Source organism: Sphingomonas sp. ABOLE (assembly GCF_003950455.1).
Classification (GTDB): Bacteria; Pseudomonadota; Alphaproteobacteria; order Sphingomonadales; family Sphingomonadaceae; genus Sphingomonas; species Sphingomonas trueperi.
On sequence record NZ_QQWY01000002.1, the window covers coordinates 1 to 110,926 of the forward strand.

Annotated in this window: 114 protein-coding genes, 2 tRNA genes and 1 pseudogene (1 of these 117 cut by a window edge); 49 read left to right on the forward strand and 68 right to left on the reverse strand. The window is 68.3% G+C overall.

Annotated elements, in window-relative coordinates; all coding sequences use genetic code 11:
- From CA234_RS01305 to CA234_RS01315, 3 genes are all read right to left on the reverse strand, one after another.
- Positions 1-872: cyclopropane-fatty-acyl-phospholipid synthase family protein (locus CA234_RS01305; RefSeq protein WP_164521675.1), on the reverse strand; the 872-nt coding region annotated here is incomplete at its 3' end.
- A gap of 95 nt (positions 873-967) precedes the next feature.
- Positions 968-1,699 carry a molybdopterin-dependent oxidoreductase gene (locus CA234_RS01310; RefSeq protein ID WP_125974964.1) on the reverse strand — a complete coding sequence of 244 codons (732 nt, stop codon included), beginning with the start codon at positions 1,697-1,699 and terminating at the stop codon, positions 968-970.
- Positions 1,696-2,418 carry a cytochrome b/b6 domain-containing protein gene (locus CA234_RS01315; RefSeq protein ID WP_125974962.1) on the reverse strand — a complete coding sequence of 241 codons (723 nt, stop codon included), beginning with the start codon at positions 2,416-2,418 and terminating at the stop codon, positions 1,696-1,698. Before CA234_RS01315 ends, CA234_RS01310 begins: the two co-directional genes overlap by 4 nt.
- A 92-nt stretch (positions 2,419-2,510) precedes the next feature.
- On the opposite strand from CA234_RS01315, the gene CA234_RS01320 reads away from it, so the two are divergent.
- Positions 2,511-3,131: a flavin reductase family protein gene (locus tag CA234_RS01320; RefSeq protein WP_125974960.1), complete on the forward strand. Its 621-nt coding sequence runs from the start codon at positions 2,511-2,513 to the stop codon at positions 3,129-3,131.
- Here the strand turns inward: CA234_RS01320 and CA234_RS01325 are convergent.
- Both CA234_RS01325 and rlmN read right to left on the reverse strand, forming a co-directional pair.
- A complete protein-coding gene (locus CA234_RS01325; protein WP_126000688.1) occupies positions 3,109-3,519 on the reverse strand; it encodes a lysozyme inhibitor LprI family protein in 411 nt (136 codons plus the stop codon). The two genes, CA234_RS01320 and CA234_RS01325, sit on opposite strands and share 23 nt — an antisense overlap.
- 32 nt (positions 3,520-3,551) lie before the next feature.
- Positions 3,552-4,736 carry a 23S rRNA (adenine(2503)-C(2))-methyltransferase RlmN gene (gene rlmN / locus CA234_RS01330; protein WP_241213141.1) on the reverse strand — a complete coding sequence of 395 codons (1,185 nt, stop codon included), beginning with the start codon at positions 4,734-4,736 and terminating at the stop codon, positions 3,552-3,554.
- 212 nt (positions 4,737-4,948) lie between these two features.
- Between rlmN and CA234_RS01335 the strand changes: the two genes are divergently transcribed.
- Positions 4,949-5,425 carry a DUF4168 domain-containing protein gene (locus CA234_RS01335; RefSeq protein WP_126000689.1) on the forward strand — a complete coding sequence of 159 codons (477 nt, stop codon included), beginning with the start codon at positions 4,949-4,951 and terminating at the stop codon, positions 5,423-5,425.
- Positions 5,426-5,559: 134 nt separating this feature from the next.
- Entirely contained in the window at positions 5,560-6,648 is a 1,089-nt protein-coding gene (locus CA234_RS01340) for a Ca2+-dependent phosphoinositide-specific phospholipase C (RefSeq protein WP_126000690.1), read from the forward strand.
- A gap of 4 nt (positions 6,649-6,652) precedes the next feature.
- On the opposite strand, the gene CA234_RS01345 is transcribed toward CA234_RS01340, so the two are convergent.
- From CA234_RS01345 to CA234_RS01355, 3 genes are read right to left on the reverse strand one after another with little or no spacing between them, the layout of a single operon-like run.
- Positions 6,653-7,936: a mechanosensitive ion channel domain-containing protein gene (locus tag CA234_RS01345; protein ID WP_126000691.1), complete on the reverse strand. Its 1,284-nt coding sequence runs from the start codon at positions 7,934-7,936 to the stop codon at positions 6,653-6,655.
- Positions 7,933-9,132 carry a cystathionine beta-lyase gene (gene metC / locus CA234_RS01350; protein WP_126000692.1) on the reverse strand — a complete coding sequence of 400 codons (1,200 nt, stop codon included), beginning with the start codon at positions 9,130-9,132 and terminating at the stop codon, positions 7,933-7,935. The genes CA234_RS01345 and metC overlap by 4 nt, the downstream gene beginning before the upstream one ends.
- The gene (locus CA234_RS01355; protein WP_125974946.1) at positions 9,129-9,959 is read right to left on the reverse strand and encodes a sulfurtransferase; all 831 of its coding nucleotides are present in this window, start codon (positions 9,957-9,959) and stop codon (positions 9,129-9,131) included. Before CA234_RS01355 ends, metC begins: the two co-directional genes overlap by 4 nt.
- Positions 9,960-10,013: 54 nt before the next feature.
- On the opposite strand from CA234_RS01355, the gene queF reads away from it, so the two are divergent.
- The 3 genes from queF (at position 10,014) to CA234_RS01370 (ending at position 14,210) form a co-directional block, all read left to right on the forward strand.
- Positions 10,014-10,460 (forward strand): preQ(1) synthase, encoded by a 447-nt coding sequence (gene queF, locus CA234_RS01360; RefSeq protein ID WP_064310690.1) that lies wholly within the window; start codon positions 10,014-10,016, stop codon positions 10,458-10,460.
- A gap of 141 nt (positions 10,461-10,601) precedes the next feature.
- On the forward strand, positions 10,602-12,872 hold the full coding sequence (locus tag CA234_RS01365; RefSeq protein WP_126000693.1) for a glycosyltransferase family 4 protein: 2,271 nt from the start codon (positions 10,602-10,604) through the stop codon (positions 12,870-12,872).
- Between the two features lie 51 nt (positions 12,873-12,923).
- Positions 12,924-14,210 carry a glycoside hydrolase family 130 protein gene (locus tag CA234_RS01370; protein WP_125976919.1) on the forward strand — a complete coding sequence of 429 codons (1,287 nt, stop codon included), beginning with the start codon at positions 12,924-12,926 and terminating at the stop codon, positions 14,208-14,210.
- A 41-nt stretch (positions 14,211-14,251) separates the two neighbouring features.
- Here CA234_RS01370 and CA234_RS01375 read toward each other — a convergent pair whose 3' ends face one another.
- The 4 genes and pseudogenes from CA234_RS01375 to CA234_RS01390 form a co-directional block, all read right to left on the reverse strand.
- Positions 14,252-15,349: an ATP phosphoribosyltransferase regulatory subunit gene (locus CA234_RS01375; RefSeq protein ID WP_125976920.1), complete on the reverse strand. Its 1,098-nt coding sequence runs from the start codon at positions 15,347-15,349 to the stop codon at positions 14,252-14,254.
- Positions 15,346-15,659: pseudogene (locus CA234_RS01380) on the reverse strand (DUF559 domain-containing protein). The gene CA234_RS01375 and the pseudogene CA234_RS01380 overlap by 4 nt, the downstream one beginning before the upstream one ends.
- A 135-nt stretch (positions 15,660-15,794) precedes the next feature.
- Positions 15,795-17,372, reverse strand: a complete 1,578-nt coding sequence (gene serA, locus CA234_RS01385; RefSeq protein WP_126000694.1) for a phosphoglycerate dehydrogenase — start codon at positions 17,370-17,372, stop codon at positions 15,795-15,797.
- A 105-nt stretch (positions 17,373-17,477) separates the two neighbouring features.
- Positions 17,478-18,635, reverse strand: coding sequence for a phosphoserine transaminase (locus CA234_RS01390; protein ID WP_126000695.1), 1,158 nt, complete (start codon positions 18,633-18,635; stop codon positions 17,478-17,480).
- 166 nt (positions 18,636-18,801) lie between these two features.
- On the opposite strand from CA234_RS01390, the gene CA234_RS01395 reads away from it, so the two are divergent.
- Complete coding sequence (locus CA234_RS01395; protein ID WP_125976924.1) at positions 18,802-19,344, forward strand: hypothetical protein; 543 nt, start codon at positions 18,802-18,804, stop codon at positions 19,342-19,344.
- A 141-nt stretch (positions 19,345-19,485) separates the two neighbouring features.
- Here the strand turns inward: CA234_RS01395 and groL are convergent, their stop codons facing one another.
- Positions 19,486-21,129, reverse strand: coding sequence for a chaperonin GroEL (gene groL / locus CA234_RS01400; protein ID WP_125976925.1), 1,644 nt, complete (start codon positions 21,127-21,129; stop codon positions 19,486-19,488).
- Positions 21,130-21,187: 58 nt separating this feature from the next.
- Positions 21,188-21,475, reverse strand: a complete 288-nt coding sequence (gene groES, locus CA234_RS01405; protein WP_125976926.1) for a co-chaperone GroES — start codon at positions 21,473-21,475, stop codon at positions 21,188-21,190.
- Positions 21,476-21,680: 205 nt separating this feature from the next.
- Between groES and sppA the strand changes: the two genes are divergently transcribed.
- From sppA to CA234_RS01420, 3 genes are all read left to right on the forward strand, one after another.
- Entirely contained in the window at positions 21,681-23,582 is a 1,902-nt protein-coding gene (sppA, locus tag CA234_RS01410) for a signal peptide peptidase SppA (protein WP_126000696.1), read from the forward strand.
- On the forward strand, positions 23,579-24,142 hold the full coding sequence (locus CA234_RS01415; protein WP_125976928.1) for a GNAT family N-acetyltransferase: 564 nt from the start codon (positions 23,579-23,581) through the stop codon (positions 24,140-24,142). The genes sppA and CA234_RS01415 overlap by 4 nt, the downstream gene beginning before the upstream one ends.
- Positions 24,143-24,212: 70 nt before the next feature.
- Positions 24,213-24,611, forward strand: a complete 399-nt coding sequence (locus CA234_RS01420; RefSeq protein WP_126000697.1) for a hypothetical protein — start codon at positions 24,213-24,215, stop codon at positions 24,609-24,611.
- A 31-nt stretch (positions 24,612-24,642) separates the two neighbouring features.
- On the opposite strand, the gene fabI is transcribed toward CA234_RS01420, so the two are convergent.
- From fabI to CA234_RS01450, 6 genes are all read right to left on the reverse strand, one after another.
- Positions 24,643-25,446 carry an enoyl-ACP reductase FabI gene (fabI, locus tag CA234_RS01425; RefSeq protein WP_125976930.1) on the reverse strand — a complete coding sequence of 268 codons (804 nt, stop codon included), beginning with the start codon at positions 25,444-25,446 and terminating at the stop codon, positions 24,643-24,645.
- Positions 25,443-26,408 carry a YihY/virulence factor BrkB family protein gene (locus tag CA234_RS01430; RefSeq protein ID WP_206431070.1) on the reverse strand — a complete coding sequence of 322 codons (966 nt, stop codon included), beginning with the start codon at positions 26,406-26,408 and terminating at the stop codon, positions 25,443-25,445. The genes fabI and CA234_RS01430 overlap by 4 nt, the downstream gene beginning before the upstream one ends.
- A gap of 5 nt (positions 26,409-26,413) precedes the next feature.
- Complete coding sequence (locus CA234_RS01435) at positions 26,414-27,352, reverse strand: J domain-containing protein (RefSeq protein WP_125976932.1); 939 nt, start codon at positions 27,350-27,352, stop codon at positions 26,414-26,416.
- A 100-nt stretch (positions 27,353-27,452) separates the two neighbouring features.
- Positions 27,453-28,928, reverse strand: a complete 1,476-nt coding sequence (locus CA234_RS01440) for a UdgX family uracil-DNA binding protein (protein WP_125976933.1) — start codon at positions 28,926-28,928, stop codon at positions 27,453-27,455.
- 3 nt (positions 28,929-28,931) lie between these two features.
- On the reverse strand, positions 28,932-29,417 hold the full coding sequence (locus tag CA234_RS01445; protein ID WP_126000699.1) for a hemerythrin domain-containing protein: 486 nt from the start codon (positions 29,415-29,417) through the stop codon (positions 28,932-28,934).
- An 80-nt stretch (positions 29,418-29,497) separates the two neighbouring features.
- Entirely contained in the window at positions 29,498-30,745 is a 1,248-nt protein-coding gene (locus CA234_RS01450; RefSeq protein ID WP_126000700.1) for a putative DNA modification/repair radical SAM protein, read from the reverse strand.
- A gap of 90 nt (positions 30,746-30,835) precedes the next feature.
- On the opposite strand from CA234_RS01450, the gene CA234_RS01455 reads away from it, so the two are divergent.
- On the forward strand, positions 30,836-32,041 hold the full coding sequence (locus CA234_RS01455; RefSeq protein WP_126000701.1) for a DUF2029 domain-containing protein: 1,206 nt from the start codon (positions 30,836-30,838) through the stop codon (positions 32,039-32,041).
- 6 nt (positions 32,042-32,047) lie between these two features.
- Here the strand turns inward: CA234_RS01455 and CA234_RS01460 are convergent, their stop codons facing one another.
- The 11 genes from CA234_RS01460 to CA234_RS01510 form a co-directional block, all read right to left on the reverse strand.
- Positions 32,048-32,458 carry a hypothetical protein gene (locus tag CA234_RS01460; RefSeq protein ID WP_125976937.1) on the reverse strand — a complete coding sequence of 137 codons (411 nt, stop codon included), beginning with the start codon at positions 32,456-32,458 and terminating at the stop codon, positions 32,048-32,050.
- A 56-nt stretch (positions 32,459-32,514) separates the two neighbouring features.
- Entirely contained in the window at positions 32,515-33,048 is a 534-nt protein-coding gene (locus CA234_RS01465; RefSeq protein WP_125976938.1) for a demethoxyubiquinone hydroxylase family protein, read from the reverse strand.
- A complete protein-coding gene (locus CA234_RS01470) occupies positions 33,045-33,539 on the reverse strand; it encodes a disulfide bond formation protein B (RefSeq protein WP_206431075.1) in 495 nt (164 codons plus the stop codon). The genes CA234_RS01465 and CA234_RS01470 overlap by 4 nt, the downstream gene beginning before the upstream one ends.
- Positions 33,540-33,547: 8 nt before the next feature.
- The gene (locus tag CA234_RS01475; protein WP_126000702.1) at positions 33,548-34,876 is read right to left on the reverse strand and encodes a S41 family peptidase; all 1,329 of its coding nucleotides are present in this window, start codon (positions 34,874-34,876) and stop codon (positions 33,548-33,550) included.
- A gap of 65 nt (positions 34,877-34,941) precedes the next feature.
- Positions 34,942-36,102, reverse strand: coding sequence for a peptidoglycan DD-metalloendopeptidase family protein (locus tag CA234_RS01480; RefSeq protein ID WP_126000703.1), 1,161 nt, complete (start codon positions 36,100-36,102; stop codon positions 34,942-34,944).
- Positions 36,102-36,524 carry a 23S rRNA (pseudouridine(1915)-N(3))-methyltransferase RlmH gene (locus tag CA234_RS01485; RefSeq protein ID WP_125976941.1) on the reverse strand — a complete coding sequence of 141 codons (423 nt, stop codon included), beginning with the start codon at positions 36,522-36,524 and terminating at the stop codon, positions 36,102-36,104. The genes CA234_RS01480 and CA234_RS01485 overlap by 1 nt, the downstream gene beginning before the upstream one ends.
- Before the next feature lie 24 nt (positions 36,525-36,548).
- Positions 36,549-36,902 carry a ribosome silencing factor gene (rsfS, locus tag CA234_RS01490; protein WP_093296138.1) on the reverse strand — a complete coding sequence of 118 codons (354 nt, stop codon included), beginning with the start codon at positions 36,900-36,902 and terminating at the stop codon, positions 36,549-36,551.
- Positions 36,903-36,928: 26 nt separating this feature from the next.
- Entirely contained in the window at positions 36,929-37,588 is a 660-nt protein-coding gene (locus tag CA234_RS01495; protein WP_126000704.1) for a nicotinate-nucleotide adenylyltransferase, read from the reverse strand.
- Complete coding sequence (locus CA234_RS01500; RefSeq protein ID WP_126000705.1) at positions 37,585-37,872, reverse strand: type II toxin-antitoxin system RelE/ParE family toxin; 288 nt, start codon at positions 37,870-37,872, stop codon at positions 37,585-37,587. Before CA234_RS01500 ends, CA234_RS01495 begins: the two co-directional genes overlap by 4 nt.
- Positions 37,860-38,123, reverse strand: a complete 264-nt coding sequence (locus tag CA234_RS01505) for a CopG family transcriptional regulator (RefSeq protein WP_126000706.1) — start codon at positions 38,121-38,123, stop codon at positions 37,860-37,862. Before CA234_RS01505 ends, CA234_RS01500 begins: the two co-directional genes overlap by 13 nt.
- Positions 38,124-38,154: 31 nt before the next feature.
- Positions 38,155-39,423 carry a glutamate-5-semialdehyde dehydrogenase gene (locus tag CA234_RS01510; protein ID WP_126000707.1) on the reverse strand — a complete coding sequence of 423 codons (1,269 nt, stop codon included), beginning with the start codon at positions 39,421-39,423 and terminating at the stop codon, positions 38,155-38,157.
- Positions 39,424-39,471: 48 nt separating this feature from the next.
- Here CA234_RS01510 and CA234_RS01515 point away from each other — a divergent pair, with 48 nt between their 5' ends.
- Positions 39,472-40,545, forward strand: coding sequence for a DUF3667 domain-containing protein (locus CA234_RS01515; RefSeq protein ID WP_126000775.1), 1,074 nt, complete (start codon positions 39,472-39,474; stop codon positions 40,543-40,545).
- A gap of 6 nt (positions 40,546-40,551) precedes the next feature.
- Here CA234_RS01515 and cyoD read toward each other — a convergent pair whose 3' ends face one another.
- From cyoD to pdxH, 9 genes are read right to left on the reverse strand one after another with little or no spacing between them, the layout of a single operon-like run.
- The gene (cyoD, locus tag CA234_RS01520) at positions 40,552-40,941 is read right to left on the reverse strand and encodes a cytochrome o ubiquinol oxidase subunit IV (protein ID WP_125976947.1); all 390 of its coding nucleotides are present in this window, start codon (positions 40,939-40,941) and stop codon (positions 40,552-40,554) included.
- Complete coding sequence (cyoC, locus tag CA234_RS01525; RefSeq protein ID WP_125976948.1) at positions 40,938-41,585, reverse strand: cytochrome o ubiquinol oxidase subunit III; 648 nt, start codon at positions 41,583-41,585, stop codon at positions 40,938-40,940. The genes cyoD and cyoC overlap by 4 nt, the downstream gene beginning before the upstream one ends.
- Positions 41,582-43,591: a cbb3-type cytochrome c oxidase subunit I gene (locus CA234_RS01530; RefSeq protein ID WP_126000708.1), complete on the reverse strand. Its 2,010-nt coding sequence runs from the start codon at positions 43,589-43,591 to the stop codon at positions 41,582-41,584. Before CA234_RS01530 ends, cyoC begins: the two co-directional genes overlap by 4 nt.
- A gap of 2 nt (positions 43,592-43,593) precedes the next feature.
- Positions 43,594-44,484 carry a ubiquinol oxidase subunit II gene (gene cyoA / locus CA234_RS01535; RefSeq protein ID WP_126000709.1) on the reverse strand — a complete coding sequence of 297 codons (891 nt, stop codon included), beginning with the start codon at positions 44,482-44,484 and terminating at the stop codon, positions 43,594-43,596.
- Entirely contained in the window at positions 44,477-45,088 is a 612-nt protein-coding gene (locus CA234_RS01540) for an isochorismatase family cysteine hydrolase (protein ID WP_125976950.1), read from the reverse strand. The genes cyoA and CA234_RS01540 overlap by 8 nt, the downstream gene beginning before the upstream one ends.
- A 21-nt stretch (positions 45,089-45,109) precedes the next feature.
- Positions 45,110-45,295, reverse strand: a complete 186-nt coding sequence (locus CA234_RS01545) for a hypothetical protein (protein WP_125962534.1) — start codon at positions 45,293-45,295, stop codon at positions 45,110-45,112.
- A gap of 57 nt (positions 45,296-45,352) precedes the next feature.
- Positions 45,353-46,522 carry an MFS transporter gene (locus CA234_RS01550; protein WP_125976951.1) on the reverse strand — a complete coding sequence of 390 codons (1,170 nt, stop codon included), beginning with the start codon at positions 46,520-46,522 and terminating at the stop codon, positions 45,353-45,355.
- 55 nt (positions 46,523-46,577) lie between these two features.
- Positions 46,578-47,510, reverse strand: coding sequence for a cation diffusion facilitator family transporter (locus CA234_RS01555; RefSeq protein ID WP_125976952.1), 933 nt, complete (start codon positions 47,508-47,510; stop codon positions 46,578-46,580).
- Positions 47,507-48,085, reverse strand: a complete 579-nt coding sequence (gene pdxH, locus CA234_RS01560) for a pyridoxamine 5'-phosphate oxidase (RefSeq protein WP_125976953.1) — start codon at positions 48,083-48,085, stop codon at positions 47,507-47,509. Before pdxH ends, CA234_RS01555 begins: the two co-directional genes overlap by 4 nt.
- Before the next feature lie 97 nt (positions 48,086-48,182).
- Between pdxH and CA234_RS01565 the strand changes: the two genes are divergently transcribed.
- The 8 genes from CA234_RS01565 to CA234_RS01600 all read left to right on the forward strand — a co-directional run bounded on the left by CA234_RS01565 (position 48,183) and on the right by CA234_RS01600 (position 60,673).
- The gene (locus CA234_RS01565; protein WP_125976954.1) at positions 48,183-49,049 is read left to right on the forward strand and encodes a Ku protein; all 867 of its coding nucleotides are present in this window, start codon (positions 48,183-48,185) and stop codon (positions 49,047-49,049) included.
- On the forward strand, positions 49,042-51,594 hold the full coding sequence (gene ligD, locus CA234_RS01570; protein WP_125976955.1) for a DNA ligase D: 2,553 nt from the start codon (positions 49,042-49,044) through the stop codon (positions 51,592-51,594). The genes CA234_RS01565 and ligD overlap by 8 nt, the downstream gene beginning before the upstream one ends.
- Before the next feature lie 60 nt (positions 51,595-51,654).
- A complete protein-coding gene (locus CA234_RS01575; RefSeq protein ID WP_241213143.1) occupies positions 51,655-52,230 on the forward strand; it encodes a sigma-70 family RNA polymerase sigma factor in 576 nt (191 codons plus the stop codon).
- Positions 52,196-53,161, forward strand: coding sequence for a FecR domain-containing protein (locus tag CA234_RS01580; protein ID WP_241213144.1), 966 nt, complete (start codon positions 52,196-52,198; stop codon positions 53,159-53,161). Before CA234_RS01575 ends, CA234_RS01580 begins: the two co-directional genes overlap by 35 nt.
- Before the next feature lie 67 nt (positions 53,162-53,228).
- A complete protein-coding gene (locus CA234_RS01585) occupies positions 53,229-56,003 on the forward strand; it encodes a TonB-dependent receptor (protein WP_126000711.1) in 2,775 nt (924 codons plus the stop codon).
- A gap of 14 nt (positions 56,004-56,017) precedes the next feature.
- Positions 56,018-57,226 (forward strand): histidine-type phosphatase, encoded by a 1,209-nt coding sequence (locus tag CA234_RS01590; protein ID WP_126000712.1) that lies wholly within the window; start codon positions 56,018-56,020, stop codon positions 57,224-57,226.
- A gap of 76 nt (positions 57,227-57,302) precedes the next feature.
- Positions 57,303-59,783 (forward strand): circularly permuted type 2 ATP-grasp protein, encoded by a 2,481-nt coding sequence (locus CA234_RS01595; RefSeq protein WP_126000713.1) that lies wholly within the window; start codon positions 57,303-57,305, stop codon positions 59,781-59,783.
- On the forward strand, positions 59,783-60,673 hold the full coding sequence (locus tag CA234_RS01600) for a transglutaminase family protein (protein ID WP_126000776.1): 891 nt from the start codon (positions 59,783-59,785) through the stop codon (positions 60,671-60,673). The genes CA234_RS01595 and CA234_RS01600 overlap by 1 nt, the downstream gene beginning before the upstream one ends.
- A 16-nt stretch (positions 60,674-60,689) precedes the next feature.
- Here the strand turns inward: CA234_RS01600 and CA234_RS01605 are convergent, their stop codons facing one another.
- On the reverse strand, positions 60,690-61,922 hold the full coding sequence (locus CA234_RS01605) for a phosphatidylserine/phosphatidylglycerophosphate/cardiolipin synthase family protein (RefSeq protein WP_126000714.1): 1,233 nt from the start codon (positions 61,920-61,922) through the stop codon (positions 60,690-60,692).
- A 150-nt stretch (positions 61,923-62,072) separates the two neighbouring features.
- Between CA234_RS01605 and rpoZ the strand changes: the two genes are divergently transcribed.
- Positions 62,073-62,417: a DNA-directed RNA polymerase subunit omega gene (gene rpoZ, locus CA234_RS01610; protein ID WP_125976961.1), complete on the forward strand. Its 345-nt coding sequence runs from the start codon at positions 62,073-62,075 to the stop codon at positions 62,415-62,417.
- A 58-nt stretch (positions 62,418-62,475) separates the two neighbouring features.
- Here rpoZ and CA234_RS01615 read toward each other — a convergent pair whose 3' ends face one another.
- From CA234_RS01615 to CA234_RS01625, 3 genes are all read right to left on the reverse strand, one after another.
- The gene (locus tag CA234_RS01615; RefSeq protein ID WP_126000715.1) at positions 62,476-63,003 is read right to left on the reverse strand and encodes a DUF4269 domain-containing protein; all 528 of its coding nucleotides are present in this window, start codon (positions 63,001-63,003) and stop codon (positions 62,476-62,478) included.
- A 228-nt stretch (positions 63,004-63,231) separates the two neighbouring features.
- Positions 63,232-63,930: an RlmE family RNA methyltransferase gene (locus CA234_RS01620; RefSeq protein ID WP_125976963.1), complete on the reverse strand. Its 699-nt coding sequence runs from the start codon at positions 63,928-63,930 to the stop codon at positions 63,232-63,234.
- An 18-nt stretch (positions 63,931-63,948) separates the two neighbouring features.
- On the reverse strand, positions 63,949-64,986 hold the full coding sequence (locus CA234_RS01625) for a Ppx/GppA phosphatase family protein (protein ID WP_125976964.1): 1,038 nt from the start codon (positions 64,984-64,986) through the stop codon (positions 63,949-63,951).
- Positions 64,987-65,164: 178 nt separating this feature from the next.
- On the opposite strand from CA234_RS01625, the gene CA234_RS01630 reads away from it, so the two are divergent.
- A tRNA-Gln gene (locus tag CA234_RS01630) sits at positions 65,165-65,238 on the forward strand.
- 79 nt (positions 65,239-65,317) lie between these two features.
- Here CA234_RS01630 and CA234_RS01635 read toward each other — a convergent pair.
- Both CA234_RS01635 and CA234_RS01640 read right to left on the reverse strand, forming a co-directional pair.
- A complete protein-coding gene (locus CA234_RS01635; RefSeq protein WP_126000716.1) occupies positions 65,318-66,607 on the reverse strand; it encodes an MFS transporter in 1,290 nt (429 codons plus the stop codon).
- Complete coding sequence (locus CA234_RS01640; protein WP_126000717.1) at positions 66,604-66,927, reverse strand: antibiotic biosynthesis monooxygenase; 324 nt, start codon at positions 66,925-66,927, stop codon at positions 66,604-66,606. Before CA234_RS01640 ends, CA234_RS01635 begins: the two co-directional genes overlap by 4 nt.
- A 63-nt stretch (positions 66,928-66,990) precedes the next feature.
- Between CA234_RS01640 and CA234_RS01645 the strand changes: the two genes are divergently transcribed.
- On the forward strand, positions 66,991-67,752 hold the full coding sequence (locus CA234_RS01645) for a sulfite exporter TauE/SafE family protein (RefSeq protein WP_125976967.1): 762 nt from the start codon (positions 66,991-66,993) through the stop codon (positions 67,750-67,752).
- A 118-nt stretch (positions 67,753-67,870) separates the two neighbouring features.
- Here CA234_RS01645 and CA234_RS01650 read toward each other — a convergent pair whose 3' ends face one another.
- Complete coding sequence (locus CA234_RS01650) at positions 67,871-68,806, reverse strand: ribose-phosphate pyrophosphokinase (protein ID WP_125972996.1); 936 nt, start codon at positions 68,804-68,806, stop codon at positions 67,871-67,873.
- Positions 68,807-69,006: 200 nt separating this feature from the next.
- Between CA234_RS01650 and CA234_RS01655 the strand changes: the two genes are divergently transcribed.
- The 7 genes from CA234_RS01655 (at position 69,007) to CA234_RS01685 (ending at position 73,717) form a co-directional block, all read left to right on the forward strand.
- On the forward strand, positions 69,007-69,678 hold the full coding sequence (locus CA234_RS01655; protein WP_126000718.1) for an energy transducer TonB: 672 nt from the start codon (positions 69,007-69,009) through the stop codon (positions 69,676-69,678).
- A 73-nt stretch (positions 69,679-69,751) separates the two neighbouring features.
- Entirely contained in the window at positions 69,752-70,099 is a 348-nt protein-coding gene (locus CA234_RS01660; RefSeq protein WP_125973000.1) for a hypothetical protein, read from the forward strand.
- Between the two features lie 14 nt (positions 70,100-70,113).
- Positions 70,114-71,061 carry a bifunctional diaminohydroxyphosphoribosylaminopyrimidine deaminase/5-amino-6-(5-phosphoribosylamino)uracil reductase RibD gene (ribD, locus tag CA234_RS01665; RefSeq protein WP_126000777.1) on the forward strand — a complete coding sequence of 316 codons (948 nt, stop codon included), beginning with the start codon at positions 70,114-70,116 and terminating at the stop codon, positions 71,059-71,061.
- Positions 71,061-71,669, forward strand: a complete 609-nt coding sequence (locus CA234_RS01670; protein WP_125973002.1) for a riboflavin synthase — start codon at positions 71,061-71,063, stop codon at positions 71,667-71,669. The genes ribD and CA234_RS01670 overlap by 1 nt, the downstream gene beginning before the upstream one ends.
- Entirely contained in the window at positions 71,656-72,792 is a 1,137-nt protein-coding gene (gene ribB / locus CA234_RS01675; RefSeq protein WP_125973004.1) for a 3,4-dihydroxy-2-butanone-4-phosphate synthase, read from the forward strand. Before CA234_RS01670 ends, ribB begins: the two co-directional genes overlap by 14 nt.
- Positions 72,792-73,211 (forward strand): 6,7-dimethyl-8-ribityllumazine synthase, encoded by a 420-nt coding sequence (gene ribH / locus CA234_RS01680; protein ID WP_019369069.1) that lies wholly within the window; start codon positions 72,792-72,794, stop codon positions 73,209-73,211. The genes ribB and ribH overlap by 1 nt, the downstream gene beginning before the upstream one ends.
- 86 nt (positions 73,212-73,297) lie before the next feature.
- Positions 73,298-73,717: a hypothetical protein gene (locus CA234_RS01685; RefSeq protein ID WP_241213146.1), complete on the forward strand. Its 420-nt coding sequence runs from the start codon at positions 73,298-73,300 to the stop codon at positions 73,715-73,717.
- Here the strand turns inward: CA234_RS01685 and CA234_RS01690 are convergent.
- Positions 73,705-74,820 carry an alkene reductase gene (locus CA234_RS01690; RefSeq protein ID WP_126000719.1) on the reverse strand — a complete coding sequence of 372 codons (1,116 nt, stop codon included), beginning with the start codon at positions 74,818-74,820 and terminating at the stop codon, positions 73,705-73,707. The genes CA234_RS01685 and CA234_RS01690 overlap by 13 nt on opposite strands.
- 54 nt (positions 74,821-74,874) lie before the next feature.
- Between CA234_RS01690 and CA234_RS01695 the strand changes: the two genes are divergently transcribed.
- Positions 74,875-75,780: a DMT family transporter gene (locus tag CA234_RS01695; protein WP_126000720.1), complete on the forward strand. Its 906-nt coding sequence runs from the start codon at positions 74,875-74,877 to the stop codon at positions 75,778-75,780.
- 40 nt (positions 75,781-75,820) lie between these two features.
- Positions 75,821-76,477 carry a COQ9 family protein gene (locus CA234_RS01700; protein ID WP_126000721.1) on the forward strand — a complete coding sequence of 219 codons (657 nt, stop codon included), beginning with the start codon at positions 75,821-75,823 and terminating at the stop codon, positions 76,475-76,477.
- Between the two features lie 125 nt (positions 76,478-76,602).
- Here the strand turns inward: CA234_RS01700 and CA234_RS01705 are convergent, their stop codons facing one another.
- From CA234_RS01705 to hemC, 6 genes are read right to left on the reverse strand one after another with little or no spacing between them, the layout of a single operon-like run.
- A complete protein-coding gene (locus CA234_RS01705; protein ID WP_126000722.1) occupies positions 76,603-77,709 on the reverse strand; it encodes a CaiB/BaiF CoA-transferase family protein in 1,107 nt (368 codons plus the stop codon).
- Entirely contained in the window at positions 77,706-78,224 is a 519-nt protein-coding gene (locus CA234_RS01710) for a GNAT family N-acetyltransferase (RefSeq protein ID WP_125973014.1), read from the reverse strand. Before CA234_RS01710 ends, CA234_RS01705 begins: the two co-directional genes overlap by 4 nt.
- The gene (locus CA234_RS01715) at positions 78,224-79,408 is read right to left on the reverse strand and encodes an acyl-CoA dehydrogenase (protein ID WP_126000723.1); all 1,185 of its coding nucleotides are present in this window, start codon (positions 79,406-79,408) and stop codon (positions 78,224-78,226) included. Before CA234_RS01715 ends, CA234_RS01710 begins: the two co-directional genes overlap by 1 nt.
- Position 79,409: 1 nt before the next feature.
- A complete protein-coding gene (locus CA234_RS01720; RefSeq protein ID WP_126000724.1) occupies positions 79,410-80,303 on the reverse strand; it encodes a hypothetical protein in 894 nt (297 codons plus the stop codon).
- Between the two features lie 49 nt (positions 80,304-80,352).
- A complete protein-coding gene (locus CA234_RS01725; protein ID WP_126000725.1) occupies positions 80,353-81,015 on the reverse strand; it encodes a uroporphyrinogen-III synthase in 663 nt (220 codons plus the stop codon).
- The gene (gene hemC / locus CA234_RS01730) at positions 81,012-81,917 is read right to left on the reverse strand and encodes a hydroxymethylbilane synthase (RefSeq protein WP_126000726.1); all 906 of its coding nucleotides are present in this window, start codon (positions 81,915-81,917) and stop codon (positions 81,012-81,014) included. The genes CA234_RS01725 and hemC overlap by 4 nt, the downstream gene beginning before the upstream one ends.
- Positions 81,918-82,022: 105 nt before the next feature.
- On the opposite strand from hemC, the gene tsaD reads away from it, so the two are divergent.
- Together tsaD and CA234_RS01740 are read left to right on the forward strand one after the other, a co-directional pair.
- Positions 82,023-83,048: a tRNA (adenosine(37)-N6)-threonylcarbamoyltransferase complex transferase subunit TsaD gene (gene tsaD, locus CA234_RS01735; protein ID WP_125973024.1), complete on the forward strand. Its 1,026-nt coding sequence runs from the start codon at positions 82,023-82,025 to the stop codon at positions 83,046-83,048.
- A complete protein-coding gene (locus CA234_RS01740) occupies positions 83,045-84,022 on the forward strand; it encodes an NAD(P)H-dependent glycerol-3-phosphate dehydrogenase (RefSeq protein WP_125973026.1) in 978 nt (325 codons plus the stop codon). Before tsaD ends, CA234_RS01740 begins: the two co-directional genes overlap by 4 nt.
- Positions 84,023-84,044: 22 nt before the next feature.
- Here CA234_RS01740 and CA234_RS01745 read toward each other — a convergent pair whose 3' ends face one another.
- A complete protein-coding gene (locus CA234_RS01745) occupies positions 84,045-84,446 on the reverse strand; it encodes a DUF1489 domain-containing protein (protein WP_125973028.1) in 402 nt (133 codons plus the stop codon).
- A gap of 36 nt (positions 84,447-84,482) precedes the next feature.
- On the reverse strand, positions 84,483-85,886 hold the full coding sequence (gene mgtE / locus CA234_RS01750) for a magnesium transporter (protein WP_125973030.1): 1,404 nt from the start codon (positions 85,884-85,886) through the stop codon (positions 84,483-84,485).
- 117 nt (positions 85,887-86,003) lie between these two features.
- On the opposite strand from mgtE, the gene CA234_RS01755 reads away from it, so the two are divergent.
- From CA234_RS01755 to CA234_RS01780, 6 genes are all read left to right on the forward strand, one after another.
- Positions 86,004-86,459 carry a peptidylprolyl isomerase gene (locus CA234_RS01755; protein WP_121072686.1) on the forward strand — a complete coding sequence of 152 codons (456 nt, stop codon included), beginning with the start codon at positions 86,004-86,006 and terminating at the stop codon, positions 86,457-86,459.
- A 402-nt stretch (positions 86,460-86,861) separates the two neighbouring features.
- On the forward strand, positions 86,862-88,061 hold the full coding sequence (sucC, locus tag CA234_RS01760; protein WP_084584214.1) for an ADP-forming succinate--CoA ligase subunit beta: 1,200 nt from the start codon (positions 86,862-86,864) through the stop codon (positions 88,059-88,061).
- A complete protein-coding gene (locus CA234_RS01765) occupies positions 88,058-88,531 on the forward strand; it encodes a GFA family protein (protein ID WP_126000727.1) in 474 nt (157 codons plus the stop codon). The genes sucC and CA234_RS01765 overlap by 4 nt, the downstream gene beginning before the upstream one ends.
- Positions 88,532-88,591: 60 nt before the next feature.
- A complete protein-coding gene (locus CA234_RS01770) occupies positions 88,592-89,341 on the forward strand; it encodes an electron transfer flavoprotein subunit beta/FixA family protein (protein ID WP_126000728.1) in 750 nt (249 codons plus the stop codon).
- Positions 89,341-90,270, forward strand: a complete 930-nt coding sequence (locus tag CA234_RS01775; RefSeq protein ID WP_126000729.1) for an electron transfer flavoprotein subunit alpha/FixB family protein — start codon at positions 89,341-89,343, stop codon at positions 90,268-90,270. The genes CA234_RS01770 and CA234_RS01775 overlap by 1 nt, the downstream gene beginning before the upstream one ends.
- Before the next feature lie 5 nt (positions 90,271-90,275).
- Complete coding sequence (locus tag CA234_RS01780; RefSeq protein ID WP_125973038.1) at positions 90,276-90,938, forward strand: phytanoyl-CoA dioxygenase family protein; 663 nt, start codon at positions 90,276-90,278, stop codon at positions 90,936-90,938.
- Positions 90,939-91,020: 82 nt separating this feature from the next.
- Here the strand turns inward: CA234_RS01780 and CA234_RS01785 are convergent, their stop codons facing one another.
- The 3 genes from CA234_RS01785 to CA234_RS01795 all read right to left on the reverse strand — a co-directional run bounded on the left by CA234_RS01785 (position 91,021) and on the right by CA234_RS01795 (position 92,933).
- Positions 91,021-91,584, reverse strand: coding sequence for a fasciclin domain-containing protein (locus tag CA234_RS01785; protein ID WP_125973040.1), 564 nt, complete (start codon positions 91,582-91,584; stop codon positions 91,021-91,023).
- A gap of 85 nt (positions 91,585-91,669) precedes the next feature.
- Positions 91,670-92,365 (reverse strand): anti-sigma factor, encoded by a 696-nt coding sequence (locus tag CA234_RS01790; protein WP_125973042.1) that lies wholly within the window; start codon positions 92,363-92,365, stop codon positions 91,670-91,672.
- Positions 92,358-92,933 (reverse strand): sigma-70 family RNA polymerase sigma factor, encoded by a 576-nt coding sequence (locus CA234_RS01795; RefSeq protein WP_125973044.1) that lies wholly within the window; start codon positions 92,931-92,933, stop codon positions 92,358-92,360. The genes CA234_RS01790 and CA234_RS01795 overlap by 8 nt, the downstream gene beginning before the upstream one ends.
- A gap of 94 nt (positions 92,934-93,027) precedes the next feature.
- Between CA234_RS01795 and CA234_RS01800 the strand changes: the two genes are divergently transcribed.
- Positions 93,028-94,398, forward strand: coding sequence for an APC family permease (locus tag CA234_RS01800; RefSeq protein WP_126000730.1), 1,371 nt, complete (start codon positions 93,028-93,030; stop codon positions 94,396-94,398).
- Between the two features lie 135 nt (positions 94,399-94,533).
- Positions 94,534-95,652 carry an MFS transporter gene (locus CA234_RS01805; protein WP_125973277.1) on the forward strand — a complete coding sequence of 373 codons (1,119 nt, stop codon included), beginning with the start codon at positions 94,534-94,536 and terminating at the stop codon, positions 95,650-95,652.
- On the opposite strand, the gene nhaA is transcribed toward CA234_RS01805, so the two are convergent.
- The 5 genes from nhaA to CA234_RS01830 all read right to left on the reverse strand — a co-directional run bounded on the left by nhaA (position 95,553) and on the right by CA234_RS01830 (position 101,736).
- Positions 95,553-96,815: a Na+/H+ antiporter NhaA gene (nhaA, locus tag CA234_RS01810; RefSeq protein ID WP_125973048.1), complete on the reverse strand. Its 1,263-nt coding sequence runs from the start codon at positions 96,813-96,815 to the stop codon at positions 95,553-95,555. The two genes, CA234_RS01805 and nhaA, sit on opposite strands and share 100 nt — an antisense overlap.
- Positions 96,816-96,877: 62 nt before the next feature.
- Positions 96,878-98,473 (reverse strand): lysine--tRNA ligase, encoded by a 1,596-nt coding sequence (locus CA234_RS01815; RefSeq protein WP_125973050.1) that lies wholly within the window; start codon positions 98,471-98,473, stop codon positions 96,878-96,880.
- 41 nt (positions 98,474-98,514) lie between these two features.
- Positions 98,515-100,371 (reverse strand): ferrous iron transporter B, encoded by a 1,857-nt coding sequence (locus CA234_RS01820; protein ID WP_126000731.1) that lies wholly within the window; start codon positions 100,369-100,371, stop codon positions 98,515-98,517.
- Entirely contained in the window at positions 100,368-100,646 is a 279-nt protein-coding gene (locus CA234_RS01825) for a FeoA family protein (RefSeq protein ID WP_125973054.1), read from the reverse strand. The genes CA234_RS01820 and CA234_RS01825 overlap by 4 nt, the downstream gene beginning before the upstream one ends.
- Positions 100,647-100,932: 286 nt before the next feature.
- A complete protein-coding gene (locus CA234_RS01830; protein WP_125973056.1) occupies positions 100,933-101,736 on the reverse strand; it encodes a DUF72 domain-containing protein in 804 nt (267 codons plus the stop codon).
- A gap of 63 nt (positions 101,737-101,799) precedes the next feature.
- Here CA234_RS01830 and CA234_RS01835 point away from each other — a divergent pair, with 63 nt between their 5' ends.
- A complete protein-coding gene (locus CA234_RS01835; protein WP_125973058.1) occupies positions 101,800-102,492 on the forward strand; it encodes a FadR/GntR family transcriptional regulator in 693 nt (230 codons plus the stop codon).
- A gap of 5 nt (positions 102,493-102,497) precedes the next feature.
- Here CA234_RS01835 and CA234_RS01840 read toward each other — a convergent pair whose 3' ends face one another.
- Together CA234_RS01840 and CA234_RS01845 are read right to left on the reverse strand one after the other, a co-directional pair.
- Positions 102,498-102,896, reverse strand: a complete 399-nt coding sequence (locus tag CA234_RS01840) for a DUF2147 domain-containing protein (protein ID WP_241213148.1) — start codon at positions 102,894-102,896, stop codon at positions 102,498-102,500.
- Positions 102,897-103,008: 112 nt separating this feature from the next.
- Positions 103,009-103,083, reverse strand: a tRNA-Gly gene (locus CA234_RS01845).
- A gap of 219 nt (positions 103,084-103,302) precedes the next feature.
- Here CA234_RS01845 and CA234_RS01850 point away from each other — a divergent pair.
- The 4 genes from CA234_RS01850 (at position 103,303) to CA234_RS01865 (ending at position 106,727) form a co-directional block, all read left to right on the forward strand.
- The gene (locus CA234_RS01850; RefSeq protein ID WP_125973281.1) at positions 103,303-104,199 is read left to right on the forward strand and encodes a tetratricopeptide repeat protein; all 897 of its coding nucleotides are present in this window, start codon (positions 103,303-103,305) and stop codon (positions 104,197-104,199) included.
- Positions 104,196-104,804 (forward strand): LON peptidase substrate-binding domain-containing protein, encoded by a 609-nt coding sequence (locus tag CA234_RS01855; RefSeq protein WP_125973060.1) that lies wholly within the window; start codon positions 104,196-104,198, stop codon positions 104,802-104,804. The genes CA234_RS01850 and CA234_RS01855 overlap by 4 nt, the downstream gene beginning before the upstream one ends.
- A 145-nt stretch (positions 104,805-104,949) precedes the next feature.
- The gene (locus CA234_RS01860; protein ID WP_010542740.1) at positions 104,950-105,288 is read left to right on the forward strand and encodes a P-II family nitrogen regulator; all 339 of its coding nucleotides are present in this window, start codon (positions 104,950-104,952) and stop codon (positions 105,286-105,288) included.
- A gap of 14 nt (positions 105,289-105,302) precedes the next feature.
- A complete protein-coding gene (locus CA234_RS01865) occupies positions 105,303-106,727 on the forward strand; it encodes an ammonium transporter (RefSeq protein ID WP_125973062.1) in 1,425 nt (474 codons plus the stop codon).
- 174 nt (positions 106,728-106,901) lie between these two features.
- Here the strand turns inward: CA234_RS01865 and CA234_RS01870 are convergent, their stop codons facing one another.
- Positions 106,902-107,327, reverse strand: a complete 426-nt coding sequence (locus CA234_RS01870) for a TIGR01244 family sulfur transferase (RefSeq protein ID WP_125973064.1) — start codon at positions 107,325-107,327, stop codon at positions 106,902-106,904.
- Positions 107,328-107,390: 63 nt separating this feature from the next.
- Positions 107,391-109,160 carry a DNA helicase RecQ gene (gene recQ, locus CA234_RS01875; protein WP_126000779.1) on the reverse strand — a complete coding sequence of 590 codons (1,770 nt, stop codon included), beginning with the start codon at positions 109,158-109,160 and terminating at the stop codon, positions 107,391-107,393.
- Between the two features lie 109 nt (positions 109,161-109,269).
- On the opposite strand from recQ, the gene CA234_RS01880 reads away from it, so the two are divergent.
- Complete coding sequence (locus CA234_RS01880) at positions 109,270-109,782, forward strand: GAF domain-containing protein (protein ID WP_125973066.1); 513 nt, start codon at positions 109,270-109,272, stop codon at positions 109,780-109,782.
- Positions 109,783-109,857: 75 nt separating this feature from the next.
- On the forward strand, positions 109,858-110,926 hold the 5' portion of the coding sequence (locus CA234_RS01885) for an ATP-binding protein (protein WP_126000732.1). The gene runs 383 nt beyond the window's last position; only the first 1,069 of its 1,452 coding nucleotides appear in the window; the start codon lies at positions 109,858-109,860; its stop codon lies beyond the right edge, outside the window.

Here is a 110,926-nt window from a genome sequence, read left to right on the forward strand (position 1 = left end):
TCACCAAGTGCCGCGAGCTGATGACGCCCGATCGTGTGGAGCAGCATCACGCCCTCGGGCGTCATCAGCTCGCGGCACTTGGTGAAGAAGGTGCGGTATTGCGGCGTGCCGACATGCTCGAACATGCCGACCGAGACGATCCGATCGAACTGGCCGGTGAGCGCGCGATAGTCGATCAGCTCGAACTTCACCTTGTCGGCGACGCCCGCCGCCTCGGCGCGCTCCCGGGCGATCTTCAGCTGCTCTTCGGACAGGGTGATGCCCAGCACCTCGGCGCCGGTCTTCTGGTGGATGTAGAGCGCCATGCCGCCCCAGCCGCAGCCGATGTCGAGCACGCGCATGCCGGGCTGGATCGCCAGCTTGGCGACGATATGCGCCTTCTTGTCGGCCTGAGCCTGCTCCAGGCTGTTCGCCGGATCGGTATAATAGGCGCAGCTATATTGCCGGTCGGCGTCGAGAAAGAGGTCGTAGAGTCGCGCCGACAGATCATAGTGATGCGCGACGTTCTGCTTGGACTTGCGCGCCATGTTCTTGCGGCCGAGCCAGTGCGCCACCTTCCCCGCGGCGAGGCTGAGCGCGCTCGGATTGAGCGCGGCGTTGCTCTTTTCCCAGGCGTTGTTGGACGTCACCAGGTCGAGCAGGTCGAGAATGTCGCCCTGCTCGATAGTGAGGCTGCCGTCCATATAGGTTTCGGCCGCGCCCAGCGCGGGATCGCGGACGATGCGCCCCTCGGCGCCCTTGGACAGCCGGATCGTGACGGGCTTGAGGACCGCATCGGGGCTGCCGAAGGTGCGGGTGCTGCCGTCGGGTCGGATCAAGGTGAGTTCGCCGCGCTTCACGGCGCGGTCGAAGAAGCGGTCAATCAGGGCCATGGCGCTCCACTAGGCAGAGATTGTGTCGGGAATACGCGTATTACGTTTCGGGGTGCGCCAAACAACCTATCTCGGCGTAGGTTTCCCGCTACCGTTCATATTCCCGCATACCATTGGTAGCCGCTCGAATCTTCCCAGGTGCCGCCCTTGCCCTTGCCGATCCCGGCGAGCGAGGCGACCGCCTCGATCCCCACCAGATATTTGGCCTGCTTGTAGCCGAGCTGCCGCTCCACCCGCAGCCGCAGCGGCGCGCCGTGGCCGACATCGAGGCGCCGGTCGTTGAGCGCCCAGGCGAGGATCGTCTGGGGGTGGAAGGCGTCGATCAGGTCGATCGATTCATAATAGCCGCCGTCGCCGTAGCGGTCGGCGCAGTGGAAGACGATGTAGCGCGCCTGCGCGCTCAGCCCGGCGGCGTTGAGGATGGTCGCAAGCTGCGGCCCCTGCCACTTGCCGATCGCGCTCCAGCCCTCGACGCAATCGTGGCGGGTGATCTGCGCGCGCTGCGGCAGGTGCTGGAGTTGGGCGAGCGTCAGTTGCATCGGCCGGGCGACCATTCCGCCCACCTTCAGCCGCCAGTCGGCGAAGCCGGTACCCGCCCAGATATTATATTCGGGCGTATTGGGATTGTAGGTGCCGTTGACGCGGAAGATCGGGCTGCGCTGCTCCGGCCGGAACTCGGTGGCGAGCGCTCCGCGGCCGATCGCGCGCTGGAGGAAGCGATGCGCTTCCTCGGCGCTCGCCAGCACCGGGCTGTCGGTGAAGCGGTCACAGCCGGCGAGCAGCCCGGCGGCACCGCCGATCAGCAGATTGCGGCGCGCAAGGATCATGGCTGCTTCTCCGCGGGCACGCGCCACCAGCCGGTGATCATCGCGCGCAGTTCGTTGATCGGGCCGGCGAGCAGCACCAGCGTCAGGTGGACCAGCAGGAAGACGAGGATCGCTCCCATCGCGATAAAGTGCACCGAGCGCGCCGACTGCCGCCCGCCGAACATCGCGGTCAGCCACGGCCAGGCTGCGTCCATCCCCGGCGAGAGCGCGAGGCCCGAGAAGATCACCGCCGGCAGCAGCACGAACAGCGTGCCGACATAAGCGAGCTTCTGGAAGATATTGTAGGCGCGCGGATCCCTTGGATCGTGGAAGCGCAAGGCGAGATGGTCCTTGAAATCCTTCCACAGATGGCCGGGCGCCAGCTCCCGCACCCGGATCCGCAGGTCGCGCAGGATATGGCCGTTCGCCAGGCTCCACAGCAGATAGACCAGCAGCCCGAAAGCCAGCACCAGCGCGAAAAAGAAGTGCCAGTGCCGCGCGCCGGCAAGGCTGTAATAGGACGGAATCGTCACCCAGCCGGGGAAGCGCGGCAGCTCCAGCCAGGCATGGTCGAAATTCGCGCCATATTGCCCCCAATAGAGCCGGGGATGCGCGTTGAAGATCATCAGCCCGCTGCCGACCATGATCAGCAGCGCGATCGCGTTGATCCAGTGCCATAGCCGGGTGATCAGCCGGTGGCGGTAGATCAGGCGGGGCCTGTCCGGTAGACCTTCGGGCATCTGCACTTCCTTCGCTGTACGGGGCGAGTGTAGGAGATTCGGACGGCAGGCGGAATCGGTTTCACCGCCGCCACAAAAATCCGGAGCGTGCATTGCCGACCGACTTCCACTTCTACGAACCCGCCTCGGGCCACGGCCTTCCGCATGATCCGCTCAACGCCATCGTTGGCCCGCGCCCGATCGGCTGGGTCAGCACCATGTCGACCGGCGGCGTGCGCAACCTCGCGCCCTACAGCTTCTTCAACCTGTTCAACTATCGCCCGCCGATCCTCGGCTTCGCCTCGACCGGGTGGAAGGACAGCGTCGCCAATATCGCCGAGACCAGGGAGTTCGTCTGGAACCTCGCGACGCGGCCGCTGGCGGAAGTGATGAATGCCAGCGCGGCAATGGTCGACGCCGAGGTGGACGAGTTCACCCTTGCCGGCATCGACACCCTCCCTTCGCGCACCGTGCGCCCCGATCGCGTCGCGGGCAGCCCGGCGCAGTTCGAATGCCGGCTCACCCAGCTGATCCGGCTGGAGACCAAGGAAGGCGCGGAAGTCGACACCTGGCTGGTGCTGGGCGAGGCGACCGGCATCCATATCGATCGCGCGATGCTGGAGGACGGCGTCTACCAGACCGCCCGCGCCCGCCCGATCCTGCGCGGCGGCGGCCCGGCCGATTATTTCGAGATCGGCGAGGACGCGCTGTTCAGGATGTTCCGTCCGCGTTGACCCCCGGCTCGGGCAGGATCGGTGGAGTCGAATCCGGGTAGGTCAGCCAGGTCTTCCACAGCTGGTGGATGCGCGCCTCGGTCAGCGCGATCCGGCAGGTGAGCAGCGCGGCACCCCGGATCGTGCCGCCCTGCCAATGCGCATAGACCGCGTCGCACTCGCCCTTGCGCCAGGCGATCCAGCGGCCCTGCGCCTCGTCGAACGCCTTGACCACGGTCACCCCATCGGTCGCGGCGCGCTTGCGGGCGGCGACCAGGTAGCGGTTCATCTCCACCTCGGCGGCGTTGCTGGCGCGCGCGAGGCACAGGTTCATCTCCACCGTCGTCTTCGCGTCGGCGCAAGGGTCGGCGGGGGCGGCAAGCGCCAGGGCGAGCAGCAGCAGCGGCATGGCCGCATCCTACGCGCAGAAGTAGGCAGGGCTCAACCGAGTGCGGCGAACTTCTCTTCGGCCTCGCGATCGAGCTGCGCCCGGCTCTTCTTCTCCGACGCGGTCTTGAGCTGGCCGCACGCCGCATCGATGTCACGCCCGCGCGGGGTGCGCACCGGCGCCGAGATACCGCCCTCGAACACGATGTTCGAGAAGGACCGGATCCGCTCGGGGGTCGAGCATTCGTAGGGCGCGCCGGGCCAGGGGTTGAACGGGATCAGGTTCACCTTGGCGGGCAGCTTGTACTTGCGCAGCAGGCGGACGAGCTCGTGCGCATCGGCGTCGCTGTCGTTCTTGTCCTTGAGCATCACATATTCGAACGTGATGCGGCGGGCATTGTTGGCGCCCGGATAATCGGCACAGGCCTGGAGCAGCTCCTCGATGCCGTATTTCTTGTTGAGCGGCACGATCTCGTCGCGCACCTCCTTGGTGACCGCGTGGAGCGACACCGCCAGGTTCACGCCGATCTCCTCGCCGGCGCGCGCCATGATCGGCACCACGCCCGAGGTCGACAGGGTGATGCGGCGCTTGGACAGCGCGAGGCCGTCGCCGTCCATCACGATCTGCAGGCCGGCCTTCACTTCGTCGAAATTGTACAGCGGCTCGCCCATGCCCATCATCACGATGTTGGTGAGCAGGCGCCCCTCGGGCTGGCTCGGCCATTCGCCGAGCGAATCGCGCGCGAGCATCACCTGGCCGACAATCTCGCCGGCGGTGAGGTTGCGCACCAGCCGCATCGTGCCGGTGTGGCAGAAGCGGCAGTTGAGCGTGCAGCCCACCTGGCTCGAGACGCACAGCGTGCCCCGATCGGCATCGGGGATGAACACCATCTCGTAATCCTGCCCGTCGGGCGAGCGGAGCAGCCACTTGCGGGTGCCGTCGTTCGAGACCTGCGCTTCGACCACCTCCGGGCGGCCGATCACGAAGCGTTCGGCCAGCCACGGGTGCTGGGCCTTGGCGATGTCGGTCATCGCCGAGAAGTCGGTGGCGCCGCGATTGTAGATCCAGTGCCACAGCTGCTTGGCGCGCAGCTTGGCCTGCTTGGGCTCCAGACCCGCGGCGGCCAGCGCCTCGCGGATACCGTCGCGGGAGAGACCGATCAGGTCGGTACGCCCGTCCTCGCGCGCGGCGGGGGCACGCGGCACGGGCACGGGATCGATGTGCCCGGGGATGGGCATGGGAGCGGCCGACACTGTCTGCATCCGCCGCATATAGGCGAAAATCCCCGGCTTTTCCAGCGGTGTGATTCCGCGCGCGACCGTCCCTGCATGGGTCGTGCCATCCCGCCATGGCCACAGCCCATCGTGAATCGGGTGTGCAGCGGAAAACCCAAGCCCCACTGTTACGTTACAGGGGTGCAAAAGAGTTTCACGATTGCGAGGAGTTGAGGATGAAGATGATGTTTTCGAGCCTGGCGGTCGCCGGTACGCTGATCGCGTCGACCGCCTTCGCCCAGACCACGGCCCCGGCCCAGACGACCCCCGGCCAGACGACCCCGGCCGACGCCGCCCCGGCACAGACCACGCCGGCCACGCCCGACCAGGGCACCGCGGGTGCAGGCACCGCCGCGACGGCAACCGCCGGCGCGTCGACCTTTACCGACACCGAGGTCCAGCAGTATGCCAAGGCGGCGCTCGCGGTGAACAAGATCAACGCGGACGCCAGCATCCCGGCGGCAGAAAAGAACCCCAAGTTCGTCGCCGCGATCACCGCGTCGGGCCTGCAGCCGCAGCGCTTCAACGAGATCAGCCAGGCGATGGCCTCGGATACCGCACTTAACCAGCGCATCCAGGCGGCGGCAGCCCAGGCGCAGACCAGCGGCCAGTCGGCCCAGGCGAGTGCACCGGCCAGCCCGACCGGCAACTAAGCGGATAGCTCCCTCCGGCGGCGGCGGTCCCCAGCGGACCGCCGCCGTTTTTGTGCGCGCCACTGTCATCGATCCGGAACGAAAGCCCGCCAATGGCACCGCCTTGGGTTCGCTTCGCAAAAGGAAATGACGGGATGCGCAAAGGGATGATGGTCGCCGCGGCGGCGCTGCTGATGGCGATGGCACCGGGCGGGACGACGCCGCCGGACGCCGACACGAGCCTCGATTCGCTGCGGCTCGACCAGGTCCGCATGCTCGGCTCGCACAACAGCTACCGCCCCTATCCGCTGCCCGAGGTGGAAGCGCGCCTCCGCACGCTGCTGCCGAGCAGCTGGGAAGGCCTCGCCTATGGCCACCCGCCGCTGGAGAGCCAGCTCGCGCTCGGCCTGCGCCAGCTCGAGATCGACGTCGCCCCCGATCCCCAGGGCGGCGCCTATGCCGCGCCCTATGCGAACGGCACCGAGGAGATAAAGGCCGAGATGGCCGCGCCCGGCGCCAAGACGATCCACATCCCCGGTATCGACTGGCAGACGCATTGCCGCACCTTCCGCGGCTGCATGGCGCTGTTCCGTCGCTGGTCGGATGCCCATCCGGGCCATCTGCCGGTGATGATCCTGGTCAATGCCAGCGACGTGCGCCCGATCCCCGGCGTACGCACCACCGATATCGGCTTCGACGCCGCCACGCTCGATGCGCTCGATGCCGACATCGCCGCGACGATCGGCCGCGAGCGGGTGATCGCGCCGGACGACGTCCGCGGCACCCTCCCCACGCTGCGCGACGCGGTGACCGCGCATCGCTGGCCTACCATCGGCGCGTCGCGCGGCAAGTTCCTGTTCGTGCTCGATACCTCGGACGCGAACGAGGAACGCTACCGCACCGGCCATGCCAGCCTGAAGGGCCGGATGATGTTCGGCTGGTACCCCGAGGACGCGCCCGAAGCCGCCTTCTTCAACACCCAGAGCCCCACCGCCGACACCGCGACGATCACCCGCCGCGTGAAGGCCGGCTTCATGGTCCGCACCCGCGCCGATGCCGAGACGCTGGAGGCACGCACCCATGACCGCCGCCGCCTCGACACCGCGATTGCCTCGGGCGCGCAGCTGATCAGCACCGACTATTACGAAGGCGCGCCCGATCCGCGCGGGCTGAACTGGGCGGTGTCGCTCGGCAAGAGCACGGTGATCTGCAACAGCGTGACGGCGGCCTGCCCGAAGCGCTGAAGCCTCAGCGGCGGTCCGGTTCCGGGCCGCCGCGCAACAGCACGTCGCGACGCGGTGCCGGCACGGTGATGCCATGCTCGCCGAACAGCTTCCACAGCCGGTTGAGCACGTCGCTCTTCACATTGCCGACTCCGCTCTCGGGATCGCTGATCCAGACCAGAATGTCGTGCGCCGCGCCATTTTCGCCCAGCGCGGTCAGCCAGACATTGGGCGGCGGCGTGTCGAGCACGCGCGGGCTTTCGGTCGCGGCGCGCAGCATCAGGTCCTGTGCAAGGTCGAGATCGCAGCCATAGGCGACCGTCACCGCGATCCGCACGCGCACGTTGCGATCGGTATAGGACCAGTTCTCGACTTCCTGGGTCATCAGATTCTCGTTCGGAATCAGATGCTCCTTGCCGTCCCGCGTGATCACCGAGACCGCGCGCACGCCGATCTTGTTCACCCAGCCGAAACTGTCCCCCACCACGATCACGTCGCCCGGCTTGATCGATCGGTCCATCAGCAGGATGATCCCGGCGATCAGGTTGCCGACCGTCTTCTGCATGCCGAAGCCGATCGCCAGGCCGAACGCCCCCGAGAACACCGCGAAGGTCGTCAGGTCGATGCCGAGCAGGTCGATGCCGACGAAGAAGGCGGCGGTGACGATGGCGATGCTCGCCAGCTTCTGCCCGAGCAGCTGCTGGGTGGGGTCGAGCCCCTTGGCCCGCCCGATCCACTGCGCGAGCAGCCGGTTGGCGATCCGCACCAGCGCATAGATGATCGTCACGGTGACGAGGAAGGTGAGCAGCGACAACAGCGACAGTCGCCGTGTGCCGATGTCGAAGCCGATCCGGGCCAGCAGCGCCTCGATCACCCCCAGCCCGCCCATCGTCTTGCTGAGCAGCGAGGTGAAGGCGACCGCCCCCATCGGCCAGGTGGCGAGCCGCGGCAGGCCCAGCCCGCGCAGCACCTCGATCACGGCCAGTGCCATCGCCAGTCCGAGCGCGATGCCGAGCAGCAAGGTCGCCGGGGGATGCCAGCCATAGCCGTTCGCCACCGGCGAGAGCAGCAGCGCGACGGTAAAGTAGCGGGTGATCCGGCACAGCCGCGGCTGGATGCCGTTGATATGCTCGCCGGCGATGCGGTGCCACAGCGCGGCGACCTGCGCACCGATGCGCCGGCCGATCAGGATGCCGAGCGCCAGCGCCAGCGCAGACAGGGCCAGCGCCACCGCCAGCTCGCCCAGCTCGGCCGGCGACGGGAACCGCATCCCCATGCCGGCGAACCGGTCTAGCAGGTCGCGGATCATCCGCGCGCGGCGGCGAAGCGGGCGAGCCCTGCCTCGAGATCGGCGATCAGGTCGTCGGTATCCTCCAGCCCGACATAGAGCCGGATCATCGGCCCCTCGGCTTCCCAGCGCGATGCGGTGCGGATGCGCTGCGGATCGGCGGGGATGGCGAGGCTTTCATAGCCGCCCCAGCTGAAGCCGATGCCGAAATGGCGGAGCCCGTCGATCAGCGCGGTGCGCGCGCCATCGTTGCCGCCGTTCAGCACGAAGGAGAACAGACCGGCGCTCCCACGGAAATCGCGCACGAACACGTCGTGCCCCGGGCAGTCCGGCAGCGCCGGGTGGAGCACCCGCGCCACTTCGGGCCGGGTCTTCAGCCACGCGGCGATCCTGAGCCCGCTCGCGCCCGACTGGCGCAGCCGGACGTCCATCGTCCGCAGCCCGCGCGATCCGAGATAGGCATCGTCGGGGCTGGCGCAGAGGCCGAGCTGGTAGGTGGTCGCGCGCAGCTTCTCATAGTGTCCCGGCGCGGCGGTGACCGAGCCCAGCATCACGTCCGAATGGCCGACGACATATTTGGAGCAGGACAGGATCGTATAGTCGATGCCCTTCTCGATCGCCGGGAAGTAGAGCGGCCCCGCCCAGGTATTGTCGAGCAATGTCACGATCCCGCGCGCCTTGGCGACCGCGACGATCGCCGGCACGTCCTGCACTTCGAAGCTGAGGCTGCCGGGGCTCTCCATCAGGATCGCCTTGGTCCGCGCGCTGCACAGCGCGGCGGTGCCCGCGCCGATCAGCGGGTCGTAATAGGTGGCGGTGATCCCCAGCCGCTTGAGCATGCCATTGCCGAACGCCCGCGTCGGCTCGTAGCTGCTGTCGGGCAGCAGCACCTCGTCGCCGGGCGACAGCACCGCCAGCAGCGCGGTGGTGATCGCCGACACGCCCGAGGGATAGAGAAGCGTCGCCTGCGCGCCGGGCTCCAGCTCGGTCAGTGCGTCCGCAAGCGACCACTGGGTCGGCGTGCCGCGGCGGCCATAATAGAGCTTGTGGTGCGTGTCGGCGCTGCCGCGTTCGCGCATCTCGGCGATATCGTCGTAGAGGATCGTGGAAGCGCGCCACACCGGCGGGTTGACGATGCCCTGCGTCCATTCGGGCCGGCGGCCGGCATGAACGACCTTGGTCGCGTCCCGATCGTTCTGCTTGTCCTCGCCGCTCATGCGCCGAGCGCCTTCGCGGTGTCGGGCTGCGCGCCCCATTCGGTCCAGCTGCCGTCGTAAAGCGCGATCTCATGCCCGAGCAGGTGCGCAGCGAAGACGATGATCGCGGCGGTGATACCCGATCCGCAGGTGGCGACCAGCGGCTTGGTGAGATCGACTCCCGCCTCGTCGAACAGCACACGGAGCGCATCCGGGCGCAGCCAATGCCCGTCCGGCTGGAAGAAGCGGCCCGAAGGGATGTTCTTCGATCCCGGGATATGGCCCGCGGCGCATTCGGGACGCGCATCGGGCTCGGCACCGGTGAAGCGCGCGGCGGAACGGGCATCGACGATCTGCTCGGTCGTCATACGCATGTCGTCCAGCGTACGAATCTGCGCGACGGGTGCGCCGGCGGTGAAGCTGGACGACGCGGTCGCGTGCGGCCCGGTTTCCACCGGCCGCCCCTCGGCGCGCCAATGGCCCATATTCCCGTCTAGGATCTCGGCATGCACGCCGAACATCCGCAGCACCCACCAGGCGCGACAGGCGGTATGGTGCGGGCTGTTGTCATAGAGGACGATGCGCGTGGTCCCCATCACCCCCAGCTGCGCCATGCGGTCCTCGAACACGCTGCGCCTGGGCAGCATCGAGGGCAGCGGGTTCTCGGCATCGACCAGCGTGTCGAGATCGAGCAGCCGCGCGCCGGGGATATGCCCCGCCTCGAACTCCGCGCGCGGATCCTGCTTCGCCGCGCCGGGAATGGTGGAGGTATAGGTCGCGTCGAGGACCAGCAGGTCGGGGGCGCCGAGCATGCCGGCCAGCGCTTCGGTGGTGATCAATCCGTCCATGCGGGTAGGTCCTAGCCCTATGGAAACCGCACGGCAAACGCCTACATGGCGGCCATGGACGCCAAGCATCTCGGTAAGCAATCCGCCCTGCCCGCCACCCCGGAGGAAGCGGAACTCGATTATGTACCCAATCCGCGCGCGGGCACGCGCTATCTGGTGCGCTTTGCGGCACCCGAATTCACCTCGCTGTGCCCGATCACCGGCGCGCCCGATTTCGCACACCTCGTGATCGACTATGTGCCGGGCGAGAAGATCGTTGAATCCAAATCGCTCAAGCTGTTCCTCGGCAGCTTCCGCAACCACGGCGCCTTCCACGAGGATTGCACCGTCGGCATCGGCGAGCGGCTGTTCCGCGAGATGCAGCCGCTCTGGCTGCGAATCGGTGGCTATTGGTACCCGCGCGGTGGTATTCCGATCGACGTGTTCTGGCAGTCGGGCAAGCCGCCCGAGGACGTCTGGATCCCCGATCAGGGGGTTCCCGGATACCGTGGCCGCGGCTGAACGGCAGGTTTACGGCACGGTTCATCAGGTATAGGGTTGTGCGTTGCAGCAGAACTGCAACTTATTCGAAAAACGGGAGTTTAGCAGGACATAAGGCCCAAATTTGGGCCGAGTCCATCATGCAGTAGCGAAAGGTCCGCCATGGCACGGTCTCCTATGGGTCCCAGGATCCGGCATCTTGCCCTGATCGGCAACTTCCTGCCGCGAAAGTGCGGCATCGCCACCTTTACTACCGACACCTTCACGGCACTGGCAGAGCGCTATCCGGGGATTCAGGTCGACGTCTATGCGATGGACGACCTGCCCGGGCATTACGCCTATCCGCCGCAGGTGACGGGTTCGATCGCGCAGAACGATCGCAGCGCCTATCTGGAAACCGCCCGCAAGATCGAGGCGAGCGGCGCCGAGGCGCTGTGGATCCAGCACGAATATGGCATCTTCGGCGGCGCGGCGGGCGAGCTGCTGCTCGCGCTGACCGATCGCGTCTCGGTGCCGGTGATCGTCACGCTCCATACCGTGCTCGAGCGCCCGAGCGCCGACGAGCGCCGGGTGATGGAGGCGCTGATCCGCCGCGCCTCGACGCTGATCGTGATGGCCGAGAAGGGCCGCGAGATCCTCAAGCGCGTCCACGGCGTCGAGGACGGCAAGATCGAGGTCATCCCGCACGGCGTGCCCGATCGCGCCTTTGCCGATACCGCCGCGTTCAAGCCGCAATATGGCTGGGAAGGCCGCGACGTCATCCTCACCTTCGGCCTGCTCGCCCCGAGCAAGGGCATCGAGACGATGATCGAGGCGATGCCGGCGGTCGCCGCCGCCCACCCTAATGCGCTGTACGTGATCCTGGGCGCGACACACCCGCATCTCGTCGCGCACGAGGGCGAGGCCTATCGCGACCGGCTGAAGGCGCAGATCGTCGCACTCGGCCTCCAGGACAATGTCGCCTTCGTCAATCGCTTCGTCGAGCAGAGCGACCTGCTCGACTATCTTCAGGCGGCCGACATCTATGCGACCCCCTATCCGAACCCGGCGCAGATCACCTCGGGCACGCTCTCCTATGCGGTGAGCATGGGCAAGCCGGTGGTCTCCACGCCGTACGTCCACGCGACCGAGATCCTCGACCAGGATCACGGCGTGCTCGTCGATTTCGGCGACAGCGCGGCCTTCTCGCGCGAGATCAACCGGCTGCTGGGCGACAAGGAGGCGCGACTGGCGCTGGCCAGGCGCGCCTATGATCGCGGCCGCACGATGCTCTGGACCCGTCTCGCCGAGCGCGCGATCGATGCGTTCGACGCGATTCTCGACGAGAAGCCGCACCGCATCCGCACCGCGGCGAACGAGCTGCCGACGCTCTCGCCGGTACTGACCGCGGTCGAGCGGATGAGCGACGCCACCGGCATGCTCCAGCACTCGATCTATTCGGTGCCCGATCGCCGCCACGGCTATTGCATCGACGACAATGCCCGCGCTCTGATCCTGATGAGCAAGATCGACGACGTCGACGAGACCGTGCGCGATCGCTGGACCGCCATTTATGGCGGCTTCGTCCAGCACGCCTGGAATCCCGACAAGCGCAAGTTTCGTAACTTTATGAACTTCGACCGCACCTGGTGCGAGGACGAAGGCTCGGAAGATTCGAACGGCCGCGCGATCTGGGCGCTGGGCGTCACCGCCCGCGACGCCCGCGCGCAGAAGCACCGCGACTGGGCGTCGGTGCTGTTCGACGAGACCGCGTCGATCGCCTTCGACCTCGGCAGCCCCCGCGCGCACGCCTTTGCCATGCTCGGCGCCGCGGCGATGGCGGAGGCGCATCCGGGCCACGCCTTGTCGCGCGAGATCCTCACCCGCTTCGGCGATGAGCTGGTCGCGCTGCTCGAGCGCACCCGCCGCCCGGCATGGAGCTGGTTCGAGATCGTGCTGGCGTACGACAATGCCCGCCTGCCCGAGGCGCTGCTGCGCGCCGGCAAGGTACTCGGCCGCCAGGACTTCCTCGATACCGGGCTGGAAACGCTCGCCTGGATCGCCGAGCGCCAGACCTCGCCCGAGGGCCGTTTCCGCGCCGTCGGCACCGAGAGCTTCGGCCGCGAATATGCCGAGCCGCTGCCTTTCGACCAGCAGCCGCTGGAAGCCCAGGCGACGATCGATGCCTGCCTGGCCGCGCATGAGGCAACCGGCGAAGGGCGCTGGGCGGAAGAGGCGATGCGGGCCTATCGCTGGTATCTGGGTGCCAACGATCTCGACACGCCGCTCGCCAGCGTGGCCGATGGCGGCTGCTTCGACGGGCTGATGCCCACCGGACTTAACCGTAATCAAGGTGCCGAGTCGATTCTCGCACTCCAACTGGCGAATTGCGCGATCTCGGCTCTTTCAAAGCGCAATAAAAGCGTGGCAGGACCGGAACTCGCCGTCGCCTGAAGCGATACCGGGGGACGGCGCCGTAACGAGCGCGTTCCCCGGGGGTTGCCAATGCCGGAACTGTTTCACCATCCCTTGCGGCTTCGCGCCGATCCGTCGCGCGTCGTCGTGCGCCCGTTCCACATCGCCTGGGCGTCGACCAATGGCGGCGCGCCCAGCCGGACCGAACGGATCGTCAGCGAGGTACTGGCGCTTTCGCCGGGCCAGGCGCGCGCCGAACTCGAACTGGTCCTCAAGGACTTCGAGGCCCGCCACTGGCAGACGCGACGCGTGTTCATGACGCGCTATGACGAGATCGAGGCGATGCTCGGGCTCGACGGCGCGGCGATCGGCGACGAGAAGCGCCAGCTGCTCGGCGCCTATTTCTGCCACGAATACAGCTATGCCGCCGCCGCGCTGATGAACCCCAGCGCGGTCCCGCACTACGACCAGAGCGGCATGCCACCGGGCAGCATGCGCATCCTGATGTCGCTGCGTGCGGTGGGCGAAGGCCATATCTCCTCGGTCGCCTTCCGCGAGGGCATCATCACCGACGGCAACGAGCTGGTGCTGGCCCCCGAGCCGCCTTTCGCCACCGCGGCCGATGCGCGCGAGCCCGACGAGCGGGCGATGGAAGGCCCGGTCCGCATCTACCGCCACCGCGATTCGACCCTGTCGGGCACGGTGATCTTCCCGATCACCCGCGCCCAGTCGAACGGGCTGGAGGATCTGCGAATCTGCCACTTCACCCATGACGACGGCACGCCCGAATGGATCGGCACCTACACCGCCTATAACGGCTCGGTGATCCAGTCCGAACTGCTGCGCACCCGCGACTGGCGCGGGCTGGACCTGGTGCCGATGACCGGCAGCGCCGCGCGCAACAAGGGTATGGCGCTGTTCCCGCGCAAGGTGGGCGGCAAATACATGATGCTGGGGCGCCAGGACGGCGAGAACATCTTCCTGCATAGCTCGGACGACATCACCCATTGGGAAGGCGGCGATCTGATCATCAAGCCGCGCTTCCCCTGGGAGCTGGTACAGATGGGCAATTGCGGCCCGCCGATCGAGACCGATCAGGGCTGGCTGGTGCTCACCCACGGCGTCGGCGCGATGCGCAAATATTCGATCGGCGCGGCGCTGCTCGACAAGGACGATCCCTCGAAGGTGCTCGCCCGCTCGCGCGCGCCGCTGCTCGCGGCCGCCGACCAGGACCGCGAGGGCTATGTGCCCAACGTCGTCTATACCTGCGGCGCGATCCGCCACGGCGACAGCCTGTTCATCCCCTACGGGGTGGCGGACAGCTCGGTGGCGTTCGCCTTCGCGCCGATCCAGGCGCTGATCGACCAGATGGAATGAGGCGCATGCCGTCGCCCCTTCGCGGGGGCGACGGCGATGGCCTAGAGCGCGGTCGGCACCCCGCCGCGCAGCTCGTGGCTGCACAGCTGCGCCTCGGGCGTATCCTCCGCATCCAGTGCCGTGACCGTCACCCAGCCCTCGACTCGCAGCGCGGCGCCGATCGCCGCATCGGTGCCGAACGGCAGGAACAGCCGGCGGCGCGCGTCGCAGCCGATACCGGCATCAAGGATCGAATCCGCATAGAGCGAGAAGCCGACCGCGGGCTCTTCGCGGCCGCCGTCATGCACCACCGTATAGGTGCCGCCGCGGCCGATCTCACCGCGCACCCCGCGGGCGAAGATCGAGAAGCCGAGCCAGGTCTGGTATTCGAAGCCGTGCCGCTCGGTAGGATCGAGCGTCAGCGCGACGCCCTCGGGAATGCTCGCCGCGATGGCCGCGAGGCCGTCGATCCGGCTCGCCAGCGCGGTGCCGGCATCGGTCGCGCGCAGCTTCGCCATCGCGCCATCGAACGGGCCGGCCGCTTCGATCAGCGGCAGATATTTCGGATCGATCGCAGCGACGCCGCCCGCATCCTTGGCATCCAACCGTTCGCGCAGCGCCGTGAGCTTCTCCGGGGGCAGCGTAGCGCCGGCCAGCATGTCGACCAGATCGGGCAAGGTGAAATCGATCGCCAGCCCCTCGACGCCCGCCGATTGCAGCGCCTCGATCGCGACGCGGACGATCTCCATCGCGGCGCCCACGCTGTCGCGCCCGATCAGCTCGCAGCCAATCTGACGCATCGCCCGGCGCGGATCGAGCGCAGGCGCCTTGAGCTTGAGCACCTGCCCCGCGTAGCAGAGCCGCACCGGGCGCGGATGATGCCCCATGCGGGTCGCGGCGATGCGGCCGACCTGCGCGGTCAGATCGGGGCGAATGGCGAGGCTGCGCTGCGACACCGGATCGACGAAGCGCACCGCATTGTGCACCGCGCCGGTCTTCAGCCGCGTCGCCAGCTCGTCGGCAAACTCGGCGAGCGGCGGATCCACCTGTTCATAGCCATAGAGCCGCGCGAGCCCCAGCACGCGCGTCTCGAGCCGGGCCGCCGCATCGGCGGCAGGCGGCAGTCGATCGTGAAACCCTTCGGGGAGGAGACCAGTCAAAAGCCCTCTCCCCTCTGGGGAGAGGGTTGGGAGAGGGGCATGTCCGCGAGCGTAAGCGCAATCATTTGCGCCACGCCGCCCAAATTACTCCCGACCTCGTAGTTCGTGAACCGAATCACCCGATACCCCTGATGTTCCAACCACGCCGTGCGGCGCGCATCCTTAGCTTCCAGAGCGCATGCGTATCGCCGTCGATCTCGACGACCAGCTTGCGCGAACGCGCGACGAAATCGGCGATATAGGGTGCGATCACGACTTGGCGAGCGAATTTGACGTGTTCAAAGCGCTTGGCGCGGAGGATGGACCACATCGCGGTTTCGGTAGGGGTGAGGTTGGCGCGCATCTGCTTGGCGCGTGCGAGTAGTTGCTCGTCGGTCCTCGGCATATCCGCACCGCCCCTCTCTCAACCCTCTCCCCGGAGGGGAGAGGGCTTTAGAGTAACAGCTTAAAAGCCGAGCGCCATGGCGGTCTTCACGCCTGGGAGCGCGCGGACCTTGCCGAGCAGCGCGTCGTCCACCGCTTCATCGACCGAGAGCAGCAGGATCGCCTCGCCGCCGGCCGAACGACGGCCGAGATGGAAGGTGCCGATGTTGACGCCCGCCTCGCCCAGCGTGGTGCCGAGGCGTCCGATAAAGCCCGGCGCGTCCTCGTTGACGATGTAGAGCATGTGCCCGGCGAGATCGGCCTCGACCTTGATGCCGAACAGCTCGACCAGCCGCGGCGCGGCGTTGCCGAACAGCGTGCCGGCCACCGAACGGTCGCCCGCCTGGGTGCCGACGGTCACGCGCACCAGCGTGTGATAGTCGCCTTCGCGGTCATGGCGCACTTCGCGCACGTCGAGCCCGCGCTCCTTGGCGAGGAACGGCGCATTGACCATGTTCACCGTGTCCGAATGGACGCGCATCAGCCCCGCGAGCACCGCGCTGGTGATCGGCTTCTGGTTGAGCTCGGCCGCCGCGCCCTCGACTTCGATCGCGATGCTGGTGAGCTCGCCATGCGCGAGCTGGCCGACCAGGCCGCCCAACTTCTCGGCCAGCGCCATGTACGGCTTCAGCCGCGGCGCTTCTTCGGCCGAGAGGCTCGGCACGTTGAGCGCGTTGGTGACCCCGCCGGTGACCAGATAGTCGGCGAGCTGCTCGGCGACCTGGATCGCGACATTGACCTGCGCTTCGGTGGTCGACGCGCCGAGGTGCGGCGTCGCGACGAAGTTGGGCGTGCCGAACAGCGGGTGTTCCTTGGCCGGCTCCTGCACGAACACGTCGAGCGCTGCGCCGCTGATATGGCCCGAATCGAGCCCGTCCTTCAGCGCGGCCTCGTCGATCAGCCCGCCGCGCGCGCAGTTGATGATCCGCACGCCCTTCTTGGTCTTGGCGAGATTCTCGCGGCTGAGGATGTTGCGGGTCTGGTCGGTCAGCGGGGTGTGCAGCGTGATGAAGTCGGCGCGCAGCAGCAGGTCGTCGAGCGTCATCTTCTCGACGCCCATTTCCAGCGCGCGCTCGGGCGTGAGGAACGGATCATAGGCGATCACGCGCATGCGAAGGCCAATGGCGCGGTCCGCGACGATCGAGCCGATATTGCCCGCGCCGATCAGGCCCAGCGTCTTGCCGGTCAGCTCGACGCCCATGAAGCGGTTCTTCTCCCACTTGCCGGCCTGGGTCGAGACATCGGCCTCGGGCAGCTGGCGGGCGAGCGCGAACATCAGCGCGATCGCGTGCTCGGCGGTGGTGATCGAGTTGCCGAACGGGGTGTTCATCACCACCACGCCCTTGGCCGAGGCGGCGGGGATATCGACATTGTCGACGCCGATGCCGGCGCGACCGATTACCTTCAGGTTGGTGGCGTGCTCGAGAATGTCCTTGGTGACCTTGGTCGAGCTGCGGATGGCGAGGCCGTCATAGTTGCCAATGATCGCCTTGAGTTCGTCCGGCGTCTTGCCGGTGATCTCGTCCACTTCGACGCCGCGCTCGCGGAAGATCTGCGCGGCCTTGGGGTCCATCTTGTCGGAAATCAGTACCTTGGGCATGAATATGCTCCTGTGCACGTCGGTGCTCCGGCGAAAGCAGGAGCCCAGAGTTTCTGAGGGAATCGCGTGTGGGCCTGGGCTCCTGCTTTCGCAGGAGCACCGAGATCAGCCCGCCTTGGCGGTGGCGTAGGCCCAGTCGAGCCAGGGGCCGAGCGCCTCGATATCGGCGGTGTCGACGGTGGCGCCGCACCAGATGCGCAGGCCCGCCGGGGCATCGCGATAGCCGGCGACGTCATAGGCCGCGCCTTCCTTTTCGAGCAGGCCGGCGAACTTCTTGATGAAGTCGGCATCGGCGCCCTCGACGGTGAGGCACACGCTGGTACGCGAACGGATCGCGGCATCCTCGGCGAGGTGACCGAGCCAGTCCCGCTCGGCGACGATCTTGTCGAGCGCCGCCGCATTGGCGTCCGAACGGGCGATCAGCCCCTCGGCGCCGCCCAGGCCCTTGCCCCATTCGAGCGCGAAGATCGCGTCTTCCACGGCGAGCATCGACGGCGTGTTGATCGTCTCGCCCTTGAACACGCCCTCGACGAGCTTGCCTTTGGAGACCAGGCGGAACACCTTGGGCAGCGGCCAGGCCGGCGTGTAGGTTTCGAGCCGCTCGACCGCGCGCGGACCCAGGATCAGCACGCCGTGGGCGCCCTCGCCGCCCAGCACCTTCTGCCAGGAGAAGGTGGCGACGTCGATCTTGTCCCAGGGCAGGTCATAGGCGAACACCGCCGAGGTCGCGTCGGCGAAGCTCAGGCCCTCGCGATCGTCGGCGATCCAGTCGCCGTTCGGCACACGCACGCCCGAGGTGGTGCCGTTCCAGGTGAACAGCACGTCGTTCGACCAGTCGACCGCGTTGAGGTCCGGCAGCTGGCCATAGTCGGCGCGCAGCACGGTCGGATCGAGCTTGAGCTGCTTGACCGCATCGGTGACCCAACCTTCACCGAAGCTTTCCCAAGCGAGCGTGGTGACGGGGCGGGCGCCCAGCATCGTCCACATCGCCATTTCGAAGGCGCCGGTATCCGAGCCCGGCACGATGCCGATACGGTGCGTGTCCGGCAGGCGGAGCAGCTCGCGCATCAGGTCGATCGAATATTGGAGACGGGTCTTGCCCAGCTTCGAGCGGTGCGAGCGGCCGAGCGACTCGACGGCGAGCTTCTCGGGCGACCAGCCCGGGGGCTTGGCGCAGGGGCCGGAAGAAAAATAGGGACGCGCCGGTTTGATGGCGGGCTTCGCAGGCGCAAGGGTGGCGTCGGCGGCAGTCAAATCAGTCATGTAGACTCTCCTCACAGAGAGCACGCGCGGCGTTGGGACCGCGTGGCCCGTCGACGGCCCTAGCGGCAGGTGACCGAAAGTCAATCATCGACATCGTTTCGGTGGAACAATGTTGTGCCCCTGCGACTTTTCCCGACAGCTTTGCAAAATATCTGGGAGATACGACATGCGGACGATTCTGGCGGCCGGGCTGGCCGGGATGCTGATTGCGGCCCCGGCGGTCGCGCAGCAGCAGAAGCAGAGCGTCGGCGACGGCGCGCAGGCGCCGCTGCGCGACCTGCGGATCAACGAAAAGAAGATCCCGGACGTGCTGCTGCTCGCCGCCTCCGCCCCCTATTCGTCGCAGGGGACCAGGAACTGCGCGCAGATTCGCGCGAGCATCGCCGATCTCAACGCGGTGCTCGGCACCGACGCCGATGCGCCCGCGGCCAAAGGGGGCAATGGCGGCGCGATCGCGGCAGCCGGCAGCCGCGCGATCGTCGGCGCGCTGATCCCCGGCTTCGGGCTGGTGCGGATGATCACCGGTGCCGACAAGCAGGAGAAGCGGGTCACCGCAGCGCTGTACGGCGGCACCATCCGCCGCGCCTATCTGAAGGGCCTCGGCCAGTCGAAGGGCTGCCGTCCGCCTGCGGCACCGACCGCAACCGCGCGCGCCGCGGTGCCGTCACTGCCGGTCGATAAGGACGAAAAGGACGACAAGAAGGATTGATCGCGGGCGGCGCGCCACATCCCCTCCCGTGAGCGGGAGGGCGGGCGGGCGCGGGAGCCGCGAGCGACAGGTTCCAGGACCGACACGAAAAAGGGCCGGCGGATCGCTCCGCCGGCCCCTCTTTTTGCGTCGAGCGCGGACTTAGAAGTCCATGCCGCCCATGCCGCCCATGCCACCCGGCATCGCCGGAGCAGCAGCCTTGTCTTCCGGCAGCTCGGCAATGGTCGCCTCGGTGGTGATCAGCAGGCCGGCAACCGAAGCCGCGTTCTGCAGCGCGGTGCGCACCACCTTGGTCGGGTCGATCACGCCGGCAGCCACGAGGTTCTCGTAGGTGTCGGTCGCGGCGTTGAAGCCGAACGAGGTGTCGGTCTGGTCGAGCAGCTTGCCCGAGACGACAGCGCCGTCCTGGCCCGCGTTGCTGGCGATCTGGCGAACCAGCGCGGTCAGCGACTTGCGGACGATGTCGATGCCGCGGGTCTGGTCCTCGTTCGCACCCGACAGGCCTTCCAGGGCCTTGGTCGCGTACAGCAGGGCCGTGCCGCCGCCGGGAACGATGCCTTCTTCGACGGCTGCGCGGGTCGCGTGCAGCGCGTCGTCGACGCGGTCCTTGCGCTCCTTCACCTCGACTTCGGTCGCACCGCCGACCTTGATCACGGCCACGCCGCCGGCGAGCTTGGCGAGACGCTCCTGGAGCTTCTCACGGTCATAGTCGCTGGTGGTGACTTCGATCTGCTGGCGGATCTGCTCGGTGCGGGCCTTGATCGACTCGGCTTCACCGGCGCCATCGACGATGGTGGTGTTGTCCTTGTCGATGGTGACGCGCTTGGCGGTGCCGAGCATGCCGAGCGTGACGGTCTCGAGCTTGATGCCGAGGTCTTCGCTGATCACTTCACCCTTGGTGAGGACGGCGATGTCTTCCAGCATCGCCTTGCGACGATCGCCGAAGCCCGGTGCCTTGACCGCCGCGACCTTCAGGCCGCCGCGCAGCTTGTTGACGACCAGGGTCGCCAGCGCTTCGCCTTCGATGTCCTCGGCGATGATCAGCAGCGGACGACCCGACTGCACGACCGCCTCGAGGATCGGCAGCATCGACTGCAGGTTCGACAGCTTCTTCTCGTGGATCAGGATGTACGGGTCCGCGAGCTCGACCGCCATCTTCTCCGGGTTGGTGATGAAGTAGGGCGAGAGGTAGCCGCGGTCGAACTGCATGCCCTCGACGACGTCGAGCTCGAATTCGAGACCCTTCGCCTCTTCGACGGTGATCACGCCTTCCTTGCCGACCTTCTCCATCGCCTCGGCGATCTTCTCGCCGACTTCACGGTCGCCGTTCGCCGAGATGATGCCGACCTGGGCGACTTCCTGCGAACCCGAAACCGGCTTCGAGCGGGCCTTGACGTCCTCGACGACCTTGGCGACGGCGAGATCGATGCCGCGCTTCAGGTCCATCGGGTTCATGCCGGCGGCCACCGACTTCATGCCTTCACGGACGATCGCCTGCGCCAGAACGGTCGCGGTGGTCGTGCCGTCGCCGGCGATGTCGTTGGTCTTCGAGGCCACTTCGCGCACCATCTGCGCGCCCATGTTCTCGAACTTGTCCTTGAGCTCGATTTCCTTGGCGACCGACACACCGTCCTTGGTGATGCGGGGCGCGCCGAAGCTCTTCTCGATCACGACGTTGCGGCCCTTCGGGCCCAGCGTGACCTTCACCGCGTCGGCGAGGATGTCGACGCCGCGCAGGATGCGCTCACGAGCGTCGCGCGAAAACTTTACGTCCTTGGCTGCCATGGGACTGCCCTTTCAAATTTCGCTAAGTTTCAGGAAGTTCAGGAGAAAGCGAGGTCGCTCAGCCGACGATGCCGAGGATGTCGCTTTCCTTCATGATCAGCAGGTCCTCGCCGTTCACCTTCACTTCGGTGCCGGACCACTTGCCGAACAGGATGCGGTCGCCGGCCTTGACGTCCAGCGCGGTCACCTTGCCATCTTCGGCCTTGGTGCCGGTGCCGACGGCGACGACTTCGCCTTCCTGCGGCTTTTCCTTGGCGGTATCGGGGATGATGATCCCGCCGGCGGTCTTTTCCTCGGCTTCGACGCGGCGGACGAGCACGCGGTCGTGCAACGGACGGAAGTTCATTGCCTGATCCTCTTTCAGGTGGATTTCGGTGTTTAGCACTCGGTCCCCCGGAGTGCTAACAAACGGGATATGTGAACGGGAATTTGCTTCGTCAACGGGTGCGCCGGGAACTTTTTTCGGCGTGTTGGATCGATAAGACGGGTCGTTGCCTCGCCTGCCCGCATCCGGTAGCACCGCTGGTGGAATACCCTTTGAGGAGCCGCCGGTGAAGCTGGTTCGTACCGCCTGGAAGATACTCGTCGGAATCAAGGACCTGCTCGTCCTGGTTCTGCTCCTCCTGTTCTTTTCCGCGCTATTCGCGGCGCTTTCGCACCGCCCGACCCCCGCGACGATTCGCGACGGTGCGCTGATCGTCGCGTTCAACGGCGCGCTGGTCGAGCAGCCGAGCGAGGCCGATCCGCTGTCCAGCGTCAGCGGTGCGCGCGCCGTCGGCCAGGTGGGCGCGCGCGATGTGATCCGCGCGCTCGATGCCGCCAGGACCGACTCCCGCGTCAAGGCGGTGGTGCTCGATCTCGACAGCTTCCTCGGCGGTTATCCCGCGACGGTGAGCGAAGTCGCCGCCGCGGTCGGCCGCGTCCGCGCCGCCGGCAAGCCGGTGCTCGCCTATGCCACCGCCTATACCGACAGCGGCTATCAGATCGCGGCCAATGCCAGCGAAATCTGGGTCCACCCGATGGGCGGCTCGCTGTTCATGGGGCCGGGCGGCCGCCAGCTCTATTACAAGGGGCTGACCGAGAAGCTCGGCATCAACGTCCATGTCTACAAGGTCGGCAAGTTCAAGTCGGCGGTGGAGCCCTATATCCGCGCCGACATGTCGCCCGAGGCGCGCGAGGCGAACACCGCGCTCTATGGCGGCCTGCTCGACCAGTGGCGCGAGGGCATCCTGAAGGCGCGGCCCAAGGCCCGCATCGCCGAGTTCCTGACGAAGCCCGACGTGGCGATCACCGCCGCCAAGGGCGACATCGCCGCCGCCAACAAGGCCTATGGCCTGGTCGACGAGCTCGGCGACCGCATCGCCTTCGGCCAGCATGTCGCGAAGCTGGTGGGGGCACCGAACGGCGCCCGCGCGGGCAATTTCAACGCGATCAAGCTCGCCGACTGGCTTCAGGCCAACCCGGTGCCGACCAGCGGCGACGCGATCGGCGTGATCACCGTCGCGGGCGAGATCGTCGACGGCAAGGGCGGCGCGGGGACCGCGGGCGGCGACACGATAGCCAAGCTGGTGCTCGACGGGCTGAAGGACGGCAAGCTCAAGGCGCTGGTCGTCCGCGTCGATTCGCCGGGCGGCTCGGCGATGGCCTCGGAGCAGATGCGCCAGGCGATCCTCCAGGCCAAGGCGAAGAAGCTGCCGGTCGTCGTCTCGATGGGCGGCCTCGCGGCGAGCGGCGGCTATTGGGTGTCGACCGCGGGCGACGTGATCTTCGCCGAGCCCAACACCATCACCGGATCGATCGGCATCTTCGGCATCATCCCCACCTTCGAGAACAGCCTCGCCAAGATCGGCGTGACCACCGACGGGGTGGAGAGCACGCCGCTCACCGGCCAGCCGAGCATCTATGGCGGCACCAACGCCACGGTCGACACGATCCTGCAATCGGCGATCGAAGCGGGCTATGGCCGCTTCGTCGGGTTGGTCGCGGCCTCGCGCAAGCTCACCCCGCAGCGGGTGGACGAGATCGGCCAGGGCCGGGTGTGGATCGGCGGCATCGCCCGACAGATCGGCCTGGTCGATCGCTTCGGCGGGCTGAACGACGCCATCGCCGAGGCCGCCAAGCGCGCCAAGCTCGATCCCGCCAAGGTGCGGCCGGTCTATCTCGCCAAGAAGCCCAACGCGCTGACTGCCGCGCTGGCCGGCTTCCTCGGCACGCTGGGCGGGGATGACGAGGATGACGGCAACTGGGCCGATGCCCCCGCCGGCAGCGACGCCTATGCCCGGATCGGCGAGGAGCGCCGCATGCTGCTCGCCCAGGCGCTGGGCGACGCCAAGCGGCTGACCGCGAGCGGCTCGGTGCAGGCGCGCTGCCTCGAATGCATGGCGCTGGGCGTGCCAAGCGCGCAGCCGAGCGACCTTGCCCTTCTCCAATTCGCCATGGGAGCCCTGAAATGATCGGCATTCGCGCCGCCACGCCGGATGACGCCGCCGCGATCGCCGCCATCTATGCGCCGAACGTTCTGACCGGTACCGCCTCGTTCGAAATCGAGCCGCCCGACGCCGCCACGATGGCAGCGCGGATGGCATCGAGCGAGGGCTATTACCCGTGGATCGTCGCCACCAATGGCGACGGCGCCGATGGCGGGGTGATCGGCTATGCCTATGCCAGCAAGTTCCGCGACCGGCCGGCCTATCGCTACGTCGTCGAAAGCTCGATCTACATGGCCGACACCGCGCAGCGTCGCGGCGCCGGGCGGCTGCTCTACGAGGCGCTGGTCGATACGCTCCGCGCGCAGGGCTTCGTCCACGCCTTCGGGATGATCACCCTGCCCAACGACAGCTCGATCGCGCTGCACGAGGCGGTGGGCTTCCGCCGCACCGGCGTGTTTCGCGAGGCGGGGTACAAGCACGGCCAGTGGATCGACGTCGGCATCTGGCAGTGCGAGCTCAACGAGCCCGCCCGCCCGCCGGAAGAGCCCAAGCCCTTCCACGAACTCGGCGTCGTCCGCGTCTGAGCGGGGGCACTCAAAAGGCTTCCCCACCAGACAGTTGACCCGCAACGGCGATTGGCCGAGGTTCATCGCAATGGATCCGACTTCGCCGTATGCGGTCGATTTCACGATCGATGTCGAGCGTGAGACCCGCCTGATCGCCGTCCGCGTCACCGGCGTGCCCTCGCCGGAGGATGTCGGCTGGATCGCCGAAGAGGTGCGCGCGGCGATCCTCACGCTCGGCGCCGACGCGGGCCGGCACCGCACGCTCTATGACGCGCGCGGCGTCCATGTGCTGCCGCAGGCGACCGCCGATTTCGTGCTCAAGAATTTCACCGATATCGAGGGGACGCAGTGGGCGCATCGGCTCGCTTTCGTCGCCTCGACGATGCTGACGCGGCTGCAGGTCCGCCGGATCGTGGAGGTGCGGCCGGGCGCGATGCTGTTCGACGATGTCGAGGCTGCCCGCGCCTGGTTGCTGGGCAGCGACTGAGCGGGGCGGCGCGGGCCGCCCCGGTTCGCGATCAGGCCAGCGCGATGTCCGGCGCGTCCTCGGCCTTCATGCCGATCACGTTGTAGCCGGCATCGACATGGTGGGTCTCGCCGGTCACGCCCGAGGCCAAGTCCGACAGCAGATACAGGCCGGCGCCGCCGACATCCTCGATCGTCACGTTGCGGCGGAGCGGCGAGTTCAGCTGGTTCCATTTGAGGATATAGTTGAAGTCGCCAATGCCGCGTGCCGCCAGCGTCTGGATCGGGCCCGCCGAGATGGCGTTGACGCGGATATTCTCCGGCCCGAGGTCCATCGCCAGATACTTGACCGAGGTTTCCAGCGCCGACTTGGCGACGCCCATCACATTATAGTGCGGCACCACCTTCTCGGCGCCGTAGTAGCTGAGCGTCAGCAGGCTGCCGCCGTTCGGCATCATCCGCTGCGCACGCTGCGCCACCGCGGTGAAGCTGTACACCGAGATGTTCATCGTCATGAGGAAATTGTCGAGCGTGGTGTCGTAATAATGGCCGCGCAGCTGGTTCTTGTCCGAGAAGCCGATCGCGTGGACGACGAAGTCGATCGTCGGCCAGCGCGCCGCCAGCGTCTCGAAGGTGGTGTCGAGCGCGGCCATGTCCGCCACGTCGCAATCGATCAGGAAATCGGAGCCCACCTGCTCGGCCAGCGGCTTCACCCGCTTGAGCAGCGCTTCGCCCTGATAGGAAAAGGCCAGCTCCGCACCCTGGGCGTGCAGTGCCTTGGCAATTCCCCATGCCAGCGATTTGTCGTTGGCGAGGCCCATGATGAGCCCGCGCTTCCCTTGCATCAATCCGGTCACGTCTTCTGAATCTCCTGTGCTTGCTCCCCCTCTAGACCGGGATCGGGCACTTCCGCCAGAGCGGCGTTGAGCTCCGCCCCTACGACGAGGCCGAGTCCCACCAGGAAAAAGAAGATCAGCGCGACCATCACCCCCGCCAGGCTGCCATAGGTGGCGCCATAGCCGCCCATCGTCGCCAGCACCCAGGGTAGCACGCCGGTGACCGCCAGCCACCAGGCGGTGGTGAACAGCGCACCGGGCCATTTGGGATAGCAGCGGGCGCGATATTGCGACGGGGTAAGCGAGTAGAACAGCACGAACAGCGCCCCGAACAGGGCGAAGGCCGGCACCGCCTTGCTCGCCGATGCGAAGCGCTGCGCTTCGGTCGCCCAAGGCAGGATGCGGTAGAGAAACTGCTCGATGCCGGTGAGGATCACCTGGAAGGTGAAGGCCAGCATCACCAGCACGACCGCGCCGACGATCATCCCGATCGATGCGATGCGGTAGCGCCAGAAGGGCGTGCTGGAGCTGACGCCATAGGCCTGGCGCAGGATGCCGCGGATCGTTTCGATGAAGCCGGTGGTGGTCCACAGGCCCACCGCCGCGCCCAGCCACAGCAACCCGCCGGTGCGGCCGTTGAGCACCTCCACCACCGGGCCGCGCAGCAGCTCCGCCACGTCCGGCGGTACGGTCTGCAGGAAGGCCTCCAGCGCATGGACGCCGGTGCCGGTGCGGCCGACCAGGCTCGCGAGTGCCGTAGCGACGATGAAGAAGGGGAACAGCGTTACCAGCGACAGATAGGCGAGGTTGCCCGCATAGGTGAAGCCGTCGTTGAAGGTGCCGATCGCGACGCGCTTGACGATCTCGAACATGCGTTCGGTGACGCCGAGCTCGGCCAGCCGCCGCGGCACCTTTCCGCCGACCTGCAGCCGCCGTCCTTCGGGCGACTGGGGCGAGATCGAGGCGCGCGTCGGATCGTCCACCAGCTTCAGACGCCCATGCGTCCCCGCGGGTTCCCCTTGTTCTTCCATCCTTGGGCGAATTCGATGAGGGCGTCGTCGTCGACCGGCAGCTCGACCATCAGCGTGACGAACAGATCGCCGCGCGCGCCGCCCCGCTTGTGGAAGCCGCGGCCCTTGAGGCGGAGGACCTTGCCCGAGCTCGAGCCCTTGGGCACCGTCAGCATCACCGGGCCGTCGGGGGTGGGCACGCGCACCTGTGCGCCAAGCACCGCCTCGGCCAGCGTCACCGGCAGGTCGAGCTTGATGTCGTCACCGTCGCGCACATAGAAACGATGCGGCTGGATCTCGATCGTGACGATCGCGTCGCCGGCGCCGCCCGGGCCTTCCTCGCCCTTGCCGGCCAGGCGCATCTGGGTGCCTTCCTCGACGCCGGGGGGGAGCTTGAGGTCGATCGTCTTGCCGTCCTTGAGCGTGATCCGCTGCGGCGCGAGCCTGGCGGCGTCCTCGAATGACACCGCCAGGCGATAGGCGATGTTGGCGCCCTTGGGCTGGGGACGCCGGCCGAAGCCGCCGAACCCGCCGCTGAAGCCCCCCCCGCCGCCGCGCTTGCCGCCGCCGAACAGCCCTTCGAAAATGTCGCCGATGTCAGCCTCGCCGCCGCCGAAATCGAACTGGCCGCCGCCGGGACGGAAGCCGCCCCCGCCGCCGCCCGCGCCTGCGCCGAAGCCGAACGGCGCGATCGGGTTGCCGTCGCCGTCGATTTCGCCGCGATCGAAGCGGGCGCGCTTGTCCTTGTCGGTCAGCAGGTCATAGGCTTGGGTGACCTGGCTGAACTTCTCCGACGCCTTGGGATTGTCCTTGTTGCGATCGGGGTGCAGCTCCTTGGCGAGCTTGCGATAGGCCTTCTTGATCTCGTCCTCGCTCGCGCTTCGCGCCACCCCGAGCGTTACGTATGGATCTGCCACCAAAATCCCCAATGCGTCCAATGCCGATCGCCCGCCCCTTACAGGACAGGTGTTAAAGCCCAAACATCGGCGTGCGGATCGTTTCGCGCAAGGGGTGCGATCAGCCGAGCAGCGCCTGGGCGCCGCGCAGGTCGGCGACAAAGTCCGTATAGGCCTGCGCCGCCGCGTCGGCATCGGGGAGGCGGAGCAGGTAGCTCGGGTGCACCGTCACCCAGCCGGTGCCGCCTTCGGGCAGCGCGAGCTTCTGGCCACGCAGCCTGGAGATGGTCGCCGCCTTGCCGGTAATCTGGCGGGCGGCGGTGGCGCCGAGCGCCACGACGAGCTTGGGGCGGACCAGCGCCAGCTCCTGCTCGTACCACCAGCGGCAGGCAGTGATCTCGCCGGCATCGGGCTTGGCGTGGATGCGCCGCTTGCCGCGCGGCTCGAACTTGAAGTGCTTGACCGCATTGGTGACGTAGACGCGGGCGCGGTCGATCCCCGCCTCTTCGAGCGCGCGGTCGAGCATCTGTCCGGCAGGGCCGACAAAGGCGCGGCCGGCGAGGTCCTCCTGGTCGCCCGGCTGCTCGCCGACCAGCATCATGTCGGCGTCGAGCGGTCCTTCGCCGAACACGGTCTGCGTGGCGGGCTTGTAGAGCGGGCAGCGGGTGCACGCCGCCGCCTCGTCGCGCAGCGCTTCCCAGGCGCCTTCGACATTGCCGCCGACCGAGCTGCGCGCCGTTTCCACCATCGCCGTCTCCCGCGCCCGGGCACCGGCCACGAGCTCCTTGACCAACGCGGTTTCAGGCATGTTTTTCCAGTATTTTCGCGGCATTTCCTTCAGCATCGCGCCGGTCTTCAAGCGGGCGGGATTGAAGATGGAGGCATAATAGGTCTTCCACACCGCCTCGACCGGATCGTCGGCCAGCGCGTCGCCGCGGGTCGCGGCGGGGCCTTCGCTGAGCGTGGTGCCGTCCCAGTGGAGCGAGACTTCGGGGGTGAGGATCGACCAGCGCATGCTCGCGAACCGTTCGACGAAGAAGCGGGCATTGGCCCGGACGATGTGATGCTCGGGTTCGAACCAGGCGATGAAGCGCGGGCCGCTCTCGTCCACCAGTTCGCGGAAGCGGACGAAGGCGCGCATCTTGTGGATGTCGCGGCGCACCGCCTTGGCCATCAGCTCCAAGCGGCGGACCAGCGGATCGGCGCGATCCTCGATGCGGTGCGGATCGGTGGCGAGCAGCGTATAGAGCAGCGAGAAGCGCTGCGGGTCGGCGTGGAGGATGACGGCTTGGGCGAGGTCGAGGAAGGCTTTCGGGACCCGCAGGCGGCGGTCACCCTCACCCTCCCCACCGCCTTCGGCGGCGGGTCCCCTCCCTTTCCCGAGGGGAGAGGGCTCTAAGCTCCCTCTCCCCTCGGGAAAGGGAGGGAGCGGCGAAGCCGCGAAAGGGTGAGGGTGATCGAGGGCGAAAAGGTCCCCCGGCGCGTCCCCAACCCGCCACACAACCTCGGGCGGCGCGACATGCGCCTGGGCCAGCGCCCGCGCCGCATCGCGCCAGCCCTCGAAATCATCCTCGGCGGCAAGCGTTACGGCGCGCAACGCTTACTCGCGCTCGTCGCCCGGCGGATGGGCTTCGGCGCGCTCCAGTTCCTTGGGCTTGCGCTTCTCGAAGATCTTGCCGAGCCGCTCTTCCTCTTCCGCCGAGAGTGCCTTCTCGGCGGTCGGGAACATCTCTTCCTCCTCCTCGTCGATATGGTGGAGGTAGCGGTCCTTCATAGCGCGGAACTTGGACAGCCAGGCGGAGGAGGACATTTCGATGTCCATCAGCTCGCCGAGCAGATCGTCGACTTCCTTGTGCTCGGACACCGAATGGCGCGCATCCTCGCGCAGCTCCGGATTGGCGAGCATCGTCGCGTAGAGCGACTCTTCCTCGGCCGCGGCGTGCGACTGGAGCTCGAGGCGGAGCTGCTCGAAAAGGTCGCGACGCTCGGGGCTGTCGCCCGACGTGGCGTCGATCTGCGCGATCAGCTCGCGCTGGCGGTCGTGATCGGCGATGAGGTCGGCGAAGATGCGGGGCTGGTCGGCCATGTAGGTGTCTCCCTGGTTTCCCAGCCCCAACCGGCGGCCTTGCGCTAGGTTGCTCCCGCGAGTCGTTCGCAAGGTTTCGCTCACGCCGCAAACAGCTCCAGCTGCTCCTTCTTGGGCGCGATCCAGGCGCGCAGATCGGCCTTGTCGGTCAGCGCCACCGGGCGCCAGTCGGCGGTGACGATGAACGGGCGGATCTTGGCCAGCGAGACGGTGAGCCGCGCGACGTCCTCCAGCCGCAGCCGCCGCCATTTGCGCGCGGCGAGGATCGAGGCGACCGCCTTGGTCCCCAGCCCCGGCACGCGCAGCAGCGCCTCGCGCGGAGCACGGTTGAGGTCAACGGGGAAGCGATCGCGGAAGCGCAGCGCCCAAGCGAGCTTGGGATCGATGTCGAGCGGCAGCATGCCCGTCGCCGGGTCCACCGCCTGCGCCACTTCGTCGGGCCGATACTCGTAGAAGCGCATCAGCCAGTCCGACTGATACAGCCGATGCTCGCGCATCAGCGGCGGGCGCTGGAGCGGCAGCACCGTGCTCGCATCGGGAATCGGGCTGAACGCCGAATAATAGACGCGCCGCAGCCCGAAGCGGCCGTACAGCCCGGCCGCGCGATCGATGATGTCGCCATCGGTCGCGGCATCGGCGCCGATGATCATCTGGGTCGACTGGCCGGCGGGCGCGAACTTGGGCGCCGAGCGATAGCGTTTCCGCGCATCCGCCCCATCCAGAATCGCGCTGCGCATGCCCAGCATCGCCCCTTCGATCTGCGGCGCAGACTTTTCGGGCGCGAGCCGCTTGAGCCCCGCGACGGTCGGCAGCTCGACATTGATCGACAGGCGATCGGCATGGAGCCCGGCTTGGTGGATCAGTGCCGGATCGGCATCGGGAATCGTCTTGAGGTGGATATAGCCGCGGAAATGATGGTCTTCGCGCAAGGACCGCGCCACCTCGACCATCTGCTCCATGGTATAGTCCGACGAGCGGATGATGCCCGAGGAGAGGAACAGCCCCTCGATATAGTTGCGGCGGTAGAAGTTCAGCGTGAGCTCGACCACCTCGGCCGGCGTGAACCGCGCGCGGCGCACGTTCGAGCTCTTGCGGTTGATGCAGTAATGGCAGTCGAAGATGCAGCTGTTGGTCAGCAGGATCTTGAGCAGGCTGATGCAGCGACCGTCGGGGGCATAGGCATGGCAGATGCCGTTGCCGGTGGTGGACCCGAGCCCCTTGCCGTCCTTCGACGTGCGCTTGGCCGTCCCCGACGACGCGCAGGACGCATCGTATTTCGCGGCATCGGCGAGGATCGCCAGCTTTGCACGGGTGTCGAGTTGCGCCATCCCGTTCCTTCTATGTTCTCAAGCACCTGCTGTCCAGATGGACGCTCGGCCATCGGCCCTGTACCAGCGCCGACCGGAGGGTTTTCGGGCATGATTCAGCGGATCGACGGGCGCGCGCGGGCGCTGGCACTCGGCATGGCGCTCACCTGCCTGCTCGGCTGGGTGTTCAAGGCGCATTGCATGCCGCACGGCTGGACCGGTGCGATCCAGTATATCAGCGGCTGCTACAGCGACGCCCCACCTTTCTGGGTCGAGCGCCATGTCGGCGAGGGGCAAATCCCCTATTTCCAGACGCCGATGGAATATCCCGTGCTCACCGGGCTGCAGATCTGGATCGAGGGCGCGCTTGCCCGCGGGCTGTTCGGTGCGGGCGCGGACGGCACGACCTTCCTCGCCATGATGTCGCTGGGCAATGCGCTGCTCGCCGGGCTGATCCTGGCGATGTTCGTCCGCGAAGGGATGAATCGCGTGCGGCTGTGGCTCTGGGCCTGCGCGCCACCGCTGATCCTGTATCTCGGGCATAACTGGGACCTGGGCGCGGTGACGCTGGCGGTGGCGGCGATGCTCGCCGCCCGCCGGCAGCGGCTGGTGCTGGCAGCCGCACTCGCCGCGCTGGGGGCGGCGGCGAAGCTGTTCCCGGTGCTGCTGCTGCCGCTGATCGGACTGGCGGCGCTCACCGCGCCGGGGCAGGCCCGGCGCACGCGGATGACGACGGCCGTGCGGTGCGTGCTGGCCGCAATCGGCGCCTGGGCGGCGGTGAACCTGCCGGTGGCGCTGGCAGCACCGGAGAACTGGTCCGAATTCTACCGCTTCTCCGAAGCGCGCGCCGGCACCGTCGCCGCCACCTGGTCGGTCCTGTCGGATCAGGGCGTGTGGGTGAGCGACACCGCGCAGCGCAATCTGGCGGCGTCGATCGCCTTCCTGCTCGGCGCAGCGGCGATCGTCGTGATCGGCTGGCGCAAGCATCGCGAACGGCCTTGGATATTGTTCACCCCGGTGCTCGCCTGGTTCCTGCTCACCAACAAGGTCTGGTCGCCGCAGTTCGATCTGTGGCTGTACCCGCTGCTGGTGATGACGAGTCCGCGGCTGGCGCCGATCGCGCTGTTCGTGATCGGCGACATCGCGGCCTATGTGACGGAGTTCTGGTGGCTGGCGGGACTTGCCAATGCATGGCCCTATGCCACCCAGCACGACATCTTCCTGGCCACGAGCCTGCGCGGCGTGGCGATGCTGTGGCTGATCGCCGATGCCGTGCGGCTGCCGGCGCCCGCGTGGATCACCCGCGCGCCGGTCTGAACCCGATCAGGGCAGCGGCAGGTCGGTCTCGGCCTTCTTCTGCGCCCGGCGCTCGGCGCGCGCGGCGGTCGCGCGCTGGACGAAGCAGCCGGTGCCGCCGTTGGCGCCCACGGTCGAGCAGCTGCCGGTACCGAAATTGCCGGTGGTCAGCGCATCCTGCGATCGCACCGCCCAGGACTGGCCCTTCTGTGGGTCGGTCGGCGTGGTCTCGCGGATGTTCTTGGGGATGCGGAAGCGCTCGCCCTCGTCCAGCCGCTGGCAGACGACGATCTCCTCGCCGTTCTTGTTGGTCGGGCACTTGTCGTTGCCGTAGATGATCAGCACGCCGTTCTGGACGGCATTCTGCGCATGCGCCGGCGCGGCGGCGAGCAGCGGCGCCGCCGCGGCCGCGGTGATGATGGCGATCCTCTTGAGCACCTGCGTTCCTCCTGTTGTGCGCGCCACCCTGCCGCGGCGCGCCTGAATAGCCGCTGTCAGATCCGCTTCGATACGCCGATCGCGAACCGGCATCCGGCACGGATCAGCGCCGAAAGCACCGGATAGCCGGGGGTGCTTTCCGCGCCCGAGGCGATCGCGGTATCGCGGTGCTCGATCTCCTCCTCCCGGAATCGCGCGACGGCGTCGCGCAGTTCCGGATCCTCGTCGCCCAACTGCGCGAGCTGCTGCTGATAATGGAGGTCGATCTCGGTCTCGATCGCGGCGGTGCACGCCATCGCCGCCTGCGGGCCGAGCGCGGCAGTGACGACGCCGAGCCCGAAGCCCGCCACGTCCCAGAACGGCTGGAGCGCCGTCGGGCGCACGCCGCGCCGCGCGATCAGCGCGTCGAAAAAGGCACGGTGATGCTCTTCCTGGTTGGCCATGCCGGCGATGGTGCGCGCGGTGGGCGTGCGATCGCCCATCACCGCGAGCTGCCCCGCATAGATCCGCGTCGCGCCATATTCGCCGGCCTGGTCCACCCGGACCATGGCGTCATGCGCTTCCCGACGATCCCCCGGCTTCCAGCTCATCGCACTGCCTTTCGCGTTGCGAGCAGCGCGATCAGCACCGCGCCGCCTAGCGAGAAGATCGCGTTATAGCCGGCCAGGCTGATTCCGAACATCGTCCATTGGGCCACGTCGCAGCGGACGATCGGCGCACGGAGCGCCTGGGTCAGCATCTCCATCGGTGAGCCCTGCCGCGGCGCGGCGGTGCATTCGGTGATGCCCTGCCACCAATGATATTCGGCACCGGCATGATAGACGCCGATCGCCCCGCTCACCGCGATCAGCAGCGCGGCGAGCAGCACCAGCGCTGCCACCTGCCGCCGCCCGCGCACGAAGAAGGCGAGCGCTGCGACGATGATCGCCGCCAGATGCGGCCAGCGCTGCCACACGCACATCTCGCACGGCACCAGGCCGCCGATGAACTGCGATCCCAGCGCGCCGCCGAGCAGCGCCAGCGGCAGCAGCAGCGCCAGCCAGCGCGCGAGCACCGGTACGTTGCGCGGCATGCGGCTCAGGTTGCGGCTCACTTGGCGGCGCTCGCAGCCGGCGCCTTGCCCAGCCGGGCTAGCGTCTGCACCGCATAGTTCAGCTGGAAGTCGGTGATGCCCTTCTTCTTCAGCTCGTCGGCGGTGGCGGTGAAGCGCGGATCGGGGGTGTCGTCCGATTCCAGCACGCTGTCGTCCACCTTCTCCATGTTGATCAGGTGGCGGCGCAGATCCGCCTCACGCAGCTCGGGGCGCGACTTGTAGTCGGGGTCGCTCAGCTGCGGCACGGCGATGTCGGGCTTGATGCCGCCTTCCTGCACCGAATGGCCTGAGGGGGTGAAATAGCGCGCGGTGGTGAGGCGCAGCGCGGCATGCGGGCCCATCGGCAGGATCGTCTGCACCGATCCCTTGCCAAAGCTGCGCACGCCCAGCACCAGCGCGCGGTGATGGTCCTGCAGCGCGCCGGCGACGATCTCGGAGGCGGAGGCGGTGCCGGCATCGGTCAGCACGATCACCGGCAGCCCCTTGGCGAGGTCGCCCGGGAACACGCTCTCGGCATAATAGCGCTCGATATCGGTCTTCTCGCGGCCGCGCTGCGAGACGATCTCGCCATGGTTGAGAAACACGTCGGAGACGCCGATCGCCTCGGTCAGCAGACCGCCGCCATTGTTGCGCAGATCGAGGATGTAGCCGAGCGGCTTGTGGCCAAGCTTCTTCTCGATCTCCTGGATCGCGAGCGCCGTGTCGCCGCCCGTGTGCGCGGTGAAGGTGCTGATGCGGATGATGCCGATGCCGTCCTTGACGTCCGCCTTCACCGATTTCTGGGTGATGATCTCGCGGGTCAGGGTGAACTGCAGCGGCTTGTCGGCGCCCGGGCGCACGATGGTGAGCGCGATCTTGGTGCCGGGCTTGCCGCGCATCTGGGTGATCGCCTCGTCCAGACTGCCGCCGACGATGAACTTGCCGTCGAGATGGGTGATATAGTCGCCCGCCTTGATGCCGGCGCGCGCGGCGGGGCCGTCGTCATTGGGTGCGATCACCTTCACCGCGCCGTCCTGCTGGGTGACGGTGAGGCCGAGGCCGCCGTAATTGCCTTCGGTCTGGATCTTGAGATTGTCGAAATCGAGCCCGTCGGCATAGCTGCTGTGCGGATCGAGCGCCGCGAGCATGCCTTCGATCGCGCCCTTGACCAGCGTCTTGTCGTCGACCTTCTCGACGTAATTCGCCTTCACGGTGTTGTAGACTTCCATGAAGGTGTCGAGCTCACGATAGCTGCTGGTATCGACCCCCGCCATGGCACCGGATGTGATGGGAATGATCGCAAGTGCGCCGACGGCGGCGGAAACCTGTAGAAACGAACGCAGCATCAAGAGACTTTCCGGAAGGGCGACCCTGGTAATGTAGGCGAGGATAACGGGATTTGCACGCGGTGTCAGTCGAGCAATTGGGTCAGGTCCAGCGGCTGGCCCCGGCGGCGTAGTTCGACGGTGATGCGCGGGCCGGCGGTGCCGAGGGTTGCACCCTGCGCCACCTCCGCGCCGGGGCGCACCGCGAGCGTGGAAATGCCGGAGATCAGGCTGGTCCAGCCCTTACCGTGATCGACGATCACGACCTGGCCATAGCCGGCGAACGGCGCGGCATAGGCGATGGTGCCGGCGGCGGGTGCGACGACGGCAGACCCCGGCTGCACTGCGAAGCTCGGGCCGCGGGCGCGGACGCCGGCGGGGGAAATCTCGCCGAAGCCGGTGACGAGCGGGCCGGTGACGGGGAGGCGATAGGGTGCGGGGCCGGTCACACGTTCCGACGAGGTGCCTGGGCGGGGCAGCGGACCATTCAGGACGAGCAGGTCCGATCGCACCTGTGCGGCGCTCAGGCTGCGGTCCTGCTCGGCGGCAAGATCGCGCGCTTTCTCCCCCAGCGCCAGCGCGCGATCCGATTCCACCAGCGCGTCACGGCCGAGCGTCATCGCGCGCAATCGGTGCTCGGATTCGAGCTGGAGCGCGGCAAGGCGGCGGGATTCGAGCGCGGCGCGGCGGATCCGCACGTCGGCGACTGCCTTGCCGGCAGCAACACGCAGTGCGCGGGAGCGGGCCAGGTCCGCCCGCACACCGGCACTCCGCGCCTCGATCGCAGGGAGCAGGCTGGCGAGCGTCGCGCGGACATGTACCAAGTCGTGCGCCGATCCCGGCTGGGCGAGCGCCAGCACCGCCGGGCGCCGCGCCATCGCCTGCAGCGCGGCGACGAGCTCGAGTGCCGGCCGCTGGCGTTCGGCGAGGGCCGTGCGCTGGCGGGCGAGCAGCCGGTCGAGCAGCGCCACGCGCGCCTCGGCCGCGGCCTGCTCGGCTTCGGCCGCCTTGATCCGCTGCGCCGCCGCCGCCTGTTCGGCGCGGGCGCGGGCTTCGCTATTGCGTTCGCCGGCCGCGGCGCGGTCGAGTTCGGCGGCCCGCCGCTCGGCCGCCCGCGCCGCCTGGGAGGCTTCCGTCACCACACGCGCGGTCTGTTGGGTGGGATCAGACTGCGGTTGGGCGAGCACGCCGGTCGCGCCGATCGCGACCAGCGCCGCCGCGATGCCAAGGCCGCGCGCCGGCGTCATCAGCCTTCGCGGTGATAGGGATGGTTGGCGAGGATCGAGACCGCGCGCCAGAGCTGCTCGGCGAGCATCGCGCGGGCCATCATGTGCGGCCAGGTCGCCTTGCCGAAACTGAGCAGCATGTCCGCCGCCTGGCGATCGGCATCGTCGAATCCGTCGGCCGCGCCGATCAGGAAACGCGTCTCGCGCACCCCGTCGTCCCGCCACGCGCCGAGCCGGGTCGCCAGCGTCTTGGAGGGCAGGTTCTCGCCCAGTTCGTCGAGCATCACCACGCGCGTGCCGGGGCTAAGCACCGGCATCTTGCCGCCGGTATCGGGCAGTTCGGTGACGCGGGTGCCCCAGGTCACCCGTTTCAGATAGCGGTCGACCAGTTCGGCCTCGGGGCTGCGCCCGATCCGGCCGCGCGCGACGATGTGCAGCAGCATTGCGCGCGGACCTTCGGGATCAGATCAGGCCTGGCCCTCGAACGACCACATCCGCTCGAGATTGTAGAAGCTGCGCACTTCCGGGCGGAACAGGTGGACGATCACGTCGCCCGCGTCGATCAGCACCCAGTCGGCGGCGGGCAGGCCTTCGACGCGGGGCGTTCGGCCCTGCTCGGCCTTGATCTTGTCGGCCAGCTTCATCGCCATCGAGGCGACCTGCCGGGTCGAGCGACCCGATGCGATCACCATGTAATCGGCGATGCTGCTCTTGCCGGCGAGCGGGATCGAGACGGTTTCCACCGCCTGATCGTCCTCCAGCGAGGTGAGCACGAGCCTATGCAGCGCTTCGACGCTGTCGGCGTCGTTCGAACGCTGCATATTGGGGGAAGTGGCCAAGGTTGCTCCTAGTCTAGCGACGGTCTGTGCAAAGTGGGTGGAGACGGCGCCGGGCTCTCCTGTTCCAACTGCGGAGAAGACCCGAGGAATCGCCGGTGCCAGGCAGGATCGGCAGCCCGAAGGCGTGTTGCCGACGTCGGATCGGGGCGGAAGCGCAACAGCACAAGTGCCGGCAATCTCCATCGCGTCCAATGTTTCGCCTGGCCTGCGGGCCGCACAGCGCGCCGCAGCCAACCCATTGCAGGACTTGCATGGGCGACCCTGTCATACCCCGGACGCGCGATAACCGCAATCGGAACCTGACGGGCGATGTGCCGCCAGCGTTCCCAGCGATGGAACTGCGCGAGATTGTCCGCGCCCATCAGCCAGATGAAGCGGTGATTCGGATAGAGCCGGGGCAGCTTGGTGAGCGTATCGGCGGTGTAGCGGGTCTTCATCCGCTTCTCGATCGCGGTGGGGCGGATCGGCGCATGCCGCGCCATCGCCCGCGCCGAGGCCATGCGCGCCTGGAACGGCGCCATGCCGGCCTTGTCCTTCAAGGGATTACCGGGCGAGACCATCCACCACACTTCGTCGAGATCGAGCGCGCGCAGGGCATGCAGCGACAGCCGCCGATGTCCGCGATGCGCCGGATTGAACGAGCCCCCGAGAAGTCCGATGCGTTTCAACGGGTGACAAGCCAATCTTCACGTTCGTGGCGGATGCGGAGGATTTCCAGCTTCTCGTTTTTCAATCGGTACAGGAGAAGATAGGGCGAATCAAAGACACGCAGGACCCGCACGCCACCGTCGATGGGACGACCGATGTGCGGAAACCGCGTGAGGAACTCGACACGTTCGCGAAGCCGCGCCAACCTCTGCTCCGCCAATGCCGCGGAACGATGCTCGGATAACCAGATGTCGATGGCCTGAAGATCGCGAACAGCCGGCGTAGCCCAGACTAGCTCCGGCATCGCTGCCGATGCCGCTCGATCATCGCGTCGAGTTCCGCCATCACTTGGGCGTGCGGCACCACGTCGCCCCGGTCCGCAGCGTCGAGGCCTTCCTGGATGAAGGCACGGTAATCCGATTCCGTCTCGGCAACGCGCTGGATCGCTTCAGCGGCGAATTCTGCAGCGCTGCGGCCCTGCCAGGCGGCGATTTCTTCCACCATCGCCAGCGTCTCGGCAGAGAGTTCGGCAGTGATGCGCGCCCGCTTGTTCATCGGATCAATCTACGCTCCGCCCCACTGGCCTTCAAGGCCGCGCCTGGCCGGTGCCGAGCACCAGCCACTTGTAGGTCGTGAGCCCCTCCAGCGCCACCGGCCCGCGCGCATGCAGGCGGCCGGTGGAGATGCCGATCTCGGCGCCCAGCCCGAACTCGCCGCCATCGGCGAACTGGGTGGAGGCGTTCCACATCACGATCGCGCTATCAACGCCGTTGAGGAACCGCGTCGCCGTTTCTGCATCCTCGGTGATGATCGCGTCGGTATGGTGCGAGCTGTGCGCGGCGATGTGCGCCATTGCGCCTTCGACGCCGTTGACCAGCTTCACCGAAAGAATCGCCTCGAGATATTCGGTATCCCAGTCTTCGTCGGTCGCGGGCTGCACGCGCGCGTCGAGCGCCTGAACCTCGGCATCACCGCGAAGCTCGCAACCGGCGTCGGCCAGTGCGGCGAGGATCGGCTTGGGGTCGGCGAAGCCGCGGTCGATCAGCAGCGTCTCGGTCGCCCCGCAGATGCCGGTGCGGCGCATCTTGGCGTTGACCACCAGCGCCTGTGCCATCGCCGGATCGGCGGCGCGATCGACATAGCTGTGGTTGATCCCGTCGAGATGCGCGAGCACCGGCACGCGCGCCTCGGCCTGCACCCGCGCGACCAGGCTCTTGCCGCCGCGCGGCACCACCATGTCGATCAACCCCTCGGCGGTGAGCATCGCGCCCACGGCGGCGCGATCGGTCACCGGCACCAGCTGAATCGAATCGGCGGGCAGGTCTGCCTGGGTGAGCCCCTGCACCAGCGCGGCATGGATCGCGCGGTTGCTGCGGATCGCCTCGGAGCCGCCGCGCAGGACAGCCGCATTGCCCGACATCAGGCACAACGCCCCAGCATCGGCGGTCACGTTGGGACGGCTTTCGTAGATGATGCCGATCACGCCGATCGGCACGCGCACGCGGCGGAGCACCAGGCCGTTGGGCCGGGTCCGCTCGTCGAGCGCGCTGCCGACGGGATCCTCCAGCCCGGCCACCGCCTCGATGCCCGAGGCCATGCCCTCGATCCGCTTGGCATCGAGCAGCAGCCGATCAAGCATTGCATCGGACAACCCGTTGGCCTTGCCCGCCGCCATGTCCTCGGCATTGGCGGCGAGGATCGCTTCCTGCGAGTCGCGGATCGCGGCGGCGGCGGACCGCAGCGCAGCGCCCTTGGCCGCGCTTGGCAACGCCGCCAGCACCGTGGCGGCGGCGCGGGCGCGGCGGCCCATGTCGGCGATCAGCATCTGGGTGTCGGGCGTGTCGATATCGGCCATGCTGCAGATGCTAGCATGCGCTTCGCGAAGCTGATAGCCTCGGGCGCCATGGGGGAAATCGACGCAGCCGGCGAACTGGTGATGGGGGGCATGCTCGGCCGTGCGGTGGAGCCGCATGCCGGGGAACGCCATGGGCATGGGCATGGCACGATCTGCCTCAATTGCGGGACCGCACTGGTCGGTCCACATTGCCATGAATGCGGGCAATCGGGGCACGTTCACCGCTCGCTGGGTGCGATCGGGCATGAACTGCTGCACGGGGTCGCGCATTTCGAAGGCAAGATGTGGCGTACCCTGCCGCTGCTCGCCTGGCGGCCGGGCGACCTGACCCGCCGCTACATCGCCGGCGAGCGCGCGCGCTTCGTGTCGCCGATGGCGATGTTCCTGTTCTCGATCTTCACGATGTTCGCGATTTTTCAGATCCTCGGTATCTCGACGCCCACCGATCTGGACAGCAACAGCGTGAAGCCGACGGTCGCGCTCCAGCAGTCGATCACCAAGGCGGAAGCCACCCGCGCCAAGAAAGCGACGAAGCTCGCCAAGCTGGACGCCAACGATCCGGATCGCGCCGAGCTGACGGCCGATATCGCCGAGGCGGACCGCGATATCGCCGGGTACAAGGCCGCCCTCACCCAGATCCCGAAGGTGACCCTCGACGACGGCGACGAGATGCAGGATGTACACACCGGCTGGTACACACTCGATCACGGCATCGAGAAGTGGAAGAAGAACCCGGCGCTGATGCTCTACAAGCTGCAGTCGAGCATCTACAAATTCTCGTGGCTGCTGATCCCGCTGTCGCTGCCCTTCGTGTGGCTGCTGTTCTTCTGGAAGCGGCAGTACAAGCTCTACGATCACGCGGTGTTCGTCACCTATTCGATCGCGGCGATGTCGTTGCTGTTCATCGTCATCACGCTGGGCAGTGCCGTACGTGTGCCGGGCAACGTCCTCGGCACCCTGGCCTTCGTGGTGCCGCCGGTGCACATGTGCCGCCAGCTCAAGCAGGCCTATCAGCTGCGCTGGCGCTCGGCGATCCTCCGCACGGTCGTGCTGCTGTGGTTCATTGCCATCATCGCCACGCTGTTCCTGCTGATCCTCGCGCTGCTCGGCATCATGGGCTGAGCGGCGTCAGGGGAATCCGTGCATCTGCCGGCCCATCGGCATCATGTTGTGGTCGAGATGGGCGAGGATCCACACCGACCCGCCGATCAGCAGCAGCACGACGAGCGTGCCGAAGGCAAGCGCCAGCACATTGTTGGTATTGTCCGGCCCGGTAGTCACGTGGAGGAAGAAGACGAGGTGGATGCCCATCTGCGCGATGGCGAGCACCACCAGCGCCATCGGGATGGCGGGCCGCCAGACGAGCGGCAGGTTGACCATCGCGAAGGCCGCCGCGGTCAGCAGCGCGGCGAGGCCCAGCCCGACCACATAGCCGCTGGTGCCGCCGGCGAATTCCTCGCCCTCGGCGGCTTCATCGCCGGGCGCGGTATCGCCGCTGTCGGTTTCGCGCTCGCTCATGGCGCCACTCCCATCAGATAGACCATGGTGAAGATGCCAACCCAGACGATGTCGAGCGCATGCCAGAACAGGTTGAAGCACATCAGCCGCCGCAGCACCTGCGGCCGGAAGCCCTTCACCCAAAGCTGCGCCATCATCGTGCCGAGCCACAGCAGCCCCACCGCGATGTGCAGCCCGTGCAAGCCCACCAGCCCATAGAAGGCCGAGAGGAAGGCGCTGCGCTGGGGCCCGGCGCCCTTGCCGATCATCTCGGCGAACTCGCTCAACTCCAGCCCCAGGAACACCGCGCCGAGCAGGCCGGTGGCCAGCAGCCAGAACTGCGCGGGCACCAGCTTCCGCTTCTCCGCGGCGACGCCCGCCAGCCCGCAGGTGAAGCTGGAAAGGAGCAGTGCCGCCGTCTCCAGCGCGACGCGCCCCTGGCCGAACAGTTCGTGCGGGGAAGGCCCGCCCGCGGTCTGCTTGGCGAGCACCGCATAGGCGGCGAAGAAGCCCGAGAAGAGGATGATGTCGCTGAGCAGGTAGATCCAGAAACCATAGCCCACCGTCGTGCGCTTGCTCGCCGGGCCGCCCTCGCCGCGGCCGGTATTGTGGTCCCCGCCACCGCCGCGACCCATGCGATAGGGATCCTGCGCCTTTGCGGTCATGCCGGCTGCTCCCGGTTCTCCTCGAGCCACTTGCGGCGCGCGGCGCGGCGGGCACGATCGATCCGCGCGACCTCTTCGGCAGGGATCTCCTTCTCCTCCTCGTCCCGCCAGGCGAAGACCACGAAGGTGGCGTACGCGCCGACAAAGCCGAGCGCTGCCAGCCACCAGATGCTCCAGATCATCGCGAAGCCGATCAGCGTGGCGAAGAAGGCGGTGACGACGCCGGTCGCACTGTCACGCGGCATCTCGATCGCCTCGTACTCGGGCTCGTCGGCAAGGCCCTGACTCTCGATCGCCTGGCGCTTGATCGTCCAATAGGGCTCCTCGCCGTGCACGCGTGGCAGCACCGCGAAGTTGAACGCCGGCGGCGGCGAGCTCGTCGCCCATTCGAGCGAGCGGCCGTCCCAGGGATCGCCGGTATCGTCGCGCAATTGGTCGCGGTTGCGGATGCTGACCACGATCTGGATAATCTGCGAGGCGACGCCGAGGATCATCACGCCAACGCCCGCCACCGAGACGTAGAGCCAGGGCGCCCATTCGGTGAAGTCGATATGCTGCAGCCGCCGGGTCATCCCCTCCAGCCCGAGCACATAGAGTGCGCCGAACACGATCAGGAAGCCGGCGAGCGTCAGCCAGAATGCCATCTTCCCCCAATACTCGTCGAGCCGGAAGCCGAACGCCTTGGGGAACCAGTAGGTGATGCCGGCAAAGGCGCCGAAGATCACCCCCGAGTTGATCACGTTATGGAAGTGGGCGACCAGGAACATCGAATTGTGCAACATGAAGTCGGCGGGCGGCACCGCGAGCAGCACCCCGGTCATGCCGCCGATGACGAAGGTCGTCATGAAGGCGAGCGACCACAGCATCGGGGTGGGGAAGCGCAGCCGCCCGCCATACATGGTGAACAGCCAGTTATAGATCTTCACGCCGGTGCCGACCGCGATGATGCTGGTGGCGATGCCGAAGGCGGCGTTGACGTCACCCCCAGCCCCCATCGTGAAGAAATGGTGCAGCCACACCGTGAACGACACGACGACGATGAACAACGTCGCCGCCACCATCGAGCGATAGCCGAACAGCGGCTTGGACGAGAAGGTGGAGAAGATTTCGGAGAAGATGCCGAAGGCGGGCAGGATGAGGATATAGACCTCCGGATGCCCCCAGGCCCAGATGAGGTTGACGAACATCATCATGTTGCCGCCGGCTTCGTTGGTGAAGAAGTGAAAGCCGAGATACCGGTCGAGCGTCAGCATCGCGAGCGTGGCGGTGAGGATCGGGAAGGCGGCGACGATCAGCATGTTGGCGCCGAGCGCCGTCCAGCAGAACATCGGCATCCGCAGATAGCCCATGCCGGGCGCGCGCAGCTTGAGGATCGTCGTCACCAGGTTGATGCCGGACATCAACGTGCCGACGCCCGAGATCTGGATCGCCCAGACATAATAGTCGACGCCGACGCCGGGCGAGTAGGTCGTCTCGCTGAGCGGCGCATAGGGCAGCCAGCCGGTGCGGGCGAACTCGCCGATCACCAGGCTCATGTTGACGAGCAGCGCGCCTGAGGCGGTGAGCCAGAAGCTGGTCGAGTTGAGCGTCGGGAAGGCGACGTCGCGCACGCCGAGCTGGAGCGGCACGACGAAGTTCATCAGCCCGATCACCACCGGCATCGCGCCGAAGAAGATCATGATCGTGCCGTGCGCCGAGAAGATCTGGTCGTAATGCTCGGGCGGCAGATAGCCCTGGGCATGGCCGATCGCGCTCGCCTGCTGGGTCCGCATCATGATCGCGTCGACAAAGCCGCGCAGCAGCATGACGAGGCCGAGCAGCACGTACATCACCCCGATCCGCTTGTGATCGACCGAGGTGATCCATTCCTTCCACAGATAGGGCCAATGCCCCTTCACCGTGATCCAGCCGAGCACCGCCAGCAGCGCGAGCCCGACGCCCCCCGCGGCGATCAGCGGGATCGGCTGGCTGAAGGGGATCGCGGACCAGGAGAGCTTACCGAGCATCGTCACTCCGCCGTTCCGGGGGAAACTTGAGGCTCGCCGCCGCGGCCCTGTTCGGGCCCGGGGGCCGGCGGCAAATGCTGCGCCACCACCATGTCGAACAGCCCCGGCTGCACCGCGCCCCAGTGCTTGGGCGGCTCGTGCTGACTCTGGCGGGCGAGCACGCGATAGGCGCGCCCGTCGAGCAGGCCGCCGGCCGCCTGCACGCCCGCCACCCAGCGGGTGAAGTCTGCCGCGGGCACCGCCTGCAGCCGGAAGTTCATGTCCGAAAAGCCGTCGCCGCTATAATGGGCGCTCTGGCCGTAATAGCTGCCTGGCTGGTCCGCCTGCAGGTGCAGCGTCGTCGCCATGCCGTTCATCGTGTAGATCTGGCTGCCCAGTCGCGGCACGAAGAAGCTGTTCATCACGCTCGCCGAGGTGAGGCGGAAGCGGATCGGCACGCCCGCGGGCACCACCGCGCCGTTCAGCGTGGCGACGCCTTGCGCGGGATAGACGAACAGCCATTTCCAATCGAGCGACACCACCTGCACCTCGAGCGGCGGCGTCTTCTCCGCGAGAGGCTTGGCGGGATCGAGTTCGTGGCTGCCGATCCAGATCAGCCCGCTGAGAAACAGGATGGTCAGCAGCGGGATCGACCAGACGATCAGCTCGATCCGCCCCGAATAGACGAACTCCGGCCGATACTTCGCCTTGCCGTTGCCGGCGCGGAACCGCCAGGCGAAGACCAGCGTGGCGATCATCGTGGGGATGACGATCGCCAGCATGATCACCAGCGAATCGAGCAGGATCGTTCGATTGTTCGCCCCGATCGGTCCGCCCGGACGGAGGATGCTCGCGCCGCTGCAGCCGCTGAGCAACAGCAGCAGCGGGAGAAGACGCGCGCCGCGTTCAGGCATGCTCCGCCTCGGCGAGCCATTCGTCGGGCGACCGGGCGTGGGTGGCAGCAATGTCGGCGCCCATGCTCTGGGCGATGATCTCCAGCGCCCAGCGGCCACGATCGTCATCCTGCGTCGCTACCGCGTCCTCGGGCACCCACAGCGCATAGTCGCGCATGTGCGCGTCGCCCGCGGTGAACAGCACGCAGATGTCGGTCGCAACCCCGGTCAGCACCAGCCGCCGCGCGCCCAGCTTGGGCAGCAGCACCGGCAGGTTGGTCGCGTAGAAGCCGGAGAATTGGGGCTTGAGCACGAAATAGTCGCAGTCGCGCGGCTTGAGCTTCGCCAGCCTGTCGGGCGCGCCGTCGAACGCCTGTTCGATCAGCCGCGACTTTTCCGAATGCCATTCGCCGAAATTGTCGTTGACGTAGACCGTCGGCAGATCGGCAGCATCGAACGCGTCGCGCAGCTGGAGGATCGGGCCAGCGATTGCCTCGGCACGCGCGCGCAGTTCCTCGCCGCCCTCGAAGTCAAAGTTGTTGATCATGTCGATGATCAGCAGCGCCGCAGCGGCCCCGCCCTGGTCGCGCGCAGGTGCGGTGGCGCCCGTTTCGGGTTCTTCCACGGTCTTCCCCTTCGGTACGCCTCAGCGGTCGGTCTGGCCGCGGTCAAGCGTGTCGCCGGGATGACGTGCATCGCCTTCCTGCTGATGCTCGGTCGAGATGTTGGGCCGTGGCTGGGTGCCGGTGCCGCCGGTATCGCCCTTCTCGCCGGGTTCGGTCGAGAGATTGGTGCGCGGCTGGGTGCGGGTATGGTCGTCCGGATCGGGCATGACGCTTCTCCTGATGCTCAGGCTAACGACACGCAGCGGCCGCTGTTCCCCGCGGGCTCAGCGCTTTTGACGATTCATGACCTGGAGCAGTGCAGCAGCAAGCGACAGTCCGCCGCCGAGCAGCGCGACCCCGGTCCAGCCGCCCGTTTCCCAGGCGAACGTCGCCGTCGCCGAGCCCGCGGACGCGCCGAGGAACATCGACCCCATCAGCACGGTGTTGAGCCGCGCCCGCGCCTCGGGCCGCAGCGCGAAGATGATGTGCTGGTTGGAAACGAGCGCACTCTGCACCGCGAAATCGAGCACGACGACGCCGATCACCAGCGCGGCGATGCCGGCCCACAGCCCGAACAGCAGCCAGCTTGCCACCGCGAGCAGCGCGCCGATCAGCACCACAAGGTGCGGACCGCGCTTGTCGGCGATCCGGCCGGCGAGCGGCGCGCCCAGGATTCCCGCCGCACCGACGACGCCGAACAGCCCCGCAACGTCTGCGCCGAGGCTGAAGCGCGGCGTCTGCAGGTAGACCGCCAGAATCGTCCAGAAGGCGGTAAAGCCGGCGAACAGCAGCGCCTGGGTGATCGCCGCCAGCCGCAGCGCGGGAAACTCGCGCCACAGGCTTCCAAGCGACCCGAGCAGCGCGCCATAGCCGAGCGTCGCTTCGGGCTCGCTGCGCGGTAGCCGCCACGCCATCACGGCCGCGGTACCCAGCGCCAGCGGCACGCCGAGCCAGAACATCTCGCGCCAGCCCCAATGCGTGCCGACGAAGCCCGACAGCGTCCGGCTGAGCAGGATGCCGCAGAGCAGCCCGGCCATCACCGTGCCCACCGTCTGCCCGCGCCGTGCCGGATCGGCGAGATGCGCGGCAAAGGGCACGATCTGCTGCGCCACGCTCGCCGCGGCACCCACCAGCAGCGAGGCGCCGATCAGCATCCAGGCATTGGGCGCCAGCGCCGCTGCGACCAGCGCCGCCGCCAGCACCAGGAACTGGAGTATGATCAGCCGCTTGCGCTCGTGCAGGTCGCCCAGTGGCACGAGCAGGAACAGGCCGGCCGCGTAGCCGAGCTGCGTCGCCGTCGGCACGAGCCCCGCAGGTTGGCCCGGCAGGTCGCGCTCGATGATGCCCAGCAGCGGCTGGTTGTAATAGATATTGGCAACCGCAATGCCCGCCGCCGCCGCCATGGCGAAGGTCAGGCCGCGGCCGAGCCGGGCGGTGGGTTGGGGGGCATGCAAGACGGCGACTCCTTGGGCATTGGGCCGCACAGATAGGAAGCCCGGGGGCCGGTTGTTACTGTCCGATGGTTTGGGCGCCGTTGTCATCGAGCAGGTTCGTCTCCGCCATCGCGTTGTCGGGCTCGTCGACATGACCGTCCGGATCGACATGGATCAGGATTTCGGTATCCGGAAACGCCTCGCCCAGCGCAGCTTCCAGCCGCTCCACCACATCATGCGCTTCGGCGATCGTCATGCAGGCGCGCATCGCGACGTGGAACTGGACGAAATCGCGGTTGCCGCTGGTACGGGTGCGCAGGTCGTGGAGGCTCTTGAGCTCGGGATGCGTGGCCGCGATCTCGACGAAACGACGGCGCTTCTCCTCGGGCCATTCGCGGTCCATCAGCTGGTCGATCGCCGCGACCGAGGCACGCCACGCGCCCCAGAGCAGCCACAGCGCGATGGCGATGCCGAACACCGGATCGGCGCCGGCAATCCCGGCATAGCTTTCCAGCACGAGCGCGCCGATCACGGCGGCGTTGAGGAACAGGTCCGAACTGTAATGGATGCTGTCGGTGGTGATCGCGATCGAGCCGGTCTGCCGGACGACCCAGCGCTGATATTGGGTGAGCGCGAGCGTCACCAGGATCGCGATCACGGACACGACGATGCCCGCCTCGGGATCGGCGCTGACCTGGTTCTGGAGCAGCCGCTGCACGGCGCGCAGCAGGATGGCGAAGCCCGAGATGGCGATGATGACCACCTGGAACAGCGCCGCCAGCGCCTCCGCCTTGCCATGGCCGAAGCGGTGCTCGTCGTCCGCCGGCTGCGACGCCCAATGCACCCCGCCCAGCGTCACCAGCGAGGCGACGAGATCAAGCCCCGAATCGGCGAGGCTGGCCAGCACCGCCACCGACCCCGTCTTCACCGCCGCATAGGATTTGAGCGCGCCGAGGAAGAGCGCGCTGCACACGCTGGCGATCGCCGCGCGGCGGGCGAGGTTGCTCATGGGTAGAGCATGCCCTCGCTCCAGCCGTCGCCGGTACGCGTGAACACGCGGCGCTCGTGCAGGCGATGTTCGCGGTCGAGCCAGAATTCGATTCGCTCGGGCGTGACGCGATAGCCGCCCCAGTGCGGCGGGCGCGGCACCGGCTGCCCCTCGAAGCGCGCCTGCACCTCGGCGAAGCGATCCTCGAAGGTGGCGCGGCTATCGAGCGGGCGCGACTGGTCCGAGGCCCAGGCGCCGAGCTGCGAATCGCGGCTGCGGCTGGCGAAATAGGCGTCGGACTCCGCGTCGCTGGCGAAGGCGATCGGCCCCTCGATGCGGATCTGGCGGCGCAGCGACTTCCAGTGGAAGAGCAGCGCGACATGGCCGTTGGCGGCAAGGTCGCCGGCCTTGCGGCTCTCGCGGTTGGTGTAGAAGACGAAGCCGCGCTCGTCATAGCCCTTGAGCAGCACCATCCGGACCGAGGGGCGCCCCTCGGCATCCGCCGTGGCCAGCGCCATCGCGTTGGAATCGTTGATCTCGGTGGTACGCGCCTCGGTGTACCAGGTGTGGAAAAGCGCGAAGGGGTCGGTGCTCATGGGGTCTGCCTCTACAGCCTAAACGCCGCCGTTGCGATGGGCGGAACATGACGGACTTTGGGGAATTGAATCGGGCCTGCAACGAGGAGACTTCCGCATGGCCGCGCGCGCCTATTGGCAGGGACAGATACGGCTGGCCCTCGTTTCGATTCCCGTCGAGATCTACACTGCCACCAAATCCGGCGCGCAGATCGCGTTCCACCAGATCCATGAGCCGAGCGGCCAGCGGATCAAGTATGAGAAGGTCGCGCCCGGCGTCGGCGCGGTCGAGCCCGACGAGATCGTCAAGGGCTATGAGATCGAGAAGGGCGAATATGTCCTGCTCGAGCAGGACGAGATCGACGCGGTGAAGCTCGAATCGCGCAAGACGCTGGAGCTGACCCAGTTCGTCGATGCCGACGAGATCGACGTGCTCTATTACGAACGGCCCTATTTCGTCGTGCCCGCCGACGACCTCGCCGAGGAGGCGTTCATCGTGCTGCGCGAAGCACTGCGGCGGGCGCGCAAGGTGGGCCTGGGCCAGCTGGCGATGCGCGGCCGCGAATATGTCGTGAGCCTCAAGCCCTGCGGGCGCGGCATGATCCTCGAGACGCTGCGCTACGCCGACGAGGTGCAGAAGGCGCAGGGCTATTTCCGCGAAATCCCGGATAGCGAGCCGGACCCCGAGTTGCTCGACCTCGCCCAGACGCTGATCGAGAAGAAGGCGCGCAAGTTCGATCCGAAGGGTTTCCACGACCGCTATGTCGACGCGCTGCGGGAGCTGATCGAGAAGAAGAAAAAGGCCAAGGGCGCCAAGATCCTGGAGGATCCGGACAAGCCGGAGAGCCGCGGATCGAACGTCGTCGACCTGATGGCGGCGCTGAAGAAATCGCTGAACACCGGCGACGCCAAGGCGGCACCCAAGGCCAAAGCACCGGCGAAGAAGGCAGCGCCCAAGAAGCCGGCGGCGAAGAAGCGTGCCTGACGCCGACAGCCTCGCCCGCTACAACGCCAAGCGCGACTTCGCCAAGACGGCGGAGCCCGCCGGCACGGTGGCGAAGACCGGCGGCAACCGCTTCATCGTCCAGAAGCACGATGCGACCCGACTTCACTGGGACTTCCGGCTGGAGGTGGACGGGGTGCTCAAGAGCTGGGCGGTGACGCGCGGGCCCAGCCTCGACCCCGACGAGAAGCGGCTCGCGGTGCGCACCGAGGACCATCCGCTCTCCTATGCCGATTTCGAGGGGACCATTCCCAAGGGCGAATATGGCGGCGGCACGGTGATGCTGTGGGACAGCGGCACCTGGGAGCCGATTCCGGGCAAGAGCGCCAAGGATCTTGCGAAAGGCCATCTCCACTTCGTCCTCCACGGGGAGCGGATGCAGGGCGAATGGCTGCTGATCCGCCTCAAGCCGCGCGGCAAGGAGAAGGCCGAGAACTGGCTGCTCCGCAAGATCGATGACGAGTTTGCCGGGGCCACGGACGAGTTGGTCGAGACGGGGCTGACCAGCGTCACCACCGGGCGGACGATGCAGGAGATCGCCGAGGGGAAGAAGCCTCCCTCTAGCAAGGGGAAGCGCTCTCCCCGCGCGCTCCCCTCCCGCTTACGGGAGGGGTCGGGGGAGGGGCTGAAATCTAGCAGCGCTTCTTCCACATCAGCCCCTAACCCAGCCCCTCCCGCAAGCGGGAGGGGAGCGAAAGCGAAACGCACTTCCCGTAAAGGATCGAAGGCCCCACCGTTCCAGCAACCCCAGCTCGCCACGCTGGTCGATACCGTGCCCACCGGCAACCAGTGGCTCCACGAGATCAAATATGACGGCTACCGCGCGCTGATCGCGACGGGCAGCGGCGGGCCCAAGATCTACACCCGCTCGGGCCTCGATTGGACCGAAAAATTCCCCGGCATCGCCGAAGCCGCCGCGACCCTGCCGCCCGGCGCGCTGATCGACGGCGAGATCGTCGCGATGAAAGGCGACAAGCCCGATTTCTCCACGCTGCAGGAGGCGATCTCCACAGGCGGCGAGGGGCTGCTCTGCTTCGCCTTCGATCTGCTCGCCGAGGGCGGCGAGGACCTGACCGCCCTCCCCCAGATCGACCGCAAGGAACGGCTGCGCGCACTGCTCGACGGCGCCGACGATCGCATCCGCTTCTCCGAACACATTATCGGCCAGGGCGAAAAGCTGTTCGAGAGCATGTGCCGCGAAGGCTTCGAAGGCGTGGTCTCGAAGCGCGCCGATGCGCCCTATCGCGGCACCCGCAGCAAGGCGTGGCTCAAGATCAAGTGCACGCACCGCCAGGAATTCGTGATCCTCGGCTGGAGCGCCTCCAGCGCGAAGGGTCGTGGCTTCAAGTCGCTGCTGCTCGGGCTGAACGGACCGGAGGGGTTGGTCTATGCCGGCAAGGTGGGCACGGGGTTCAACACCGAGACGCTACTCTCGGTGCGCGAACGCCTCGACGCGCTCGCCACCGATAAGCCCGCAGCGAAGGTCCCCCGCCCTGAAGCGCGCGGCGCGCATTGGGTGAAGCCCGAGCTGGTCGCCGAAATCGCCTTCGCCGGGTTCACCGCCGATAAGGTCGTCCGCCACGCGAGCTTTCTCGGCCTGCGCGAGGACAAGGCCGCCGACACGGTCGTCGCGGAAGAGCCGGCCGCGCTCCCCGACACCGCGCCCTCCTCGATCAAGATCAGCAGCCGCGACCGCGTGATCTTCCCCGAATCGAAGCTCACCAAGGGCGACCTCGCCGACTATTACGCCGCGGTCGCGCCGATCGCGCTGCCCTGGCTCGCCGATCGCCCGATCAGCCTGGTCCGCTGCCCCCAGGGCCGCGCCAAGCAATGCTTCTTCCAGAAGCATGATGCCGGCAGCTTCGGCGAGCAGGTTCATCATGTCGAGATCCGCGAGAAGGACGGCTCGACCGAACCCTATCTCTACGTCTCCGATGCCGACGGCATGCTCGCCTGCGTGCAGATGGGGACGATCGAGTTCCATGGCTGGGGCTCGCGCATCGCCGATGTCGAGAAACCCGACCGGCTGGTGTTCGATCTCGATCCCGACGAGGGCCTCGATTTCGAGGTGGTGAAGAAGGCGGCGGACTATCTGAAGGAGCAGCTCGCCGAGATCGGGCTGACCAGCTGGCCGATGCTGTCCGGCGGCAAGGGCGTGCACGTGGTGGTGCCGCTGGTGCCGCAGGCCGAGTGGCCGGCCGCCAAGAGCTTCTGCGAGCGCTTCGCCCGCGCGCTCGCCCAGGCCGAGCCCGAGCGCTTCACCGCCAATCTGAAAAAGGCGAGCCGGACGGGGCGCATCTTCATCGACTATCTGCGCAACCAGCGCGGATCGACCGCGGTGCTCCCCTATGTCGCCCGCGCCCGGGCCAACGCACCCGTCGCCACCCCCGTCACTTGGACCGAGCTCAGATCCATCGACAGCGCCCATGCCTTCACCATCCAGGACGCCGCGACGCTGATCGAGCGCGCGGGCAGCCGGGCGCTGCGGGGCTGGGGCACGGCCGACCAGACGCTCCCCGATCTGTAACCGCTTCGTCACGAGACTTTCGCACGACCGGCCTAGCAGGGCCTGCGGGAAGGCGGGTTCGTGCGCACAGCTTCGTCCGAGATCATTCGCTGGGTGGCGCTGCACGTGGTGCCGCAGGAGCCGCAGGTGCGCGGTGCGCTGCGCCGTGCCGGCGTCGCCGAGGCGGATATCGACGATCTGATCCAGGAAGCCTATTGCCGCTTCGCCGCGATGAACAGCATCGCCCATGTTGATCGGCCGGGCGCCTATTTCATGCAGGTGGTGAAGAACCTCTGGCGCGACCAGCTGCGCCGCGCGCGCGTAGTGCGATTCGAGGAAGTTACGGAAATCGCTCAGTGGCTCGTCGAGGCAGAGGAACTGGGCGTGGAAGCGGCGGTGGCGGCGCGCGAGCAGGTGCGGATGGTGGAGCGATTGCTCGCCGACCTCCCCGAGAGGTGCCGCACCATCTTCACGCTCAAGCGGATCGAGGGGCTCCCGCAAAGAGAGATTGCGCGGCGGCTTGGGGTGAGTGAAAGCATCGTCGAGAACGATGTGCAGAAGGCGCTGCGGAGCATCCAGCGCGCGGTACGGACCGAAGGGTTCGAGAAGGAAGCATTGGGCGTTGGCGAATCGCGGCGACACCGCATCCCGGCTTGAAGACGAGGCTGCCCGCTGGGCGGCCCGTATCGACGCATCGCCCGACATCGCACCCGCCGGCCTCGATCGCTGGCTGGCCGCGGATCCCGCGCATGCCGGCGCCCTGCTCCGCGCGCAGGCCACGCTGGTGATGCTGGGGGGCGCGGTGCCGGAAACCCTGGTCGCGGAAGATCCAGGACGCTCCCGCCGATTCTGGTGGCTGGGCGGGGCGAGTGCTACCCTCGCCGCCGCGCTCGCCGCCGCCGCGCTGCTGCTGCCCGCGCGCGGCGAGGCGATCCGCACCGGCATCGGCGAGGTGCGATCGGTGGCGCTGCACGACGGCTCCTCGCTCGCGGTCGATGCGCGCAGCGACCTCGTCACCCGCATCGGCAGCACCGCCCGCACCGTCGCGCTCAACGACGGCAAGGCGCTGTTCCGCGTCCGCCACGACGCCGCCGCGCCGTTCCGCGTCACCGTCGGCGACGTGACGATCACCGATATCGGCACGATCTTCCAGGTCGAAGCCGACCGCGACGGCGGCACCGTGGAGGTACTGGTGAGCGAAGGCGTGGTCGAGGTCGCCGCAGCCGGTCGCACGCTGCGCCTCGCCGCGGGCCAGCGTGCGCGCTTCGCGATCGACGGCGGCACGCCTGCAAAGGTCGAGCATGTCGACGCCCCCCGCATCGAGCGCGCGCTCGGCTGGACCAGCGGGCGGCTCGATCTCGACGGCGAGACATTGGGCGAGGCCATCGCCGAGCTCAACCGTCACAACCAGCTGCAGATCGCGCTCGCCAACCCGGCGCTCGCCCGCGAGAAGCTGTACGGCGCCTTCCGCATCGACGATCCCGCCGGCTTCGCCCAGACCGCCGCCCTCGGTCTCGGCACCCGCGCCCGCATCGGCCCGGATGCGATCCTGATCGGCACGCCCCAAAAAAAACCGGCTCCGCGATAAGGAAATCGCCGCCCCCACCGTCGGGCCCATGAGAACCGCGCCATTCCGGCGCCTTGGGGTGGAAGACATGATCTCGAAGAATCGCTGGCTCGGCGCGACGGCAGTCGTGGCGGTGAGCACGCTCGCCCAGCCGGCGCTGGCGCAGGAGCGGAGCTTCAACATTCCCGCGCAGGAGGTGACCCGCGCGGTGCAGCAGTTCGCCCGCCAAAGCGGCGTGCAGATCATCGTGGCCAACAATGTGGGCGCAGGCCACCGCACCAACGCCGTGACCGGCAAGCTGCCTGTTAGCGATGCGCTGGAGCGCATGCTGGCCAAGACCGGCCTGATCGCGATCAGCACCGGCGCGAATCGCTACGTCATCGTTCCCGGCGAGTACCGCGCGAAGGTTAGCCAGGCCGAGCCGGACACGGTCGAGGTGCCGGCGGACATCGTCGTCACCGGCTTCCGCGCCTCGCAGCGCGAAGCCGTCGCCGAGAAGCGCGCCGCCGACAATGTGATCGAGACGCTCCACGCCAATGACGTGGGCAAGCTGCCCGACCAGAATGTCGCCGAGGCGATCAAGCGCCTGCCCGGCCTGTCGGTCGCCAACGACCAGGGCGAGGGCCGCTATGCGATCGTCCGCGGCATCGATCCCAGCCTGCTCAACGTCACGCTCAACGGCCAGACGCTGCCCGCGCCCGAGCCCGCCGGCCGCCAGGTGAAGCTGGACGACCTGCCCTCGGCGATGATCCAGTCGATCGCGGTCACCAAGTCGCTGCTCGCCAGCCAGGACGCCAATGCCATCGCCGGCGAAGTCGCGATCCGCACCCGCACCGGCTTCGACAGCGTGAGGCCCTTCTTCCTCGACGCACGCGCCGCGCAGGGCTGGTATTCGCTCAACCACAAGGTGCCGTACGAGCTCGACGCAACCCTGGGCGGCCGCTTCGGCGCGCAGCAGCAGTTCGGCGCGGTGGTCTCGGTCAACTATTCGGAGCGGCCGATCCAGAGCGAGAACTATCAGGGCTCGACCGCCTTCAACGCCGCCGGCGTGCCCGACGGCAACGGCCTGCGCGAATACAACCTCACCCGCAAGCGGCTGGGCGTGGTCGGCAATTTCGACTGGCATGCCAGCGACACGGTGAAGCTGTACCTGCGCTCCAGCTATTCGAAGTTCCAGGACCACGAGACCCGCGACCAGAACCGGATCGCGATCACCAGTTTCGGCACGACGCTCAAGGGCACCGGCACCATCCTGGTCCGCCGCCGCAACGAGGACGACAATACCAAGTCGGTGACGCTGGGCGGCGAATTCGGCGAAGTCGCCGGCGGCACGCTGGAAGCCTCGGGCAACTGGACCCGCGCCGAGAAGAAGGACCCGCTGCGCAGCGAGTTCACCTTCACCACCGCCAAGGGCGCGCTGACGCTCAACTATGATCCGTCGACCTACCCCTACACGCTGGCACCGACCACGGCGGCGTTCGCGAACCCCTCGCTGTTCACCTACAGCAAGGTCAATTTCGACCAGCGCAGCACGTACGAGGCGCTGTGGCAGGGCCGGTTCGACTATACCCACGGCCTCGAAATCGGCGATGGCTCGACCTTCAAGCTCGGCGGCAAATATCTCAGCCGCGAGAAGGTCAACGATCAGAACAAGACGAATTACAAGGCCGGCAGCGCGAAATGGACGCTGGCCAACCCAGTCGGCTATCCGGGCGAGAACGATTTCTACGACGGCATGTTCGGCTTCGGCACGCGGATCAACTATGACGCGGCCAAGGCGTATCTCGACGCCAACCCGAATGCGGCGGCGATCGACAAGAGCGGCACGATCAGCGACACGCTCGCCAACGATTTCGCGGTGAAGGAAAAGATCGCCGCGGGCTATGTGATGGCGACGCTCACCTTCGGCGGGCTCACGGTGGTGCCGGGCGTGCGGGTCGAGCATACCGAGGACGACGTGAAGGCCAAGCTGGTCAACGCCGCCTCGACGCGGACCGACGGCTACAACAGCTTCGGCCATACCCGCTATACGGACGTGTTCCCCGGCGTGAACGCCAAGTATGCGCTTGCCCGCAACCTGCTGCTGCGCGGGGCGGTGACCACCTCGATCGGTCGGCCCAACTATGCCAATCTGGCGCCCTATGTACTGGTCGACACCAGCGACCCGGCGGTGGCGGCGCTCTCGCTCGGCAACCCCGGCCTCAAGCCCTATCGCGCGGTGAACTACGACGCGGCGCTGGAATATTATCCGGCCCCGGGGTCGATCCTGTCGGCCGGCTTCTTCCACAAGCAGATCGACAACCCGATCTACAGCAACACCAGCCGCCAGACCAACGTCACCGCCGCCAACGTCACCTATGCGACAGCGAACGTCACCAGCCTGCTCAATGCGGACTCGGAGCAGGTGACCGGTGTCGAGGGTAACGTGCAGGTACAGTTCACCTTCCTGCCGGGCGTGCTGAGCGGCTTCGGCGTTTCGGCCAACTTCACCCATGTCTGGGGCCATGCCAATGCCGGCGCGATCCGCGCGGGCGACGTGCCGCTGGCCTATCAATCGAAGAATGTCGGCAATGCGCAGATCTTCTTCGAGAAATACGGGCTGAATGCGCGCGTCGCGTTCAACTACCGCTCCTCCTATCTCGACACGATCGCGAGCACCGCGGCCGCCGACCAGTACACCGACGGCAACGGCCAGCTCGATGTGCATTTGGGCTATCAGGTGACGCCGCAGTTCACACTGTTCGGCGATGCGATCAACCTCACCGATGCGCCGTGGCGGCGCTACATCGGCACCAAGAACCTGCTGGTGGAGCGCGAGCGCTACGGCACGCAGCTGCGCGGCGGCGTGCAGATCCACTTCTAAGGGAAGACCGGACGATGAAACTGCGGATCGGATTGGGGCTCGCCCTCGCCCTCGGTTCCCCGGCCGTCGCCGGCACCCGCCCTGCCGATCCGTTGGTGGTGGACCGCGTCGTGCTGCTGATGCGGCACGGCGTGCGTCCGCCCACCAAGGCCCCGGCGATGCCGCCCGAAGTGACGCCCGAGCGCTGGCCCGACTGGCCGACCAAGCCGGGCTGGCTCACGCCGAACGGCGCGGCGGCAGTGGCGCGGCTCGGCGCGGCGGACGGTACCGGCTTGCGCGCCCGCAGCCTGCTCCCGGCCAGGGGCTGCCCGGCTCCGGCCGCGATCCGCATCGTCGCCGATAGCGACCAGCGGACGATCGAAACCGCCAAGGCCTGGGCGGCGACGCTCGCGCCCGGCTGCGCCCTCGCCATCGACCACTATGCGCAGGACGTGCCGGACCCGCGCTTCAATGCGATCGAATCGGGCAAGGCACCGCTCGATCCCGCCAAGGCCGATGCGGCGGTGGCGGCCGAAGTCGGTCCCGGCGGGTTCGCCGCGCTCGATGCGCGCTACCGGCCGCTGCTGGCGCGGATCGACATCATCCTGTGCGGCACGCCGCGTCCCGGTTGCGGCGTCTCCGGCACGCCCACCGGCCTCGCCCCCGCCCGCGCCGACAAGCGCCCCAAGCTGACCGGCGCGATCGACCGCGCCTCCACCGCCGCGCAGATCCTGCTGCTCGAGGCGGCAGAGGGCATGAAGCTGGCACAGATCGGCTGGGGCCGCGCGACGCTGGCGGACGTGACCGCATTGGGCGCATTCCACGCGCTCGAATTCCGCATCCTCGCCCGGCCGAGGCCGATCGCGGCGGCGAATTTCGCCGGGTTGGCGGCGATCGTCCGCGCAGGGCTCGCCGACAGCGGTCCGCGGGTGACGATGATCTCCGGCCACGACACCAACATCGCCAATCTCGGCGGGCTGTTCGACGTGCACTGGCAGGTCCCCGGCTTCGCCGCCGACGATCCCGTGCCCGGCGGCGCGCTGGTGCTGGAGCGGCTGCACGACCGCGCCGGCAAGCGCTATGTCCGCCTCCGCTACCGCGCGCAGACGCTGGAGCAGCTCCGCACCGCGGCACCGCTCGGTCCCAAAGGCCCGCACGACCGGATTCTTCGCGTGCCCGGGTGCAACGCACGCGGCATTGCCGGGTTGTGTACCCTGGACGAGGCGCTCGCCAAGCTCGGCTGAGACAGTCCCGCATATCTCCCGTGTTGCATGGCACCATCGTTTCGCCCATCACCGCGGCCGAGAAAGGGAAGCAGCTGTGGCCAGCCTTGCCGAGGCGGGATTGTTCGATGCGGGCACGATCGCCGATCGTTGGATCGCCGACTATTGCGGCCATGCACCCGCCGGCGACGTGCTGTGCGCGAAATCCGGCGCGCCCTGGAGCGCGCTGTTCGAGGAACTGGCGGGGCTTTCCGGCGACGGGCTGACGATCGCCCGCGAACGCGCGCATCGCCATGCCGAGGATATCGGCACCGGCTACCGGATCGGCGACGAGGGCGACGAGCGCCCCTGGCCGCTATCCCCCGTGCCGCTGCTGATCGAGCAGCAGGCATGGCGCGGCATCGCGGCCGGCGTCGCCCAGCGCGCCGAGCTGATGGAGCGGCTGCTCCAGGACCTGTACGGCCCGAACCAGCTGATCGCCAATGGCAACCTGCCCGCCGCGCTGCTCACCGGCAGCCCATTCTTCCTCCGCCCGCTGACCCACCTGACTCCGCCCGGCGGGCATCATCTGCACTTCGTCGCGTTCGACCTGTGCCGCAGCCCGGACGGGCATTGGCGGGTGCTCGCCGACCATCTCCGCGCGCCCGCCGGCGCCGGCTATGCGCTGGAGAATCGCCTCGCGATGGCGCGGACGCTGGGGGGCCTGCAGGGCCGGCTCAACATCGAGCGCCACGCTCCCTTCTTCGCCGCCTTCCGCGACGGCATCGCCGCCGCCTGCCGCCGCGCCGAGCCGCGCATGGCGCTGCTCACCCCCGGCCGCTTCACCGCCAGCTATGCCGAGCAGGCGCATCTCGCCCGCTATCTCGGCTTCCTGCTGGTCGAGGGCGCCGATCTCGCGGTGCTCGACGACCGCGTCTATGTCCGCACGATTGCCGGGCTGAAGCGGGTGGATGCGCTGTGGCACCGGTTCGATCCCCGCTATCTTGATCCGCTCGCGCTCGATTCGCATTCGAAGATCGGCGTCGCCGGGCTGATCGACGCGACGGTGGCGGGCAATGTGGTGATCGCCAATGCGCCGGGCGCCGGCCTGCTCGAGGCGCCCGCCTTCGCCGCCTTCCTGCCGCGGCTCAGCGAGCTCCTGCTCGGCGAACCGCTGCGCCTGCCCAACATCGCCACCTGGTGGTGCGGGCAATCGGCCGAGGCGGCGCATGTCGCGGCCAATCTCGACCAGATGGTCGTCGCCCCCGCCTTCGGCACCCCGCCGCTCGGCCTGCCGGAGGGCAAGGCGGTGCTCGGCGCGCATCTGAACGAGGCCGCCCGCGCGGCGCTCCGCGACGATATGACCCGCCGGCCGCAGGATTATGTCGGGCAGGAAGTCGTCTGCCTCTCGACCATGCCCTTCGTCGCCGAGGACCGGCTGGCGCCCCGCCCCTTCACGCTGCGCGTCTTCGCCGCGCGCGATGCGGCGGGCAACTGGACGGTGCTGCCCGGCGGCTTCGCGCGAATCGGCGAACATGCCGATGCCCGCGCCGCCGTGATGGGCGAGGGGAGCTGGTCGGCCGACGTGTGCATCCACGGGCCCGATCCGGTGGCGCCGGTGTCGCTGCTCCCCTCGGGCGATTCGACCCAGCTGCGCCGCAACCCCGGCACGCTGCCCAGCCGGGTGGCGGACAACATGTTCTGGCTCGGCCGCTATCTGGAACGCGGCGAGGCGTTGCTGTCGGTGCTGCGCGTGCTGCTCGGCCATTCGATCAGCGCGGATACCGGCGCGGCGCTCTCGGCGGAGACGGTGGATCGCCTCGCCCAGCTGGTGGTGGGCGCGGGTGCCGCCCCCGCCCCGCGCGGCCTCAAGCGGCAGGACCTCACCCAGCTCGCCCGCACCGCGCTCGAATCGACCGAGGGCTGGACCAGCGTCCGCGCGATCAATTGCCAGGCGCGCGCGATCGGCGCGGTCTCGCGCGACCGGCTCTCGGCCGACATGATCCGCCTGCTCGACGCGCCCTTCCCCGAGCGCGGCGTGCTGCTCGACCGCGCCGGATCGCTGCAGCGCCGCTATTCGGCGCTGGCGGGGCAGGCGGGCGAGCATATGGGCCGCACCGATGCGTGGCGCTTCCACGATCTCGGCCGCCGCATCGAGCGCGCGCTGGCGACGATCGGCTTTCTCCGTGCACTCGGCGGCCCGCAAGCAACGGCGGACGATCTTTCGACCCTGCTCGACCTCGCCGACAGCCAGATCAGCTATCGCCAGCGCTATCTGACCGGCATCGCCCGGGTGCCGGTGCTCGACCTGCTTGCGCTCGATCCCGGCAATCCGCGTGGGCTGGCCTTCCAGGCGGCGGCGCTCTCGACGCACCTCAATGCGCTGCCGGTACTGTCGGACGACGGTTTGGCCGAGGCGCAGCAGGAACAGGCGCGCAGCATCGCCGCGACCCTGGTCACCGCCCGCGCCACCGCGATCGACGATGCCTGGCTCGCCGATCTCCAGGCGCGGCTGTGGAGCCTCTCCGAGGCGATCGCCCGCCGCTATTTCCTCCACGGCGCCGAGCCGCTGCGCGCGGCGGGGCTCGTCCTCGCATGATGCTCTACCGCATCCGCCATGTGACGCGGTTCGACTATGCCCAGCCGGTCGCCTTCGCGCGTTGCAACCTGCGACTGAAGCCGATCCTCTGGTCCGGCCAGATGATCGAGGAATATGCGCTGAGCGTGCAGCCCGGCGGCCGCACCTATCCGGCGCGCGCCGAGGCCGGGCTCGCCAATGTCGTGCGGCTGGTGGTGGAGCATGCGGCCAGCAGCCTGACGATCGAGAGCAGCGCGCGCGTCCGCGTCGACCGCCAGATCCCGTTTCCCATGCCCGGCGACGCGACCATCGCACAGGTCTCCGCCTGGGCACGCGCAAGCCGCGATCCCACGCCCGCGGGACCCGCCGCCTATCTGTTCCCCTCGCCGCTGATCCCGCTCGACCGCGCCATCGCCGCTTGGTGCGCCGAGGAACTGCAGCCGGAGCGCGGGATTCTCGAGGCCGGCATCGCGCTGGCGCAGCGCATCCAGCGCGACTTCGCGTTCGATCCCACCGCCACTTTGGTCGACACGCCGCCGCACGAGGCGTTCGCGAAGCGCGGCGGCGTGTGCCAGGATTTCGCCCAGATCATGCTCTCCGGCCTGCGCGCCGCGGGGCTGCCCGCCGCCTATGTCTCGGGCTATCTGCGCACGCTGCCGCCGCCGGGCCAGCCGCGGCTGGTCGGCGCCGACGCGACCCATGCCTGGGTGCTTTTGTGGTGCGGGCCGGATCTCGGCTGGGTGGGCGTCGATCCCACCAACGGCATCTGGATGGCCGAGGACCACATCGTCATGGCGATCGGCCGCGACTATGCCGACATCGCGCCGATCGACGGCATCGTGCTCGGCTCGGGCGCGCAGGCGATGCACGTCTCGGTCGATGTCGAGCCGCTGGAAGTGACGGCGGGGTAGACCGCTATCCCCGCGATCAATGCTCCATCGGGCCCTTGTCGCCGAAGTTCAGCCGCCGCGTGACGTTATAGTCGAGCACCGCCATCACGAAATAGGCGGCAAACTGCTTCACCCGCGTCCACCAGCCGGTCCGCGCCTTGTAGAGCGCGGGCGTGATCCGCTCGGACTGCGCGATCTCGCCATCGACATAGCCGCGGACATGCGCGGCGAAGGCCCGGTCCTGCACCCGCAGCATCAGCTCGAGGTTCAGGAACATGCTGCGGATGTCGAAATTGGCCGAGCCGATATGGACGACGTCGTCGATCACATAGAGCTTCGTATGCAGCTTGGTTGGCTGATATTCGTAGATCTCCACCTGCTTGCGCAGCAGCCCGGCATAGGTGAAGCGCGCCGCCCAGATCGCGGCGGTATGGTCGAGCTTCGACGGCAGCACCAGCCGCACCCGCCCGCGCCGCCCCGCCTTGTCGAGCCGGCGCAGCATCGCCGGGCTGGGTGCGAAATAGGCGGCGATCAGGTCGAGCCGGTTCGCCCGCTCCATGTCGTGCTTCACCACCCGCGCCCAGGGCGACAGCCGCCGCATCGGCCCGCCGAGCAGCCAGCGGGTATCGCCCTCGGGCTCGCTCCACGCCTTCAGCATACGCCCGAGCGAGCGCAGCGTCGCGCGCGGCCGCTTGGCCCAGGCGGCGAGCGAATCGAAATAGCCGGTCAGCCGCTCGGCCGCCGGGCCCTCGACCAGCAACCCCATGTCGCGCCAGGCATGGTCGGCGGCGGTGCCGAAATAGCTCGATTCGATATTGAACCCGCCGACGATCACCCGCGCCTCGTCGGCCAGCGCCAGCTTCTGGTGGTTGCGCAACAGATAGCGCCGCCCCCAGCGCGGCACGAATCGACATACCTCGACGCCCGCGGCGTGGAGCGGATCGAAGAAATCGTTGCTCTCGGCATGCTCGCTGCCGAGCCCGTCGACGATCAGATAGACCCGAACCCCGCGCGCCGCCGCATCGATCAGCGCCTGGCGCACCGCGGCGCCGGCCGCGTCGTCGAGATAGATGTAATAGAGCACCCGCAGCGTCCGCTCGGCACTCGCGATCAGTGCCAGCAGCGCGCGCATCCGCTCGGGCCCCTCGGGCAGCAGCGTCAGCCGGTTGCCGTCGACGGTAAAGCTGGGCTGGGCGAGCGGCGGCATCATCGGGGCATGCCCGGCGGCCATGCCCTCGGCAAGCGGTTCGGGATCGGCATAGGGTGCCATCGAGCGGGAAGCCTCCGGTAGGTGAACCTGCGTAACGATCGAAGCCGCATCGCGCTCCCTCGCGCAGGCATGGCGGCTTTTCTTGACATTTGCGGGCTCGGCCCCTAACTGGCCGGTCTTTCCCGGCCCTGACATCTAAGGAAGAACAGGATGGCGCGCGTCACTGTCGAAGATTGCGTCGACAAGATTCCGAACCGGTTCGACCTGGTGCTGTTCGCTGCGCAGCGCGCGCGGCAGATCTCCGGCGGTGCCGACCTGACCCTCGATCGCGATCGCGACAAGAACCCGGTCGTCGCGCTCCGCGAAATCGCCGAAGAGACCGTGCGCCCGGACCATCTGCAGGAAGCGGTGGTGGCGAGCCTGCAGCGCGTCCGCGTCGACGACGAGGATGCGCCCGACGAGATTGGCTCGATCCAGGCCCAGGCCGAGGCGCTCCGCCTCACCGCCGCAGCCCCGCCGCGCAACCAGAATCTGGGCGGCGACTACGAGGGCTGATCGCCTTCGAATCGAACGACCGACAAAGGGGCTGGCGGAAACGCCGGCCCTTTTTGTTTCAGGCACCGATCCGGGCGCGCAGCGTGTCGTCGTCGAGCCCCTCGAGCGTGAGCAGCGCGGCATAGGGGTCGCCCGCGAGCCCCAGCACCTGCGCGAAGGCGGGTTCGGTCTTGGCGCCTGCGTGCCGGCGCGCCATCACGACGGTGCGGAGCGGTTGGCCGCCCAATGCGAGCAGCCGACGCTCGATCGCGAAATGCCGCCAGCCGAGCTGCTCGGCAACGGGACGGGCCTGGCCGAACAGCTCGAACAGCCAGCCGGCGCAATGGAAGCGCGCGACCACGGGGCGATCGCTGCCCTGCCATTGCCACATCGCGAAGCCGGGGCGGTCGCGATAGGATTCCCATAGCGCCACGGCGAAGGCCTGGGGATCGGGGGCATGGCAGAGGATGTCGATGTCGCTATCAGGCAGGTCGAGGCCGAGCGGCGGCGTGCCTGCGACATGCGGGTCGAAGGCGGCGAGACGCGTTAGAACACCGCTTTGCGCGAGCGCTTCGGCATAGGACGGACGGCTGTGGGAATGGCGCATGGGCGTCGCTACCGTATCCTCCCCCTGGCGGGCAGGGCTCTCGCATTTGAACCCGAAGGATATCGGTGCATCGAAAACCATCGTCATCCCGGCGGAAGCCGGGATCCATTGCCCTGTGCGCTGGGGGAAAGAACCGTGGCATCAGCGCCAATGGATCCCGGCTTCCGCCGGGATGACGGGAGTCCTTGGCCACATGCGATTGCCCTCCCCCTCGAGGGGGAGGATAGGCTATTGCTGTTCCTGCTCGGGCTCGCCGGCCGGTTCCGCCCGTCCCTTGAACCCCTGCGCCACGACATACCATTCCACCGAGCCCTTGCGGCTGGCCGGCGGCTTGGCGTGCTTCACCGTCGCGAAGGCGCGCTTCATTTCGGCGATCAGCGCCGAATCGGCCCCGCCCGCGAACACCTTGGCGACGAAATCACCGCCCGGGGCCAGCGTCTTGAGCGCGAAATCGAACGCGGTCTCGACCAGCGCCATGGTGCGCAGCGCATCGGTCTGCGGATGGCCGACGGTGTTTGCCGCCATGTCCGACAGGATCAGGTCGGGCGCGCCGCCCAGCGCCTCGATCAGCCGGTCGGGCGCGGCATCGTCCATGAAGTCCATCTGGAGCAGCGTCGCGCCCTCGATCGGGTCGACCGGCAGCAGGTCGATGCCGACCACCGCCGCCTTGGGCAGCACGCGCCGCACCACCTGGGTCCAGCCGCCCGGCGCGACACCGAGATCGACCACCCGCCTGGCCCCCTTCAGGAACCCGAACTTCTCGTCCAGCTCGGTCAGCTTGTACGCCGCGCGGCTGCGATAGCCCTCGGCCTTGGCGCGCCGGACATAGGGGTCGTTCAGCTGGCGCTCCAGCCAGCGCGTCGATTGCGCCGTCCGGCCGCGCGCCGTGCGCACGCGAACATGGCCGCGGCCACCGCCCCTGCTCATCGCTACTTCCTCACAACCTTATAGGGGCGCGCCGCCGATCAGCCGCCGCAAGATGCCTTCGCGAATGCCGCGATCGGCGATGCCTAGCCGCTCGGCAGGCCAGATGTCGAGGATCGTCTCCAGGATCGCGCAGCCGGCCGAGACGAGATCGGCGCGTTCGTTGCCGATGCACGGCACCTGCGCGCGCTCCTTGACGCTCATCGCGGCGATTCGCGCGCTCACCGCGCGCATCGCCGCGCTCGGCACGATCAGCCCGTCGACCGCCGAGCGATCATAGGAGGCCAGCCCGAGATGGACGCTGGCCAGCGTCGTCACCGTGCCGCTGGTGCCGAGCAGCCGCGGCGTGCCCTTGGGCGGGCGCAGCCGGGCGACGAAGGGCGCGAAGCTCTCGCGCACCCGCGCGCGCATGTCGGCATAGGCCGCGGCGCGGGCATCGGCGTCCACTGCCTTGCTCTGTCCGGTCGCCTCGCTGAGCGACACCACGCCCCAGGGCGCGCTGTGCCAGTCGAGGATACGCGGGACCGGCGCGTGCGAATCGACCAGCACCAGCTCGGTCGAGCCGCCGCCGATGTCGAACACCAGCGCCGGCCCGTCCCCAGGCTCGAGCAGCGCGTGGCAGCCGAGCACCGCCAGCCGTGCCTCTTCCTCGGCGGTGATGATGTCGAGCGCGATGCCGGTCTCGCGATAGGCGCGCTCGATGAACTCGGCACCGTTCTCGGCCTGGCGGCAGGCCTGGGTCGCCACCGATCGGGCGAGCGCCACGTTGCGGCGCTTGAGCTTGTCCGCGCAGATGCGCAGCGCGGCCAGCGTGCGCTCGATCGCCGCGTCGGACAGGCGGCCGGTCGTCGCCAGCCCCTCGCCCAGGCGGACGATTCGCGAAAACGCATCGATCACCGCGAAGCCCGATCCTTGCGGACGCGCGATCAGCAGCCGGCAATTATTGGTACCCAGATCCAGCGCGGCATAATGGCGCGCTTCGGGCCAACGCGGTGCCGGCCCTTTCGCGGCCGGCGGCGGCGCAGGGCGGGCGGCGGAAACGCGCCTCCCGCGGGGCATTCTGGCGGAGCCATCCCCCATATCATCAACTCACTTATCTTCTTCCGTCACCGAACCAGAACGGCTCGGCCGGTGCTTGGATGCGAGGCTAGACGAGCAAGGATGACAGCGCAAGGCGAGCGCGCGATTGCGCGTTGACAGGGCCGCCGCATCCCCCTATCTGGCGCGACCTGTCTGGTGCCCCGTCGTCTAAAGGTAAGACTACGGACTCTGACTCCGTCAATTGAGGTTCGAATCCTCACGGGGCATCCAAACGGCCTATCCACATCGTGACATGCGGCAATCGGGGCAGTTCGCCTCGTGCCGAACGGGCGTCCCTGCGACGCGCGAATCAGCCTCGGTCGCGCCGGCGCGTCGCGATCCAGCCATAGCCGAACAGCAGCACCAGCGCGCCCGCGGCGACGAGATAGGGCAGCGCGCCCCAGAGCTCGTACATCGCCACGCCGATCGACGGGCCCAGCACGAAGGCCGCGCCGTTGATCGAGGTGACCCGCCCCGCCACGGATCCTTGCGCATGCGGCCCCACCGCGAGCGAGGCACCGGCGGTGAATCCGGGGCGTGCGAAACCCATGCCCAGCGCGATCGTCGCATAGCCGAGCGCGATCCCGTACAGCGACCCCGCCATGGCCGTCATGACGCAGCCGATCGCCCCCAGCGCCGCGCCCGCCAGGATCAGCGCGCGCGGCTTGAGCTCGAGCAGCGGGATGAGCCCCCATTGTACCAGCAGCGAGGCACCCGCGCCGATCATCAGCACCAGCCCCGTCGGCTCCAGCGCGGCGGCGGGGGCGAGCGTCAGCCGGTCGATGATCAGGAAGCCGATCGCCTGGCCGGTCATCGCCTGGGCATGGCCGGTGACCAGCCCGGCGATCATCCAGGGGCGCACACGGGGATCGAAGGTGCGGACCTGCTCCACATGCTCGCCCACCGCCGCCGCGACGTTGGCGCCGGTACCCTGCCCGCCGATCGAGGGATAGCTGGGCGCGGCGCCATGCTCGATCGCGCCAGAGGTAGCGGGCAGCAGCCGCAGCACCGCGACCATCAGCACGAGCCCAACCAGGCTCGCGGCGAAGGCGGGGCCCGACAGCCCGATCAGCGGCCCGCCCGGCCAGAGATGGCCCATCACCAGATAGGGTGCGACCGCCGGGCCCAGGATCGTCCCCAGCCCGAAGGCGGAGGCGAGCAAGGTCAGCGCCTTGGTGCGCTCCTCGCGGCTGGTCCGCGCGGCGACGATCGCCTGCACCGCCGGCGGCGCCGCCGATCCGAAGCCGCCATAGAGCATCCGGCCCACCACGAAGGCGGCGAAGGTGGCGAAGGGGCTCAGCACGCCGTTGATGCCGAGCGCGAGGCACAGCCCGCACAGCCCGAGCGAGGCGGTGAACCCGGCGATGCCGAGCAGCACCATCTTGCGCCGCCCCGCCCGCTCCGATCGATTCGCCCAATAGGGCGCGGTGAGCATCCAGAGCAGCGCCGAGACCGAGAACACCGCCGCCACCGCGCTGTCCGGCGCGTGCAGTTCGCGGCCGAGCGCAGGGAGGATCGATTGCAGGGCGGTATTGCCCGCCGCGATCATCAGCATCACGCCGAACAGCAGCGCGAAGTCGCGATCGATCGCGCGGCTCATGCCCGGCGCCACCGATAGCCGCGCTCCACGCGGGTGACGATCACCTCATACCATGCGTACCAGCGCTCGCGCCCCTTGGCGCGAATGGCCGCGTGCTCGGGATGGTCGCGCCAGGCGATCGCGCTGGCGTCGTCGGCCCAATAGCTGATGGTGATGCCGACGCCCGCGTCCCCGCGCTGCGATTCGACCCCGCGATAGCCGGGCTGCTGCGCGGCGAGCACGTCCATGGCGGTCGCCGCCTCGGCATAGCCTGCGTCGTCGTCGTCGGTGCGCTTCGATACGAACAGCACCGCGATCTGGCCGGTACGATCCTCTCCCATGCGGAAATCGTAGAGGGGACTCGACGCTTTGCAATCCGTACGCGCCCTGCGAGAGCATGCCGCATGATCACCGACTGGCATTTCTATGCGCTCGCCGTGCCCGCCGTGCTGCTGCTCGGCCTCTCCAAGGGCGGGTTCGCCGGCATGGGCGCGCTGTCGCTGCCGCTGCTGGCGCTCGCGATCGATCCGGTGCGCGCCGCCGCGATCACGCTGCCGATCCTGATCCTGCAGGACGTGGTGAGCGTCTGGGCGTTCCGCCGCACCGTCGACTGGCGGCTGCTGGGCTGGATGCTGCCCGGATCGATGGCGGGGATCGCGCTCGGCTATGGCTTCGCCGCGAGCGTCTCGCCGGTGCTGGTGCTGGCGGCGGTGGGGGCGATCTCGATCCTGTTCGGGATCTACCGGCTGTGGGCGAGCGGCCGGTCGACGCCGGCGATGGCCGCGCGCTGGCCCGAATGGGTGGGCAGCCTGTTCGGGGTCGCGTCGGGGTTCACCAGCCAGATCGCCCATGCCGGCCAGCCGCCCTTCCAGCTCTGGGTGCTGCCGCGCAGGCTGCCGCGCGACCGGCTGGTGGGGACGACGGCGATCTTCTTCGCCGCCACCAACTGGATCAAGGTGCCGGCCTATTGGGCGCTGGGGCAGTTCACACCCGCGAACCTGCTGACCTCGGCGGCGCTGTTCCCGCTGGCGCTGGTGTCGACGCTGGCGGGGGTGTGGCTGGTGCGGCGGGTGTCGCCCGAGCGATTCTACACCGCGATCTATGTGCTGATGATCGCGGTGGGCGGGGCGCTGATCTGGGAGGCAGTGGGGAAGGCAGCTTCTTAAACGCCTCCTCCTTGGAGGAGGGGTTTGGGGGTGGAGGGATTCCAGAACCTCCGTTGGTCTCGGTGAGACTCGGCCCCACCCCAACCCCTCCCCTGAAGGGGAGGGGCTTAGGAGAGAATTAGTCGAACAGGCTCGACACCGAGCTTTCGTCGGCGATGCGGCGGATCGCCTCGGCGATCAGCGGCGCGATGGTGAGGTGGCGGACCTTCTCGCCGGCCGCGACGATCTCGTGGTTGCCGATCGAATCGGTGATCACCAGCTCGCGCAGCTCGGACTTGGCGACGCGCGCCATCGCCGCGCCGGAGAGCACGCCGTGCGTACAATAGGCCACCACGTCCTCGGCCCCCGCCGCCTTGAGCGCCGCGGCGGCGTTGCACAGCGTGCCGGCCGAATCGACGATGTCGTCGATCAGGATGCAGAAGCGGCCCTTCACCTCGCCGATGATGTTCATCACTTCCGACTCACCGGGACGCTCGCGCCGCTTGTCGACGATCGCCAGCGGGGCGTTGTCGAGCCGCTTGGCGAGCTGGCGCGCGCGCACCACGCCGCCGACGTCGGGCGAGACGACCATCCACTGCTTGTCGATGAAGCGCGTCTGGATGTCGGCCGACATCACCGGCGCCGCGAACAGATTGTCGGTCGGGATGTCGAAGAAGCCCTGGATCTGACCGGCGTGGAGGTCGACCGAGAGCACGCGGTTGGCGCCCGCGGTGGTGATCAGGTTGGCGACCAGCTTGGCCGAGATCGGCGTGCGGGGGCCCGGCTTCCGGTCCTGGCGGGCATAGCCGAAATAGGGGAGCACCGCGGTGATCCGCTTGGCCGACGCGCGGCGGAGCGCGTCGATCATGATCAGCAGCTCCATGAGGTTGTCGTTCGCCGGATAGCTGGTCGACTGGAGCACGAACACGTCCTCGCCGCGGACATTCTCGAGGATCTCGACGAAGATCTCTTCATCCGCGAAGCGGCGGACGTTCGCCTGGGTGAGCGGAATTTCCAGATAATCGGCGATGGCGCTCGCCAGCGGCAGGTTCGAATTGCCGGCCATGAGTTTCATTGGTGCGTGGCCTCCCGTGCCGCGTCGCGATGTCCCGATGCTCGCGCCCTTTAGTGCGACGTTTCCGTGACGCAAAGAGGGCATCGACGCCCCGCCTGTGCCAGCGCTGCACCGCGGATGCTTTACGAGGACGATATGACGTTATACCATCTCTTTCACCCGGCGTTCAGAGACCGGTGTTGGAGAAGGAGTGCAAGGTGATGCATGCCGATACCCGCTATCATGCCAGTGCACCGCGTTCGGTCAGCTTCGGGGCCGCGCTTGCCATCAATGGGGCGATCCTCGCGGGGATGATCTTCGCCGCGCCGAATATCGTGGTGCTCGAGGACCCGCCGGTGGTGATGGACCCGGTGGACGTGCGCGACCGTCCGCCGCCCCCGCCGGAGGACGAGACGAAGCCGGTTGAAAACGTGCAGCCGCGCACGTCCGCGCCGCCGGTCGCGCCGAAGCCGCTGGTGGACACGGACAGCACGACAAGCATCGAAACCACGACGAAGATCCCCGATGCGCTTCCGCCGATCGGGAAGCCGGCCGATCCCGGCCCCACGACGACGATCGATCCGCCCAAGCCCGTCCCCGCACTGATCGGCGCGACCGCCGATCCGCGCTATGCGCAGGATTTCCAGCCCGAATATCCGGCGCAGGAGATGCGCGCCCAGCGCGACGGGCTGGTCACCCTGCGCGTGCTGATCGGCGCCGACGGGCGGGTGAAGGCGGTGGAGCCGGTCAGCGCCACCAGCGACGCCTTCTTCGCCGTCACCAGACGCCAGGCGCTCGGCAAATGGCGCTTCCGTGCCGCCACCCGCGGCGGTGTGCCTGAGCAAAGCTGGAAGACCATGACCGTCCGTTTCCGGATCGAAGACGCCCGCTGATCGCCCTCCGATCCCAGCGGCGTGGACGCGGGGGCTGGCCCTGGAGCCCCCGCGTCCCTATCTTCGGCCACCGATGACCTTCCTCAAGTACATCTCGCCGCTCAAGGCACTGCGCGACCTTCGCGGCTATCTGGCGACGCGCAAGAAGCACGAGCTCTGGTTCATGATGCTCGCACTGGCGATCACCTTCGGCATCATCGTGATGTTCGTGAAGGATTCGCACGTGCCGGTGCCGTACAAGAAGAACATCATCTACGTCGACAGCTGGCCGATCACCCGCACCGAGGAAGAGATCCGCGCCAAGCAGCGCGTCGACGAGGCCAAGCGCAAGGAAGAGGAAGCGGCCTTCCTCGAGCGGCAGAAAAAGCGCCAGGCCGAGTTCAAGAAATATGACGACTGGCTGAAGAAGCACGGGATTTGAACGACGCGCGCTGGATGGCGGTGGCGCTCGGCCTGGCCGAGCGGGGCAAGGGGCGGACGGCGCCCAATCCCAATGTCGGCTGCGTGCTGGTGCGCGATGGCCGGATCGTCGGCCGCGGCTGGACCCAGCCGGGCGGGCGTCCCCATGCCGAGGCGATGGCGCTGGCGGACGCCGGCGAGGCTGCGCGTGGTGCCACCGCCTATGTCACGCTGGAGCCCTGCGCGCATGTCTCGCCGCGCGGCCCGGCCTGCAGCGACCTGCTGGTCGCGGCTGGTGTCGCCCGCGTCGTCGCCGCGCTGCGCGACCCCGATCCCCGCACCGACGGCACCGGCTTCGCCCGGCTGGAAGAGGCTGGCATCGCGGTCGAATCGGGCCTGATGGCGGCCGAGGCACGCCGCAGCATGGCCGGCTTCCTCACCCGTCTCGCCAAGCGCCGCCCGCACGTCACGCTCAAGCTCGCCACCTCTCTCGACGGCCGCATCGCGCTCTCGACCGGCGAGAGCAAGTGGATCACCGGCCCCCAGGCCCGCGCCCACGCCCATCTCGAACGCGCCCGGCACGACGGCATCCTGGTCGGCCGCGGCACCTTCCTCGCCGATGTCCCGAAGCTGGACGTGCGGCTGCCCGGCCTTGCCGATCGCGCGCCGCGCCGCATCCTGCTCTCCGCCACCGGCCCCACCCCGCCTGACTGGGAGCGGATCGCCGACATCGCCGATATTCGCCACCTGGCGGGCATCGACACGCTGATGGTGGAAGGCGGCGCCAAGGCGGCTACCGCGTTCCTGCGCGCCGACATGGTCGACCGGCTCCTCCTCTACCGCGCGCCGATCCTGCTCGGCGGCGGCAAACCCGCGGTCGAGGCATTCGGCCTCGCCGCATTGTCCGAGGCGCATGATCGCTGGCGCCTGCTGGACTCTCGACTGCTTGGCAGCGATCGGTTCGAGGTCTACGAGCGCAACTGATGTTCACCGGAATCGTAAGCGATGTCGGCACGATCGACGCGGTAGCGCGCCAGGGCGACCTGCGCGTGCGCGTGGCGACGGCCTATCCCACCCATGAGATCGATCTCGGCGCCTCGGTCGCCTGCTCGGGCGTGTGCCTGACGGTGGTCGACAAGGGACCCGGCTGGCTCGACTTCGACGTGTCGGGCGAGACCGTCTCGCGCACCGCCGACGACCAGTGGACCGCCGGCCGCAAGCTCAACCTCGAGCGTGCACTGCGCCTCGGCGACGAGCTGGGCGGACATATCGTCACCGGCCATGTCGACGGCATCGGGCGGGTGAAGCTGATCGAGGCGATCGATGGCTCGCACCATGTCGTGATCGCGGCGGGGCCGGAGATCGCGCCGTACGTTGCGCCCAAGGGCTCGATCACCGTCGACGGCGTGTCGCTGACGGTCAACGCGGTGGACGATACGCCCGAGGGCGTCGAATTCCACCTCAACATCATTCCGCACACCGCCGCCGTCACCACCTTCGGTGCGCTGAAGCCCGGCCAGGCGGTCAATCTGGAGATCGACGTGCTGGCGCGCTATCTTCAGCGCATGGAGGCATTGCGTGCCAAAGGCTGAACTCGCCGCGCTCAAGCACGGCTTCCTCTCCTCGCCCGAGGAACTGATCGACGAGGCCCGCAACGGCCGGATGTTCATCCTGGTCGATGACGAGGATCGCGAGAATGAAGGCGATCTGGTCATCCCGGCGCAGATGGCGACGCCCGACGCGATCAACTTCATGGCCAAGTACGGCCGCGGGCTGATCTGCCTCGCCATGACCAAGACGCGGGTCGACCAGCTCGGGCTCGAGCTGATGAGCCGTGCCAACGGTACCCGCCACGAAACCGCCTTCACCGTCTCGATCGAGGCCAAGGAAGGCGTGACCACCGGCATCTCCGCCGCCGACCGCGCCCGCACCATCTCGGTCGCGATCGACGCGAGCAAGGACCGGGCGGACATCGTCACCCCGGGCCATGTCTTCCCGCTGGTCGCGCGCGACGGCGGCGTGCTGGTCCGCGCCGGGCATACCGAGGCGGCGGTCGACGTTGCCCGCCTCGCCGGGCTCAACCCCGCCGGCGTGATCTGCGAGATCATGAAGGACGACGGCACGATGGCGCGGCTCGACGATCTCGTCGGCTTCGCCCAGCTCCACAATCTCAAGATCGGCACGATCCGCGACCTGATCGCCTATCGCCGTCGCTACGACCATCTCGTCGAGCAGCGCGCCGAGGCGAGCTTCACCAGCGAATGGGGCGGCGAGTGGCGCGCCCTCACCTTCTGGAACAAGGCGACGGGCAGCGAGCAGGTCGCGCTGGTCAAGGGCCGGATCGATCCCGACAAGCCTACCTTGGTGCGGATGCACGCACTGTCGCCCTTTGCCGATGTGTTCGGCGAGGGCGGCCCGCGCGGCGGGCTGCTGCGCAAGTCGATGGAGATCATCGGCAAGGAAGGTGCGGGCGTGATCGTGGTGATCAACCGCCCCCGCCCCGACGGCTATACCGTCGCGCTGCAGACCCGCAGCGGCGCGATTCCGCCCAAGGACATGGACGAGCTGCGCGACTACGGCGTCGGCGCGACCATCCTCACCGAGCTCGGTGTGCAGGAGATGATCCTGCTCTCCAACACCCACCACACGCTGATCGGGCTCGACGGCTACGGCCTGTCGATCGCCGGCACGCGCCCCATCGATTCGGAGCAATAATGGCCAACGTCCTCATCGTCGAAGCGCGCTTCTACGAGCATCTCAACGACCTGCTGATCGCCGGCGCCAAGGCCGCGATCGAGGCGGCGGGCCACAAGGCCGAGGTGATCACCGTGCCGGGCGCGCTGGAGATCCCGGGCGCGGTCGCGCTGGCGGCGGACAGCGGCCGCTACGACGCCTTCGTCGCGATCGGCGTGGTGATCCGCGGCGAGACCTATCATTTCGAGATCGTCGCAGGCGAAAGCGCGCGCGGGCTGATGGCGCTGTCGATGGACGGCGTCGCGATCGGCAACGGCATCCTGACGGTGGAGAATGAGGCGCAGGCGCTGGTCCGCGCCGATCCGAAGCAGAAGGACAAGGGCGGCGAGGCGGCCAAGGCGGCGCTGGCGATGCTGGCGCTCAAGGCCAAGTTCGGCTGATCCCATGGACATGCCGCCCTCCCGCTACCGAGTAGAAGAGCGGGGGCGGCGGCTGGTCGTGGTGGATCGCACCACCCGGGCGCGAAGTGTCCCAAAGCAAATCTCCCCTTCCGCTTGCGGGAGGCGTCGGGGGAGGGGGTGGCCGTACCGGCCGACGGCGTGTCGGGGGAGATCCTCCCCCTGCCCCTCCCGCAAGCGGAAGGGGTGCGCAAGGCTGGCGGTTCGGGATCCAACGGCCGAGAACCACACCCGATAGTTTCGTTACGCGCAGCTGGTTCGACGCCAAGGCGCCGCGCACGATCAAGCTCAACTATACCGCGCATTCGCGGCTGGCGGCGCTGCGCTTCGGCGGCGCGATCCTGATCGCGCTGCTGGTGACGGGCAGCTTCCTGTTCTGGCCCTGGTTTCCCTTCCTGATCGGCATGGTGCTGGCCCCACCAAAAATGCGTGCGCATTTCCGCGCGGCCAGCACCCGCTGGATCGACGGCTTCGATCAGGCCGACTGAAGCGCGAGCTCGTCGGCGGTCGGGTAGTCGGTATAGCCCTCGGCCCCGCCGACGTAGAACAGTTCCTCGCGCTGCGGATTGAGCGGCAGCCCCTCGCGCAGGCGACGCGGCAGATCCGGATTGGCGAGGAAGGTCCGGCCGAAGGCGATCGCATCAGCCTCGCCTGCATCGAGCGCCGCCTGGGCGCTGGCCGCATCATAGTCCGAGTTGAGCGCGAGCACGCCGCGATACACTTTGCGCATCGCCGGATGGACCGGCGGCTGGTCGGGCTCGCCCCGGGTTCCGCCGGCCCGCGGCTCACGCATCTCGAGGAACGCCACGCCGATATCGTCGAGCGCCGCGGCGGCAGCTTCGAACAGCGGCACCGGGTTGCTGTCGTTGACGCCCTGCACCTCGCCGTTGGGCGACAGGCGCACGCCGGTGCGGTCGGCACCGATCGTGTCGACGACGCGCTGGCTCACCTCGCGCAGGAGGCGAATGCGGTTATCGATAGACCCGCCATAGTCGTCCTCGCGGAAGTTGGCATTGTCGCGGAGGAACTGGTCGATCAGATAGCCATTGGCGGCGTGGATCTGCACCCCGTCGAAGCCGGCGCAGATCGCGTTTTCCGCCGCGCGGGCATAATCGTCGAGGATGCCGGGGATCTCGTCGGTGCGCAGCGGGCGGGCCTGGCTGTAGGGGCGCTTGATCTCGCCGGCGTCCTCGGCCGGATAGGTGCGGACCTCCCCGGGTGCCGTGGTCGCCGAGGCCGAGACCGGCGGCTCGCCGCCGAGAAAGTCCGAATGGACCAGCCGGCCCATGTGCCAGAGCTGCGAGACGATCTTGCCGCCGGCTTCATGGACGGCGGCGGTGATCGGCTTCCACGCCTCGACCTGCTCGTCGCTCCAGATGCCGGGCGCATAGGCCCAGCCGAGCCCCTGCTGGCTGATCCCGGTCGCCTCGGTGATGATCAGCCCGGCGCTGGCGCGCTGGCGGTAATAGTCGACCATGACCGGCGTCGGCACATGGCCGCGCGTGGAGCGGCCGCGGGTGAGCGGCGACATCCACACGCGATTGGCGGCATGGATCGCGCCGAGCTGAATCGGATCGAACAGGCTGGGCATCGAAATTCCTTTGGAAGCTTGTGACTTCGCACAGATAGGGCGTTAGAGGGCGCCATGCAGGGCAACGCACCGACAACAAAAACTTCCCCGGCACGAAGCCATGTTGCGACCGCGCTCGTCGCGGCGTTGATCGCAAATACCGCGCTGGCCACGGGGCCGCTGTTCGTGCGGATGGCGGATGTGGGGCCGGTTTCGGCGGCGTTCTGGCGGCTGATCATCGCCACGCCGATCCTGTTCTCCGCCGCTGCCGCGATGGGCGAAAAGCCGATCGCCGCGGGCCGCGGGCGCTGGTGGATCCTCGCCATCGCCGGGGTGGTGTTCGCGCTGGACCTGGCGAGCTGGCATATCGGCATCGTCCGCACCACGCTGGCCAACTCCACCCTGTTCGGCAACTCGGCGTCGCTGATCTTCCCGATCTACGGCTTCGTCGTCGCGCGTGCCTGGCCGAGCAGGATGCAGGGCGCGGCGCTGCTGCTGGCGGCGATCGGCGGCGCGCTGCTGCTCGGGCGCTCGGCCGAACTCTCCTCGCGGCATCTGGCGGGCGACCTGTTCTGCCTCGCCGCCGGCGTGTTCTACGCCGTCTATTTCGCGCTGATGGCGCGGGTGCGGGTGTCGCTCGGCCCGGTGCCGGCGCTGGCCCTGTCCTCGCTCGCCACCATCCCGCCGCTGCTGGTGATCGCGCTGGCGATGGGCGAGCAGATCGTGCCGCACCTCTGGTGGCCGCTGCTCGCGCTCGCCATCGTCAGCCAGCTGATCGGGCAGGGCTGCATGATCTATGCGCTCGGCCATCTCTCGCCGCTGGTGATCGGCATCGCGCTGCTGGTGCAGCCGGCGGTGGGCGCGGCGCTCGGCTGGATCATCTTCGACGAGAAGCTCGCCACCGCCGACCTGTTCGGCGCGGCACTGGTCGCCGCCGCGCTGGTGCTGGTGCGGCAAGGCGCGGTACGGCCCAAGGGGTAGGCGGTTGCCGGGCGGCGGCTTCGGGCCTAGATCAGCAGTCATGGATCTCGCCGACGCCACCCTCGATGAACTGCGCGCGGCGCTTGCGCCGTCGCTTGCCGCCAATGCCGCCTTTGACGGCTGGAACCAGCGGGCGCTGGACGCCACCGCCGACGGCATGGGCGTCGACCGCGACGTGGCGCGACTCGCCTTCTCGGACGGCCCGCTGGCGATGATCGACGCCTGGTTCGCGCATATCGACCGCGCAATGCTCGACGAACTCTCGCCCGAGACGCTGGCGGGGATGAAGATCCGCGCGCGTGTCACCGCGCTGGTCGAGGCGCGACTAGCGCTGCTCGCACCCTATCGCGACGCGCTGCGCCGGGCGCTGGCGATCCTCGCCATGCCGCAGAACCTCGCGCGGGCAAGCAAGCTCGGCTGGCGCGCGGCGGATGCGATGTGGCGCGCGGCGGGCGATACCGCGACCGATTACAACCATTATACCAAGCGGATGACGCTCGGCAGCGTCTATGCCGCAACCATCGCGGTATTCGTGCAGGACGAGAGCGAGGAGTGGGCCGATACCCGCGCCTTCCTCGCTCGCCGGATCGAGGGAATCATGCGGTTCGAGAAGGCCAAGGCGGGGTTCGTCAACCGCACGACCAACCGGCCGAGCCTCTCCCGCTTCATAGGCCGCTTGCGCTACCCGGCGATCTGACTCCCCCCGCCGTCACCCCGGCGAAAGCCGGGGTCCATTGGGGTATCCGTACCGGCTCCTGCTTCCAGCGAGTGGCGAATGGATCCCGGCTTCCGCCGGGATGACGGATTGTGGGACGCGATTGCTCAGGGCCGGGCGGGGCTCGCGCGCTCGGCGACCATACGCTCGCCATCGATCGTGATCGGGCTGGCGAGGCCCGGCAGCCCCTCGCGAACGATCGCCATGCCGCGGGCGATCACCTGGGGATCGGCGAACACCTCGTCGACCCGGTTGATCGGTCCCGCCGGCACGCCCTGCGCCTCCAGCGCTTCGTACAGGTCCGCCTTGGCCCAATCGAGGATTGCGCGGGCGAGCTGCGGGATCAGCGCATCGCGGTTCGTTACCCGCGCCGGGTTGGTCGCAAACCGGGGATCGCGCGCCAGATCGAGCCCGAGGATGGCGCAGAGCCTGGCGAACTGCGAGTCGTTGCCCACCGCCACGATCAGCTCGCCGTCGCGGCAGGCAAAGGCCTGATAGGGCACCAGATTCGCATGGCCGTTGCCCATACGGTGCGGCACCTTACCGCTCGCCATCCAGTTGAGCGCCTGGTTGGCCAGCACCGCCACCTGGGTGTCGAGCAGCGCCATGTCGATATGCGCGCCCTCCCCCTCCACGTCGCGCCGACGCAGTGCGGCCAGGATCGCGACGGCCGAATAGACCCCGGTGAAGATGTCGGCATAGGCGACGCCCGCCTTTTGCGGCGCGCCGTCGGGCTCGCCGGTGAGGCTCATCGCCCCGCCCATGCCCTGGATGATGAAGTCATAGCCGGCGCGGGCCGCATAGGGCCCGGTCTGGCCGAAGCCGGTGATCGAACAGACGATCAGCCGCGGGTTGGCCGCCCGCAGGCTGGCGGCATCGAGGCCGTACTTCACCAGCCCGCCGACCTTGTAGTTCTCGATCACCACATCGGCCTCGGCGATCAGCGCCTTGGCCGCGGCTTGCCCCTCGGGCGTGGCGATGTCGATGCCGATACTGGTCTTGCCGCGGTTGCAGGCGTGGAAATAGGCGGCGTCGCGGTTCACGCCCTCGGCATCGTGGAGGAAGGGCGGGCCCCAATGGCGGGTATCATCCCCCGCCCCCGGCCGCTCGACCTTGACCACTTCGGCCCCCAGATCGGCGAGCAACTGCCCGCACCAGGGCCCGGCGAGGATGCGGGCGAGCTCGACCACCTTGATGCCGGCGAGCGGCTTCACGGGCGCCGGATCGCGTAGACGACGTGATCGGAGAAGACCTGCCCGCCGCCGCGATGATGGCGCCCGGGAACCAGTTCCCCGCCGATCTTCGCCATGGCGCCGCGCGAGCGGAGATTGTCCTTGCCGACCAGAAACACGACCGTGCCCACAGTGCGATGGATATGGTCGAGCATCAGCCGCTTGACCTCGCGATTGTAGGTGCCGCCCCAATAGGCACGGGCGAGGAAGGTCCAGCCGATCTCGATCTCGTCTTCTTCGGGCACGTGATAGTCGTAGCGGCTGGAGCCGATGATCGCGCCGGTCGCCTTGTCCTCGATCGCCAGCCCGCCGCCGCAGGCCAGCGCCTCGGCGAAGAACTGCCGGAATACCGGCTCCTGCCAGCGATCCGGCCGGGGATGGACTTCCCAGATCAGCGGATCGGAGGCGACCGCATAGAGCGCCTCCCAATCCTCTGCGAGCAGCGGCCGGATGCGGACAAGGTCGCCCTCCAGCACCGGCTGCCGATCGGGCGCCATCAGAACGCCGCGATGCCGGTGATCGCCCGGCCGAGGATCAGCCCGTGCACGTCGTGCGTGCCCTCATAGGTGTTCACCGTCTCGAGGTTGATCGCGTGGCGGATCACGTGGAATTCGGCCGAGATGCCGTTGCCGCCGTGCATGTCGCGCGCGACCCGCGCAATCTCCAGCGCCTTGCCGCAATTGTTGCGCTTGATGATGCTGATCGCCTCGGGGCTCAGCGTGCCGGCGTCGAACATCCGCCCGCAGCGCAGCGCCGCCTGCAGCCCGAGCGCGATCTCGGTCTCCATATTGGCGAGCTTGAGCTGGACCAGCTGGGTCGCAGCGAGCGGCCGGCCGAACTGGTGGCGATCGAGCGTGTACTGCCGCGCGGCATGGAAGCAGGCCTCGGCCGCACCCATCGTGCCCCAGGCGATGCCGTAGCGCGCGCGGTTGAGGCAGCCGAACGGGCCCTTCAGCCCCTGGACGTTCGGAAGCAGCGCGTCTTCGCCGACTTCCACGCCGTCCATCACGATCTCGCCGGTCACCGAGGCGCGTAAGGACAGCTTGCCCTCGATCTTGGGGCTGGTGAGCCCCTTCATGCCCCGCTCCAGCACGAAGCCGCGGATCGCGCCATCATGCGCATCGCTCTTCGCCCAGACTACGAAGACGTCGGCGATGGGCGAGTTGGTGATCCACATCTTGGCGCCGGTGATCCGGTAGCCGCCGTCTATCTTCTCGGCGCGGGTGCGCATGCCGGCGGGATCGGAGCCCGCATCCGGCTCGGTAAGGCCGAAGCAGCCGACCCACTCGCCGCTCGCTAGCTTGGGCAGGTATTTCCGCCGCTGCTCCTCGCTGCCATAGGCATGGATCGGGTGCATGACGAGCGAGCTCTGCACGCTCATCGCCGAGCGATAGCCTGAATCGACTCGCTCCACCTCGCGCGCCACCAGGCCATAGGCGACATAGCCGAGCCCTGCCCCGCCATAGGTTTCGGGAATCGTCGGCCCGAGCAGGCCCAGCGTGCCCATCTCGGCCATGATCTCGCGGTCGAAGCGTTCCTCCAGATAGGCGGAAGTGATGCGCGGGAGCAGCTCGCCCTGCGCATAGTCGCGTGCGGCGTCGCGCACCATCCGCTCTTCGTCGGTAAGCTCGCCGTCGAGCCCGAACGGATCCTGCCAGTCGAACCGGCCCATGTCTGCCATTTCAGTCGTTCCTCGGTGTCTCCGGTGCCGGGGCGGGGGCGGCTGCCGGCGCCACGACCGGGGGTTTGGGCGGCGTTGCAGCTGCCGCCTTCTCTATTTCGTCCAGTGCCTTGCGGGCATTCACATAGCGCGAGGCGGCGCTGGTCCAGCCCTCCGCCACCGACGCGCCGGGCATGTGCGCCACTTCGGCGATCGCGGTTTCGACATTGCCGGCGGCCAGCGCGCTGCGGGCGCGGCGCAGGCGCTCGGCCGGGCGCGGGCTCGGCATGCCGGCCTGGTGGAGCACGAACAGGTCGCCCACGAAGCTGCGGAAGCGCACCCACAGGCTGTCGTCCGGCCCGGTGCCCAGCCGCGGCGCGATCGTATCCAGCGCGATGCGGAGATCCTCGATCGTCAGCGGATCACCGGCAGCGGCCACGATCGCCGCCACCGCCTGCGGATGCCGCTCGCCGAACCGGGCGCGGAGCTGTTGCTCCAGGCTGCCCAGCGGCTGGCCGCGCTCGACCGCACGGCGCACCGCGGCGGCGACCATCAGCCGCTCGGCCTGGGTGGAATATTGCGCCGCGTTGCGCGCGCTCTCATCGGCCTGGCGCAGCTCCAGCTCCAGCGCATCGAGCCGCGCGGCGAGCTGGCTTTCGCGCGCGTCGAGCGTCGCCACGTCGGTAGCAGGCGCCAGCACCGGCGGCGGCACCTTGAGCGGCGGGACCGCGGGCGACGCCGAGGCTGCCGGCTTGTTCGGATCGTCCGTCGTGACCTTGAGATGCGGGCCGGCCAGCTCGATCGCACCCGCCGTGAGCGCGACGCCGGCAAGGAAGCCCAGCCCAACGGGGATCATTCGATTACGGCGCGGACTCAAAGTTCGGACCGGCTCGGGCGCCAGGGGCTCGTCGCTCATGGCCGCCCTTTTCGCCGCGCGGGCCCCGCGGGTCAACCAGCCCCGCGGGTCAATCCGCGAGCGCAACGGCAAGGTCGAGCAGCGTTTCGGTCTCGGGGCGGGCCGCGACGGCGGTCACCGCCCAGCCCGGCCCCGCCCCGACGGCGGCCGCTTCGCTGACGGCCGCGAGCCGTATGGTGCCGCGGTCGGGCACGATCTCCGCCAACCGCGCGCCGGCGCGCGCGGACTGGACCAAGACCACGCAGCCCGTCAGCGCTGCGGCGTCCGTGGCGGCAATCGGCAGGATCTCGCTGGCATAGACCGGGACAACCGCCGCGACGATGCCGCCGACGTGCAACGTCCGCTCCTGACCCGCGAGGTGCAGGGCACGCCGCACCCCCGCCGCCTCGGCCTCCGCGACCAGCGCCGCCGCCCCCGCACCGCCCACCGCGACGACATCGAAATGCGCGCGCCGGGCGGCGGACGCGGTTGCTTCGCCCACGGCGTGGACGGGCAGGCCCCGCAGCCTCGACATGCCCTCCCCTGCTAGCCGGACGGCGTTCGCGCTGGTCAGGATCAGCGCATCGAAGCCGCTCGGATCGGCGACCTCCCATGCCAGCGGCCGCGTGGCGAACAGCGGCAGGCGGATCGCGGTGCGCCCGCGTCCCTCCACGGCAGCGGCGGTGATGCGGTTGCCAGGCTCGGGCCGCAGCACCGCGATCGGCCGGCTCATCCGGCGAACAGCGCGCGTACCGCCTCGGGCGCGCGGTCGAGCAGGTCGCGGGCGAGCGTCGCGGGCAGCATCGCATCCTCGGGCGCGCCTTCGATCATGCCGTGGACATGCGCGCTGCCGTCGGCCGCATAGAGTTCGGCCTCGATGGTGAGGATCGCGCCTTCGATCGTCGCCAGCGCGGCGACCGGCGAATGGCAGTCGGCCATCAGCGCGGCGAGCAGCGCCCGCTCGGCCAGCACGCAGCCGCGGGTCTTCGGGTGGTCGATCGCGGCAAGCAGCCCGAGCATCCGCGAATCGTCGGCACGCGCCTCGATCCCCACCGCCCCCTGCGCCGGGGCCGGCAGCATCACGTTGGTGGGCAGCACATGGCCGACATCGAAGCGCCCCAGCCGCTCCAGCCCCGCCGACGCGAGCAAGGTCGCATCCGCCTCGCCCGCCGCGAGCTTGGCGAGCCGCGTATCGACATTGCCGCGGAACAGCACGGTGGTCACGTCCGGTCGGTGGCGTTTGACCTGCGCGGCCCGACGCGGCGAGGCGGTGCCGATCACCGCGCCGGGCCTCAGCGCGGCGAGCGATTCGGCGCCGACCAGCCGGTCGCGCACATCGGCGCGGGGCAGCATCGCGGCGATCGCGATCGCTTCGGGGCGGACGGTCTCGACGTCCTTCATCGAATGCACCGCGCAGTCGATCTCGCCCGCCAGCAGCGCGCGATCCAGCTCCTTGGTCCACAGCGCCTTGCCGCCGATCTCGGCGAGCGGGCGGTCCTGCACCTTGTCGCCGGTGGTGCGGACGATAACGATCTCGCCCTCGATGCCGTGCGCGGCCTTGAGCGCGTCGCGCACCATATGGGCCTGGGTAAGGGCGAGCGGCGAGCCGCGCGTGCCGATGCGAAGTGCAGTCATGGGCGTGGTGCTAGGGTCGTGCGGAGAGGACGGCAATGGGGGTAATCGCGGAGCCAAACGCCCCCGGCCTCTGGACCCTGCCGCCAAGCGGCTTAGATGGGATGCATGGCACTCATCCTCGGACTTGAATCGAGCTGCGACGAAACCGCGGCGGCTCTGGTGACCAGCGACGGCACGATCCGCGCGCACAAGCTGGCGCGCCAGGAAGAGGCGCACCGGCCCTATGGCGGCGTGGTGCCCGAGATCGCCGCGCGCGCGCATGTCGAGATGCTGGGGCCGCTGATCGAGGCGGCGCTGGAAGAGGCAGGCGTGACGCTGGCCGATGTCGACGCGATCGCCGCCACGGCGGGGCCGGGGCTGATCGGTGGGGTGATGGTGGGCCTGGTCACCGGCAAGGCGCTGGCGCTCGCCGCGGGCAAGCCGCTGGTCGCGGTGAATCATCTCGAGGGCCATGCGCTCTCCCCACGCCTCGGCGACCGGAGCCTGGAATTCCCGTACCTGCTGCTGCTCGTCTCGGGCGGGCATTGCCAGCTGCTGCTGGTCGAGGGCGTGAGCCGCTACCGACGGCTCGCCACCACGATCGACGATGCGGCGGGCGAAGCCTTCGACAAGACCGCCAAGCTGCTCGGCCTCGGCTTTCCCGGCGGTCCGGCAGTGGAGAAGGCCGCCGAGCGCGGCAACCCCAAGGCGGTGCCGCTGCCGCGCCCGCTGGTCGGGTCGGGCGAGCCGCATTTCTCCTTTGCGGGCCTCAAGAGCGCGGTCGCGCGCGCGGTCAACGACTATAGCGCCGAGGACCTCGCCGCGTCGTTCCAGCAGGCGGTGGTCGACTGCCTGGTCGATCGCACCCGGCTGGCGCTGGCGGTGACCCGGCCCACCGCGCTGGTCGTGGCAGGCGGTGTCGCGGCCAATACCGCGGTGCGGACGGCGCTGGAGGCGCTGGCAGCCGAGCATGCCCTGCCCTTCGTCGCGCCGCCCTTGTGGCTGTGCACCGACAATGCCGCGATGATCGCCTGGGCCGGCGCCGAACGTTTCGCGCAGGGCCTTACCGATCCGCTCGACGTACCCGCGCGGCCCCGCTGGCCGCTCGATCCGGATGCGGAAAAGGTGCGCGGCGCGGGAGTGAAGGCATGAAGATCGGGGTGATCGGCGGCGGCGCCTGGGGCACCGCGCTCGCGCAGGTGGCGGCGCGCGGCGATGCGCCGGTGCTGCTTTGGGCGCGGGAGGCCGAGGTGGTGGCGAGCATCAACGCGGACCACGAGAACCGCCAGTTCCTCGCCGGGGTGCCGCTTTCGCCCAGCATCCGCGCAACCGGCAGCCTGGGCGATCTTGCCGGCTGCGACGCACTGCTGGTGGTGGCGCCGGCGCAGCATGTCCGCGCGGTGCTGGCCGAGATGACCGTGGGCACGACGCCGCTGGTGCTGTGCGCCAAGGGCATCGAGGCGGGCACCCGGCTGCTGGTCGGCGAAGTGGCGCGCAGCGTCGCGCCGGATGCGCCGATCGCGGTGCTCTCCGGCCCCACCTTCGCGCACGAGGTCGCGGCGGGAAAGCCGACGGCGGTGACGCTGGCGTGCGAGGATGCCGACCTGCGCACGCGGCTGAGCGATCGGCTCGGCGCGCCCGCCTTCCGCCCCTATGCCTCGGCCGACGTGATCGGCGCGGAGATCGGCGGGGCGGTGAAGAACGTGCTGGCCATCGCCTGCGGGGTGGTGGAGGGCGCCGGGCTGGGCCTCAACGCGCGCGCGGCGCTGATCGCGCGGGGCTTTGCCGAGATGACCCGCTTCGGGCTGGCGCGCGGCGCGCAGGCGGAGACGCTGACCGGGCTTTCGGGGCTAGGCGATCTGGTGCTGACCTGCTCGTCGACCAATTCGCGCAACTTCTCGCTGGGCGTGGGCCTTGGCCAGGGTCGCAGCGCCGCCGAGCTGCTGTCGGATCGCAAGACGGTGGCCGAAGGTGCCTTCACCGCCCCGGTGCTGCGCGAGGCGGCGGCGGAAGCTGGGGTGGAGATGCCGGTCACGCTGGCAGTCAACGCCCTGCTCGAAGGCGCGCCGGTGGCCGAAGTGATCGACGCACTGCTCAGCCGCCCGCTGCGGGCGGAGGCGGTTTGAGCGTCGCTTAAAGGGGAGAGGCTTAAAGCAGCCCCAGCCCGGCAAGCTCGCCCATCAGCGACGGCGGCAGCTCGTCCGCCCCGCCGTCCAGATCGCCCAGATCGCGCGGCGCATCGGCATCTTCCAGATAGCGCCACCCCTGATGCGCGCGCTTGGGCCGCGCCTGGACCAGCACCAGCTTGGGCTCCAGCAGGATCGCGGTGCGCCCGCCCTCGGCCTCGCCGAAGCCGAGGATCGGCGAGCGGCCGACCAGCTGGTGCTTGAGGATCCAGAACAGCGAGCCGCCGTCGATCTCCGCGTGCCGCTTGGGCAGATAGCGCGTGGTCAGCGCGACGCCGCCCGCGGCCGCGCGCGCCTCGAGCCGGGACCGCAGGAAATCGACGCTGTCGCAGGCAAAGGCGACCTTGGTGAGATGGAGTGGCACGCCGCCGATTTGGGCAATCCCCGCCCCGCGATCAAGTCAGCCGCCCAGCCCCACCAATGTCGCGAGACCGAGGAACGAGAAGAATCCCATCACGTCGGTCATCATCGTGACGAACACCGCCGAGGATACCGCGGGGTCGACGCGCAGCCGGTCCAGCGTCACCGGGATCAGCACCCCCGAAAGCCCCGCGATCACGTTGTTGATCACCATCGCCGCCGCGATCACGACCGCCAGCCACGGAATGCCATAGACCAGCATCGTCCCCGCCCCGATCGCCAGCCCCAGCGTCGCACCATTGGCCGCGGCGATGCGCAGTTCGCGCCAGATCATCCGCAAGGTGTTCGATTCGGTGAGCTGGTTGGTGGCAATCGCGCGGACCACCACCGCCAGCGTCTGGGTGCCGGCATTGCCGCCCATGCCCGAGACGATCGGCATCAGCACCGCGAGCAGCGCGAACTTGGCGATCTCGCCCTGGAACAGCCCGACCACCGAGGCGGCCAGCATCGCCGTGCCGAGATTGACGAACAGCCAGGTCAGCCGGGTGCGCACCGTCAGCAGCACCGGCTCGTTGATGTCGCCTTCGCCCGCGCCCGACAGGCGGAGAATGTCCTCGCCCGCTTCCTGCGAGATGATGTGGACGATGTCGTCCACCGTGATCATCCCGACCAACCGCCCGCTGAGATCGACCACGGCGGCCGAGATCAGCGCGTATTTCTGGAAGCGCAGCGCCACTTCCTCCTGGTCCATGTCGATCGGGATCAGCGTCTGCTCGCGCTTCATCACGTCGCTGATCGCGATCGCGCGCGGGGTGCGCAGGATCCAGGAGAGCTCGCAGGTGCCGATCGGCTTGTGCGAGGGATCGACGACGAAGATTTCCCAGAAATCGGTGGTCAGCTCGTCATTGCCGCGCAGATAGTCGAGCACGTCGCCGACGGTCCAATGCTCGGGCACCGCGATCAGCTCGCGCTGCATCAGGCGGCCGGCGGATTCCTCGGGGTAGGACAGCGCCTCCTCGATCGCGGCGCGGTCATCGGGGTCGAGCGCGCGGAGCACCTCGCGCTGGTCCTCGACGTCCATGTCCTCGATGATCGCGACCGCATCGTCGGTATCGAGCTCGGCGGCGAGGTTCGCCACCTGGTGCGGTTCGAGCGCGTCGACCAGCGCCTCGCGCACCCAGTCGTTCATCTCGGCGAGCACGTCGCCGTCGATCAGGTCGGAGATGGCGGTGACGACGTCGGCGCGCCGCTCCGACGGCACCAGCTCGATCAGGTCGGCGATGTCGGCGGGATGGAGCGGCGCGACCAGCACATGCGCGGCCTCGTCGTCGCCCTCGTCCACCGCATCGAGCACCGCGCTGACGAATTCGGGCTTGAGCCGATCGTCCTCGTCGAGCTGGCTCTCGGGCGCGGCGGCCTCTTCGTGCAGTTCGGTCTCGCTCACCGTCCGACCTCCCGTGCTGCGGCCCCGTTCGAGGGGCGCTGCCATCCCCGGCGGGGATTTGCAAGTCGGCAGCGCACCGCTTAGGGCTTCGTTCCAGTTTTAGAGAAGAGGTGCCCCATGGCCGAACCCACTACGCTCGTACTCACGCTCGACACCGGCGACGTCCGCATCCGCCTGCGCCCCGATCTCGCGCCGAACCATGTCGCGCGCATCGCCGGCCTGGCCGACGAAGGCTTCTACGACGGCGTGATCTTCCACCGCGTGATCAACGGCTTCATGGCGCAGGGCGGCGATCCCTCGGGCACCGGCATGGGCGGTTCGGACAAGCCGGACCTGGCGCAGGAATTCTCGAAGGAGCCGCATGTCCGCGGCGTCTGCTCGATGGCGCGCACCAACAATCCGAACAGCGCCAACTCGCAGTTCTTCATCTGCCTCGACGACGCGACCTTCCTCGACGGCCAGTATACCGTCTGGGGCGAAGTGATCGACGGCATGGACCATGTCGACGCGCTGCCCAAGGGCGAGCCGCCCGCGAACCCGGGCAAGATCGTCAAGGCCCGCACCGAGGCGTGATGCGTGCTCCCCCTCCCGCTTCGCTGAGGCGGGAGGGGCGTTTGAGCACGAGGCGAAGATGCCCGGGCGGGGTTGCACCGCCATTCTCACTACCCACCGTCATCGCCGCGAAGGCTGGGATCCATTGGCGCGGATGCCCCGGTTCTGTCCCCCAGCGTCCTTGCGAATGGATTCTCGCCTTCGCGGGAATGACGATGGTGTGAGGAGGGCGAATGCCCCCCTCCCCGCTTCACGAGATGGTAATCGGGCTGGTTCTATGAATCCGAGCTCCATCCGGATGATGCGCCATGTTGCAAGCAATTCGCAATCGCAATAATCCCTAAAAGGGTGGATTTCACGCGCGCGCTGTGCTTAGGCGGGCGCGATCCTTTCCCCGTTCCCTTGAAAAGGCGGACTGCTCCCATGAACATCCACGAATATCAGGCCAAGGAACTGCTCGCGAAGTTCGGCGTGCCCGTGCCGGCCGGCTTTGCCGCGATGAGCGTCGAAGAGGCCGTCGAAGCCTCCAAGAAGCTGCCCGGGCCGCTCTATGTCGTGAAGGCGCAGATCCATGCCGGCGGCCGCGGCAAGGGCAAGTTCAAGGAACTGCCGGCCGAAGCCAAGGGCGGCGTCCGCCTCGCCAAGACCGAGGACGAAGTCCGCCACGCCGCGACCGAGATGCTCGGCAACACGCTGGTGACGATCCAGACCGGCGCTGCCGGCAAGCAGGTCAACCGCCTGTACGTCACCGACGGCGTCGACATCGCCAAGGAATTCTACCTCGCGCTGCTGGTCGATCGCGCCACCGGCCGAGTCGCGTTCGTCGTCTCGACCGAAGGCGGCATGGACATCGAAACCGTCGCGCACGACACGCCCGAGAAGATCCACACCTTCGACGTCGATCCCGCGACCGGCTTCATGCCGCACCACGGCCGCGCCGTCGCCAAGGCGCTCGGCCTCGAGGGCGATCTCGCCAAGCAGGCGCAGAGCCTGGCCGGCAAGGTGTACAACGCCTTCCTCGGCACCGACGCCTCGCAGATCGAGATCAACCCGCTCGCCGTCACCGAGGACAACAAGCTGATGGTGCTCGACGCCAAGGTCGGCTTCGATTCGAACTCGATGTTCCGTCACAAGGACCTGATGGAACTGCGCGACGAGACCGAAGAGGATCCGATGGAGCTCGAGGCGTCGAAGTACGACCTCGCCTATATCAAGCTCGACGGCGACATCGGCTGCATGGTCAACGGCGCCGGCCTGGCGATGGCCACGATGGACATCATCAAGCTGAACGGCATGTTCCCGGCCAACTTCCTCGACGTCGGCGGCGGCGCGAACAAGGAGAAGGTCACCGCGGCGTTCAAGATCATCCTGAGCGATCCGGCGGTGAAGGGCATCCTGGTCAATATCTTCGGCGGCATCATGCGCTGCGACATCATCGCGGAAGGCATCGTCGCGGCCGCCAAGGAAGTGAACCTCGCGGTGCCGCTGGTCGTCCGCCTCGAAGGCACCAACGTGCAGCAGGGCAAGGACATCCTGGCCAATTCGGGCCTCGCCATCGTTCCCGCCAACGACCTGGGCGACGCCGCCCAGAAGATCGTGGCGGAGGTCAAGAAGGTCGCGTGAGCGATACGGCCGCCCCGACTGGCAAGTCGGTCGAGGGCGGCTGCCGCTGCGGCCGCGTGCGGTTCCGGGTGACGGGCGATGCGCTCGTCACCATGGCCTGCCACTGCACCGGCTGCCAGCGCATGACCGCCAGCGCCTATTCGCTGAGCGGGCTCTACCCGGCGGAACACTTCGTGGTGACGCAAGGCGAGCCGGTGGTCGGCGGCCTCCATGGACCCACCCGGCATTTCCACTGCGAACACTGCAAAAGCTGGCTGTTCACCCGGCCGGAGGGCCTCGACGCCTTCGTGAATATCCGCGTGACGATGCTCGATGCGCCGATGTCCGCCCCGCCTTTCCTCGAGACGTACACCGAAGAAGCGCTGCCTTGGGCCGCGACGGGCGCTTCGGTCCGCTATCCAAAATTTCCGCCCCCGGAATCCTTCGGCACGCTGATGCAGGCGTACGCCGAATCGCTTGCGAGCGGTTGACGTTCGCGTAAACGTAACCCAATTGTCAGGGGGAGAGCCCCGGCAGACAGGAAGGATGCGATGAAGGTCCTGGTACCGGTCAAGCGTGTGCTTGACTATAACGTGAAGCCCCGCGTGAAAGCGGACGGGACGGGCGTCGATCTGGCGAACGTCAAGATGAGCATGAACCCCTTCGACGAGATCGCGATCGAGGAAGCGGTGCGGCTGAAGGAGAAGGGCGCGGCGACCGAGATCGTCGTCGTCACCATCGGCGTCGCCAAGGCGGAGGCCGATGTGCTGCTCACCGCGCGCGCCATGGGCGCCGATCGCGGCATCCTGATCCAGACCGATGACGAGGTCGAGCCGCTGGCCGTCGCCAAGCTGCTCGCCAAGGTCGCCGAAGAGGAGCAGCCCGGGCTGATCATCCTCGGCAAGCAGGCGATCGACGACGATTCGAACCAGACCGGCCAGATGCTCGCCGCGCTGCTCGGCTGGGCGCAGGGCACCTTCGCCTCGAAGGTCGAGATTGCTGGCGACCGCGTGCACGTGACCCGCGAGATCGACGGCGGCCTGGAGACCGTCGACCTCAAGCTGCCGGCGATCGTCACCACCGATCTCCGCCTCAACGAGCCGCGCTACGCGACGCTGCCGAACATCATGAAGGCGAAGACCAAGCCGGTCGCGAAGAAGACCGTCGCCGACTATGGCGTCGACGTCACCCCGCGCCTCAAGACGCTCAAGGTCGTCGAGCCGGCCAAGCGCCAGGCGGGCATCAAGGTGGGTTCGGTCGACGAACTGGTCGAGAAGCTCAAGGGCATGGGAGTCGCCTGATGAAGACGCTGGTTTGGGTCGAACACGACAATCACAGCGTCAAGGATGCGACGCTCTCCACCGTCACCGCGGCCGCCAAGCTGGGCGACGTGCATCTGCTCGTCGCCGGCAAGGGCGTCTCGGCGGTGGCCGAGGCTGCCGCGCAGATCGCCGGCGTGGGCAAGGTCCATGTCGCCGACGACGCGGCCTATGAGCATTTCCTTGCCGAGAATGTCGCGCCGCTGGTGGTCCAGCTGATGGACAACCATGACGCGGTGCTGTTCCCGGCGACCACCACGGGCAAGAATGTGGCGCCGCGCGTCGCCGCCGCGCTCGACGTGATGCAGCTTTCGGACATCCTCTCGGTCGAGGGGCCGGACACCTTCACCCGGCCGATCTATGCCGGCAACGCGATCGCCACCGTGCAGACCAGCGACAAGAAGCTGGTGATCACCGTGCGCGGCACCGCGTTCGACAAGGCGGCGGCGACCGGCGGCAGCGGTGCGGTGGAAGCCGTCGCGGCGGCGGGCGACAAGGGTCTCTCGACCTTTGCCGGCTCGGAGATCGCGACGTCGGAGCGTCCGGAGCTGACCAGCGCCAAGATCATCGTCTCGGGCGGCCGCGCGCTGGGCTCGCAGGAGCAGTTCCACGCGCTGATCGATCCGCTCGCCGACAAGCTGGGTGCCGCGGTCGGCGCCAGCCGCGCGGCGGTGGACGCAGGCTACGCGCCCAACGACTATCAGGTCGGCCAGACCGGCAAGATCGTGGCGCCGATGGTCTATGTCGCGGTCGGCATTTCGGGGGCGATCCAGCACCTCGCCGGCATGAAGGATTCGAAGACGATCGTCGCGATCAACAAGGACGAGGACGCGCCGATCTTCCAGGTGGCGGACATCGGCCTGGTCGGCGACCTGTTCACGCTGGTGCCGGAGCTGACCGAGAAGCTCTGAACCACGTGCCGCTCGATTTCGAACGCGATGGGGCGGCGCACCTTGCCGGTGCAGCCGCCCCTTTTCTCACAAGGTTGCGCGCACTGGCAGGGATATTGCCGGCCGACAGGGCCGGGCTGCGGCTGCACGGCGTGGATGGTCTGGCCGAGCTACTCGCACCGGATGCGTTGGGCGCAACGGCAGCCGACTATCTGGGACCGACTGCCCGGCCCGTGCGCGCGATCTGCTTCGACAAGAGCGCGGCGAACAACTGGGCGCTCGGCTGGCATCAGGATCGCACAATCGCCGTTCGCCGGCGGGCCGATGTTCCGGGCTACGGCCCCTGGTCGACCAAGCAGGGCCTGCTCCATGTCGAGCCGCCTTTTGATGTCATCGAAGCCATGGTGACGTTGCGCATCCATCTCGATCCGGTGCCGGAGGATAACGCGCCACTGCTCATCGCGCCCGGTTCGCACCGACTGGGAAGGATTCCGGAGGGTGAAATCGCCGCGGCGGTGGCGGCATGCGGCACCGCGATGTGCCTCGCCGAAGCTGGCGACGTCTGGGCCTATCGCACACCTATCCTCCATGCCTCGGCGGCGAGCACCGCAACCGGTCATCGCCGCGTGCTGCAAGTGGACTACACGACCTTCGGCCTGCCCGCGCCGCTGCAATGGCTCGGCGTCTGAAGGCGTAAGCCCGCCGGCAAGGAGGTTCGCCGGCGGGCCGGGCCTCGCCCAAAGGGGGGAGCGCGCGAGGCCCTCGACAGCCTCAGGGCATGAGAACGCTGTCGATCACGTGGATCACGCCGTTCGACTGGTTGACGTCGGCGATGGTGATCTTGGCCTTGCCGCCCTTGGCATCCTCGATCCACCAGCCGCCGCTCGGGCCCTTCATGACGGTGATCGGCGCACCCTCGACCGTGGTGAGCGTCGCCTTGCCGCCATGCGCCTTGGCATTGGCCGCGATGTCGGCAGCGTTCAGCTTGCCGGCGACGACATGGTAGGTGAGGATCTTGGTGAGCGTCGCCTTGTTCTCGGGCTTCACCAGCGTGTCGACGGTGCCGGCGGGGAGCTTGGCGAAGGCGGCGTTGGTCGGCGCGAAGACGGTGAACGGGCCCGGGCCCGACAGCGTATCGACCAGCCCGGCGGCCTTCACGGCGGCGACCAGCGTGGTGTGATCCTTCGAGTTCACCGCATTCTCGACGATGTTCTTGGTCGGGTACATCGCGGCACCGCCGACCATCGGGAAATTCTGCACGGCGGCGACGGCGCCGGTAGCGAGCAGCGCGGCACCGACGATTCCGGTGAGCGAGGCGAGACGGATCTTGCGCATCTTCTAGCTTCCTCTTGCTACGCACCCCTCTTTGCGGAGATGCGCGGCAGCTACGGGGCGGCCGACGCCCCGGATGCAGCGATCATTAAAGAATCGTGATTTTTCCTGCCGCGACCGGCGGGCCGCTGGGGCCGGCGTGCGGCGCGGTGGCGGCGTCTTCCATCGTCACCGCCAGCGTCGCGCCCTCGGCGAGCAGCGTGCGATGGGCGGGAGCCACCGCCATGTCACGGTCGCCCTGTGCGGCGACCAGGCCGAGCGACACCGGCTTGCCGCCCGCCGGGATCACCCACAGCTCGGGCGCTCGGCGGCTGGCGGGCATCGCCTCGGTGCGGACGTGGAGCATGCCCTGCTCGGCATCGTAGCGCGCCGCAAATGCAGCACCTGCGGTACCGGTGATCTGCGCGACGACGACCGGCGGCGGCGGCAGCACCACCGGTTGCGGCACCGGACGCAGCAGCAGGATGGCGAGCAGCACCGCGGCGGCCGCGCTGGTCGCGATCGCGATCGCCCGCCAGCGGCGCAGCGCGACCACGGTGCCAGGTTCCGCGCCGGGAAGCCGCGCCTCGATCCGCTGCCACAGCCCGGCCGAGACGGCCACGTCGACACCGCCGAGCGCCAGCGGGGCGAAATCGAGCACCCAGCGCTCCACCGCCGCGGCGAAGCCGGGGTCGGCCAACTGCCGGCGGCGCGCGGCGGCGAGGTCGTCGCCTTCCAGCAGCCCCAGCGCCAGTTCGGCGGCGAGCGCAATGTCTTCGTCTTCGGGCCGCAGCGGCTCAGCCATCGCCGAGACACCCCCGCAATTGCAGCAGCCCGCGCCGGATCCAGCTCTTCATCGTGCCGAGCGGCACCGCGGCGGCGGCGGCGAGTTCGGGATAGGTGCGGCCGTGGAAGAAGGCAGCTCGGATCGCCCCGCGCGGCTTTTCCTCCAGCGCCTCCAGGCAATCGAAGATGCGCGCCTGCGTCTCTCCTGCTTCGAGCATCGCCTCGGCCGAAGGGCGGCCATCGGGCAGTTCCAGCGCGGCTTCGACCGGGGCGGTCTCGCCCAGCCCGCGTGCGCGGCGCCAGTCGATCGCGGTGTTGCGGGCGATCGTGCACAGCCAGGTGATCGGGCTGGCACGCGACGCATCGAAGCGCCCTGCCTTGTCCCACACCTTCAGATACACGTCCTGCATCACATCCTCTGCGGCCTCGCGGTCCTGGCAGATACGCAGGCAGACGCCCATCAGCTTCGCCGCCGTCAGATCATAGACGGTTTTGAGCGCCTTGCGGTCACCGCCCGCGACTTCGCCGAGCGCATGGACGAGCCGGGCGCGGGCGCCGTCGCCGGCCGAAGGGGTGGGAGAAGCCACGCGCGCAACCTAGCGAATAGCACGGGCAGGGCAAGCCGGGGTGATTGACGTGCCTGCACGCGGTCGCCACGCTGCCCCGCATCTCGGGGGGCCGATGCCGCAAACGAACGCACGACTGGACCGCAGCCTGGGCACCGCGGGCGTGCTGCTCCTCACCCTGTCGATCACCACCCCGGCATCGTCGCTGTTCGTGATCGTGCCGGGCAGCCTGCAGATCGCCGGCACCGGCACGCTGCTGGCGCTGGCGATCGCCGGCGTGGTGTGCCTCGCCACGGCGCTGATCTATGCCGAGCTCTCGTCCGCCTTCCCGGTGGCCGGGGGCGAATATGTGATGGTAGGGCAGACACTGGGGCCGGCGGCCGGGTTCATGATGCTGGGCGTCAATGCCTGCAACAACCTGCTCTTCCCGCCGGTAGCGGCGCTGGGGATCGCATCCGTGGGGTCGACGGTCGTGCCGGGACTGCCGCCGGTGCCGGTTGCCGTCGGCGTGCTGCTGGCCTCGACCCTGGTCGGCATCCTCAACATCCGCTTCAACGCGCTGTTGACCGGCGCCTTCCTCGCCGCGGAAGTGGCGGCGGTGCTGGTGATTCTGGCGCTGGGCCTGGCGGCGCCGGCGCGGGACGTGCTGCCGCTGCTGCTGCACCCGGTGGCGCCCGGTACCGACGGGCTGGTGCCGGCGAGCGCCGCGAATATCGGGCTGGCGACCTCGGTCGCGATCTTCGCGCTCAACGGCTATGGCGCAGCCGTCTATTTCGGCGAAGAGATGCATGGCGCCTCCCATCGCATCGCCCGCGCGATCCTGCTGGCCCTTGCTGGCGCCCTGCTGCTGGAGGCGGTGCCGGTCGTCGCGGCGTTGGTCGCCACGCCCGATCTTGCGGCGTTCCTGTCCGCCGAAGACCCGTTCGGCGCCTTTGTGCGGATGCGCGGGGGATCGGCGCTCGCCCTGTGGGTCGCGGCGGGCATCGTCGTCGCGATCGTCAATGCGGTGATTGCCTGCATCCTTGCCAATGGACGGTTCTTCTACGCCACCGCGCGCGACGAAAGCTGGGGCAGACCGCTGGATGCCTGGCTCGAGGCGATTCACCCGCGCTTCGGATCGCCCGCGCGGGCGACGCTCGCCTCGGGGGCGATCGGCATCGCCGCCTGCTTCCTGCCGCTGCGGCTGCTGCTGGTGCTGAGCGGCACGGGGCTGATCGCCATCTATGCCGGACTCGCACTGGCGGCGATCGTCGGACGGCATCGGGGCAGCACCGCGCATGGACCCTATCGCATGCCGCTCCACCCCTTGGCCGCGGTGGTGACGCTGCTGGTGCTGGCGGCGATCGCCGGGCTCAACTGGCTCGACCCGGCGGAGGGAAGGCCGGCGCTGCTCGCTACCTTGGCGCAGTTGCTCGCGTCCGCGCTCTATTACCGGCTGGTGCTGCGGCGGCGCGGCTGGAACGCCGCGTTGCCCGCCTGTCCTTGATTGCGCGCAAAGCAGTTGCGGTTGCACGGTTTTTGAATTGACGCTGCACTGCAGCAAATCCATTTGCGAGCCGTGCACGCCCCCGTTCAACGCTCCGCCGCCCGCTCGCCGGGCCTGGTCCACTTCGCGCTCGCCATGGGCGGATTCGCGATCGGCACCACCGAATTCGCGACGATGAGCCTCGTGCCCTATTTCTCCAAGGGCCTCGGCATCGACGAGCCGACCGCGGGCCATGTGATCAGCGCCTATGCGCTGGGGGTGGTGGTGGGGGCGCCGCTGCTCGCGGTGGCGGCGGCGAAATGGTCGCGGCGGACGCTGCTGATCGCGCTGATGGCGAGCTTCGCGCTGTTCAACGCGCTGAGCGCGCTGGCGCCGACCTATCACTGGATGCTGCTGTTCCGCTTCCTCAGCGGGCTGCCGCACGGCGCCTATTTCGGGATCGCCGCACTCGTGGCGGCATCGCTGGTGCCGTATGACCAGCGCTCGCAGGCGGTTGGTCGCATCATGCTCGGGCTGTCCGTCGCCACCGTGCTGGGCGTGCCGGCAGCCAACTGGCTGGGGCAGGCAGTGGGCTGGCGCTGGGGCTTTGCGGTGGTCGCGGCGCTGGCGATGCTCACGGTAGCGCTGGTCGTGTGGCTGGCGCCGAAAGACCGTCCGGAGCAAGGCGCGAGCCCGTTGCGGGAGCTCAGTGCCCTGGCGAACGGACAGGTGTGGCTGACGCTCGGTGTCAGTGCAATCGGCTTTGGCGGGCTATTCTGCGTCTACACCTATGTCGCCTCGACGCTGATGCACGTCACCGGCACCCCGCCCTGGGGCGTGCCGCTGGTGCTGGCGATCTTTGGGCTCGGGATGATCGCGGGCAACATCGTCGTGCCGCGCTTCGCCGATCGTGCGCTGATGCCGACCGGTGCGGCGCTGCTGATCGCGAGCGCCGTTGCGCTGTCGCTCTATCCGCTGGCGGCGCATTCGCTGCCGCTGGTGGCGATCGATGTGTTCGCGATCGGCTTTGCCGGGGCGCTCGGCCCGGTGCTCCAGACCCGGCTGATGGACGTGGCCGGCGACGCGCAGGCGCTGGCCGCCGCGCTCAACCACTCGGCGTTCAACACCGCCAACGCGCTCGGCCCCTGGCTGGGCGGGCTGGCGATCGCCGCCGGTTACGGCTGGACGTCGACCGGCTGGGTCGGCGCGCTGCTGGCGCTGGGCGGGTTGGCGATTTTGGGCGTGGCGGTGCTGGCGGACCGCAGGACCGCGTAACCCGCTACCGCCGACAGGATCGACCCGAGCAGCACGCCGATCTTCACCTCGTCGACGAACAGCGCGTTGCCCGGGAAGGCGAGGCCGCCGATGAACAGGCTCATCGTGAAGCCGATGCCCGCGAGCAGCGACACGCCGTAGATCTGCCGCCAGCCGGCATTGCCGGGGCGCTTGGCGATGCCGGTCTTCACCGCCAGCCAGATGCTGCCGAAGATGCCGAGCTGCTTGCCGAGGAACAGGCCCGCAGCGATGCCCAGCGGCAGCGGCTCGAGCAGGATCGCCGGCGACAGCCCCTCGAACGAGACGCCGGCATTGGCGAAGCCGAACAGCGGCACGATCAGGAACGCCGACCAGGGATGCAGCGCATGCTCCAGCCGGTGGAGCGGCGAGTCCACGGCATCGGGCGCGGCCGGGGACTTGACCAGCGGGATCGTCATCGCCGCGGCGACGCCCGCGATGGTCGCATGCACGCCCGACTGGAACACCAGCACCCACAGCACCACCGCCAGCGCGAGGTACACGGCGAGGTGGCGCACGCCGAGGCGGTTGCAGGCGATCATCACGCCCAGCACCACCGCCGCGCCGACGAGCGCTATCAGGTCGATATGCGCGGTGTACGCCACCGCGATGATCGCCACCGCGCCCATGTCGTCGACGATCGCCACCGTGGTCAGGAACAGCTTGAGCGCGGCGGGCGCGCGGCTGCCGAGAATCGCCAGCACGCCGATCGCGAAGGCGATGTCGGTGGCGGCGGGGATCGCCCAGCCGCTGGTGACGCCCGGCGTGCGGCCGGCGATCAGCAGATAGACGGCGGCAGGCACCACCATGCCGGCAGCGGCGGCGATCACCGGCAGGCGGCGCCGGTCCCAGCTCGCCAGCCGCCCGTCGACGAACTCGCGCTTGATCTCGAGCCCGACGAGCAGGAAGAACACCGCCATCAGCCCGTCGTTGATCCAGAGATGCACCGTCATCGGGCCATAGAGCGGCGAAATCACCGGGCCGGTCTCTTGGTGCAGCGTGTGGAAATAGGTCTCGGAAATGCCCGGCAGGTTCGCCGCGAGCATCGCCAGCGCGGCCGCGGCGATCAGGAAGATGCCACCGGCCGCCTCGCCATGGAGGAAGGCACGCGCAGCCGAACGAACGGTGCGGATACGGCGTTGCATGGTCTTCTCCCTTGTCAGTAGCCGTATCCTCCCCCGGGCGGGGGAGGATACGCTAGAGCTACCTACGCCAGCTTCGCCAGCGCTTCCGCGATCAGCTTGCGGCTGTTCGCGATGCCGTACAGCGCGATGAAGCTGCCCATGCGGGGCCCCTGTTCGGAGCCGAGCAGCGTCTCGTACAGCGCCTTGAACCAGTCGCGCAGATTCTCGAAGCCGCCGGTCTTGCCGATCTCATAGACCTGGTCCTGGATCGCCTCGGCGGTCGCGTCGGCGGGCAGGACAGCGAGTTCGGCGTCGAGCCGCCGGAGCGCCTCGATCTCCACGCCCACCGGCGCACGCTTCTTGAGCGTCGGGGCGACGAAATCGCGGGCATAGGCGAGCGCATAGCCGATCAGACGGTCGAGCGCCGGATAGGTTGCCGGGTTCGCGTCCGGGACATAATTCGTAAGATAGCCCCAGACCTGTTCCTTGGTCGCCTCGCCCATCACGCCGACCAGGTTGAGCAGCAGCCCGAAAGTGACCGGCAGCGTCTCCGCCGGCGGCTCGCCATTGTGGATATGGTGGACCGGGTTGCCCAGCTTCTGCTCGATCGGCTGACCGGCATAGTTGCCGCGGAACTGCCAATATTCGTCGATCGCGCGCGGGATCACGCCCAAATGCAGCTGCTTGGCCTTTTTGGGCTCGCGATAGGCGTAGAAGGCGATGCTCTCCTCGGGGCCATAGGTCAGCCACTGTTCGAGGCTGAGCCCGTTACCCTTGGACTTGGAGATCTTCTCGCCCTTCTCGTCGAGGAACATCTCGTAGTTGAAGCCCTCGGGCGGGCGGCCGCCGAGCACGCGCGCGATCTTGCCCGACTGGGTGACCGAGTCGATCAGATCCTTGCCGGCCATCTCGTAGTCGACGTCGAGCGCGACCCAGCGCATCGCCCAGTCGACCTTCCACTGGAGCTTGGCCTTGCCGCCCAGCACGCTCTGGACGATCCGCTCGCCCTCATCCTCGAAGGCGATCAGGCCTGCCTCGGCATCGACCACCTCGACCGGCACCTGCAGCACGATGCCCGACTTGGGGCTGATCGGCAGGACCGGCGAATAGGTCGCCTGGCGCTCGGCGCGCAGCGTCGGCAGCATCACGTCCATGATGCCCTGATAGTGGCGCAGCACCTTCCGCAGCGCGTCGTCGAAACGGCCGCCGGTGTAATAGTCGGTCGAGGAGGCGAACTCGTACTCAAAGCCGAACTGGTCGAGGAATTCGCGCAGCCGCGCATTGTTGTGGTGGGCGAAGCTTTCATATTTCCCGAACGGATCGGGCACCTGGGTCAGCGGCTTGCCGAGATGCTCGCGCAGCATCTCCTGGTTCGGCACATTGTCCGGCACCTTGCGCAGGCCGTCCATGTCGTCGCTGAACGCGATCAGCCGGGTGGGCACGTCGCACAGGCTCTCGAAGGCGCGGCGGACCATGGTGGTGCGCAGCACTTCGTTGAACGTGCCGATATGCGGCAGCCCCGAGGGGCCATAGCCGGTCTCGAACAGCACATGGCCTTTCTCCGGCGCGCCACCCGTAGCGATCTGCGGATAGCGTTTGAGCAGCTTGCGCGCCTCTTCATAGGGCCAGGCCTTGGAGACGAGCGCGGCTGCGCGGAGTTCGGGGGGTACAGTGCTCATAGTCCCCTGCCTCTGCCGTTTTCGCGCACGCGATGCAATTGCTAGAGGCCGAGGCCCACCGCGCTCCAATAGGTGATGCCGGCCGCAACATAGGCGAGCGCGAACAGATAGCCGATCATGAAGGCCGGCCATTTCCACCCGTTCGTCTCGCGCCGCGTCACCGCGATCGTCGAGATGCATTGCGGCGCGAAGACGAACCACATCAGGAAGGCAAGCGCGCTCGGCAGGCTCCAATGCCTCTGGAGCTGCTCGCGGATCGACTCCTCGCCCGACGCATCATCGGGATTGTCGACCGCGTAGACCGTGCCGATCGCCGCCACCGCCACTTCGCGCGCGGCCATCGCCGGGATCACCGCCAGCGCCATGTCGCGGTTGAAGCCGATCGGTGCGACGATCTTCTCCAGCCCGCTGCCGATGCGGCCCGCGATCGAATAATCGACCTTGGAGATGCCGCTGCCCTCGGGCGGCTTGGGGAAGCTGAGCAGCGCCCACAGAATCACGGTGGTGTAGAGGATGATCGTGCCGGCGCGCTTGAGAAAGATCAGCGCGCGCTGCCAGAGCCCGAGCAGCACGTCGCGCGCGCTGGGCCACTGATATTTGGGCATCTCCATCATGAAGCCGGAGGTCGCGCCCTTGGTGACCGTCCGGCGCAGCACCAGCGCGACCAGGAAGGCGCCCAGGATGCCGAGAATATAGAGCGCGAACAGCACCAGCCCCTGCAGCCCCACACCGGGCAGCACCGCACGATCGGGGATCAGCGCGCCGATGATGATGGTGTAGACCGGAAGGCGCGCCGAACAGGTCATCAGCGGCGCGATCAGGATGGTGGTCAGCCGGTCCTTCTCGTCGGAGATGGTACGCGTCGCCATGATCCCGGGCACCGCGCAGGCGAAGCTGGAGAGCAGCGGGATGAAGGCACGGCCCGAAAGCCCGACGCTCGCCATCACCCGGTCCATCAGGAAGGCGGCGCGGACCATGTAGCCGGTCGCCTCCAGCACCAGGATGAAGGCGAACAGGATCAAAATCTGCGGCAGGAACACCACGACCGCGCCGACGCCCGCGATCACCCCGTCGACGATCAGCGAGCGGAACACCCCGTCGGGCAGCGCGCTGCCGACCTCGGCGCCGAGCCACTTCATCCCGTCCTCGATCCAGCCGATCGGGACCTCCGACCAGGCGAATACCGCCTGGAACATGACGAACATCGTCCCGAGCAGGATCAGCGGTCCCGCAACCGGATGGAGGAACAGCGCATCCAGCCGATGCGTCCAGCGCCGCGCGGCGGTTTCGGAAACGGTGACGGCGGTGGCGATCTGGCGGGCGCGACGCTGGAGCAGGACGATGTCGTGCTGCACGCCCGCAGAGGGACGGATCTTGGTCACGCCCTTCACCATCTCGCCCATCCGTTCCTTGAGCGCATCGAGCCCGCGGCGGCGGACCGCGACGGTGGCGACGACGGGAACGCCGAGCTCGCGCTCCAGCGCTTCCGCGTCGAGCTTCAGCCCGTCGCGCTCGGCGAGGTCGACCATGTTGAGCGCCACCACGATCGGCAGGCCCAGCGCGATCAGCTGGAGGGTGAAGCGGAGATGGTTGTCGAGATTGGAGGCGTCGACCACGGTGAGGATCGCGTCGGGCAGGCGCTCGCCCTGCTGGCGGCCGAGCAGCACGTCGCGCGTCACCTGCTCGTCGGGGCTGCCGGGATCGAGGCTATAGGCGCCAGGCAGGTCGACCAGCTCGATCGGGCGGCCATCGGGCAGCGACATGCGACCCGAATGGCGCTCGACGGTGACGCCAGGATAATTGCCGACCTTCTGCCGCGCGCCGGTCAGCGCATTGAACAACGCGCTCTTGCCGGCATTGGGATTGCCGACCAGCGCAACCAATGGCGTGGCGTTCATGCGTGCTGGGCCAGCGGCGTCACATGAATCGCGGCGGCGACATGGCGGCGGAGCGCCACGGTCATCCGGCCGATGCGGCAGGCGAGGGGGCCGCCGAACAGGCCCGAGCGGTGGAGCAGCTCGACTTCCACGCCCTCGTCCAGGCCCAGTTCGCGCAGGCGGCGCGCCTCGGGCTCGGCAAGGCGATCCCACTCGACTCCGGCCACGGTGCCGGGGGCATGGCGATGCAACTGGGCGAGGCGTACAGGCACGGGGATCGCAGCGGGGGCGTTCATGCTGCGAGTGATTATCAATTACCCGGGGGTTTGGCTAGGCCTTGAACGACGTTTGGAAACGCACGACATTCGGGGGCAGGGCGCAGCGTACGGTGTCCCGCCGCCACGCCCCACGCCTCATTGATAGCCGCCTTCTTCCTCGCGTTCCTCGGCGGCGTCCTTCTGCGCCTCTTCCATCGCTTCGGCTTCGTCGTCCTGCGGCTTCTGCTGTTCGGGATCGTGAATCATGATGGGCCTCCTGGGGTTGCCGGGACTAAACGAAGCGCCGCCGCAAAGGGTTCGCCGCTCAGCCCAGCCGGCGGAGGAACGCCTGGGCACCCGCGGGTGCGCGCACCTTCCCGCCATGGATGAAGAACACGAAGGTCTCGCGGGGCTGCACCGGCGCGGGCTCGGCCGCGAAGGTCGGCAGCCCCTCGGGCTGGCCGCCCGCCGCCCAGGTCCTGGCCGCCTCCACCCAATGCGGCAGATCGGCCTCGGGATAGCAGAAGGGGTTGTCGTCCTCGCCCGCTTCCAGCCGCGCATAGACGAAATCGCCGCTCACGTCGGCGATCGCCGGATATTGCGGCGAATCGGCAAAGACGATTCCCACGCCCGCCGCGCGGCACAGCGCCACGAACTCGGGCGTCTGGAAGCTGTCGTGCCGCACCTGCACGGCGTGGCGGAGCTTCACGCCGTCCTGCGCGGCAGGCAGCAGCTTGAGGAAGGCGCCGAAATCCTCCGCGTCGAACTTCTTGGTCGCCATGAACTGCCAGAAGATCGGGCCGAGCTTGTCGCCCAGTTCGGTCAGCCCCTGCCCGCAGAAGCGCGCGATCGATTCGCCTGCCTCCGCCAGCACCTTGCGGTTGGTGACGAAACGCGACCCCTTCACCGTATAGACGAAGCCCTCGGGCGCCGCGGCCGCCCAGCCGGCGAAGCTCGCCGGCTTGAAGGTGGAATAATAAGTGCCGTTGATCTCGATCGCGGTGAGCGCGGCGGCGGCATATTCCAGCTCGCGCTTCTGCGGCAGCTTGTCCGGATAGAAGGTGCCGCGCCAGGGCTCGAAGGTCCAGCCACCGATGCCGACGCGGATGGGGGCGGGGGTGGCGGGCATCGGCTTCTCCTAAGACCATGGCACGACTCGCCATTTCCAAACGGCTTAGTATCGTGGCGCATCATGCTGCGAAACCACGCACCCTCCGACCAGCGCCTCGCCGACCAGGCCTATTCGCGAATCGTCGAGATCATCCTGGGCGGGCTGAACGTCGGCGATCGGCTTCCCTCCGAATCGCGGCTGGCGGAGAGCTTCGGCATGTCACGCACCGTGGTGCGCGAAGCGCTGGTGCGGCTGGCGGCCGACGGCATCACCGAAGCGCGGCGCGGGGCGGGCTCCTATGTGATGCGCCGCCCGTCGCTGCGGCTCGGCGCGCACATGGCGTTCGACGAGCTTTCCGCGACGCTCGGCACCTATGAAGTGCGATTCGCGCTCGAATCGGACGCCGCGCGGCTGGCCGCGCGCCGGCGCTCGCCCGAGCAGCTGGCCGAGATCGAATCGGCGATGGCCGATCTGCGCAAGGCGCTGCTCTCGAGCGACCCGGCGCATGACGAGGATTGGCGACTGCACCGCGCGATCTTCCGCGCGACCTCCAATCCTGCCTTCGAAAAGGCGTTCGAGCATCTCCACGAGGAGACGATGCGAATCATGCGCGCCGGCGTCGACATCGCTCGCCTCCGCGAAGCCGAGCCGATCGCGGCGATGGTCCGCGAGCATGCGACCATCGTCGAGGCGATCCGCGCACAGGATGCGGACGGCGCGGCGCTGGCGATGCGCTGGCATCTGTCGGAGGGGCGAAAGCGGCTGATGCCCTGAGCCGGTCAGGGCCGCACGCGCGTCCAGGTCTGGGCCTTGCACACCGCCCCAAGCAGCGCGCAGCCCTTGCCGACAATGGTGTTCTCGTCGACCACCGTCACGGTACTGCTGAAACGCTGGTTGATATCGGGGACGAACACCGTGCCCTTCCACAGGCCTGCGCGCACGATCTTGAAATTCTGGAACAATTGCGTGCCGATCAGCTGCTTGGTGCCGCCCCGCTGGGCATCGGTCTTGGCCTTGTCGCTTGCCCAGATCACCGTTGCACACATGCTGTCGGCGCCACAGGGCTCGGCGCGGACATGGACGCTGTTGCTGGGGTTGCGCCACACCGAGGGCTGCGGCCGCTCGTCGGCGCCGGTCACCAGGGTGGCGAGTATCAGCGCGATAGGCAGGGAATGCATGCGAGGTCTCCGAATAGCCGGAGGCTGCCAGTAGCAGGGAATGCCCGCCGATCCATGTCGGGAGGCAAACGATATCGTGTCGGCAGCGGAACGGCGTGATCGCCGGAAACGCTGGAGCGGGCGAAGGGATTCGAACCCTCGACCCCAACCTTGGCAAGGTTGTGCTCTACCCCTGAGCTACGCCCGCTCTGGCGTCGTGGCCGGGAGCGTTTCGAAGCGCTCTCGGCGGGTGAGGCGGGCCAACTAACAGCGGGTTTCAGACTGCGCAACCCCCCTTTTGCACTTTTTGGAAAAGACTTGGCGGTTCGGCCCCGAACGCCCAAATAGGAGCCGACCCGCCCGCGCGCCCATCCGAGGCGCCGGCACCCGCAGATTGCTGAAGGAGCGCATTTTGGCCACGCTTGGTATGAGCCCCGCCGACAAACAGGCCGTCGACGCCTTCCGCAAGGACGTCGTCGAGCCGTCGATGTCGAAGCTCGTCGTCATCGATTTCTGGGCCGAATGGTGCGGCCCGTGCAAGGCGCTGGGCCCGGTGATCGAGAAGGTCACCGACGACTATGCCCCCAAGGGCGTGCTGCTGGCCAAGATCGACGTCGACAAGAACAACTTCATCGCCAGCCAATTCCAGGTCCGCTCGATCCCGACCGTCTATGCGATGTTCCAGGGCCAGCTGGTTGCCGACCTGACCAGCGCGCGCACCGAATCGCAGCTGCGCGCGATGCTCGACCAGATTCTCCGCCAGCTGCCGATCTCGGGCGAAGCGGCAGATGCCGAAGCCGAGCTCGAACCGCTGATCGCGATGGGCGAGCAGGTGCTGGCCGATGGCGATGCCGAGCGCGCGCTCGCGATCTTCGACCAGATCGCCGAAATGGCACCCGATCACGCCGTAGTCGCCGCCGGCCGCGTCCGTGCGCTGACCACGCTGGGTCGCCACGACGAGGCGCAGGGCGCGCTCGACGCGATCCAGGGCGACGCCGCCAAGGCGCCCGAAGTCGAGCGTGCCCGCGCCGCGCTGAGCCTCGCCCGCGAAGCCCAGCCGGTCGGCGACCTCGCCGGGCTTGCCGCGCGTGCGGCCGCGAACCCCGAGGACATGGACGCGCGCTACGAGCTCGCCGGCGGCCAGATGGCGGCGGGCGACCGCGAGGGTGCGGCCGAGACGCTGCTCGCCATGGTCCGTGACGATCGCGCCTGGAACGAGGGCGCCGCTCGCCAGCGGCTGCTCAAGCTGTTCGAGGTCGTCGGGCTGGAGGACCCTTGGGTCGCCGGCCAGCGTCGCAAGCTGTCGCAGATCCTGTTCGGATGAAGACGACGCGGCTCTCGGTGTTTCCGCTGGCGGGTGCGCTGCTGTTTCCGCGCATGCACCTGCCGCTCCACATCTTCGAGCCGCGCTACCGCGCAATGGTCTCCGAGGCGCTCGCGCGCGACCGGCGGATCGGCATGGTCCAGCCGCGCGACGAGCGTGATCCGCCGACGCTGTTCGACGTCGGCTGTGTCGGCCGGATCGCCGATGTCGAGGCGCTCGACGACGGGCGCTTCAACATCGTGCTCGAAGGGCTGAGCCGCTTCACCATCGTCCGCGAGCTCGAGGTGACCACGCCGTTCCGCCAGGTCGAGGCGGCGCTGGAGGCTGCGGGCGAATCGGAATCGCTGTCGCTGGCCGGCCGCGCCTCGATCGAGATGGAATCGCGCCGCTTCGCCGATGGCCTGGGCTATATGGTCGATTGGGAGGCGGTTACCCGGCTCGACGACGAATCGCTGGTCAATGGCATCGCCCAGATCGCGCCGTTCGATGCCGCGTCGAAGCAGGCGCTGCTCGAAGCACCCCGCCTGGAAGAACGCGCCGAGCTGATCGTGCAGCTGATGCAATTCTTCGGCCGTCACGGCGAGGACAGCGCGACGCTGCAATGATCTGCCCGTTTTTCGGGCAGCCGCGCGTCGCAAAATTCACCAGTTCGTAATATTTGGCGTCTCGAAACGCGCATCCTCTCTGTGCGTTCCATTTGGCACGCCCCTTGCGACGTTGCTCCCCGGGACAACCGCCAGAGGGGGCGACATGAAGCTCATCATCGCCATCATCAAACCCTTCAAGCTCGACGAGGTGCGCGAGGCGCTCACCACCGTCGGGGTGACGGGCATGACCGTTACCGAAGTGAAGGGGTTTGGCCGTCAGAAGGGCCAGACCGAGATCTATCGCGGCGCCGAGTACAGCACGAACATGGTGCCGAAGATCAAGATCGAGGTCGCCGTGGGCAGCGATCTTGCCGACCGCGCCGTGGAGGCGATCCAGGCGGCGGCGAGCACCGGCGCGATCGGTGACGGCAAGATCTTCGTCCTCGACATGGGCCAGGCCGTGCGCATCCGCACCGGCGAGACCGACGAGACGGCGCTGTGAGCAAGGGGGTAGCAATGAAGCAAGGATGGAAGACCGCCGGGCTCGCGCTCGGCGCGGCCGCGCTGGTCGCGGCGATGCCCGCCTGGGCGCAGACCGCACTGATCAAGGCACCCGATGCCGCGCAGCAGGCGACGATGGTCAACAAGGGTGACACCGCCTGGATGCTGATCTCCTCGGCGCTGGTGCTGATGATGTCGGTACCGGCGCTGGCGCTGTTCTATGGCGGCCTGGTGCGCACCAAGAACATGCTCTCGGTGCTGATGCAGGTGTTCATGATCGTCTCGGTCGCCGCCCTTGTGTGGTGCACCTGGGGCTATTCGATCGCCTTCACCAGCGGCGGCGACAACCACTTCTTCGGCGGCCTCTCCAAGGCGTTCCTGGTCGGCGTGAGCGCGAGCACCTATGCCGCGACCTTCTCGAACAACGTCTATATCCCTGAATTCGCCTTCGTCTGCTTCCAGATGACCTTCGCCTGCATCACGCCGGCGCTGATCGTCGGTGCCTTCGCCGAGCGGGTGAAGTTCACCCCGCTGATCATCTTCACCGTGCTGTGGATGACGCTGGCCTATTTCCCGATCGCGCACATGGTCTGGTACTGGGCGGGCCCGGACTTCCTCGTCGACGCGCCGACCGACTATGGCTATCTGTGGGGCCTGGGCGCGCTCGATTTCGCGGGCGGCACCGTCGTCCACATCAATGCGGGCATCGCGGGCCTGGTCGGCTGCCTCGTGATCGGCAAGCGCGTGGGTTTCAAGAGCGAGCCGATGCCGCCGCACTCGCTGACCATGACCATGATCGGCGCCTCGCTGCTGTGGGTGGGCTGGTTCGGCTTCAACGCTGGTTCCAACCTCGAATCGAACGGCGTCACCGCGGTTGCCTTCATCAACACCTTCGTCGCCACCGCCGCTGCCGCGGTGAGCTGGGCGGTGATCGAGCAGGTGGTGCACAAGAAGCCGTCGCTGCTGGGCGGGGTGACCGGTGCGGTCGCCGGTCTGGTCGCGATCACCCCGGCCTCGGGCTTCGCCGCGCCGATGACCTCGATCCTGCTCGGTCTGATCGTCTCGCCGATCTGCTTCTTCTTCGTCACCACGGTGAAGAACAAGCTCAAGTATGACGACTCGCTCGACGTGTTCGGCGTCCACTGCGTCGGCGGCATCATCGGCGCGCTCGGCACCGCGATCGTCGCGGACCCCGCGCTCGGCGGCCAGGGCGTGATCGACTACACCCAGTTCCCGGCAGTCGCCGCGTCCAGCTACAACATCGCCACCCAGCTGCTGGTGCAGGCGAAGGCCGTCGGCATCACGCTGGTCTGGTCGGGCGTGGTCTCGGCGATCCTCTTCTACGGCCTGAAGCTCACCATAGGCATCCGCCCCTCGAAGGAAGTCGAAGTCGAAGGGCTCGACATCAACGAGCATGGCGAGCGCGCCTACAACTACTGACAAGTTCGGGCGCCGCGGGATCCTCTCCTGCCGCGGCGCCCCACCGAGGTTCCTCCTGCGGACAACTGGGCTGGTGGGCAACCACCGGCCCATTTTTTGTTCGTGGGGAAAGCGCCGCGCGTGAAGCAGGCGTACCCCTCCCGCAAGCGGGAGGGGAGCGCTAGAATGGATGGCTCAGCGCGCCGCCAGCTGCTCCAGCGCCGGACGGATGCCGGACAGGTCGTAGCCCGCCCCCGCGCCCTTCGCGACCAGCGCGTCGGGCGCGCCGCCCTTGTAGGCAGTGGCGAGCGCCCAGAGGTTGCAGGAGCGGGTGCCGGAGCGGCAATAGGCCAGCACCGGCCCGTCCACCGAGCCCAGCGCCTCGGCCATCGCCTCGACCTGCGCCATCGAGAAGCCGCCCGGGGTCACCGGAATCTCGGTATAGCCGAGCCCTGCCGCCTCGGCGGCCTCGGCAATCTGCGCGCCGGTCGGCTGGCCGAATTCCTCGCCTTCGGGGCGGTTGTTGATGATGTGCACGAACCCGGCGGCGGCGAGCGCCGGCACGTCCTCCGGCCGGATCTGCGGGGCCACCGAGATGCTGTCGTCGATCTTGTTAGGCATGGCAGGTCCTCCTTTGATTCCAGCGCGAGGCTGTAGCGCGGGGCGTCTTCCCAAGAAAGTCGATCAGAACTGGCGAAGGACGTTCAGAAAGTCCTGCCCATAGGCATCGAGCTTGCGCGCGCCGACGCCCGAGAGCTGCCCCATCTCCGCCAGCGAAGACGGCCGCACCATCGCCATGTCGCGCAGCACCGAATCGTGGAAGATCACATAAGGCGGAAGGCCCGTCTCCTGCGCGATCTCGCGGCGCTTCGCCCGCAGCGCCTCGAACAGCGGGTTGCCGACCGGGTTGGGCACCGAACCCTTAGCGCCGCGACGCCGCCGCTCGCGCTTGGGCGGCAGCACCAGCTCCAGCTTCGCCTCGCCCTTGAGGATCGCCCGCGCTTCGGGGCCGAATTCCAACCCACCATGCTCGTTGGTGCGCAGCGCGTCGCGCAGCAGCAGCGCGCGCGACACGGGCTTCAGCATCGCCACTTCGTCGCCATCGACGATGCCGAACACCGACAGCTTCTCGTGCCCGTTCATCAGGCTGCGCTCGGTCGAGACGCCGGTAAGGATGCCCTCGATATAGCCGATGCCGTACAGCATGCCGGTGCGGAATACCGCCGAGAGGAATTTCTGCGCGGTCACGCTGACGTCGATCGCGGCGGGCGGATTCAGGCAATTGTCGCAATTGCCGCAGGTCTCGGGCGCGTCTTCGCCGAAATGCTTGAGCAGGATCCGGCGGCGGCACCCCGCCGTCTCGACCAGCGCGCCGAGTGCCGTCAGCCGGGTGCGCTCGCCGGCTTGGCGCGAGGGCTCGACCTCGCCGATCCGCTGGCGGGCGCGAGCGAAATCGTCGGCGCCCCAGAAGAGATGCGCGACCGAGGGATCGCCGTCGCGGCCGGCGCGGCCGGTTTCCTGGTAATAGGCCTCGATCGACTTGGGCAGTCCGGCATGGGCGACGAAGCGCACATCGGGCTTGTCGATGCCCATGCCGAACGCGACGGTGGCGACCACCACCATGTCCTCGCTCGCGACGAACTGCGCCTGGTTGCGGCGGCGCACCTCGGGATCGAGCCCGGCATGATAGGGGAGCACCGGCCGCCCGGTCTCCGCCGCCAGCTTCTCGGCGAGCAGTTCCACGCCCTTGCGCGTCTGGGCATAGACGATGCCGGGACCCGGATTCTCCGCGACCACGTCGATGATCTGCCGCGTCGTGTTCTCGCGCGGGGCGATATGGTAGCGGATGTTCGGCCGGTCGAAGCCGGCGACGATCAGCCCGTCTTCCGGAATCCCCAGCTGTTCGAGGATGTCCGCGCGGGTATGCGCGTCCGCCGTGGCGGTCAGCGCGAGGCGCGGCACCTCCGGGAAGCGATCGAGCAACGGGCGGAGCAGCCGATAGTCGGGGCGGAAATCATGCCCCCATTCGGAAACGCAATGCGCCTCGTCGATCGCGAACAGGCTGAGCGGGGCCTGGGTCAGCAGGTTGCGGAAGCCCTCGCCCGAGGCACGCTCCGGCGCGATATAGAGCAGGTCGAGCTGGCCGGCGCGGAACCGCTCGATCGTCTCGACGCGATTGTCGTCGACCGAGGTAAGGGTAGCGGCACGGATGCCCACCGCCTCGGCAGCGCGCAGCTGGTCGTGCATCAGCGCGATCAGCGGGCTGACGACGACGCAGGTCCCCTCCAGCATCACCGAGGGCAGCTGATAGGTCAGCGACTTGCCCGCACCGGTGGGCATCACCGCGAGCGTGCGCTGCCCCGCCATGACGCGGTCGACCACCGCGCCCTGCACGCCGCGAAAGGCGTCATAGCCGAAAACCCGGCGGAGATGTTCAATGGGATCGGGACGCATGGCTGCCATCAGACTGCCCGGCAGGTGCTTGCGCTGTCGAGCAAATGTTAACTTGTGGCTCGGTAGTAGACCGAATGTGCCGGGGGGCGCAAACGCAGGAAGACGAACGATGCCGCTTGATCCCTCGGATGAACCCGCCCGCCTCGCCGAGCTCAAGGGCTATGGCGTGCTCGACACCCCCAACGAGGCCGAATTCGATGCCATCGTGCGCGAAGCCGCGACCGCGCTGGGCGTGCCGATCGCGCTGATTTCGCTGATCGACGAGAACCGGCAATGGTTCAAGGCGCGCGTCGGGCTGGCGCCGCAGGAGACGCCGCGCTCGATCTCCTTCTGCACCCACGCGATCCGCGGTCCGGACGTGTTCGTGGTCAACGACGCCAAGGCCGATCCGCGCTTCTCGGAGAACCCGCTGGTCACCGGCGATCCCAATATCCGCTTCTATGCCGGCGCCCCCTTGCGTACCACCAGCGGCAAGCGGATCGGCACGCTCTGCGTGATCGACAGAACCGCGCGCGCGCAGCTCACCGAGCAGGATACCGCGCGCCTCACGCTCCTCGCCGAGAAGACGATGCAGGCGCTCGAACGCCGCCGCCAGCGCCTGAATGCCGCCGACGCGGCCTGAAGCGAAACGAAGACCCACAGTTTTCATGGCGCCAGCCCTTGCCGCTGCCCCCCATGATCCGGCAAAGCGGCCGGGATGACCGTCAGCGTGGACATGGGCGTCGACGGCACGGGCAGCCCCGTGCCGGTCGATCTGGAGGAGTTGCTTGCAACCCGATTGCTGGTCCAGGGCAATTCGGGTTCGGGCAAGTCGCACCTGCTCCGCCGCCTGCTCGAACAGTCCGCAGGCCATGTGCAGCAGGTGGTGATCGATCCCGAGGGCGACTTCGTCACCCTCTCGGATCGCTACGGCCATCTCGCGATCGAGGCGGTCGACCATAGCGAGCGCGACGTCGCCCGCTTCGCCGCGCGCATCCGCGAGCATCGGGCTTCGGTGGTGCTCAGCCTCGAAGGGCTGGAGGCGGAAGGGCAGATGCGCTGCGCCGCCACCTTCCTCAACGGCCTGTTCGATGCGCCGCGCGATCATTGGTATCCGGCGCTCGTCGTCGTCGACGAGGCGCAGCTGTTCGCACCTGCCGGCGGCGGTGAAGTGGCGGAGGAAGTCCGCCGCGCCTCGCTGTCGGCGATGACCAACCTGATGTGCCGCGGCCGCAAGCGCGGGCTCGCCGGCGTGATCGCGACGCAGCGGCTGGCCAAGCTCGCCAAGAACGTGGCGGCGGAAGCGTCCAACTTCCTGATGGGCCGCACCTTTCTCGACATCGACATGCAGCGCGCCGCCGACCTGCTCGGCATGGAGCGGCGCCAGGCCGAGGCGATCCGCGACTTGGCCCGCGGGCATTTCCTGGGCCTCGGCCCAGCGATCACCCGGCGGCCGGTCGCGATCCGCATCGGCGCGGTGGAGACCAGCGCGCGCAGCTCGTCGCCGAAGCTGACCCCGCTGCCCCAGGCGCCGACCGAGGACATCAAGGACCTGCTGCTCGCCCCCGCCGAGCCCGAATGGGTGCCGCCGGCCCCGCCGCCCGCGCATGCCTATTCCCAGCCGGAAACGGTGCTCGAGCAGCTTGCCCGTTCGGCGCCATCGCCGATGGAGATCGAACCCGATCGCGATCCCGAGGAAGTCGCCGGCCTGGTCGCCGACGTGCTGCGCGCGATCGTCGAGGACGAACAGTCGACGCTGCGCTCGCCCGCGGTGCTCTACCAGGATT

What these genes read in the sequence shown, in the direction of transcription:
- CA234_RS01700 (WP_126000721.1), top strand. Translation starts at nt 75,821, where the DNA reads ATGGATCTCGCCGACGCCACCCTCGATGAACTGCGCGCGGCGCTTGCG.
- CA234_RS01485 (WP_125976941.1), bottom strand. Translation starts at nt 36,524, where the DNA reads ATGCTGCTGCACATCGTCGCGCGCGGCCGGATCGGGCGCAGCCCCGAG.
- CA234_RS01655 (WP_126000718.1), top strand. Translation starts at nt 69,007, where the DNA reads ATGCATGCCGATACCCGCTATCATGCCAGTGCACCGCGTTCGGTCAGC.
- CA234_RS01390 (WP_126000695.1), bottom strand. Translation starts at nt 18,635, where the DNA reads ATGACTGATTTGACTGCCGCCGACGCCACCCTTGCGCCTGCGAAGCCC.
- CA234_RS01835 (WP_125973058.1), top strand. Translation starts at nt 101,800, where the DNA reads ATGCTGCGAAACCACGCACCCTCCGACCAGCGCCTCGCCGACCAGGCC.
- CA234_RS01335 (WP_126000689.1), top strand. Translation starts at nt 4,949, where the DNA reads ATGAAGATGATGTTTTCGAGCCTGGCGGTCGCCGGTACGCTGATCGCG.
- CA234_RS01500 (WP_126000705.1), bottom strand. Translation starts at nt 37,872, where the DNA reads ATGCCGGAGCTAGTCTGGGCTACGCCGGCTGTTCGCGATCTTCAGGCC.
- serA (WP_126000694.1), bottom strand. Translation starts at nt 17,372, where the DNA reads ATGCCCAAGGTACTGATTTCCGACAAGATGGACCCCAAGGCCGCGCAG.
- CA234_RS01585 (WP_126000711.1), top strand. Translation starts at nt 53,229, where the DNA reads ATGATCTCGAAGAATCGCTGGCTCGGCGCGACGGCAGTCGTGGCGGTG.
- CA234_RS01850 (WP_125973281.1), top strand. Translation starts at nt 103,303, where the DNA reads ATGAGCCCCGCCGACAAACAGGCCGTCGACGCCTTCCGCAAGGACGTC.
- CA234_RS01455 (WP_126000701.1), top strand. Translation starts at nt 30,836, where the DNA reads ATGATTCAGCGGATCGACGGGCGCGCGCGGGCGCTGGCACTCGGCATG.
- CA234_RS01370 (WP_125976919.1), top strand. Translation starts at nt 12,924, where the DNA reads ATGCCGGAACTGTTTCACCATCCCTTGCGGCTTCGCGCCGATCCGTCG.
- CA234_RS01445 (WP_126000699.1), bottom strand. Translation starts at nt 29,417, where the DNA reads ATGGCCGACCAGCCCCGCATCTTCGCCGACCTCATCGCCGATCACGAC.
- CA234_RS01355 (WP_125974946.1), bottom strand. Translation starts at nt 9,959, where the DNA reads ATGGACGGATTGATCACCACCGAAGCGCTGGCCGGCATGCTCGGCGCC.
- CA234_RS01755 (WP_121072686.1), top strand. Translation starts at nt 86,004, where the DNA reads ATGGCCGAACCCACTACGCTCGTACTCACGCTCGACACCGGCGACGTC.
- metC (WP_126000692.1), bottom strand. Translation starts at nt 9,132, where the DNA reads ATGAGCGGCGAGGACAAGCAGAACGATCGGGACGCGACCAAGGTCGTT.
- ribH (WP_019369069.1), top strand. Translation starts at nt 72,792, where the DNA reads ATGGCCAACGTCCTCATCGTCGAAGCGCGCTTCTACGAGCATCTCAAC.
- CA234_RS01475 (WP_126000702.1), bottom strand. Translation starts at nt 34,876, where the DNA reads ATGCTGCGTTCGTTTCTACAGGTTTCCGCCGCCGTCGGCGCACTTGCG.
- groL (WP_125976925.1), bottom strand. Translation starts at nt 21,129, where the DNA reads ATGGCAGCCAAGGACGTAAAGTTTTCGCGCGACGCTCGTGAGCGCATC.
- recQ (WP_126000779.1), bottom strand. Translation starts at nt 109,160, where the DNA reads ATGCGTCCCGATCCCATTGAACATCTCCGCCGGGTTTTCGGCTATGAC.
- CA234_RS01645 (WP_125976967.1), top strand. Translation starts at nt 66,991, where the DNA reads ATGATCACCGACTGGCATTTCTATGCGCTCGCCGTGCCCGCCGTGCTG.
- CA234_RS01625 (WP_125976964.1), bottom strand. Translation starts at nt 64,986, where the DNA reads ATGCCCCGCGGGAGGCGCGTTTCCGCCGCCCGCCCTGCGCCGCCGCCG.
- CA234_RS01545 (WP_125962534.1), bottom strand. Translation starts at nt 45,295, where the DNA reads ATGCCCGATCCGGACGACCATACCCGCACCCAGCCGCGCACCAATCTC.
- CA234_RS01870 (WP_125973064.1), bottom strand. Translation starts at nt 107,327, where the DNA reads ATGCCTAACAAGATCGACGACAGCATCTCGGTGGCCCCGCAGATCCGG.
- CA234_RS01315 (WP_125974962.1), bottom strand. Translation starts at nt 2,418, where the DNA reads ATGCCCGAAGGTCTACCGGACAGGCCCCGCCTGATCTACCGCCACCGG.
- CA234_RS01740 (WP_125973026.1), top strand. Translation starts at nt 83,045, where the DNA reads ATGAAGATCGGGGTGATCGGCGGCGGCGCCTGGGGCACCGCGCTCGCG.
- hemC (WP_126000726.1), bottom strand. Translation starts at nt 81,917, where the DNA reads ATGACTGCACTTCGCATCGGCACGCGCGGCTCGCCGCTCGCCCTTACC.
- tsaD (WP_125973024.1), top strand. Translation starts at nt 82,023, where the DNA reads ATGGCACTCATCCTCGGACTTGAATCGAGCTGCGACGAAACCGCGGCG.
- CA234_RS01530 (WP_126000708.1), bottom strand. Translation starts at nt 43,591, where the DNA reads ATGCTCGGTAAGCTCTCCTGGTCCGCGATCCCCTTCAGCCAGCCGATC.
- CA234_RS01650 (WP_125972996.1), bottom strand. Translation starts at nt 68,806, where the DNA reads ATGAAACTCATGGCCGGCAATTCGAACCTGCCGCTGGCGAGCGCCATC.
- groES (WP_125976926.1), bottom strand. Translation starts at nt 21,475, where the DNA reads ATGAACTTCCGTCCGTTGCACGACCGCGTGCTCGTCCGCCGCGTCGAA.
- CA234_RS01855 (WP_125973060.1), top strand. Translation starts at nt 104,196, where the DNA reads ATGAAGACGACGCGGCTCTCGGTGTTTCCGCTGGCGGGTGCGCTGCTG.
- CA234_RS01590 (WP_126000712.1), top strand. Translation starts at nt 56,018, where the DNA reads ATGAAACTGCGGATCGGATTGGGGCTCGCCCTCGCCCTCGGTTCCCCG.
- CA234_RS01695 (WP_126000720.1), top strand. Translation starts at nt 74,875, where the DNA reads ATGCAGGGCAACGCACCGACAACAAAAACTTCCCCGGCACGAAGCCAT.
- cyoC (WP_125976948.1), bottom strand. Translation starts at nt 41,585, where the DNA reads ATGACCGCAAAGGCGCAGGATCCCTATCGCATGGGTCGCGGCGGTGGC.
- CA234_RS01880 (WP_125973066.1), top strand. Translation starts at nt 109,270, where the DNA reads ATGCCGCTTGATCCCTCGGATGAACCCGCCCGCCTCGCCGAGCTCAAG.
- CA234_RS01820 (WP_126000731.1), bottom strand. Translation starts at nt 100,371, where the DNA reads ATGAACGCCACGCCATTGGTTGCGCTGGTCGGCAATCCCAATGCCGGC.
- CA234_RS01805 (WP_125973277.1), top strand. Translation starts at nt 94,534, where the DNA reads ATGGGCGGATTCGCGATCGGCACCACCGAATTCGCGACGATGAGCCTC.
- CA234_RS01565 (WP_125976954.1), top strand. Translation starts at nt 48,183, where the DNA reads ATGGCCGCGCGCGCCTATTGGCAGGGACAGATACGGCTGGCCCTCGTT.
- queF (WP_064310690.1), top strand. Translation starts at nt 10,014, where the DNA reads ATGGACGCCAAGCATCTCGGTAAGCAATCCGCCCTGCCCGCCACCCCG.
- sucC (WP_084584214.1), top strand. Translation starts at nt 86,862, where the DNA reads ATGAACATCCACGAATATCAGGCCAAGGAACTGCTCGCGAAGTTCGGC.
- CA234_RS01670 (WP_125973002.1), top strand. Translation starts at nt 71,061, where the DNA reads ATGTTCACCGGAATCGTAAGCGATGTCGGCACGATCGACGCGGTAGCG.
- CA234_RS01505 (WP_126000706.1), bottom strand. Translation starts at nt 38,123, where the DNA reads ATGAACAAGCGGGCGCGCATCACTGCCGAACTCTCTGCCGAGACGCTG.
- CA234_RS01725 (WP_126000725.1), bottom strand. Translation starts at nt 81,015, where the DNA reads ATGAGCCGGCCGATCGCGGTGCTGCGGCCCGAGCCTGGCAACCGCATC.
- CA234_RS01555 (WP_125976952.1), bottom strand. Translation starts at nt 47,510, where the DNA reads ATGAGCAACCTCGCCCGCCGCGCGGCGATCGCCAGCGTGTGCAGCGCG.
- CA234_RS01865 (WP_125973062.1), top strand. Translation starts at nt 105,303, where the DNA reads ATGAAGCAAGGATGGAAGACCGCCGGGCTCGCGCTCGGCGCGGCCGCG.
- pdxH (WP_125976953.1), bottom strand. Translation starts at nt 48,085, where the DNA reads ATGAGCACCGACCCCTTCGCGCTTTTCCACACCTGGTACACCGAGGCG.
- rsfS (WP_093296138.1), bottom strand. Translation starts at nt 36,902, where the DNA reads ATGCAGCGTTCGAACGACGCCGACAGCGTCGAAGCGCTGCATAGGCTC.
- CA234_RS01635 (WP_126000716.1), bottom strand. Translation starts at nt 66,607, where the DNA reads ATGAGCCGCGCGATCGATCGCGACTTCGCGCTGCTGTTCGGCGTGATG.
- CA234_RS01600 (WP_126000776.1), top strand. Translation starts at nt 59,783, where the DNA reads ATGCTCTACCGCATCCGCCATGTGACGCGGTTCGACTATGCCCAGCCG.
- CA234_RS01720 (WP_126000724.1), bottom strand. Translation starts at nt 80,303, where the DNA reads ATGAGCGACGAGCCCCTGGCGCCCGAGCCGGTCCGAACTTTGAGTCCG.
- CA234_RS01640 (WP_126000717.1), bottom strand. Translation starts at nt 66,927, where the DNA reads ATGGGAGAGGATCGTACCGGCCAGATCGCGGTGCTGTTCGTATCGAAG.
- CA234_RS01785 (WP_125973040.1), bottom strand. Translation starts at nt 91,584, where the DNA reads ATGCGCAAGATCCGTCTCGCCTCGCTCACCGGAATCGTCGGTGCCGCG.
- CA234_RS01825 (WP_125973054.1), bottom strand. Translation starts at nt 100,646, where the DNA reads ATGAACGCCCCCGCTGCGATCCCCGTGCCTGTACGCCTCGCCCAGTTG.
- CA234_RS01715 (WP_126000723.1), bottom strand. Translation starts at nt 79,408, where the DNA reads ATGGCAGACATGGGCCGGTTCGACTGGCAGGATCCGTTCGGGCTCGAC.
- CA234_RS01775 (WP_126000729.1), top strand. Translation starts at nt 89,341, where the DNA reads ATGAAGACGCTGGTTTGGGTCGAACACGACAATCACAGCGTCAAGGAT.
- CA234_RS01605 (WP_126000714.1), bottom strand. Translation starts at nt 61,922, where the DNA reads ATGGCACCCTATGCCGATCCCGAACCGCTTGCCGAGGGCATGGCCGCC.
- CA234_RS01325 (WP_126000688.1), bottom strand. Translation starts at nt 3,519, where the DNA reads ATGCCGCTGCTGCTGCTCGCCCTGGCGCTTGCCGCCCCCGCCGACCCT.
- CA234_RS01770 (WP_126000728.1), top strand. Translation starts at nt 88,592, where the DNA reads ATGAAGGTCCTGGTACCGGTCAAGCGTGTGCTTGACTATAACGTGAAG.
- rlmN (WP_241213141.1), bottom strand. Translation starts at nt 4,736, where the DNA reads ATGCCCATCCCCGGGCACATCGATCCCGTGCCCGTGCCGCGTGCCCCC.
- CA234_RS01515 (WP_126000775.1), top strand. Translation starts at nt 39,472, where the DNA reads ATGGGGGAAATCGACGCAGCCGGCGAACTGGTGATGGGGGGCATGCTC.
- CA234_RS01800 (WP_126000730.1), top strand. Translation starts at nt 93,028, where the DNA reads ATGCCGCAAACGAACGCACGACTGGACCGCAGCCTGGGCACCGCGGGC.
- CA234_RS01860 (WP_010542740.1), top strand. Translation starts at nt 104,950, where the DNA reads ATGAAGCTCATCATCGCCATCATCAAACCCTTCAAGCTCGACGAGGTG.
- CA234_RS01415 (WP_125976928.1), top strand. Translation starts at nt 23,579, where the DNA reads ATGATCGGCATTCGCGCCGCCACGCCGGATGACGCCGCCGCGATCGCC.
- CA234_RS01620 (WP_125976963.1), bottom strand. Translation starts at nt 63,930, where the DNA reads ATGAGCAGGGGCGGTGGCCGCGGCCATGTTCGCGTGCGCACGGCGCGC.
- CA234_RS01310 (WP_125974964.1), bottom strand. Translation starts at nt 1,699, where the DNA reads ATGATCCTTGCGCGCCGCAATCTGCTGATCGGCGGTGCCGCCGGGCTG.
- CA234_RS01790 (WP_125973042.1), bottom strand. Translation starts at nt 92,365, where the DNA reads ATGGCTGAGCCGCTGCGGCCCGAAGACGAAGACATTGCGCTCGCCGCC.
- CA234_RS01615 (WP_126000715.1), bottom strand. Translation starts at nt 63,003, where the DNA reads ATGCGCCATTCCCACAGCCGTCCGTCCTATGCCGAAGCGCTCGCGCAA.
- nhaA (WP_125973048.1), bottom strand. Translation starts at nt 96,815, where the DNA reads ATGCAACGCCGTATCCGCACCGTTCGTTCGGCTGCGCGTGCCTTCCTC.
- CA234_RS01365 (WP_126000693.1), top strand. Translation starts at nt 10,602, where the DNA reads ATGGCACGGTCTCCTATGGGTCCCAGGATCCGGCATCTTGCCCTGATC.
- CA234_RS01830 (WP_125973056.1), bottom strand. Translation starts at nt 101,736, where the DNA reads ATGCCCGCCACCCCCGCCCCCATCCGCGTCGGCATCGGTGGCTGGACC.
- CA234_RS01660 (WP_125973000.1), top strand. Translation starts at nt 69,752, where the DNA reads ATGACCTTCCTCAAGTACATCTCGCCGCTCAAGGCACTGCGCGACCTT.
- CA234_RS01815 (WP_125973050.1), bottom strand. Translation starts at nt 98,473, where the DNA reads ATGAGCACTGTACCCCCCGAACTCCGCGCAGCCGCGCTCGTCTCCAAG.
- cyoD (WP_125976947.1), bottom strand. Translation starts at nt 40,941, where the DNA reads ATGAGCGAGCGCGAAACCGACAGCGGCGATACCGCGCCCGGCGATGAA.
- CA234_RS01710 (WP_125973014.1), bottom strand. Translation starts at nt 78,224, where the DNA reads ATGGCGCCCGATCGGCAGCCGGTGCTGGAGGGCGACCTTGTCCGCATC.
- CA234_RS01840 (WP_241213148.1), bottom strand. Translation starts at nt 102,896, where the DNA reads ATGCATTCCCTGCCTATCGCGCTGATACTCGCCACCCTGGTGACCGGC.
- CA234_RS01450 (WP_126000700.1), bottom strand. Translation starts at nt 30,745, where the DNA reads ATGGCGCAACTCGACACCCGTGCAAAGCTGGCGATCCTCGCCGATGCC.
- CA234_RS01465 (WP_125976938.1), bottom strand. Translation starts at nt 33,048, where the DNA reads ATGAGCTGGAAGCCGGGGGATCGTCGGGAAGCGCATGACGCCATGGTC.
- CA234_RS01510 (WP_126000707.1), bottom strand. Translation starts at nt 39,423, where the DNA reads ATGGCCGATATCGACACGCCCGACACCCAGATGCTGATCGCCGACATG.
- cyoA (WP_126000709.1), bottom strand. Translation starts at nt 44,484, where the DNA reads ATGCCTGAACGCGGCGCGCGTCTTCTCCCGCTGCTGCTGTTGCTCAGC.
- ribD (WP_126000777.1), top strand. Translation starts at nt 70,114, where the DNA reads ATGGCGGTGGCGCTCGGCCTGGCCGAGCGGGGCAAGGGGCGGACGGCG.
- rpoZ (WP_125976961.1), top strand. Translation starts at nt 62,073, where the DNA reads ATGGCGCGCGTCACTGTCGAAGATTGCGTCGACAAGATTCCGAACCGG.
- CA234_RS01690 (WP_126000719.1), bottom strand. Translation starts at nt 74,820, where the DNA reads ATGCCCAGCCTGTTCGATCCGATTCAGCTCGGCGCGATCCATGCCGCC.
- CA234_RS01480 (WP_126000703.1), bottom strand. Translation starts at nt 36,102, where the DNA reads ATGACGCCGGCGCGCGGCCTTGGCATCGCGGCGGCGCTGGTCGCGATC.
- CA234_RS01340 (WP_126000690.1), top strand. Translation starts at nt 5,560, where the DNA reads ATGCGCAAAGGGATGATGGTCGCCGCGGCGGCGCTGCTGATGGCGATG.
- CA234_RS01395 (WP_125976924.1), top strand. Translation starts at nt 18,802, where the DNA reads ATGCGGACGATTCTGGCGGCCGGGCTGGCCGGGATGCTGATTGCGGCC.
- CA234_RS01420 (WP_126000697.1), top strand. Translation starts at nt 24,213, where the DNA reads ATGGATCCGACTTCGCCGTATGCGGTCGATTTCACGATCGATGTCGAG.
- CA234_RS01345 (WP_126000691.1), bottom strand. Translation starts at nt 7,936, where the DNA reads ATGATCCGCGACCTGCTAGACCGGTTCGCCGGCATGGGGATGCGGTTC.